Origin of the sequence: Pedobacter antarcticus, assembly GCF_900112985.1 — a bacterium.
GTDB classification, from domain to species: domain Bacteria; phylum Bacteroidota; class Bacteroidia; order Sphingobacteriales; family Sphingobacteriaceae; genus Pedobacter; species Pedobacter antarcticus.
The window spans coordinates 230685-346027 of sequence record NZ_FONS01000003.1; the positions used below are offsets into that span (position 1 = coordinate 230685).

The following is a 115343-nucleotide window of genomic DNA, read 5'->3' on the forward strand; positions in this document are numbered from 1 at the left end:
CCGCAATTGAAGTCGTTTTTCCCGTTCCTGCATATCCCCTTAATATAAAACAACGTTGGTCAACCCGCCCGGTGAGGAAAGAAGCTACCTGTTCACAAAAATTCAGTTGTTCGGCTGTCGGCTCGTACTGGTAAGAACTGGCAATTAATACTGCATTATCCATTTTACAAATATGCAATGGTGTTGTTATAGAAAAAAGAATTAATTTTGCTAAGATGAACAAGAGCAAAAACAGTATACTTTTGGTAGATCCGGAGTTTGATCCGCAGACTGCCTCGTCCTGCAGCTTGCTAATGAAAATAACCGGAGACAGTCTTTCCTACGCGATAATAGATTTGGAGAAAAGGCAATTGAAGGCGGTCTTCGATATGCAGGAATGTGATCCGGCTTCAGGAGCTCTGTTGCATACGCTTAAGAATGACAGCTACCTGCAGCTTCCATTTCAAAAAATAAGGGCTGCAGTTTACACCTCTTATCATCTGAGTGTACCAGACGCTGTTTACCAGACGGAAAAAGCCGCCGAATACAGTAATTTCTTTCCGTCCGGATTAACAGGGAATCTCTATACACGTCCTTGTAAAGAATTTGGATTTACTTCGGTGTTCAATATTGAAAAGTCTACTGTAAAGTTATTGGAAGATCATCTGCCGGGAGCGGAGTTATTCGATCAGCATGCGCCAGCGCTTGCATTAGCCGGTAAATCCGAAACCAGCAGTTTGTCCCTCGACTTTACTGCGGGCTCGTTTCATGCTGTTGTTTTAGAGAATGGAAAGCTTGTTTATCTCAATAACTTTGAATTCGAAAATACAGATGAATTCAATTATTTCCTGTTACTAATTATAAAACAGCTTAAACTGGATACAAAAATCATCCAACTGCAGTTGAGTGGAATTATTCATGAAAATGATGATACCTACAATTGTCTCTTAAAATATTTCAGCAAAATTAACTTTACACAGCCTCCTGCAGGCGATATCGACCACACCATATTAGATGATATGCCGGGACATTATTACAGCAGTTTAATAGCTTTTGACTTATGCGTATAATCGGAGGATCACTCAAAGGTATCAGGATGAATGCACCTGCAAGCCTTCCGGTAAGACCGACCACCGATATGGCCAAAGAGGCCTTGTTCAATATTCTCTATAATACTTACGATTTTGATAATTGTGACGTCCTGGACCTGTTTTGCGGAACGGGAAATATCAGTATAGAGTTTGTCTCCCGGGGAATTAAGTCCGTTACTTCTGTTGATAAACATTCAGGCTGCATCCACTGGATAAAGTCTGTAATAGAGCATTATAAACTCGAAGGCATCAATTTGCAAAAAGCAGATGTATTCAAGTTTTTAGAGCAGCATAACGGAAAGTATCAGATTATTTTCGCGGACCCCCCTTACGATCTGGCGACTATCCCGCGTATCCCGGAACTTGTTGCACAAAGACAATTACTAACCGAAAACGGTTTACTTGTGGTAGAACACCCGTCATTCCTAAAACTGAATAATCAACCAGGTTATACAGAGACCAGAAGATACGGAAATTCCTCTTTCAGCTTTTTCAACTATATCCCATAAGCATATCCCATGAAAATAGCACTTTTCCCTGGTTCATTTGACCCGCTGACCATTGCACATGCAGACATTCTTAAACGTGCATTACCTTTATTTGATAAAATAATAGTCGGTATCGGCTTGAACAGCTCTAAACAAAGTTTCTTGTCCGGAGAGGTCAGACAACAAATTGTAGAGGCTGTATTCCACGACTTTGATAATGTAGAAGTACAGTCTTATGAAGGACTGACGGTAGATTTTTGCAGAAAGATCAATGCTACCTATATGATTCGGGGAATCCGATCTGTTGGTGATTTTGAATATGAAAGGGCTATTTCACAGATTAATCAGACGATGATGCCCGAAGTGGAAACTATATTTATACTAAGCAAACCGCAATATTCGGCAGTCAGCTCCACCATAGTTCGGGATATACTTCGAAACCATGGTGATGTTACCCCATTCCTGCCGAAGGAAGCGTTTCCCTTCCTTCCGCAGGCCTAAGTTTATAAATTATTGGAGCAGGCGATCAGTTGTCAGATTTCCTGCTTCCATCACATCCATAATTGACGGGTAGGTGTTTTCCAAAACAGCGCTCACCTGATCTGCACTTAGCCACTCAGCTTTAGTAATACCTTCTTCCCTTTGTGGGATCAATACAGGAATCCCTTTTACGGACATTGCGTACCAGTTCGTTTTCTTCAGGGCCAATTTATTACCTAAGACATAGATATGGTAAGTCCTGCATAATTTTTTACCGCTCTTCCATACTTTAACACCACATTCCTCTTCTACCTCGCGCCACCCTGCTTCACGCATTCCCTCGCCTTTTTCGACCTTACCTTTTGGCAGATCCCATTTTTTATTCCGGTATATAAAAAGATATCCGTCTTTTGCGTTTTTCACCAAACCGCCAGCGGCTTTGACCAGCGTACAGCTACTTTTAAGCTGTTTAAAAACAGCTTTGGTATCGTCAGTAATTAGTACATAATGTTTATTTCCAGCCAGATCCAGCTGTGCATAAAAGTTCAGAAAATTAAATCCTTTCACGGGTACTTCCTGTACAGGAACGTTCATCACTGGCAATTGCTTACTAATAATCAGTGCATTATTATTGATATAGATCCTGTAGGTCTTCATGTTTATAAATTAAAATCAGGAAATAAAAGTAAATAAATTCTGTATGCTGCGCAAAGTCAATGGATATTTTTTGCCAAACAAGACTATTTAGCAATTATACCCCTGAGTATCAATAACTGGCAAAAAAAGAACTAATGCTTTATGGAATAAAGCTATTATTTTGAGTAATTTTGGATCATGTATAATAAAAGTGATATTGAATTAAAGGTAGCTGAATTTTTACTTCAAATTAAAGCAATAAAATTACAGCCAAATAACCCGTTTACTTGGGCTTCAGGCTGGAAATCTCCAATTTATTGCGATAATAGGGTGACGCTCTCCCATCCCTCAGTACGAACATACATCCGACAAAAACTTACCCAGCTTATTCAGGAAGAATTCGGATCGGTAGATCTGATAGCCGGCGTTGCGACTGCAGGAATACCTCAGGGTGTCCTTGTTGCACAGGAATTAGGCCTGCCATTTGCTTATGTAAGAGCGAAAGCAAAAGAACACGGAACAGGTAGCCTGATCGAAGGTGAAATCATTGAAGGACAGCGCGTAGTTGTTGTGGAAGATCTTATATCAACCGGCAAGAGCAGTCTACAGGCAGTTCAGGCATTGAAAGATGCGGGATTATCTGTAGCCGGATTAGTTTCTATTTTCACTTATGGCTTTGATATCGCCGAAGAGAATTTCAAAGAAGCTAAATGTCGCTTTGCTACATTATCCAACTATAATACATTAATTCAATATGCTGCGGAAAACAGCTTCATCGCACAAAGTGAAGTAGACTTGTTGAACCAATGGAGAAGAAACCCTGCAGAATGGGGTAAAAATGCAGACCAAAAAAACTAGCTAAGATGACTGTAATCGAAAGTGTTGCCACTATTAATCGTCCTGTAGATCAGGTGTATGCTTTTTTAGCAGACATGAATAATCACCAGCAGCTGATGCCTGAGAATATCTATAACTGGACCTCTACCACAGATGAAGCCAACTTTACTATCCAAAACATGGCTAAGCTTGCATTAAAGATATCAAGCCGTATCGAAAATCAGGAGCTAATTGCTGTTCCTAGTGAAAAAGCACCCTTTGATCTGGAGTTAAAGTGGACCGTATCCGATAATGGAGATGGGACAACTATCGCAACACATATTATATCGGCAGATCTTAATATGATGATGAAAATGCTGGCAGCAGGTCCTTTACAAAAACTTGCAGACCACCAGACAAGCAGATTAGCAGAAATATTAGCCTAATATCACAATATTCAATATCCCGTTTCTGGGCATAAAAAAAGCTGATCTAAAGATCAGCTTTTTTTATGCCCAGAAATTGTTTCCCAACTATCAGTTTGGAACCGAAACAGAATGCTACAGTAAGCTGAATTTAAAATATACCGGTACGTGATCCGATATTTTTCTCGCAGCCTTCAGATCTTCAAAAGCGGTATAGAAATGTATCACACCCGAGTTGATACAATTGATAAAAGCTTTTTGATAGAAGAAATTATCGTAGGCTGAAGCCAGGCAATCACCCTGTATACATTTTTGCCTCAGCGTCGTTTTCTGCTTTTGAAAAGCAGGCGGATAACCCATCCTTTTTAAGGGGTTAAAAACAGTATGAGATTCCGGAAGATTAAAATCACCCAGGAAAATCAAAATATCGGATGGGTAAACAGCTGGGAGGTACTGGAGGTATTTGATCTCAGTTTCTGGCTGTTTAGCCTTAGGTACCGCATGCAGACTAGCTAGTGTGAATTGCTTCTTACCCAATTTAAATCTTGCCATATATGGCTCCCTGTTAATCTCCAGGTTGTATTTTCTTTCAAGCCATGGCTCTCCTACCAAAGAAGTTTTACTCGTTTTCCATAAGTAAGCATAGCGCTCTTTACTGTATCTGTCTCCGGATGTCCCGTGACTAATCGTATAATCCCACTTGGCACCAGTTCTATTTAGCTCATCGTGAAGCCTGGCTACAGCTTGAGGGCCACCAGGACCGGCCACAACTTCCTGTATGGCTATGATATCATACTCCCGGAGAGTTTTGGCAATAAAAGTAATTTGCTCGTCAGTTTTGGATTTACCGAAATTCTGCAGGTTCCAGGAGCAAACCTGGATCGTCTGACCAAAAGCAGAAATATTGATCAGGAATAAAAATAATAAAAGGAACTTCTTCATTAAATAATATTAGAGGAATAGCACAAAACGCTGGATCAGGAACCGATGTCCTGTCTGGATTGAATAATATTTTTGACGTTCATCAGGACTATTGCAAAGATAATCAGGGCAATTCCCAGCCATTGGGTAAGGTTTACTGGCTCTTTCAAAAGTATGAAAGCAAACATTACAGAAACCGGAAGTTCAATTGAAGCGACGATAGTTCCCAGGCTGATACCGGTTAAAGGCATGCCGCTCGTGAATAATAAAGGTGGTAGGATCGTTCCGAAAAATGCCAGAAATAAACCCCAGGGCCAAAAAATACCGAAGTTGAAATCACCATAAGAGTTAGATGCAAAGATCAGCACGATTATACATAAGCCACCCAGTAGCATCCATAAACTACGCTGCATTGGTCTGAGATGCGTAGCAATACTGTTTGAAGAATACAGCGACAACGTATAGGACATTCCAGCAGCAAATCCCCAGGCTACACCTTTCCAGTTTAAGGCATGGACATCAGAAAAAATATTGGTTGCGAAAGCGGTTCCGAGCAATACAATTACTGTAGATAGAATTTTGAGCCCGGAAGGAACTTTTTTATCAAGTACGGCCTCCAGCAGCAAACCCATCCAGACCGACTGCATGAGCAGTACAATGGCTACCGAAACCGGTATAAATTTAACCGCATAATAGTAAAAGATACTGGTCAGGCCTAAAGAACAGCCTCCAAGCATTAACCGCCAGATGGAACTGCCGGTTACTTTTTCTGTGTTGCCACTCTTTTTTCCAATCAGCATATTAATCAGAAACATACCTGTTAACCCGATACTGAACTGGGCTGTTGTAACCTCGGCTGTTGTAAAACCTTTGTCGTAGGCAAGCCTTACTACTGTCGCGAGTGCTCCATAGCTAGATGCACCAAGGCCAACTAACAAGGCCCCTTTTATTGCGTTCTTTTTCATTAATTATATCTTACTAAAATCAGGTGCAAAGGAAATCAATCCAGATTAATAAAATAGCAGAATATTGTAAGCTTATCTGCAAACCCTTCTGATACAGATCAATCATTTAGAATCAACCTATTTCAGGGACAATAACGCTGACAGGAAACCAAGAAATTTTTAAATCAGATTGTAATTCAGACAAAAATTCAGTACAAATAACTTAAAATCAGACATTTATTCAGTATAAAATATCATTGAACGACATTTTAACAGTCTTTGATCCTTATTGTGATGTGGCATTTATTTTGAGCAAAGAGCTGTATGAACTTTAACAACTTTACGATAAAAGCCCAGGAAGCAGTTCAACAGGCTTCCGAAATAGCCCAGGGCAATCAGCAACAGGCTATTGAGACAGCACACCTGTTAAAAGGTCTGCTCACTGTTGACGAAAATGTCGTTTCGTATGTATTAAAGAAGCTGAATGTTAACATGAACGTGCTTAACCAGCAGCTTGATACCCAGATTGCGAAATACCCCAAGGTAAGTGGCAGCAATGGATATCTTTCTTCCGGAGCGAATTCCGCCTTACAGAAAGCTCAATCGTATCTGAAAGAGTTTAAGGATGAATTTGTTTCCGTAGAACACTTATTATTGGGTATTCTGGCTGTCAATGACCAGACCTCTAAATTGCTAAAAGAACAGGGAGTTAATGAAAAAGACTTAAAAACTGCCATAGTATCTTTGCGCGGGGATAACCGCGTCACCGATCAGAATGCAGAAGCGACCTATAATGCTTTAAATAAATATGCCAGGAACCTGAATGAATATGCGGAGTCAGGTAAACTTGATCCGGTAATCGGAAGGGATGAAGAAATTCGCCGCGTAATTCAGATCTTATCCAGAAGGACTAAAAATAATCCTATCCTCATTGGAGAGCCCGGAGTCGGTAAAACCGCTATTGCAGAAGGTATTGCTTTTAGGATTATCAAAGGTGATATACCGGAAAACCTAAAATCAAAAACCGTGTTCTCCTTGGATATGGGAGCTTTAGTTGCCGGAGCAAAATATAAAGGCGAATTTGAAGAAAGGCTTAAAGCGGTGATCAAAGAAGTTACGCAGAGCGAAGGAGACATTATCTTGTTCATTGATGAAATTCACACTCTTGTTGGTGCCGGTGGCGGTGAAGGTGCGATGGATGCCGCTAATATTCTGAAACCAGCACTGGCACGCGGTGAACTAAGAGCTATTGGTGCGACAACATTAAACGAGTACCAGAAATATATTGAGAAAGATAAAGCCCTGGAACGTCGTTTCCAGAAAGTAATTGTAGATGAGCCAGACACTCAGGATGCGATTTCTATTCTCCGCGGACTGAAAGAGAGATATGAAACACACCATAAAGTGACCATTAAAGATGAAGCTATCATTGCGGCAGTAGAATTGTCACAACGTTATATTTCAGATCGCTTCTTACCGGATAAAGCAATTGATTTAATGGATGAAGCTGCATCAAAACTTCGGCTTGAAATGGATAGCGTACCGGAAAATGTAGATGAACTGGATAGAAAGATCATGCAACTTGAGATAGAACGTGAGGCTATCAGGAGAGAAAATGACGATAAGAAAGTACAATCACTTGGTGAGGAAATCGCTAATCTTTCTGCAGAACGCGATCAGTTGAGGGCAAAATGGCAGGGTGAGAAAGATGTAGTTGATGGCATTAACAGTGAACTTGAGAAGATAGAAAACTACAAACTTGAGGCAGAACAGGCAGAACGTGCCGGAGATTATGGTAAGGTCGCTGAGATCCGCTATGGTAAAATTAAAGAATCCCAGGATAAAGTAGAGGCTTTGAAAGTTACGCTTGAATCGCAGCAGGGAGAAGGCAGAATGCTTAAGGAAGAAGTGACTGCAGAAGATATTGCCGGAGTTGTAGCACGCTGGACGGGAATTCCTGTAACCAGGCTTGTATCCAGCGAAAGGGAGAAATTACTACACCTGGAAGACGAGCTGCACAAACGAGTTGCCGGACAGGAAGAAGCAATTGAAGCTATTTCCGATGCGATCAGAAGATCCTGAGCTGGTTTACAGGATAAAAGAAAGCCAATCGGTTCCTTCATCTTCCTGGGTACAACCGGCGTAGGTAAAACAGAACTAGCTAAAGCACTAGCGGAATTCCTATTTAACGATGATAACGCTTTGACCCGTATAGATATGAGTGAGTATCAGGAGAGGCATTCGGTATCCAGATTAATCGGTGCGCCTCCGGGATATGTGGGTTATGATGAAGGTGGTCAGTTAACTGAAGCGGTCAGACGTAAACCATATTCAGTTGTATTGCTGGATGAAATTGAGAAAGCTCATCCTGATGTCTTCAACATTCTTTTACAAGTTCTGGATGATGGCAGGCTAACCGATAATAAAGGCAGACTGGTTAACTTTAAAAATACCATTATCATTATGACCTCCAATATTGGGTCTCATTTAATTCAGGAAAACTTTAAAAACCTGGATGAAACTAATCATGATGAGGTTGTTGCCAAAACTAAAAATGAGCTGTTTGAATTACTGAAACAAACGATCAGACCAGAATTCCTGAACAGGATCGATGAACTGATTATGTTTACACCATTAAACAGGAAGGAAGTTCGCGATATTGCAGCTTTACAATTCAGACATGTTCAGGATAGCCTTGCAGAAATGGGTGTCGAGATAGAAGCAAGTCCTGAGGCACTTGATTGGCTTGCAGAACTAGGCTATGATCCTCAATTCGGTGCAAGACCACTGAAAAGAGTTATTCAGAAAAAAATACTGAATGAACTTTCTAAAGAAATCCTTGCTGGTACTATAGATAAAGACAGCAGAATTAAACTGGATATGTTCGATAACAAATTTGTGTTTCTGAATAATAAAAAACCAACTACGTAATTCCAATACCATTTATTTGTCAAAAGCCGGCTTTTCTAAAACAATTGCCGGCTTTTTTACTTGTACAGCTAGAAACTAACACATTTCGTTTAATCAATGAAAATAGCCTATATATCTACTTATCCACCGCGGGAATGCGGTATTGCTACTTTTAATCAGAATTTACTGCATGCGATCGGAACAGATAAAGCATCCGTATCCGCAGAAAGCTTCGTAGTTGCAATGACGGACTCTGAAACTGACACAGAACAGGTTAATCCATATGAGTATCCGCCTGAGGTGCAGTTCAGTATCCAGCAAGAAAATCAGAATGATTATATCCGTGCTGCAGACTACATTAATACCAGCTTTACAGATTCCTGTATACTGGAGCATGAGTTTGGCATTTACGGTGGAGAAAGCGGCGTATATATCTTACCGCTCATTGCCAGATTGCAGGTACCGCTAGTAACGATTCTACATACGATTCTGAAGGATCCTACCTATATGCAGTTGACCATTATCAGGGAAATTGCCAAATACTCTGCTAAGATCGTTGTTATGAGCAACAGGGCAGTTGAGTTTCTCACTACGATTTACGGTATTCCTGAAGAGAAGATACAACTGATTGAACATGGTGTTCCTGATCTGGAACCCAGAGCAGATAACCCCGTCAAAGCCTCCCTCCCTTTTAAAAACAAAACTGTACTATTTACATTCGGGCTGATCAGCAGAAATAAAGGGCTGGAAACGGTGATCGAAGCATTGCCGGCTATTGTTGCCAAACACCCAGATGTCGTATATGTCATACTTGGGACAACTCACCCGGGTGTTATTCGTAATTCCGGAGAGGAATACAGAGACAGTCTGAAACGTTTGGCTAAAAAACTGGATGTGGAAGATCACCTCATCTTCGTTAATAAATTTGTCTCCGAAGAAGAATTATATGGCTACCTAACCGCGGCAGACATGTATATCACGCCTTATCTGAACGAAGCTCAGATTACCAGCGGTACACTATCCTACGCGATCGGAGCTGGGGCTGCTGTGATATCAACACCGTACTGGCATGCTCAGGAACTGCTGGCAGACAACCGTGGAAGGTTGTTTGACTTTAAAGATTCACAAAATCTCGCTGTCATTGTTAACGACCTGCTGGATAATCCTGAAGAACTAAAGACACTTAAAAGCAATGCGTATAATTATGGTTTAAAACTACGTTGGCCGAAAACTGGTGGTGTATTTATTAATACGCTGAGAAAATCTATCGCAGCTGCAATACAAAGGAAGAAAGAAGTGCGCCCGGTTATTGATATTGATATGATGCCGGCTTTTAGCATGGCTCATGTTCAGCGTCTAACCGACGATACCGGGATTGTACAGCATGCTAAATACGGAATTCCCAATCTTAAAGAAGGCTACTGCCTGGACGATAATGCAAGAGCGTTGATTATGGTTATTATGGCCTGGCAGCAGAATAAGAGTAAGGCTGCGCTAGAACTCTTACCCGTTTATTTGAGTTATATTCAATATATGCAGTGCGATGACGGAAACTTCAGGAACTTCCTGAGCTTCCGCAGAGAATATCTGGATGAGATTGGATCCGAAGATTCATTTGGCAGGACAATCTGGGCGCTGGGGTATTTATGCAGTAATGCACCAAATAATTCGTACCGGGAATTCGCTAAAGAATTATTTGCGCGATCGATTCCTCATTTTGGAAAATTGAAACATCTGCGTGGGCTGGGTAATACAATGATCGGATTAAGCAGTTTCCTGAAAGCCCATCCACATGATGAATTTATTAAAGAAGAGTTTAATAAGCTCGCCATTCCACTTAAAAAAGCATACAAAGAAAACAGGACAGATGATTGGCACTGGTACGAAGGCCAGCTGACTTATGACAATGCGATCTTACCATTGGCTCTACTTTCTCATTATGAGATCAGCCATGATGAAGAATCACTTGCCATAGCATTGGAAAGTATGGATTATCTGACCAGCAAAACCTTGAACAAAGGGTATCTGAATCCTGTAGGAAATGATGGATGGTTGTATCAGAACCAGGAAATGGCCGTCTATGATCAGCAGGCAATAGAAACTATGGCTATGGTACTGATGTACTTTAAAGCATATGAAATTACACACGACCTGAAGTATATTCGTCAGATGGACCTCAGTTATCAATGGTTCCTGGGCGAAAACAGCTTGAGACTGCCGCTGTATGACTACGAAACTAAAGGTTGTGGTGACGGGCTGCAAACCTATGGTGTTAACCGGAATCAGGGTGCAGAAAGCACGCTGGCCTACTGGATTTCTCACCTGACTGTTTTGAAAGCACTGGAGCAGGAATATGAATTCAGCGATAAAACAGAAGCTTCCATTAAAGAGGAGCTCCTGAAATGAAGATAGCCGTTCTGTCCACTGTCGCATGGCGTACGCCGCCTTTACATTATGGTCCCTGGGAACAGATGGCCTCAAACCTTACTGAAGGATTGGCGGAGGCTGGTCATGAGGTAACACTTTTCGCTACGGGAAGTTCTCAGACCAATGCAAAACTAAGAAGTATTACTGAGCAAGGTTACGAAGAAGACCGTAATCAGGATGCCAAAGTCATAGAGTGCTTACATATCGCGCAGCTGATGGAATCAGCTGCCGATTTTGACCTTATTCACAATCACTTTGACTTTCTACCGCTGAGCTATACCGGGTTAATTGATACACCGGTAGTCACTACCATCCACGGCTTCTCTTCAGAGAAAATTATTCCAGTGTATAAAAAATACAATGCAAAAAATTATTATGTATCCATTAGCGAGTCAAACCGGCATCCGGACCTCAACTACCTGGCAACCGTATATAACGGGATAGACACCGCTGCGCTAAGGTTTCAGGATAAACCCGAAGGAGAGGCTTACCTTTTATTTTTCGGTAGAATCCATCCGCATAAAGGAACTGAAGAAGCCATTGCTATCGCTAAGAAAAGTAAACAGAAATTAATTATTGCAGGTATTATACAGGATCAGCAATATTTCACTGACAAAATAGAACCGCAGCTTAGCGATCAGATCATTTATGCCGGTTCTGCCGGCCCGGATAAGCGCAATGAATTAATGGGAAATGCAATTGCATTACTACACCCTATAAGCTTTGATGAACCATTTGGGCTGAGCGTTGCAGAGTCCATGTTATGTGGAACCCCGGTGATCGCGTTTAACCGCGGATCGATGCCAGAGCTCATCAAAGATGGCGAGACGGGATTTCTGGTGAATAATATAGAAGAGGCAGCAGAATCTGTTAGCACAGTCCCCTCACTCAGCAGGGCATTGTGCCGGGAATGGTCAGCTGCGCAATTCTCTAAAGAAAAAATGGTAGCAGACTATATAAGCCTCTACCATCAGATTTTATCTTAAACATACTTATTAGAAACGGAAACCTAAGGGCCCGTTTCTAATAATTTAGCCAATAGCAAATCTATTTTTACCGTCGCAAAAGAAGAGCAGTAATCAGAAAGACCATAAGGGATAATCAGCTCTCCGTTATGAATAATAGATCCGCAGGAATATAGCACATTGGGTACATATCCTTCCCGCTCGTCCTGATTTGGAATAACCAGAGGTTCATCCAGACGCCCTATCTCAATTGAGGGGTCTTCAAGGTCCAGCAGCACAGCGCCCAGACAGTATCTGCGCATTGGCCCCACACCATGTGTAATAACCAGCCAGCCAGCCTCAGTTTCGATTGGTGAGCCACAATTCCCAATCTGGATCAGCTCCCATGGAAATCTAGGCTCCTGCAACTTAACAGGATTATCCCAGACATTTATTTTATCAGAATACATCAGGTAGTTATTACAACCGTCAATTCTGGACATCATCACATATTTACCGTTAATTTTACGTGGAAACAGAGCGAGATTTTTATTCTGTGCTCCGGCCCCATGTAACGGGCTTATTTTAAAATCGTAAAAATCTGTAGTTTGCAGCAATTTAGGCAGAATCATTGCGCCGTCAAATGCGGTATAGGTTGCATAATAAATAACGGAACCATCTTCCTTAATAAAACGTACAAAACGGGCATCTTCAATCCCTTTCCGCTCAAATTCTGAAATGGGGAAAATAACCCGGTCTGAAATATCCGTGTCGCGGGAGAAACTAATTTCATGATAAGTGTCCGATAACCAAAGCACTTTATCATATTCCAGCTTCTTCAGATCATCTTCTGTCAAATTTTTAGAAGAGTGAATAATTCTGCGCAACAATGCATAGTCAAACTTTTCTTCCAGCTGACTACCTATTTCGTCCAAAATACTTAAATCGATACTGGCATCTGCCGCCTTCTTAAAAAAAAGCTTTTTACTATACACCGCATTTCTGATAATCTCCGCCTCATCAATATAATTACCGGCAGGATTAACTGTTATATTTCCATTTTTATCTACCATTGCACGCCTAAATACAACGGAGGAAATATGTCCTTCCCCTACAGCCCTAAAACTTATAATTAATCTCTTCTCCCCTTCTACCAATTCCGACTGATCCGGATCTTCGACCACAGAAGGATTAAAGAAAGCAGCCGATTCTATAGAATATTCATGTGTAAAATACGATCCAAGTAGTAGACGCTGATTTTTGCTGAGACTTTCATAGTCAATCTCGATATCGTCCATTACATGCTTTATTTTTTTACAGTGCCTGGTCAGGATCTTGGTGATATTGCGATGCCTTTTGGAGTATTCCTGAAGAATTGGTGATATCAGTCCAAAAACATCTTTGGGTGATAGTTCCAGAACTTTCCGGATAACATCTTTTGCACGATCATCTCCGTTAAAGAAAAATCTCGCGATAACCCGTTTTGGGTCTGGATAAACTTTAACGGGTTTGCGTTCTATAAATAGTCTCATAATTAATTAACACCTAAGGTAGCCGGAATGATTTCCTGAATTTAAGTTTTTTTTAGTTCACAGAAAAGCAAGATAAAATGTTTCTTTTCCTGTCACATCTTCATGACAAGAACGTAAAAAAACTGACAATCGTACTAATCAAAGTCAAAGTGTCTGTATGAACAGAAAATTAACAAATTGTTATTTTTCTGTGAATGTCATAACAAAATAATAAAGGAATTTCTAATTTTTATTATCTCCCTATCTGATAGCGGTTTACAAAAAACCTCATTTCCTGCACACTAGCTAAATAATTGTTTGGCACCAAGCTTGACTATATGACAAACATAGTCAGAAACTAAAAAACTAACCCTCTGGCTAAGGTTAAATTAAAAACACAATAAAATGAAAAAATTATTATTATCACTCGTAGCGGTTTCCGCTTTAGCTTTCACTACACAAGCACAAACAGAACAAGGTAAATTTATGATCGGCGGTAACGTTGAATTAAACACTAATAAAACAAGTGGTGCTAAGAAAACTGATTTCAATTTCGCAGTTATTCCTTCAGTTGGTTATTTTGTTTCTGATAACTTCGCAGTAGGTACAGGCATTGGTTACTCTTACGCTAAGATTTATAGCACTACAGCTTCTGTTAAAAATAACGCATTTGAGGTTAGCCCATTTGCACGTGCTTATAAAGGTATCTCTGATGAATTTAAATTCTTCGGTCAATTATCAGTTCCAATGACATTTGGTAACACTAAAGTTGGTGATGCTGAAGGTAACAACATGGTTAAAACTGGTAACAACAACCAAGTTGGTGTAGCTTTATCTCCAGGTTTTGCATTCTTCCCAAGCAAAAAAATTGGTATTGAGTTTTCAGTTAGAGGTATCAGCTACAATGATAACCGTTTAGAAAATGCTGACGGTGACAAAGTAGGTGGTTCTAAAAACTTCAGTGTAGGTGCAAACTTTTTCGCTCCTAAATTAGGTGTTCAGTTCTACTTATAATATGTAGAAATTATACACAACAGAATAAAACAGAAAAGGCCCCGCAAATTGCGGGGCCTTTTCTGTTTAGAAGATTCGTAGATTACTTACCATTCTTCTCTACCTCACGATCCATTTCCAGGATATCTACCTGTGCAGGTGTCGTAAAGTCTCCGAGCAGATACCTGTTGAAATGATCTGCCAGTTTCCAGAAAGCGTATTCTGTCATTGTACCAAAACTATGTCGCTGACCGGGGATAATAGCGAATTCAAAACGTTTACCAGCCTTCATCAATGCATTTGCTACACGAATGGTATTAGCCGGATGGACATTATTGTCTACATCTCCAGTCATTAGTAACAGATGTCCTTTCAATTGTTTAACCAGATCCGGATTTTTATCAATACTGTACTGGAAAGTCGTATCGCCTTTAGCCGATATTATTTCTTTTACACCATGATGTTTCTCACTCCACCATCTGTTGTAAATACTGTTATCATGGTTGCCTGCATTAGATACTGCTGCTTTAAAGAAGTCGGGATAAACCAGCATTGCCGCCGTAGACATAAATCCACCGCCGGAATGCCCGGTAATACCGACTCTGGAGATATCAATAAAACTGAACCTGTCAGCCAGTTGCTCAACAGCTACCTTTTTATCGGCCAGACCATAATCTCTCAAATTACCGTATCCGTAAGTATGATACCATTTAGAACGCGCGGGATGACCACCACGGTTCCCCACAGTTATTACGATATAACCAAACTGTGCCAGCCTTTCCGTCCTGTCCATGCTCTTACTGAATGCCTTGTTCACAGCCTCAGTCTGCGGACCGGGGTATACATACTCTATGATTGGGTATTTCTTCTTAGGATCGAAATCGAATGGCTTATATAATACACCATACAAATCAGTAATCCCGTCATCGGCTTTGACCTTAAAAGTCTCCGGAAATTTATAACCCGTTGCCATCAGTAAAGAAAGATCGGTAGTTTCCAGCTTCATTACCAGGCCGCCCTGCTGATCCATTATTGTCGCAGCCGGAGCCGTATTTACCCTGGAAAAGTTGTTTACAAAATAAGGTCCGTCGTCCTGCATACTTACTGTATGATCGAAATTACCACTGTTTAGCAGTTTCAGACCGGAACCATCAAAATTAATTCTGTAAAAATGCAGGTAATAAGGATCCTCACCTGCCTCTTTACCATTGGCGGTAAAATACAGGACACGGCTTTTGGAATCTACTTTAATAATTTCTTCGGTGTGGAACGGTCCCTTTGTAATCTGATTTTTCAGCTTACCATTCTGGTCGTACAGATAGAAATGCCCCCAGCCGTCGCGCTCAGACCAGTGAATAATTTCATTGGTTCCTTTAATTATTGCCGGGCGGTTAACTTCTACATAAGTGTTAAAACGTTCCTCAATTACAGACTTAACTGCACCTGTCGCTGGATCGACAACACAGATGTCCACCCTTTTCAAATCACGGCTTGTTCTGGACAAATAGAATTTATTGTTGTCTCCCAGCCAGACGGCAGGTTTAAACTCATTGTCCCTGTCAGTATTAAGCACAGGTGTATTCCAAACACTCAAACTCTGATCTTTAAAAGAATTAACGGCTAATTTTTTGCTCGTTTTATTCTTGAAATCAAATAAGTAAACTTCTTCCAGCGGACCATCTTTTTCGCCGGGCATCTGATATTTATAGGTTTCCAGTGTCGGTCGGCCTTTCGAAATATTATTAATTACCCACAGGTCTTTAACTTTCCTTGTATCGGCGCGCGTTAATACAAAATAACGTGAATCCGGTGACCAGAGCACAGAACTAGCCCGTCTCTTTTTATCATTTTTTTCCTGTTCTTCATTATTTTCTCCATCTCCATTTCGGCCATAAGGATAATATTTAAGGCCATCTTTTGTTAGTTGATGTTCAACTACTGTACTATCTTCTTCATTTTTAATGGCCTTCAGGTAATTCACCTTATCCATCCAGAAGAGATTATAGTTACGTGTGAAAATAACGGCCGAAGAATCTGGTGCAATTGAAGCCCAGTCCGGTCTTTTTTTAGGCTTTTCAAAATCTTCCAGAACTTTCAGTTTTGAATTCTGCAGTTCATATTGAAAGAAATAGGTTTTCTTCTGCATCGAATCGGCATCCTTTAAATCTTTACGATCCTTTTTCAATTCATCAACAGAGCTTTTCACTTCAAACCGGATGAATTTTTCATCCTTAGAGAAGATTAAGTTTTCAATTGGCAAATGCTGCCCGTCAAAAGGATCACGGATAATCGTAGTTATTTCGGCTGCGAGACTAACCGGGTCAAACAATTTCTTCTTAGACTTTGCACCCGGGTCGACGATAAACCAATCTTTTCCGGCAGGAGTTTCATAAACATACCAGAAACGTTTACTTTTTAACCAGTGCGGATCAACAGAAGTAGAGTAAACGATTTTTTTTAATTTTTCAGGGGAAAATCTAGATGCCAGCTGATAGTTGGCTTTCGGTGATTCGCTGATAGTTTCTGTCAGAGTGTAGGTCTTGGTCTGAGCAATACTCTGACCACCTAAGCCTGCTAAAAACAACAGGAACAGGTAATTATGTTTCATGTAGTCAATAGAATTTATACCAGCCCGAGGGGCTGCGGATATTAAAAATCCTAAATTATCCATTTTAAAAATGGATAAATCATTTGAGAGGTAATATTTGGGTTATGAACCGCGAATTCCTAGTTTTGCAGCAATCTTACTATTCACCTATATGAAACAACAATTGCTTAGTCTGACTGCTGCTGCCTTATTATTCGGCGCAGGTTGCCAGTCCAAATCACAAGAGAAAAACACACTTACTGACAGCACCTCCGCTACCGTAGAAACGACAACCACAAATGCAGATCAACCGCAAACTCCTGTCAATACGGCCAATATAAAAGTTGCCGATGCTAAAACTATCCTCGCACGCAAGCAAGTACCTGTTTTATGTTATCACCAGATTCGCGACTGGAGACCGAAAGATTCGAAATCGGCCAAAGACTATATCATTCCAATAGAAACTTTTAAAGCCCAGATGAAAATGCTGGCAGACAGCGGTTATCATACGATTCAGCCAGATGAGTTGTATGCCTATCTGAATGAAGGCGCCCCTCTTCCTGAAAAACCGATCATGCTTACTTTTGATGATACAGACCTGGATCAGTTTACAATTGCTGAACCAACCATGAAAAAATATGGTTTTAAGGGAGTTTTCTTCATCATGACTGTTTCCATTGGCAGACCAAATTACATGAACAGAGAGCAGATCAAAACTCTTTCAGACCAGGGACACACAATAGGCTCCCATACCTGGGACCATCAAAATGTTAAGAAATATCAGGGTAAAGACTGGGAAACCCAAATAGACAAACCAACTAAAACCCTGGAAGATATTACAGGAAAAGACATTCATCATTTCGCTTATCCTTTTGGTCTGTGGAATCCGGAGGCTATCCCGGAACTCAAAAAACGAGGTTTTAAATCTGCCTTTATACTTTCCACAAAGAGAGATGAGAACGATCCTTTATTTACCATCCGCAGAATTATAGCAAGCGGTTACTGGACTCCAAAAACATTGAGCAACAGTATTAAAAATAGCTTTTAATAAAAAAGGCGGCCATTAATGGCCGCCTTTTTTGTAATTCATCTTTATATAGTACCCGGATTACTTAGCTGATCTTTTCAATCAGGTAATGATTCTGGTTGAAGCTAAAGCTTTCCCCTTCTTTCTTCCCCAGTAAAAGTTGCCCGATAGGCGATACTGCCGAAATTGCAAAAGCCTGAATACTGTCCAGCTTAATCTGACCAGCACTTATACTGATATAAAAAACACCATTATCTGTGTGAACCAGACTTCCATTTTTAACCTGCAGACTCACCGGTACATCTTGCAGTGATTCCAGCATCTGTAAATTCTGCTGTGCATCTGCCAGCAGGCGTTTATTTCTGGAGATATCTTGTTGCATCATTTCACGTGTTGTTTCGAATTTGTCTCCCGCGCTACTCTTGGTATCGTCATTACTCGCTTCTCTCGCCTGCTCCAGTGCAGTTTCAGCAGTTTGGATCCTTTGGTGTATAAAGTCCAGGCAGGCCTGGTATAATGCTATTTTCAAATCTTCCATCTTCTTTAGTCCTCTAACCAGGTAATTTTGTGCTCAATTGCGGTACGCTTAGCGTCCCGCGGGACATCCTGATGATATCCCATATAAAAAAGTCCGTAACACTTCTGGCCCTCCGGCAGGTTAAATACTGCGGGCAGGCTTTCAATCATTCCCGGAGAACTCCAGTATGCCCCGATCCGCAGGGCTTCGGCTGTTAGTGCCATATTTTGCACAGCGCAGGCCAATGCGGCAAGTTCCTCCCATTCAGGGATCAGCTCCGGATGTAACTGCACATTAAGCAGGATAATACAACTTGACTGCGCTGCCTTGCTGATTATACTATCATATTTTTTCTGCAGAAAATGATCTGCCGGAGTTTCTTCTTTATATAAACGTGCCAGCTCATTTCCCAGTCTGGTTTTAGCCTCTTTGCGGCAGACGACAAATCTCCAGGGTTGAGTTAGCTTATGAGTAGGTGCATAATTTGCACTTTCCAATACTCTTCTGATCTGCTCATCAGGTATTTCTTCAGCAGTATAGGAAACCGGAAAAATACTTCGCCGGCGTTTAATAATTGATTCAAGTATATCTATCTCTTTTTCCATTTTAAATCAGTTTCAAATTTTGAACGGATGGTCCGTTTAGGCTCAGATCAGGAAAATCTATCTAAATCAGACGAAGGGCCGATCTGAGAATTACAAGATTAAAAAAACAAATTGAACAATTGCGTATGATCTAATGATTCTGAAGGCATTCGGGCATATTATGAAATATTCATTACCTTTGCGGCTTATTTTTGTGCAATATGATTTCAGTTTCTAATTTATCCCTGCGTTATGGAAAACGCACCTTATTTGAAGATGTTAACCTTAAATTTACTCATGGCAACTGTTATGGCGTAATCGGGGCAAATGGTGCGGGTAAATCCACCTTTCTGAAGATCCTTTCCGGAGAAGTGAACCAAACCACTGGTAGCGTCGCTTTTACCCCTGGAGAGCGTATGGCGGTTTTAAAACAGAATCATCATGAGTTTGATGATTTTTCTGTCTTAGAAACGGTTATGATCGGTCATAAAGAGCTTTATGACATCATGAAGGAGAAAGACGCTATCTATCTGAAGGAAGATTTTTCAGATAAAGACGGCGAACGTGCAGGAGAACTGGAAAACAGATTTGCAGAAATGGATGGCTGGAACATGGAAAGCAATGCAGCGACCATGTTAAGCAATCTGGGGATTAAAGAAGAATTCCATTATAAAGAACTGAAAGAACTGGACGGGAAGCAAAAAGTCCGCGTTTTGTTAGCGCAGGCCCTTTTTGGTAATCCTGATATTCTTTTACTGGATGAGCCAACGAATGACCTGGACATTGAAACTATTGCCTGGCTGGAAAACTTCCTGGCAGACTATCAGAATATCGTACTGGTTGTATCTCACGACAGGCACTTTCTGGATGCGGTATGTACACATATCGTCGATATCGATTTCAGCAAAATGAATACTTATTCCGGTAACTATACTTTCTGGTATGAGTCCAGTCAGCTGGCGTTGAAACAAAGAAGTGACCAGAACAAAAAACTGGAAGAGAAAGTAAAGGAATTACAGGAATTTATTCAGCGTTTCAGTGCGAATGCCTCTAAATCCAAACAGGCAACCTCCAGAAAGAAAGCCCTTGATAAAATTGATTTAACGGAAATTAAACCATCCAGCCGTAAGTATCCGGCAATTATGTTTAATAACCTGGCCAGAGAGGCTGGAGATCAGATCCTGCAGGTAGAAAACCTGTCCAAATCTGTGAATGGTGAATTTCTGTTTAAAGGAGTGAACTTTATGGTTAACAAAGGCGATAAAATTGCCGTTGTTTCTCAGAACAGTTTAGCAACTACTGCATTCTATAACGTACTAACCGGACGTGATACCGATTATACAGGTGAATTTAAATACGGTGTAACTATTAATATCGGTGATATTCCAAACGACAACTCTTCTTATTTCGAAGGGAAGGATATGAATCTTGTAGATTGGCTGAGAGAATATTCAGATACCGATAAAGATGAACAATTCGTAAGAAGTTTCTTAGGCAGAATGCTGTTTTCAGGAGAAGAAGTACTAAAAAACTGTAAAGTATTATCCGGTGGTGAGAAGATGCGTTGTATGTTCTCTCAGATGATGCTGAAACAGGCTAACCTTCTACTATTTGATGAGCCAACGAATCACCTTGATTTGGAGTCGATTACTGCATTGAATAACGGTATGAAAGATTTTAAAGGCACTATTCTGTTCACTTCACGTGACCATGCCCTAACCGAATCTGTTGCTACCCGCGTTATTGAACTGACGCCAAATGGCTCAATCGATAAAATGATGAGCTATGATGATTATATCAATAGTGATGATGTAGCACAATTGCGTGCTGACTTATATAAATAAATTTGATTTCTGAATACAGACATTAATCCCGTCTGTTTAAAAGAGCCACACAATGTGGCTCTTTTTTTGTTTAATAGAAAATCAAAACTTATAATCATGGAAAGAGCAGAAATCAAAACACTATTAGAAACAATTGAACAACAAGTGAGCTCTTCTATCCTTGGAGGAATGGAAGATACTTATCAGGAACTGGCCGATCTGGGTTATGTAATTCTCCATGATGACAGTGCACATCCCTCTGCTACGATCACACAAAAAGGTATAGAATTCCTGGAAAATTACTAATTCTCTCCAATCTTCATTTAACAAAGTATTTACATCCTGAGTTTTTGCAAATGTATTGCATTTAGTATATTTGTATGACCGCCTTTTCCGGGTTAGCCGGAATCTGTTAAAAAACAGGTCATACCCGTATGCAGCAGATGATCAGTATTAAAGCTTTGGCACATGCCTATAACCAGGATAAGAAGATAAACTTCGACGACTGGCAGGTGAGCAAGGGAGAGCAATGGTTGCTGCTGGGTAATTCGGGTAGCGGAAAGAGTACGCTCCTGCATATTCTGACAGGTATCCTTTCCCCGTCAACCGGTCAGGTAGAGATTAATGAAACAGAAATCTATCAGTTAAAACCACGAGAGCTTGACCGTTTCAGGGCATTGCATATCGGGATTGTATTTCAGCGTCCGCATTTGATCAAAAGCCTGACCATTCAGGAAAACCTGTTGATGGCCCAGAGTTTTGCCGGGCTGCCGGAAAACCGCAACAGGATTCAGGAAGTACTTGAATCGCTGGCAATTTCAGCTTCTTCACACCAATACCCTTCTACCCTCAGCCAGGGACAGCTACAACGTGCATCTATAGCCCGGGCTGTGATTAATAAGCCAGCCTTACTGATTGCTGATGAACCCACTTCCAGTCTCGATGACCAGAATGCCGGAACTGTTCTCCGCCTGTTAAAAGAACAAACTGAGCTGAACCAGTCTACATTGGTCATTGCCACTCATGATCAGCGAATTAAAGAAGCGTTTACACATACTTATACCCTGTAATGAGCCCTTTACAAATCAGCTGGAAAAGCTTAAAATCAAAACCGCTGTCCTCGGGACTAAATATATTGCTCATTGCATTTGGAACAGGCATACTTACTATTTTATTACTCGCTTCCAGACAGATCGGCGATAAATTAACACAAAACTCAAAAGATATCGACCTGGTTGTCGGTGCTAAAGGAAGTCCTTTGCAGCTCATCCTGAGCAGTATCTATTATATGGACAATCCTACCGGCAATATCCCTTTAGAAGATGCCCAGCGACTTTCCCGCAGCCCCTTTGTCAAAAGAGCTGTGCCATTAGCCATGGGCGATAATTACAAAGGCTTTAGGATTATCGGTACAGACAGTAATTATATCGCACTTTACCAGTTGAAAAATGCATCAGGCCAGTTCTGGAAAAAAGATTTCGAAGTTTCCATTGGTGCTTCTGTTGCAGAACAGCAGCAGCTTAAAATCGGAGATACCTTTCTGGGTGCACATGGCTTAACGGAAAATACACACGTCCATGATCACCATGCCTATAAAGTAACGGGAATCCTTCAGAAACAAGGAAATGTAACCGATAATCTGATCCTTACCAACATAGCGAGTGTATGGAAGATGCATGAAGAACCGCAGCATGATCATGCCGATGAGAATGAACATGAACACGCAGAAGAAGAGCCAGCCGGAAATAGGGAAATCACCTCTTTACTTATCCAGTACCGTTCGCCAATGTCTGTTGTCATGTTCCCAAGAATGGTTAATTCGGCTACCCAGCTACAGGCGGCCTCCCCTGCCATGGAAAGCACAAGACTGTTCTCCCTAATTGGCGTAGGGATTGACACCTTGCAGTGGTTTGCATTTCTGATCATGCTCATTGCGGCGGTTAGCGTTTTTGTAAACCTTTATAATTCATTAAAAGAAAGACAGTATGACCTGGCCATTATGCGGACACTGGGTGCCTCCAGGATCAAATTGTTCAGGATTGTAATAGAAGAAGGCCTCCTATTAACATTAACCGGCACAATTGCAGGCATCCTTCTTGGACATATCGCCGTAGAGCTGATTGGCTCAGGACAGGAAAGCAGCCAGGCAAGGCTTAGTGGGCTGGTTTTTCTGAAAGAAGAAATTTATTTATTTGCCGCTGGTCTGGCTATCGGTATATTTGCGGCTATTATCCCTGCCTGGCAAGCTTATCGTGCAGATATCGCTGCAATACTGGCTAAAAACTAACCTATAAACACCTCATGAAAAAATTATTTTTGATCTGCCTGTTATTTATTGGATTTAAAACCTACGCACAACATGATCCGAATGATCAGATCATGTCTCAGAACTGGGATATTATCGGCGGGGTGGATTTCAAGATTATTAAGGACACGCATATGGTGGCGAAATTTACGCCTGAAATTAAAAAGTATGCTAACAAGCCATTTGAGTTGGAAGGATACCTCGTTCCTATCAAAGATGGAATGAAACAGACTAAGTTTATGTTGTCTACCCTTCCAATTAATCAGTGTTTCTTTTGCGGTCAGAATGGCGTACCGATTATGGTATTGGTAGAACTGGCCGAACCTATTAAATTTACCTACCACACTATTACAGTAAAAGGAACTCTCCGGTTAACTGAAGGCAATGCGATGGATAATCCGCCGGTTGCATTAATAAATGCCAAATCTATCTGATATGACTAAGATTAACCCCACAGCACTACTGAAAGAAAATGGTCTGAAACATACCAGACAAAGAGTAAGAGTGCTGGAAGAAATAGCACTGGACACCGTTGCAATATCGCAACCTGAACTGGAAAAGAAACTAGGAAAGGAAATTGACAGGGTCACTCTATACAGAATCCTGAATATTTATCAGGATAAAGGCATCCTGCACAGGATTATGGATATAAATGGAACGGCAAATTACGCCATTTGCTCCGCTGCCTGTTCAGAAGATCATCACCATGATGATCATGTGCATTTTAATTGCACTTGCTGCCTTAAGATCTATTGCCTGGAGGTTAAAGCTCCGCATTTAAAAATGCCACATGGCTTCAAAGCTGTCACGACTAACACAACTGCTTACGGTATATGTGAGAAATGTGCTCAGCTGGAGACAGAATCCGGTACAGAGCTACAATAAAAAAAGGCTGCAGATATCTGCAGCCTTTTTTTATTGTATACCAATTCTGGATTAGTGTCCAGCATGACCGTCAGCACCATGTGCATGACCGTGGCTTAATTCTTCTTCAGTTGCTTCACGTACAGAAAGGATTTTTCCACCGAAAATCAGGTTTTTACCTGCCATCGGGTGGTTTAAATCTACAGCAATAGTTGTATCATTTACTGCAGTAACTCCTGCTCTGAAATGATTACCTTCATTGTCCTGTAAAGGAATAACATCACCTACATTAGGTAAATCCACTTCTTTAAACATGTCTTTTGGCAGATCTGCAAATGCACCAGGATCTTTCTCTCCGTATCCATCAGCGGCAGTTAGCTCAAAATTGTATTCATCACCAACATTCAGTCCAGCTAAATGCTCTTCAAATTTAGGCAACATCATACCAGTACCATACAAGAAAACCAATGCATTCTGCTCATCAGCTTTTTCTACGAAAACTTGTTGTCCTTCTTCATTAGTCGTATGCAGTTCATACGTTAATGAAACTACTGTATTGGGTTTAATACTCATTGGAATCTTGTTTTATTTTAATTTTATTGATTCTTCAACCTTTGTTACCTCCAGCCGATCTGATTTATTCAGGCAAATATATATTTTTGTTTTATTTCATCGCCTATGTTTTAACAACGGAAATATATAATTGTTCCCGCTTATTTCATATTCTATTGATTTACAATAGCCAACAATAAAAACATGCTCCTATACGCAGTTAATGAATCGTGTCCTCACGCCAGGTTTTCTTCTTTTGTTCTCTTTGGTTGCTATACCGTTGCCATACCCTTGGTATACCCTTCCTTTACCCAAAGGGTATACCAAGGGTATGGCAACGGTATAGCAAGGGTATCGCAACGGTATAGCAACCCCGAAGAAATGCAAAAGAGACTTCACAAAAATCAAATGAAAAATCAGAAGCATTCAACTGCAGAATAAAAAGGATATAATTACTTGATCAGCATTTGCTGAAAGCTGAGACTATCTCCGCGAAACACATTGAAATCTACCACATGGTTAATTCCACTGATTTTAGCGCGATCGGAATGCTGCCAGAAAAACCACTTGGTTTTCGCTCCAGCTTTGAGTTCTGCCTGATAATAATGAGCTATCCAAAGTGGATAGTCATCAAAATGGCCTTTTAAATAATCCCTGTAAAATACAAGCCCGGAATAAATGATGGGCCTTACCTTGGTCTTCTGCTCAATATGATCCAGAAAATCCTTCAGCTCAGCACGCATTTTTTCGGGCTCTACCCCACTTAACTCTTCGACATCTACTACCGGAGGCAAATCGCCGGTATCGAATTTAACGGTCTGCAGAAAAAACCTGGCCTGCCATAAACCTGACTTCCTTGGAATGAAATAATGATATGCACCACAGACGACGCCAGCTTTCGGCGCCTCTCTCCAGTTCCGCTGAAAATAAGGGTCGACACCAGATATTCCCTGCGTAGCTTTAATAAATGCGAAATCAACTTTAACCTTATCCTCCTTCATTGCCCTAACCATTTTCCAATCTATTTTACCTTGGTAAGAAGAGACATCAATTCCATGAATTTCATATCCTTTTGGTATTCTGATTGCATAACTTTTGTAGGACCGGTAATTTGGGTCTTCGCCAATATCCATTACCCACTGCTTCGCAGAGATAAACATTTTTAGAATATAGCCGTAATATAAAGGTGATGCCAGAACAAGAAGTAAAGCCGCTATAGCAAATTTAAGTGCAAGCGGAACAGGCTTCTTTTTCTTAGCCGGCGCTTTCCGCTTTCGTGTAGCTGGTTTATTGGGTTGTAAGACTTTTTTAGCTGAAGCCTGACGCTGGGCTGGGTTTGTTGTTTTCTTCTGAACTGGTGGCACAGCACAAAAATACAAAAGGGCAGCCTTATGGCCACCCTTTTTATAAAGATTAAATGTGGTACTGCTATTATTTACTCAGTTCCGCGAAATATTTATGGAACAGAGGTAGTGTCTCAATACCCTTATAATAGTTAAATATATCGTACTTTTCATTTGGTGAATGTAATGCATCGCTATCCAGACCGAAGCCTAACAATACAGACTTAATGCCTAATACGTCTTCAAACAAAGCTACAATCGGAATACTTCCACCTCCTCTTGTCGGGATTGGGTTCTTACCGAAACTATCAAAAATAGCTTTCTCCGCTGCGCGGTAAGCTATACTATCTGTTGGTGTAACTACGGGTTCGCCACCATGATGTGCCGTTACCTTTACTTTCACAAACTCCGGCGCTATAGACTCGAAATGTTTCTGGAAAATTGCAGATATCTCTTCAGAATTCTGATGCGGTACCAGACGCATGGAAATTTTCGCATTCGCTTTAGAAGGCAATACTGTTTTAGCTCCTTCACCAATATAACCACCCCAGATACCATTCACCTCCAATGTTGGTCTTGTACCAGTACGCTCTAATGTTGAATAGCCCTTTTCACCCCATTCTGCCTGAATATTCAGATCTTTTTTATACTCGTCCAGATCAAAAGGAGCAGAATTTAAAGCTTCCTTTTCCGCTGGAGTTAATTCTACGACACGGTCATAAAATTCTGGAATTACGATATGGTTATTTTCATCATGAAGAGAAGCTATCATTTTACATAAAATGGTAATTGGATTCGCAACTGCACCACCATATACGCCAGAATGCAGGTCTCTGTTAGGTCCTGTTACTTCTACTTCCATATAAGCTAGACCGCGTAAACCAGTCTCTATTGACGGATTTTCCATGCTGATCATCGAGGTATCAGAGATTAAAACCACATCTGCTTTCAGCTTTTCGGCATTTGCCTTCACAAAAACACCCAGGTTAGATGAACCCACTTCTTCTTCACCTTCAATCATGAATTTCACGTTGCAAGCCAGAGTACCGGTCTTCATCATCAGTTCAAATGCTTTAACATGCATATAAAACTGTCCTTTGTCATCACATGCACCACGCGCATAAATTTTACCATCGCGAATGGTAGGTTCGAACGGCGGAGTATCCCATAATTCAACAGGATCGGCAGGCTGTACATCATAATGCCCGTAAACCAGTACAGTAGGTAGAGAAGGATCGATTATTTTCTCTCCGTAAATAATCGGATAACCTGCAGTCTGACAGATTTCTACTTTATCTGCACCAGCTTCTTGCAACTTTGCTGCTACGAAATCGGCTGTTTTAAGTACATCAGCTTTGTATTTCGGATCAGCACTGACTGACGGAAAACGTAACAATTCAAACAATTCATCCAGGAATCGTTGTTTATTGTCTTCTACATATTTTTTGATCTCTTGCATAACAATTGAATTTCTGCAAATATATGGTATTTGTTTAAACGCGATTTTCCTGGACACATTTTCCGGTTCGCATCAAATTTTAATCCGCATCAAAAATTGCTGCAGACTTCATTTGTAATATGCAATGCAACCAGATTATAATTTATTATTCTGCGGGGAAATCGCCCCTCGTTTAGTAGTCTGGTTCTATGAACCCGCAACGTTAAGCGCATAAATTGTTTTTAACCTATTTTTCCATTATCCTTAAAATAAGAGAGCACGTTTTATTATTTTTGCATTTCATCTGCTGTTAAATTTAATTGACAGCGGCACATCAAGCAAAACAACAAAGATTTGGATTATTTAGCAGGATTAAACCCTCAGCAACGTGCAGCAGTAGAAAACACCCAGGGACCAGCAATGATTGTCGCGGGTGCGGGATCGGGAAAGACCAGGGTAATCACTTACCGTGTAGCCCATCTGATCGAAAAAGGAGTCGACGCATTTAATATTCTCGTACTTACTTTTACGAATAAGGCTTCAAAAGACATGCGGGAACGTATTTCGAAAGTAGTTGGTACGGAAGCAAAAAACTTATGGATGGGTACTTTTCACTCGGTATTTGCTAAAATTCTGCGTGTGGAAGCCGAAAAAATAGGGTATCCGTCTAACTTCACAATTTATGATACTGATGACAGTAAAAGTCTGATCCGTGCCATTCTCCGTGAAATGCAGCTGGACGATAAATTGTACAATGCCAACTTTGTATATAACCGTATATCTTCTGCCAAAAACAATCTGGTGAGTCATGTGGAGTATATTAACAGTGCTGAAATACAGGCCGAAGATGTTTCTAATAAAAGGCCAATGCTTGGTGCTATTTATGAAACTTATACCAAACGTTGCTTTAAAGCTGGTGCAATGGACTTTGACGACTTACTGTTCAAAACCAACGTGCTGTTAAAGAATAATCCGGATGTGCTGAATAAGTATCAGCAGAAGTTTAAATACCTGATGGTAGATGAGTATCAGGATACGAACTTCTCGCAGTATACAATTGTTAAAAAACTGGCAGCGGCATACCAGAACATCTGTGTTGTTGGTGATGACGCGCAGAGTATCTATGGATTCCGGGGTGCCAATATTCAGAATATCCTGAATTTCGAAAAGGATTATCCGGACTTAAAAGTTTATAAACTGGAGCAAAATTACCGCTCTACACAAAATATAGTAGAAGTGGCGAATAGCATTATCGCCAACAATAAGAACCAACTGGAGAAAAATGTCTTTTCAGACAATGAATCTGGTGACAGGATTAAAGTTTCCCGTGCTTTTACAGATAACGAAGAAGGCAAGATTGTTGCAGAATCCATTATGCAAGACCGAACTTCAAACGGGCTTAGCTATAGCGATTTCGCGATCCTGTATCGTACAAATGCGCAATCAAGGGCAATGGAGGAAGCACTGAGAAAGCTCAATGTTCCTTATAAAATCTATGGCGGGCTATCTTTCTATCAGCGTAAGGAGATTAAAGATTTAATCGCTTATTTCCGTCTAACTTTCAATCCGAGTGATGAAGAAGCCATAAAAAGAGTAATCAACTATCCGCGAAGAGGACTTGGCGACACCACCGTTGATAAAATTATCGTGGCAGCCGACCAACATGATATTACCATGTGGGAAGTAATCTGTGACCCGCAAAAATATATTGCCGGCCGTATTGCCAATCAGCTGAATGATTTTTCGATGTTGATTAAGAGTTTTGCAGCTGAGTCTAAAAAACTGGATGCATATGAAACTGCTTTATACATAGCACAACATTCAGGTATTCTTAAAGAACTACATATCGATGAAAGTGTCGAAGGCCGCAGTCGCTACGAGAATATTCAGGAATTACTGAATGGTATCAAAGAATTTGCAGAGCGTGAAGATATTGAAGACCGCAGCCTGGCTATTTTTATGCAGGATATCGCCCTTCTAACCAATGACGACCGGGCAGATGAGAAGGATAAAGAGACCGTTTCTCTCATGACAATCCACTCTGCAAAAGGTCTGGAATTTAAGAATGTATATGTCGTTGGACTGGAGGAAAACCTCTTTCCTTCGCAGATGTCACTGAATTCCAGGACAGATCTGGAAGAAGAACGCCGTCTTTTCTATGTAGCTATCACGCGCGCCGAAAAGAAACTCACATTAACTTATGCCACCTCAAGATATCGCTGGGGCACATTGACAAATTGCGAGCCGAGCCGTTTTATTAGTGAAATTAACGCTAAATACCTCGAGCTGGAAGTGGTTAAAGCACCTAAAACAAGTATAGATTCTGATAGTTTTGACGGGGAAAGAAGATCCTGGTCTCAGCAGCGGGATAGTTTCAGCAAGCCAAAACCTGCAGGACAAAGTTCCGGCTCAACTATTGCGAATCGTCCTAAACCGACGGTATTGCCTACAGCGCATATCCCCACTCCTGGTTTCACACCGGATGCGGCAGCCTCTTTCCAGAATGGTATGGAAGTTGAGCACGAGAAATTCGGGTTTGGTAAAATTGTGAATCTGGAGGGCAATTTACCGGATGTAAAGGCAACTGTATTTTTTCAGGGTCTGGGAAACAAGCAATTGTTATTAAAATTTGCTAAATTGCGCATTGTAAAATAAGTCTTACCTTAAGACCATAATACGATAACAGGGCCCGAAGCGTTTATTAACCTCCCCTTCTGTTAGGGCCATTAGAAATAAATTTGAATGAATTTCGATTATAATACCACAAGAAACGAATTAATTCTTGCTGAATACGGACGTAATGTGCAGAATATGGTCAAATATATCTGTGGCCTGTCCGATCTGGAAGAAAGAAACAAATACGCTCAGGCGGTGATTGATCTGATGGGTTTTCTAAACCCGCATTTAAGAGACGTCGCAGATTTTAAACACAAATTATGGGATCACCTGCATATTATTTCAGGTTACCAGATTGAAGTTGACAGTCCTTACCCTAAACCAACTCCCGAAGCAGCATTGGTAAAACCTGCACATATTGGTTATCCTCAGCAACGTATAAAGTATAAACACTATGGTAAAACTGTGGAAGTTCTGATTGACAGGGCACTTGCTGTAGATGAACCGGAACGCAGAGCAGCCATGGTTCAGGGAATAGCTAATTTCATGAAAATGGCTTACGTAACCTGGAATAAGGATACAGTAGCTGATGAAACTATCCTTAAAAACCTTTATGAACTTTCGGGAGGAAAACTGCAACTGGAAGAAAACATTAACCTGGCCAAGGTTGAATTCAGACCTCCGGTTAGCAGACCATCTATGAATGCCGGCCGCGGTCGCAGTAATAATAACAATAACAACAAGGGCAGACAAAACAACAACAATAATAACCGCCCCAGAAGCAACAACAACAATCCGAAGCAAAGGCACTAGGAAGCAGATTTAAAATACGAGGTTAGCACAATATGAATGCATTTGAAATTATAGGCGGGAAGAAACTAAAGGGTGAGATACACCCTCAGGGAGCCAAAAATGAAGCTTTACAAATTCTTTCGGCCGTCTTATTAACGGAGGAAAAGATTACAGTAAGTAATATTCCGGACATTAAAGATGTTAATAAACTGATTGAACTTTTAAGTGACCTCGGTGTAATGGTGGAGAGAATTTCAAAAGATACCTATACTTTTGAAGCCAAAAACATAAATCTGGAATTTTTTAAATCAGATGTATTTAAATCTAAAGGCGGAAGCCTGAGAGGCTCCATTATGATTGTAGGTCCATTACTGGCACGTTTCGGTAAGGCTGCAATCCCTAAACCAGGTGGCGACAAAATTGGCCGCAGACGACTGGATACACATTTCCTGGGTTTTGAGAAACTGGGTGCTAAATTCGTTTACGACAGTAAAGCATCCTTTTTTAATGTTGATGCAACTAATCTTCAGGGTGCATATATCCTGCTGGATGAAGCTTCAGTAACCGGAACTGCCAATATTGTAATGGCAGCAGTACTGGCAAAAGGTGTAACTACGATTTATAATGCAGCATGTGAGCCTTATTTACAGCAATTATGTAAAATGCTGAATCGCATGGGTGCTAAAATTTCCGGCATTGGTTCCAACCTTCTTACTATCGAGGGAGTAACTAAACTGGGTGGTACAGAACATAGAATGTTACCTGATATGATTGAAATCGGTTCATTTATAGGCCTGGCGGCAATGACTGAATCAGAGATTACGATCAAAAACGTTTGTTATGACGAATTAGGTGTTATACCTGATGTTTTCCGTAAACTGGGTATCAAATTTGAACGCAGAGGCGATGATATCTATATCCCTTCTCAGAAACATTATATCATCGATACTTTTATTGATGGTTCGATTCTGACTATAGCAGACTCTCCCTGGCCAGGATTTACTCCTGATTTACTGAGCATTGTACTTGTCGTAGCTACACAGGCTAAAGGATCGATATTAATCCACCAGAAAATGTTTGAAAGCCGCCTGTTTTTTGTAGACAAGCTAATTGAAATGGGCGCACAGATTATTCTTTGCGATCCACACAGAGCTACGGTTAATGGAATTAACAAACAATACCAGTTAAAAGGTATCAGTATGACATCTCCCGACATTCGTGCAGGTGTCTCTCTATTAATCGCAGCACTTTCAGCGGAAGGTAAATCGACTATATTTAATATCGAACAGATAGAAAGAGGCTATCAGGATATCGACACCCGTTTAAGAGCAATAGGTGCGCAGATTAAGCGTGTAGATGCTTCTGCACCAAGTCATTAATTTATATTAAGAGTATTAACTCTAAACAAAAAGGCTTCCTGAATAAAAATCAGGAAGCCTTTTTTTGTATCTATCTAATAGAATTACAAATTATTAGACTTAAGCGGAGATAGCGTTAATGATATCATATTGGGTGATAATATCAAAATTGCCTTGCTCATCTTCAACTAACACGGCACTATTTTCTTTATTGATCAGCGCCGAAATCTTATCTATTGACGTATTAAGATCAACAAATGGGAAAGTCGCAGACATAATTTCTTTTACCGGAGATGACTTCAAAGCCGGGTTCTCCATCAATGCTCTTAAGATATCTCCTTCTGCCAGTTTACCGACAACCATGCCTTTTTGAGTAACTGGTATCTGCGAAATATTTAAAGCATTCATCGTATTGATCGCTTCTACAATCGTCTTTTCACAATCTACAGTCACAATTTCCAATTTTTCCTTCTTGGCAAGAATAGATTTTGCAGTTAGCTTCTCATCTTTCAAGAAACCTCGTTCTCTCAACCAGTCTTCATTATACATTTTACCCATATAACGGCTACCATGATCGTGGAAAATAACTACAACAAGATCACCTTCTTTTAGCTGATCTTTAAGCTGCATAAGTCCTGCAACTGCAGATCCCGCCGAATTTCCGGCGAAGATACCTTCCTTCCGGGCAATATCACGGGTCATCAAAGCAGCATCTTTATCTGTTACTTTCTCAAAAAGGTCAATGACATCGAAGTTCACATTCTCAGGAAGAAAATCTTCACCAATTCCTTCTGTGATATACGGGTATATTTCGTTTTTATCCAGAATACCAGTCTCTTTGTATTTTTTGAACACAGAACCATAGGTATCTATACCCCAAACTTTAATTGCCGGGTTCTTCTCCTTCAAATACTTTCCGGCACCGGAAATAGTCCCTCCTGTTCCGACACCCACCACAAGGTGCGTGATCTTACCTTCGGTCTGTTCCCAGATTTCGGGGCCTGTCTGCTCATAATGAGCTAAAGAATTGGCAAGGTTATCATATTGATTAGGCTTCCATGAATTAGGAACCTCTCTCTCCAAACGGGAAGAAACGGAATAATAAGAGCGTGGATCTTCTGGTTCTACATTTGTAGGGCAGACAATAACTTCTGCACCAAATGCCCTTAAGGCATCTACCTTTTCTTTGGATTGTTTATCTGTTGTTGTAAAAATACACTTATACCCTTTAATAATGGCAGCCATAGCCAGACCCATTCCGGTATTCCCGGAAGTACCTTCTATAATGGTTCCACCAGGTTTCAGCTGCCCATTTTTCTCCGCTACCTCGATCATCTTTAAAGCCATACGGTCTTTAATAGAGTTACCCGGGTTAGTAGTTTCTATTTTAGCCAGCACAGTAGCCGGAATATCTTTTGTAATTGTATTCAACCTCACCAACGGTGTGTTGCCTATAGTTTCCAATATATTGTTATACCACATATTACAAAAATACGACTTGATTCCTAGATATTTAATCAATACAAATAATCATTACATTATTCCGAATAATCAATCTATACCGCATATAATTCTGATTAGCCCCGTCATATTGATTGATAGGCAACAATTATATGGCATTTTTCACAATCCTTAATGCAATAGCTGATACAATCCACCTGGTTTCACGCAGATTAAACCCTTCATTTCCAGATCAAGTAAGGTTAGCGCTAATGCGCCGGCTCCCAATTTAAGTGCGGCTGAAAGTTGATCTGCCTGCAATCCTTTTTCGCTCAGTGCGTTAAATACAGCGCGCTGCTCTGCTGTTAATAATATTTTTTGCTGGTTAGCCTTTTCGTTTTCTTTGGCAAGCTGCGCTTCCTGTTGCCGCTTATGAACTTTATTCCAGCCCATTGCTTCCATTACTTCTGCTGTATGCTGCAATAAAATTGCCTGATTTGTCCTGATCAGATAATTACAGCCCGCCGATCCCACATCTGTAATTCTGCCAGGAACGGCATAAACATCTCTATGATAAGAGTTTGCCAGGTCGGCAGTAATCAAGGCGCCACCCTTTTCTGCTGCTTCCACAACGATCGTCACTGCGGCAATACCAGCAATAATTCTATTTCTCCGGGGAAAATTCTCCGGCCTGCACGAAGTTTTAAATGGAAACTCTGAAAGAAGACCACCACAGTTTAACATTTCAACGGCAGTTTCCCGGTGTACAGCCGGATAAATCCGGTCCAGGCCATGCCCCAAAACGCCGACTGTAGGAATATTTAGACGCAGACACTCGCGGTGGACACAAACATCAATACCATAAGCCAGCCCGGAAACCACCATTACATCGTAATCCTGCAAGACCTCAGCGATCGCAGCACAGCTTTGCAACCCATATGCGGTGGTCTTTCTGGAACCCACGATACTAATAATGCGATCCTGTTCTAGCTGCGCATTGCCCTTGCTATAAAGTAACAGGGGTGCATCATGACACTGATTCAGGTTCTTTGGATATAAAGGGTCTGTAAAAAATAGTGGGCGGCAGCCGTATTTATTGAGCAGCAGAAGCTGCTCTTCTGCCAACTGCAGCGGTAAGGAACTACATATTTGCGCCGCCATCGCAGCGCTCATCCCTGTTTCTGAAATTAATGCGGAAGATCCTGCCTTAAAGATATTTGAAGCATCTTTGAAGTGACTGATTAGCTTTCTCGCATTTACGGGACCGACTGACGGGATCAGTGTAAGTGCTATCTGATGTATAAGGCTCATCTGCTAAATTAGTTTATAGCAGACGAAACCTGTTAAATTTCTTTAAGCGACGTTTGAACGGATCAGCATTTTATGTGTGATTAACTCGGTATATATACGACGTATTTAGTCTCAAAAAATTCTTCATCAAAATATTCAGAGAGCGGATATAATTCTGCTTTTAACCTGGATTCCTTAATTTCTTCTGCCAGATCACCTCCTTTGAGGTAAAGGATGCCATTTGGGATCGCATGAATAGAGTCTTTTTTAAACTTATCTGCAATCCATGGATAAAAATCGATGAGCCTGGTTACTGCTCTGGAAACTACAAAATCATACTTCCCTTCTACCTGTTCTGCCCGGGAATGCGTCGCCTTAATGTTTTTGAGGCCTAAAGCCGCCGCTACCTCATTTACAACCTTTATCTTTTTGCCGATAGAATCGACCAGATGGAAATTAGTTTCAGGGAATAATATGGCTAGGGGGATTCCGGGGAAACCACCACCTGTACCAACATCCAGGATGGATGCGCCTGGCTGGAATGTACAGAATTTAGCTATTCCCAGTGAGTGTAAAATATGTCTTTCGTATAATTCTTCGATATCTTTCCTGGAAATCACATTGATCTGTGCATTCCAGAATACATATAAATCATACAACTGTTCAAATTTTTGTTGCTGATCTTCTGTTAGATTTGTAAAATACCTCTGCAGTAGGGCTGATTTTATTTCCACTTGACTTTTTTAATAAATATAGAGAGAATGCCGTTAATTATCAGGAAAACAAACAATAGTATGTCCAGAACCGGGAACCACCAGCGTAATTCTGCATAATTAAGGCGTTTTAATAAACGGGGATAAATCAGGCATCTGATTAACAGGCTCAGGCCAAAAACCCCTCCCGCAACCAAAATTCCTGACTTGAAAAAACAAAGCGCAGTCAGCAAGGCATAAAATAGGAACTGTGCTATAATCTGAAGACTGAGTATAAACTGATGACTCTTCTTATAAAACTTACCCGCCCCGAAATGACGTTTCTTCTGACGAAGATAGGCGCCTAGCGTTGTATTCGGAACAGACCAGACGTGTGCATCTGGATTAATTCTGATCTCCGTATTACGTGATGTTGCATTTGCGTTTACAAAGAGATCGTCATCACCTGAAGGGATATGCATATGTGCAGCAAACCCTCTATTCTTAAAGAATAGCGACCTTTTATAAGCCATATTTCTGCCTACCCCCATATAGGGCATGCCTTTTAAAGCAAAAGAAAGATAATTAATAGCGGTAAAAAAGGTCTCGAAACGGATAAGGCTGTTTAAAATCCCCCTGCTACGCATATAAGGTGAGTAACCCAGAACGATAGAAACCTGCTCATCTGCAGGCTGCTGCATGCCCAAAAGCCAGTTTGGCGACGCTGGAGAACAATCTGCATCTGTGAAAACCAACCATTCGTTCGAAGCTGCTTTTATACCCATAGTTACGGCAAACTTCTTGCCCGCAATAAACTTTTCACCTTCGGGAACCTTCACTATTTTTAGGTTTTTATATTGCTCACTCAAGGTTTCCAGAACTTCGCGGGTTCGATCCCACGAGCGGTCATTGACGACAATAACCTCGAAATTGGGATAGTTCTGCTCCAGCACCAGAGGTAAATACTGGCTGAGATTATCGGCTTCATTTCTGGCACAAATAATTACACTGATCGGTTCTAATGACTGGTCGGGAATTTCTTCCACGCTAACAGTGACTAGTTTCAGGTGTACAAAAAGACTGAAATAGAGTTGAATAGCAAAGCAAAAAAGGAGAGCGCCGGTTAAACAGCTTTCAATAAGAGTTAATTCCACATTGATGTTTTTGACAGCTGCCAAATTTCAGGTTTTTAATCTGTATTGCAGCCCTTTGTTGATAAAAAATTTAGGCGGTAAACCGGCTGTTTTTTGCTACTTTTGCCGAGATTTTAGGAAGCGTATATATAAATGAAATTTACTTTACAGGCAAACGATATCCACTCTAAAGCTAGAGCCGGAACAGTTACTACCGCTCATGGCGAGATTCAAACACCCATTTTCATGCCTGTGGGCACTGCCGGAACGGTTAAAGCTGTTCATCAGCGTGAATTGGAAAATGATATCAATGCACAAATTATACTGGGAAACACCTACCACCTGTACCTCAGACCGGGACTTGATGTTCTGGAAAGGGCCGGTGGTTTGCATAAATTTATAGGTTGGGACCGTCCTATTCTAACGGATAGCGGTGGTTATCAGGTATATTCCCTGAGTAAGGTGAATAAGATTAAAGAAGAAGGTGTTACATTCCGCTCCCATATTGACGGATCAAAACACTTGTTCACGCCTGAAAATGCAATGGACATTCAGCGCACTATCGGAGCTGATATTATCATGGCTTTTGATGAGTGCACACCATATCCCTGTGACTACAAATACGCAGCAAATTCCATTAACATGACCCACAGGTGGTTAAGGAGGTGCTGCAAGCGTTTTGATGAGACTACACCAAAGTATGGTTTTGAGCAAACCCTGTTCCCTATCGTGCAAGGCTCTGTTTATAAAGATCTGCGTGTAAAGTCTGCAGAGTTTATTGCCAGCATGGGCCGCGAAGGTAATGCAATTGGTGGTTTGTCGGTGGGCGAGCCTGCAGAAGAGATGTATGGTATGACTGAAGTGGTCTGCAATGTACTTCCAGAAGATAAACCACGTTATCTTATGGGTGTTGGCACACCAATTAATATCCTGGAAAACATCGCTTTAGGCATTGACATGTTTGATTGTGTAATGCCAACAAGAAATGCAAGAAACGGTATGCTTTTTACCCGCAACGGGATTATTAATATCGGGAATAAAAAATGGGCAGATGATTTCTCTCCTATTGACGCAGATAGTGATCTGTATGCGGATCAGGTTTATTCGAAAGCATATTTGCGTCACCTGATGCATTCTAAAGAAATGCTTGGTGCACAAATTGCAACACTGCACAATCTACATTTTTACCTTTGGCTGGTTAAAGAAGCAAGGGAAAAAATTATTAGCGGCGAGTTTTACGCCTGGAAAAATAAAATGGTAACTATATTAGGTAATAAACTGTAAATGAACTTCCTGAAAGGCAGAATTAAGATTATTGACGGCTATATCATTGGCAAATATCTGGGTACGTTTATCTATACCCTGACTTTGTTCGTGGTTATCATTGTAATCTTTGACCTTTCAGAGAAACTGGATGATTTTTTAGGCAACAACCTTACGCTCTGGCAAGTTATATCACTTTATTACGCGGGTTCAATTCCTTTCTATGTGAATATGCTGTCCCCGCTGATCAATTTTATTGCTGTGATTTTTTTCACAGCAAAAATGGCCGATCAGACAGAGATCGTACCTATCCTCAGCGGTGGTGTAAGCTTTAACCGGTTCCTGCAGCCCTACCTGATCTCAGCATTTATCATTTTCGCTGCTAACCTGGGTTCTAATCTTTATATTTTACCCTACACTAATCAGTTAAAGACTACCTTCGAAAATACATACGTAAAGAAAAATGACCCATCCAGTAAGCTGAATATTCATATGAAGCTCGATGACAACACCTATATCTATATCGAATCTTTCGAAAACAAAAGTAAATCCGGGTATAAATTTATGCTGGATAACTTTAAAGGTGATGTTCTGGTTAAAAAATTAGTTGCGGAAAATATTAAGTGGGATTCCTTAAAACGAAGCTGGAAAATAACCAATTATACGGTACGCCATATCAACGGATTAAAAGAAAGCTTTGAAAACGGGCTAACCAAAACCAAAGATACTGTTCTGGACATGAGTCCAAACGATTTCTCAGCCTATGAGAATGTATACGAAACACTTACGAATAGAGAGTTAGTCGATAAAATAGAGAAGGAAAAGACCAGGGGAACTGGTATAAGGAATGACCTGCTTTTTGAACAATACAAAAGGTGGTTACAGCCATTATCGGCCTTTGTATTGACGCTCATAGGGGTTGCGCTTTCGTCCAGAAAGGTTCGCGGAGGTGTTGGCCTGCCACTCGGAGTGGGTATTATTCTGAGTTTCGCATATATCGTATTAAACCAGTTTGCCAAGATGTTTTCCATTAAAGGTGGAATTCCTCCGCTACTCGCTGTCCTGGTGCCAACCATTTTCTTCGGATTACTAGGCTACTATCTTTTAAGAAAAGCTCCAAAATAAATGACAAAGCCCGCTCTCAACGAAGAAAACAGAAGTTTACTGATACTTCATGGTACAATTTTAATCTGGGGCTTCACGGGGATCCTGGGTGCCTTAATATCGATAGATCCGGTACGAATGGTCTGGTATAGGGTTATGATTGCCAGCATCACCCTTTTTTTCTATTTTAAAGCGAGTAAGTTTAACCTTAAAATAAGCCGGAAAGAATTTCTGCAATTCTTCTTTACAGGAAGTATTGTAGCACTGCACTGGATCCTTTTCTTCGAGGCTATTAAAGTATCCACCGTCTCCGTCGCCCTGGTCTGCCTGTCTGCATTCACATTATTTACAGCCATTTTAGAACCTTTTTTCAGAAAAACAAAGATCCAGCTAAGTGATATTATCATCGGTCTGGTAATTATTGCCGGCATTTACATGATCTTTAAATTTGAAAGCAATTACACAATGGGTATCATTGTGGGTTTATCTGCTGCACTTTGCTCGGCAACATTTTCTGTTTTCAACTCTATGTTTGCCCAAAAAAGCGATGCCAAAATCATTGGGTTTTATGAGATATCCGGCGCATTTGTATGGATAACATTATATAGAATTTTCGATGGAACATTGTCTCATGAAACGTTTAACCTGAGCACATCCGATTGGATTTACCTGTTCATATTAGGAACTGTTTGTACTGCACTGGCCTACATTGCCGGCGTATCTGTGATGCGTACATTGTCTGCTTTCCGCGTTGCATTAATCACAAATCTGGAGCCGGTATACGGCATCATATTAGCCTATTTATTCTTTGATCATAAAGAGACAATGTCGCTTGGATTTTACGGTGGAACTGTCCTTATTCTGGGTGCAGTTTTTCTTTATCCAATCTATAAAAAAAGACAAAGTCAACTCGGACCCTCCAAATAAAAACAAGCTTAATATTATATTGACCGGGCCTCTTTGAGGCCTTTTTTATGCGCGCTCAAAACTCATATCTTAAGATTTAAGCCCAGCATCCGAAAGGAAATCTTCAATCAATACGACAGTTAATACAGGTGCCAATTTTCAAATAGAATTCAGAAAAAAATAAGGCGATCAGACTGATGAAACAGCGCTCCGCAGCGGAATAAAACAAGCACAAACAAAGGGGTCCATACTCAGTTTATCCGGCAGAAGAAGTATGGAAACTCCGTGAGGGTAGGGGAAGCAGGAGTCGTAGAAAGCCATCTTATTTCAAACTGGAATAAACAAAATCATTCTATTTATTTTCTAATATTAGTGTATATTCATCAAATTTTATTTCCAAATAAAAAGATAGAATAAAACAAATACAAACTACGGGAGAACGGCATTAAAAAAAGAAAATACCTTATAAAATACTCGAATAAAATATTTAAATATTTACACTAACTATCAGATATTTAAACTAAACAAATAAAGTTAAACATCATATAATAATGGATTTAATTTTTAAATTTTACTAATTATTTTAGCACAACTCTTGAATGCGTTTTTTTACACTAAATAAATATTTAATAATCAGCAAAATAGTACTACTGACTTCCATATGTACATCACATACGGCGATCGGACAGGTATATTCTGGGGAACAGAACCCACTTAGTGTAAAATGGAAGCAAATTACCAGCGGAAGTTTCCGCATCATTTATCCCTTGGAAATGGAGGCAGATGCACAGCGTATGGCTAATACTTTCCAACATATTGCCCCTGCCATCGGAAATAGCCTTAACGTAAAGATTTCGCCCATTCCGATACTCCTGCAAAATCGCGGAGTAATCGCTAATGGCTTCGTCCAGCTAGGTCCTAAAAAATCCGAATTCTTCAGCACACCTCCTCAGAATTTCGACAGCCAGGACTGGTTGAATAACCTGGCTGTTCACGAGCTCCGGCATGCTGCACAGTTCGACAAATTAACCGGAAGCAGACCCTACCCCTTCCCTGAACAAGTATATTTTGCCTGGATGGGAGCCAGCATCCCAATGTGGTTTTTTGAAGGTGATGCCGTAACGACAGAAACAGCCCTTACCTACTCCGGTCGCGGCAGGCAACCTGCATGGATCATGCCCTACAGAACAGCCTTACTGGAGGGTAGAAAGTTCAGCTACAGCAAGGCAAATTTCGGATCGGAAAAAGACATTACCCCCGGCTATTATCAGCTAGGCTACCTGCTGTCTTCAGGCATCCGCAAATCGGCTGGTAAATTTGTATTTGATAGTGTACTGACAGACATTAAAAAGAGACCATTCAGGCTTTATCCTTTTGCAGGCAGCCTGCAAAAATTCACCGGTAAAACCGGCCGTCAATGGTACGATGCTGTCAACAGTGAAATTGGAAAAGAGTGGCTGCAGCAGGACCGGAAGAACTTATCGGAGACTTATCCTCAGCTCAGCCCGCCTGCTACATTCGAGACTAACTACATGCTGCCGGTTCAACTGAAGAACGGCAATATTTTAAGTCTGCTGCAAAGTAAAGCAGAAACTCCGGCTTTTGTACTTCTGACACCTGAAGGTAAACAGACAAGACTTAAATCAATTGGTCAGCAGGAAGAACCCTGGTTCAGTTATTCAGCAGGCAAGATCGTTTGGAATGAAATCCGTTACGATATGAGATTCCGCCAGCGAAGTTATAGCGTGGTCTGTATCTACGATCTGGAAACCAAAAAAGTTAAACAGCTAACAACCAGGACAAGAATCTTCTCCCCCACCCTTTCTGCCAACGGACTCAAAATAGCTGCAGTGGAAATTGATCTTTCTAACAAAATTAACCTGATCGAACTGGATGCAGCTACAGGAAAAATTATCAGAACTTTTCCTAATCCAAAGAATCTGCAGATCCAGACGCCAGCCTACAATGATAAAGGGACCCTGATTGCCTACATAACCGGTAGCGAAGCAGGAAAAACTTTAAATACTGTGGATAGCAGCGGAAAAACCACGATTCTCATACCAGAAACCAGACAGCAGCTAACAAGACCGGTATTCATTAAATCCTCAATCGCATTTAACGCGCATTACAATGGAATAAACAACATTTACAGCATAGACTCAGCCGGCAAGAAGATAATGGCACTGAGCGCCTCTAAATACGGCGCATTTAATGTTTCGGCCATTCCTGGTAAAGACAGTTTAATCTTCAACGATTATCGCTCTTATGGTTATGCGATCGCAAAAATGGGCAATAAGCCTAAAGAAACCGGAACCAATACTTTCGTTTACTTTGGTCAGGCTGCTGAAAAACAGGAAAATACGGGCAGTGTGTTCGAAAACATCCCTGACAGCACCTACACCAGCAAGCGATATAATGCCCTGGGAAACCTTTTCCGCATACATAGTGTAATTCCGGTTATTGAAGATGAACACAAAGGCGGTATCCAGCTCGTCTCGAATAACCTGCTGAACACTGTAGATTCCTACGCAGGGATTGCTTATCAGAGTGACCTTGGCAGATTCGAGTATAATGCCGGAATAAGTTTAAAAACCTTCTACCCTATTTTCAACCTGACCTACCGTAACAGAGCACGCAGAACTTTCTACAGCACTCCGCCCACCGGAATTAAACAAGGAGACTGGCGGGAGAATTATGTTAAACTGGAAGCACTGGTTCCTTTTAACTTTAGCAGTGGCCACCACAACTACGGCATAAGTGTAAGAGCGGGCACTAGTTACACGCAACGTTATATGCCTGAACAGATGCCGCAAAACTATATTACCAGAATCAGATTCCCACTGGAGACCGGAGTTTCTTTTTCTCATATCGTGCGCTCTTCAGCCAGAGATGTTGCACCGCGCTGGGCACAAATTCTGAGACTAACTTATCTTGGCCAGCCATTTGATGCATTGCTGAGTGGAGATGTGTTCGCAGCGGAGGGTTTTCTTTATTTCCCCGGAATACTGCGCAACCACAGTTTTATGGCTAATTTTAATTATCAGTCTGCTTCCGGAATCCGTAGCTTTAACAATGAGGTTAGCACGGTCTATGGCTATAATAATATCCGGGCAAAAAGTCTGATGAAAAATTCGTTGCTGATGAATTACAGATTCCCGTTATTCTTTCCTGACGCAGAATTAAGCTCGCTGGCCTATATCCGCAGTGTGAGAGCGGGCCTGTTTGCACATTACGAGAATCTGGGCAGGGAATCAAATCTGGGGCAGCCCAAAACATATGGCTTTGAGGTATTCAGCAGCATGAATCTACTGCGTTACCAGCCGATAGTGGATGTGGGTACCAGATTTATTTTTGTAAACCGGGAATACCATCAGAATCCTATATTTGAATTGATTGTCAACTATACATTTTAACCTATGCGCTTTAAAACTATTCTAATCATCATTTTCACAGTCCTGATCACAATCTTCCTGATGATGAATACAGAGGCTGTCGAATTCAACTTTATTTTCGGAACTGGTGAAATCTCTAAGCTCCTTGTAGTGGGGATCTGCACTTTTGTTGGATTTATACTGGGATATTGGGTGGGAAGGCCTAAAACTGTAATCAGCACTTATGATAATCGTTTCGATGATAACCAGCTTGAAAAAGGCAGGTATGAAGATGGTCATCTTCAGGAAAACCCAAAAAACACACTTTCAGACGAAGACCGGGATTATATCAGCTAAGCTGGATCTGATTCAAAATGAATTCAATAAAAAAATGCCGGTCCTCCATTAGGAAACCGGCATTTTTTTATTGAATATTAAAATTTAAATTAACAAATTAATCAACCTGTAATGCCTGACTGATATCTGCAATTATATCATCAATGTGCTCCAGACCAATAGAAAGCCTTACTGTACCCTGCTCAATGCCGACTTCCAGTCTCTGCTCTTCAGTTAATTTGGAATGTGTACTGGTTGCAGGATGTGTGGCAATCGAACGGGTATCTCCCAAGTTGGCAGAGATAGAGAACATTTTCAGACGGTCCATAAAACGACCAGCAGCCGCTCCACCACCATTAATCACTAGTGTAACAATCCCACCGCCCTGCTTCATCTGCTTTTTAGCAATGTCGTATTGTGGGTGGGATGGTAAAAATGGATATCTGACCTGTTTGATCTCCTCACGTGCTTCCAAAAAGTTCGCAACTTTCAGCGCATTTTCACAATGTCTGTCCATTCTGACAGCCAGTGTTTCCAGGCTTTTAGAAAGTATCCATGCATTAAACGGTGACATTGCCGGCCCACTATGCCTGGCGAAGCCCTCAATCTGACGAATCAGTTCGTCCGACCCCAGGATAATCCCGCCGAGTGTACGGCCTTGTCCGTCAATAAATTTAGTAGCAGAGTGTATGGAAAGGTCTGCACCATATTTTAGTGGCTGCTGCAGGTAAGGTGTAGCGAAACAATTATCTACTACCAGCAGGATACCGTGCTTTTTAGCAAGTGCCCCGATCCACTCCAGATCAATGATATCGATCCCTGGATTGGAAGGTGTTTCTACAAAGATCATTTTAGTATTCTCCTGGATTCCATTTTCCCATTGCTCTTTTTTATCAAGGTCTGCATAGGAATAGCTGATATTCCATTTTGGGAAAATATTATTCAGTAACTGATGTGTGGAGCCAAAAACTGAGCGGCTGGACAATACATGGTCACCTGCAGCCAGGAAAGCTGCGAAAGTAGTGAACAGGGCAGCCATTCCTGTCGCTGTCACCCATCCCGTCTGCGCACCTTCAAGTGCTGCCATTTTTTCAATCAGTTCGGTTGTATTCGGATTAGCATAGCGGCTGTAAACATTTCCTTCTTTTTCATTCGCGAAAAGCGCGCGCATTTCTTCTGCATCATCAAATTTATAGCTTGAAGTCAGATAGAGCGGAACTGAATGTTCTTTATACTGACTGCGTTCCGTCTGCAGCCGTATAGCAATGGTTTCAAAGTTATCGTTCGGCATGGTTATGTTGTATGGATGGTATAGGTGAAGTTAATTTTCGCTGAATGCCCCAGAATATGGGATACGGAGCAATATTTTTCAAATGTCAGATCGAGTGCACGCTCTGCTTTCTGTGCGCTAAGTGATCCGTATAGGTCGAAGTGAATATTGATCACCTCAAAAATCGCTGGAACTTCCTTTTCTTTCCGGGTGGCATTAATCCGGATACGGATATCCGAAAGTTCTTCTTTTTGTTTGCTGAGGATATTGACCATATCAATTCCGCTGCAACCACCGAGTCCTACCAGAAGCATCTCCATTGGCCTGAATCCTTTTCCGTCACCACCGATTGCTGGATTAGCATCTAATTCTACTTTAAATCCAGATGAATTTTCCGCTTCAAAATTGAATTTATTATTTTTTCTGGTCAGGTTGATTTCCATAATTTAAGGTCTGGTGTAAAATATTAGGTTATTTTGCTCAAGCTCCGGCAGTTTTACGTTATTTTCGAATATCCCAAAAACGCTGGATCCACTACCACTCATCAAGGCAAATGTAGCACCTGAGTCGTAAAGCATTTGTTTGATTTGTGCAATTTCAGGATATTTTTGAAAAACAGGTGATTCAAAGTCGTTTTTGACTTTGCCTTTCCATTCACTTACCGGCAGGTTAATTACGTCTTTAAGTGATATCGGTGGGGCTGCCGGCCGGACTGCACCATAAGCTTCGGCAGTTGAAATATGAACAGGTGGTTTGACGATGGTTATGTGATAGCCGGACAAATCCACATTCACTGCAGAGAATTCATCTCCTATACCTGCAGCATAAACTGCTTTATTTTGAATAAAAAAAGGGCAGTCGGCACCTAAAGTCCCTGCATAGCGCTCCAGCTCCGTTTCTGTGATACCTAAACTAAATTTTGAATTGATCAGCTTCAGCAAAAACGCGGCGTCTGCTGAACCACCTCCTAAACCTGCACCTATCGGTATATTTTTCAGTAAAGTAATCTGCTGCTCCGGAAGATCGAATTCCTTTTGCAGTAAGCGGAAGGCTTTAAGACAGAGATTGTCTTCACCGCTGCCAGGAATGTCAAGTCCCCTAATCTGGCAACTGGTATTTTCCGCCGCATTGAGCTCTACGACATCATAAAGTTTTACCGGATAGAATATGGTTTCCAGCTCATGATATCCATCAGCCCGGCGTGCAGTAATATTTAAACCTAAATTAATTTTACAGTTGGCAAATGCGAGCATAGCAGGTCGTTTCTGCTGCAAACTTACAAAAACCAAAAAGCGCGAAGGCATCTGCCCTGAAAAATAAATTAATAGCATTCTTGTAATTTTTACCTTGTAATAGCCAAAATTAAATGATCATGTCCCTGGTATTTTGGGTGTCTGTGTTTTTTTTATGTTATTTTGCGGAAACATTAAATACTACACATGAAACAATATCTGGACTTGATGCAGCATGTGCTGGATCACGGAACGCAGAAACATGACCGCACCGGTACAGGAACAATCAGTGTCTTCGGCTACCAGATGCGATTTAACCTGCAGGATGGTTTTCCGATGGTCACCACCAAGAAATTACACCTCAAATCTATCATTCATGAATTGATCTGGTTCCTGAGCGGGGATACGAACATAGCCTACCTCAAAGATAACCAGGTGAAAATATGGGATGAATGGGCAGACGAACAGGGTAACCTGGGACCTGTATATGGATCACAATGGCGTTCATGGCCGCGCCCGGACGGTACACATATCGATCAGATCAGCCAGATTATCCAGACCATCAAGACTAATCCGGATTCAAGAAGGATTATTGTTTCTGCCTGGAATGTCGCAGAAATTGACCAGATGGCCCTTCCACCCTGCCACGCTTTCTTTCAATTCTATGTTGCCGATGGTAAATTAAGCTGCCAGCTTTACCAGCGCAGTGCCGACATCTTCCTCGGGGTACCGTTTAATATTGCTTCTTATGCACTGCTGACTATGATGGTGGCACAGGTTTGCGGATTACAATATGGCGACTTCATTCATACCCTTGGTGACGCACATTTATACAATAACCATATTGAACAGGCCAAACTTCAACTGACCAGAACTCCTTTTGCATTACCACAGATGGACATAAATCCTGACGTAAAGGATATTTTCGATTTCAAATATGAAGATTTCAGTTTGAAAAATTATGAGGCCCATCCCCATATTAAAGGAGCCGTAGCCGTATGATGTTAACTATAGTTGTCGCCATGGCCACAAACAGGGCTATCGGAAAGGATAATAAATTACTATGGCATCTGCCTGCCGATCTGAAACATTTCAAATCCCTGACTAGCGGCCATACCGTAATCATGGGCAGAAAAACTTATGACTCCATCGGGAAACCACTGCCTAACCGCAGAAATATTGTGATTAGCAGACAACAGGATCTGGAAATACCGGGGATAGAAGTCGTTTCATGCCTGGAAGATGCGACTGCATTGTGCAATAGCGAAGAAGAAGTTTTCATTATTGGCGGCGCACAAATATACACAGCTGCTTTAGCAGTTACAGGAAAACTAGAGATCACTATTGTGGAAGGAGATTTTGAGGCAGATACATTCTTCCCGGAAACAGATCCTGCACAATGGAAAGAAGTGTCGAGAACGGCTTTTCCGGCGGACGAAAAGAATCAATTGAATTATACTTTTTTAACCCTGATACGCAGATAATTAATTTAAATGATCTGCCCGTTCAAAATGTCCAAACCGTAAAAATGGCTTAAAATGCAGCTAAAAGCTGCATAAGAAATTAAATTCAATTAAACGGTCCGAATATTATATTAGGCTGACTATTAAATTAAAAATTTAATTAGATTTGCCGACTTGTTGAAAAATAATACAGCATAGACAAATAATTACAAACAAAAAATGCAAGGTAAAGGTTTCATTAAATTTATGGCAATACTATTAGGTATTGTCTGTGTGTATTCACTCTCGTTCAATCTAGTCACCTCGAAGGTAGAAAAAGACGCCAAAGCGTATGCCAAAGGTGACCTGGTTAAAGAAAAAGCTTACTTAGACTCCATGTCTAGTGTACCTGTCTATCCGGTCTTCGGTTTCGACTACGAATTCTGTAAAGGCAAAGAGATCAACCTTGGTCTTGACCTTAAAGGTGGTATGAACGTTACTATGGAAATTTCATTAGGCGAACTGGTTAAATCTTTAGCTGGTAACCCGGATGATGCTAATTTCAACAAAGCTATCACAACAGCACAAAATCAGATGAATGCCGGTGGTAAAGATTTTATCAACCTGTTTGTAAATGAATTTGAAAAACTTAGCCCCAACGTTAAGTTAGCTGATTATTTCTCCAATCAGGATAATGCACAACAGCTGAAAGCTAACGCCAGCAACTCTGACGTTAAGACTTACCTTTCTAAAGAAGCTAACAGTGCTATTGACCGCTCTTTCATTATTATCAGAAGCCGTATCGATGGTTTTGGTGTAGTAAGTCCGAACATGCAGAAACAAGAAGGTACTAACCGTATCCTGATTGAGATGCCGGGTGTTCAGGATAAAGAAAGGGTTCATAAATTATTACAGGGTTCTGCAGAATTACAATTCTGGCAGGTTTATCAGAATGAAGAAGTTTATTCTGTGATGGAAAACATCAACAAAACCCTTGCCTCCACTTTAAAAGACACTACAGCTACTGCTGCAGTAAAAACTGATACAGCGGCAAAAAGCGGAAGTGCTTTAGCAAACCTGGCAAAGAAAGCCGGATCTAAAGACTCTGTTGATGCTAAAACAGCCGACCTCGCTAAAAGCAACCCACTGTTCTCTGTTTTAAACATCCCGACTTACCAGGCTGAAAATGGACAACCTTCTTTACGCCCAGGCCCGACTGTTGGCTGGGTAGCTCAAAAAGATACTGCCAAAGTAAATGCCTATTTCAATTTACCTGAAGTAAAATCTATCATTCCACAAAGTTTCAAATTCATGTGGAGTGTAAGACCGATGGACGGCACTAAAGTATTTGAATTATACGCAATCAAATCTTTATCTCCAGATGGCAAACCAGATTTAGGTGGTGAAGCAATCAGTGATGCCCGTCATGATTACGATCAGAAAGGTAAACCTGAGGTAACAATGTACATGACTGGCGATGGCGCTCAGAAATGGAAAAAAATCACAGCTGAAGCTTCTGCAGATCCTAACAATAAAAAATCAATCGCTATTGTCCTTGATAATGCAGTTTATTCTGCACCTACTGTTCAGAACGAAATTCCAAACGGTATCTCTTCAATCACCGGTAACTTTACAGTGAATGAAACTCAGGATTTAGCCAATATCTTAAAAGCTGGTAAATTACCTGCGCCTGCACGTATCGTTGGTGAATTTGTTGTTGGTCCTTCTTTAGGCCAGGCTGCAATTGATAATGGTTTACTTTCATTTGTACTTGCATTTGTGGTAATCCTGGTGTTCATGGCTTTATATTACAACAAAGCCGGATGGGTAGCTAACCTTGCATTGGTTATCAACTTATTCTTCATTATGGGTATCCTGGTTTCGCTGGGTGCTGTATTAACTTTACCTGGTATTGCTGGTATCATTCTGGTAATCGGTCTGTCGGTCGATGCAAACATTCTGATCTTTGAGCGTGTAAGGGAAGAACTAAATCATGGGAAATCTGTTTCTGCTTCTATTAGCGAAGGTTTCAAACATGCAATGCCTTCTATTATTGACTCGAACGTTACAGTATTAATCCTCGGTGTTATTCTTTACGTTTTTGGTAGCGGCCCGGTTCAGGGTTTTGCAACTACTTTATGTATCGGTATTCTTTCGTCCCTATTCTGTGCGGTATTAATCTCACGTCTGGTTTTCGACTCACTGCTTGGTAAAAATGCAAATATCACTTTCGGTAATAAATACACCATTCACGCCTTCAAAAATATTGCATTCAACTTTGTTGGACACAGAAAGATCTACTATACTATTTCTTCAATCATCATCGTATTAGGTTTCGTCTTCTACTTTAAAAATGGTGGTTTAAGATTAGGTATTGATTTTAAAGGTGGCCGTACTTATATCGTTCATTTCGATAAAGGCATGAATACCGAAGATGTAAAAGAGGTCCTTGCGCCAAGCTTTGAACATGAAGAAATTCAGGTTAAAACGGCAGGTAATGACAATGAACTTAAAATCACTACAACTTATCATATTACTGATCAGGATGCCGGTGCAGACAAACTTGTCGAAAACGCACTGAAAGCAGGTCTGGATAAAACAAACGTTAAATATTCAATCGAAAGTAACCAGAAGGTAGGACCGATCATCGCAAGTGATTTAGTATACAGCGCTTATGGTGCCATTCTTTTCTCTTGTCTGCTGATGTTTATCTATATCATCGTAAGGTTCAAAAAACTAAACTATGGTTTAGGTGCAGTTATCGCATTATTTCATGATGTACTGCTTGTTCTTTCATTCTATACAATCCTGGACGGGGTGTTACCATTCTCTCTAGAAATTGGTCAGGATTTCATCGCTGCAATCTTAACAGTTATGTCTTACACAATGACAGAAACGGTTGTTGTATTTGACCGTATCCGTGAGAAACTTGCTGAATCTGGTAAAGACGATCTTTACGGTGAAGAGCGTAATCAATTAATCAACTTTGCACTGAACAGTACTTTAAGCCGTACCATTTTAACATCTTTAACTGTATTCTTTGTATTACTGGTTATCTTCATCTTCGGTGGAGAAAGCATCAGAGGGTTCATCTTCGCCTTGTTAATCGGACGTGTTATCGGTACTTATTCGTCACTGTGTATCTCTACTCCTATTGTTATTGACTTAGGAAAAGGAGAGAAACATCCGGCGCATTAATTCATAATAAATGCATAAAAAAGGCATCCCCAGGGATGCCTTTTTTTGTTACACACATTTTTTGATACCTTGTGTGAAACACCTGATCAGTCAAAAACATATGAATACAGAAAACACTTTGAAATTGGTAGAATGTCCAAGAGATGCCATGCAGGGAATTCATGAATTTATACCAACGGCACTCAAGGCTGCTTATATTAACCTGTTACTGAAAGCCGGATTTGACACGCTTGATTTTGGAAGTTTTGTTTCGTCAAAGGCTATTCCTCAAATGCAGGACACTAAAGATGTGCTTGAAAAACTTGATCTGAGCAGTACTTCTACAAAATTACTTGCAATTGCTGCTAATCTCCGGGGGGCTGAGGAAGCGGTAGCTTGTCCAGAGATCAGTTATGTAGGTTTCCCCTTCTCCATCTCAGAAACGTTTCAGCACCGGAATACGAATTCGAGCATGCTTGCTTCTCTCAACACGGTAGATCAGATTCTGGAACTTTGTGACAGGCATCAAAAGACTGCGGTAATCTATTTGTCGATGGGTTTTGGCAATCCATATGGAGACCCATATAGTTTCGATATCGTCGGAGAATGGGCTTCCAGTTTAGCAGGCTTGGGGACAAAGATACTTTCACTGGCCGATACAACCGGAGTATCTACTGCCGAGCAGATCCGCATACTCATGCCTATGCTTCAGAAACAATTTCCGGATATTGAATGTGGACTGCATCTGCACAGTACGCCTGAAAAAAGAATTGAAAAAATAACGGCAGCTTATGAATCCGGATGCAGACGCTTCGACAGTGCTCTAAGGGGTTTTGGTGGCTGCCCTATGGCAAAGGATGACCTGACAGGTAACATAGCCACAGAAGAGCTGCTGGCGTTTCTGGAAAGCAGAAAGGAATCAACCGGGATAAATGATTATTACTGGAATGAAGCGTTACAATTATCTACTGAAGTATTTAGCTATAATTAATGCGTTATACCTTAACCATTCGATACTGCTGTATACCGTCTTCTTCAAAAAGATCTCCTTCTATTGCGAAACCAAAACGGGCGTAAAGCCCAACCGCGTCCGCTTGTGCATTGAGGTAAATTAACTCTGAGTTCTGAGGGATGTCAGCCAGCGCAGCAGCCAGCAAAGCTTGCCCTACCCTTTTATTACGGAATTCAGGTAAAACCGCAAACTGTTCCAGTTTATAGCCATCTTCAGTTTTACGCCAGCGACAAGCGCCGCATGGATTATTGTCCATCAAAGCAATATAATGCACTGCATCATTATCATCTGAAGACTCCATTGCTGCAGGAGACCCCTGCTCCCCGGCAAAGATCTGATTTCGGATTGCGAAGACCGTTTCCAGTTCTTCTTTAGTTCTGGCTTTATTGACTTGGAGTATTTCCATCACTTTTGTGTTTATAAATATGCTTTTTCTTATTCTGATCCACGACTATGGCTGCATCTATAGAATGAGAACAATGAATATCTGTTTCTTGTTTCGCCAGAGTTGACAATGTGACATAAAACTTATGCAACTGGTCCAATTCTGCCTCCGTCAGATCTTCGATGTCGACCATTCGGTTACTTGCCCTTTCATGTGCCGCAATCAATTCATTTAATTTTAGTTGTATTGCTTTACCATCCTTGTTTTGTGCCTTCTGAATCAGGAACACCATTAGAAAGGTAATAATAGTTGTACCGGTATTGATAACCAGCTGCCAGGTCTCTGAGTATTTGAATAGCGGCCCGGAAACTGCCCATATGATTACTATCATCAATGCGATAATAAATGCAGCTGAACTGCCGGTAAATCTAGTAGCAGCATTGGCGAATCTTTCGAACACAAAATTTTTATCACTGTTTTTCATATTTTTTTATGCTAAATGTCAGTAATAATAAACACTATTTCATATAAATAATGTGGGTTATCCGGGGTCCGGAATAAAAAAAAAGCCCCGGTAGAATACCGGGGCCTTTAGAATAACATTTACCTGAAATTACAGGTTAATGGGTTAAATTATAATTTGTCACTTGCGTCTCTGCAGTTCAGGTCTTCAAAAGCTTGAGTTAAACGTTTAACAAATGCTTCTTCACCTTTACGCAACCATACACGTGGATCATAAAATTTCTTATTTGGTTTATCGTCGCCATCTGGATTACCAATCTGCGCCTGAAGATAAGCTTCATTTGCTTTGTAGTAGTCTAATACACCTTCCCATAATGCCCATTGCATATCAGTATCGATGTTCATTTTAACCGCGCCGTAAGAGATTGCTTCTCTGATTTCTTCCTGAGAAGAGCCTGAACCACCATGGAAAACAAAATTAATTGGTTTCTCTGCAGTCAGTCCAAATTTCTCTTTTACATATTCCTGAGAATTTTTCAGAATTACCGGTTGTAATTTCACGTTTCCTGGTTTGTAAACACCATGAACGTTACCGAAAGCAGCTGCAACAGTAAATTTATCACTCACTTTACTCAATTCTTCATAAGAATAAGCTACTTCTGAAGGTTGTGTATATAATTTAGAACTATCTACATCACTGTTATCCACACCATCTTCCTCGCCACCAGTTACACCCAGTTCAATTTCGATAGTCATACCTATTTTAGCCATACGTGCCAGGTATTTTGTAGAAATCTCCATGTTCTCTTCAATGCTCTCTTCAGAAAGATCGAGCATGTGCGATGAGAAAAGAGGTTTACCATGTTCAGCAAAGAATTTCTCTCCGTGATCAAGTAAGCCGTCAATCCATGGTAATAACTTTTTAGCAGCGTGATCAGTGTGCAATACTACAGCAACACCATAATGTTCTGCCAGTAAATGCACATGCTTAGCTGCAGAAACTGCGCCTAGTACACAAGCCTGAAGATTATCATTATTCAGGGTTTTTCCTGCATAGAACTGTGCACCACCATTCGATAATTGAATAATCACCGGTGAATTCACTGCTTTAGCAGTTTCCATAACTGCATTAATCGTATTTGTACCGGTAACATTTACTGCTGGTAAAGCAAATTGATGTTTTTTAGCCTGCTCAAATAATTCCTGAACGGCATCTCCGTAAATTACGCCTTTATAGCCTTTTAAACTCATTATTATTAGATTTATGTTAGCCGAAGTTAGGAAAAATATCAGGCCGGGCAAATCTCCGGGGCTAAATAATTCATCAGAAAGGATTTGTCAGCGTGAGATTAAACTGTTCTGATTTTTTTTTGTTTCTTTGTAATCGCATTTTTCATACATAACATGGCTTGGTTTAAGAGAGAAAAAAAAGGTATCAGTACGCTGACAGAAGAAAAGAAAGAAGCGCCGGATGGCTTATGGAACAAGTGTCCTAATTGTAAAAAAGCATTACACAGTGCAGATTTAACTGAACATCAGTACGTTTGCCACTATTGCAACTATCATTTAAGAGTAGGTTCCAAAGAATATTTCCAGGTTCTTTTTGATCAAAATGAATTTACTGAACTTTTCAGCAATCTTACATCGGGAGATCCGCTTCACTTTACAGATAGCAAACCATATACAGAACGATTGGTCGACACCCAAGCTAAAACAGGGTTAAAAGACGCAATTCGCGCTGCTGTAGGAAAAATTGATGGTGAAGAGCTAGTAATTGCCTGCATGGACTTTAATTTTATTGGAGGTTCCATGGGATCTGTAGTTGGTGAAAAAATAGCGAGATCTATTGATTACAGCATTAAACATAAAATTCCTTTCCTGATGATTTCAAAATCTGGTGGTGCAAGGATGATGGAAGCAGCTTTTTCTTTAATGCAGATGGCAAAAACTTCTGCTAAACTTGCGCTCCTTAGTCAGGCGAAAATCCCATATATATCATTATTAACAGATCCAACAACGGGCGGCGTTACCGCTTCCTACGCTATGCTTGGAGATATTAATATTGCAGAACCAGGTGCTTTAATTGGTTTTGCAGGTCCCCGGGTAATTAAAGAAACCATAAAAAAAGACTTACCAAAAGGATTTCAGACTGCTGAGTTTGTTCAGGAACACGGTTTCCTTGACTTCATTGTCGACAGACGAGAGATGAAGGCCAAACTGGCGAACTTCCTTAAAATGGTTAAGAACTAATAAAATTATTGCATAAAAAAAGCTCCGTTGATCAACGGAGCTTTTTTTATGCAATAATTTTAGATTGCTGGATTGGCCTGGTATGCCGTCCAAAGTTCATCTAAACTCTTTTTGGTGATATCTCTCCAGGTTGATTCTGTATAAGTATGTGCCCTCATATTTTTATCCATGGATTTAACAAAATTAGGATACCCGTTTTTCTCAAGCCATACGAAGAACCTTGCGGTGATGCGGTAACCCTGATCATATTTCTGACCTGCTTTATATGCTGGTAAGGTCCAGTCTGCCCCTGCATTGTCAACACCATATGTGTATCGTACATAATCTGCAATACCTTCTGTTACCCACCAAGGACCGCTGTTGGAACCATAATCCTGAACAATATGCATAACTTCATGTGTAACCACATCGATGTCACCTGGTTTTTTCCCAAACCAGCTTGGACTGAAAAGTACTCTTCCATTGGAGGCTTCAGCAACTGCTTTATAAGCTGTATCAATTACAAAAGTGACTTCGCTTGCTGTATTTTTATTGTATTGTTTTTTCAACACCGGATAAACTTTAAAAAAAGTTTCCGTCATCCGCGTTTTAAGTGCTGAGGGAAAATTGGGGTCTTTGATCTCCCAGTTTAGAGTAAATCCATTTTTCTTAATAACTTCCTTGTCTTGAGCTACAGCAGTAAAACCAGTCGCCAGCAATAAAGAGGTGATACCAGTAATTACTCCAAAAAATTCACGTTTCATCTTCATATATATATCGGATAGAAATTTAACCTTTATCCGGCAGCTAATGTACCCGAATTGATATGGACAAGCTAAAATGAAACTGAATTGTGACGATAAATGACAACCTATCCCAGAACGGAAGAAGCCCATATTTTTCAATATGGGCTTCTGTTATATCTTAGAAATCACTGCCGGGTGTTACTCCAGGTTCATGCCCGGAGCCCAGTGGCTTGTTCTTCCTTTGCGGCTGATTACTGAATTCCGAACGTCCGGAATGTCTTGTAGAGGATGTTTCTCCACTGCTTAGCGTCTCATCTTCGTCTGTCGTATTCTCTTTATAAACAGTTTTCTTTTCCTCTTCAGTATTATGCTGTTGATTCAGCTTATCTCTATCATTGCGGTTTAATTCTTCCTGATTTCCCATTTAAGTAAAATTTAATATTAGCAATTAGACTAGTTATCAGGAGAACACCCGCATAAACCTATTGTTTGTCAAAAAAACAGATTAAAGAAAAAAACCTACTGCCTGCCATATACTTTTTCTTTGATTTCTTTAATCACTGAAAGGTATAAATCCACACTCTCCTGCGGATAATTACTCATTAATATCAATTTGTATTCCCTTTCGGGATCCCGGTAACAAGGTTGCTGGTAAGGTACTTCCAGGCAATAGAGACCGAGCTTTTCATAAAAGCGAATTCTGCGTACGGCATCTGTCGTTTCCGGCGGTTCCACTTCCAAAATCAAACGCGTATCCTTTAACAGCATCTGCATAACCTTTTCTCCATAACTTTTCCCTCTTTGATCCGGATCGATGGCGAAATGTTCAATATAATCCCAACCTCTAAGATGCCAGAGAATAACAAATCCTATGATCCGGTCACCTTCCAGAATGAGATTTAAATCCATCTCGCGCCTATTACCGATCATACTGAGCAATTGCGGCCAGTCCCTGCGTTCGCTGATTGGGAATGCCGACGTGTACAACTTAAAAACATAATCCAGATTTGGATCTTGAGCGGAATCAACAGATTGAAAATACATCTGATTCATATTTTGGTTATAAAAAAACGCTGGCCTTTCAGAGAAAACCAGCGTTATAATATTATAATAAATGGAATTGAGTCGTATTAAACAGCAATATTCTGTTCTACGATATGTTTAACTTTTTCCACTACAAAATCAATTTCTTCTTTCGTATTCAATTTTGAAAACGAGAAACGAACGGATGGACGATTAGGATCTGCACCAATACCTGTCAGCACATGTGATCCAATATTGGACCCCGATGAACAGGCACTGCCACCTGATGCCGAAATACCATTGATGTCTAGATTAAATAGTAACATATCTACCATTTCCATTTCCGGGAATGAAACATTGAGTACTGTATACAGGCTTTTTTCCGGTTCGGTCTCCCCATTAAAGGAAATACCAGGAACTTCTTCCTCCAGGCGTGTTTTCATATAAGATTTTAATTCCTGAATAACCTGCTGATGAGCTCCCATATCTTGATATGCCATCTCCAGAGCTTTAGCAAGCCCGACAATACCGTATACGTTTTCAGTACCTCCACGCATATTTCGCTCCTGTGCACCACCAAAAATCAAAGGGTTTATTTTAACCTTATGGCTAACATAAATAAACCCAACACCTTTAGGTCCATGCAGTTTATGCGCAGCACATACCATAAAATGAGCCTTTAATTTTTTGGCATCATGTACATAATGTCCCATAGTCTGTACCGTGTCGCAATGCAAAATAGCATCATACTTTTCACAGATATCACCTACGCGTTCCAAATCTGTTAAAGTACCCAGTTCGTTGTTAGCATGCATTAGCGAAACGAAAGTACGCGGGTTGTTCTCTAACAATTCTTCCAGATGAGCATAATCGATATTCCCTTTGCTGTCAATATTTACAAAACTAAGTTTATCAATAACGCCCTTCTTTAATAATTCATCCAGTGTATGCTCAACAGCATGGTGTTCAATTTTAGACGTAATGGCGTGTTTAAGACCATATGCCGCAATACCGCATCTGATTGCTGTATTGTCAGCCTCAGTACCTCCGGAAGTAAAAAATACTTCTGCAGGTGCCGCGTTAAGCAAACCGGAAACAGACTTACGTGCCTTCTCAATCAAAGTACGGACCTCGCGGCCCTGAGCATGAATAGAAGATGGATTACCATAGTAGTTTTCCATTACGTTAACCATTTCCGCTATGACCTCTTTATCAAGAGGTGTCGTTGCGGCATTATCTAAATAGATCCTGTTCATTTGAATTAATTCAATTTTAAAATTTCTTTGATATCTGCAATGATTTTGGCAGCCAGATTTTCAGCCACTGTTTCGTTGACAGCTTCACTGTAAATCCTGATAATCGGCTCCGTGTTCGAGCGTCTTAAATGTACCCACTCATTCTCAAATTCAATTTTCAACCCATCGATTGTACTCAATGGTTGATTTTTATATTTCTCCTGAACTTTTAGCAATAAAGCATCAATATCCATTTCAGGAGTCAGGGTAATTTTATTTTTCGATATGTGGTAAGAAGGATAAGTACTTTTAAGCCTGGATATAGTTAAACCTGTTTTCGCCAGATGGGTTAGAAATAAAGCGATCCCAACTAAGGCATCTCTTCCATAGTGCAGCTCCGGGTATATAATACCACCATTGCCTTCTCCGCCGATAACTGCATTTACAGCCTTCATCTGATTGACAACGTTTACCTCTCCTACTGCAGCAGCATGATACTCGCCACCAGCTTTCACCGTCACATCTTTCAATGCACGTGTTGAAGAAAGGTTGGATACTGTATTTCCCTTAGTATTCTGCAGCACATAATCTGCCACAGCTACCAGTGTATACTCTTCACCGAACATTGTACCGTCTTCGCAAACGAAACACAATCTATCCACATCAGGATCTACAACAATACCCAGATTTGCATTTTTCTGTTGAACGACTTTGGCTATTTCCGTCAGGTTCTCCGGAAGCGGTTCCGGGTTGTGCGGAAACTCACCATCAGGCGTACAGTATAGTTCGTAAACCGTATTTACTCCTAGTGCCTTTAACAAAGCCGGAATAAATATACCCCCGGTTGAATTCACACAGTCGATCGCAACTTTAAAATCTGCTTTACGGATCAATTCTACATCTACCAGTGGTAACGCAAGAATAGCATCAATATGTTTTTGAAGATAAGAATCGTCCTGAATGACCTTACCTAAGCTATTTACTTCAGCAAAGTTAAAATCAGACTGCTCTGCCATGTCAAGAACTTCTTTTCCATCTGCGTCGCTGATAAATTCACCTTTTGCATTCAAGAGTTTTAAAGCGTTCCATTGTTTTGGATTATGACTCGCAGTAAGTATGATTCCACCTCCTGCCCCTTCCATAGGCACCGCTATTTCCACAGTTGGAGTGGTCGACAAACCAAGATCAATAACTTCGATTCCTAGTCCCATTAAGGTTCCAGTAACGAGATGATTGACCATTTCACCAGAAATACGCGCATCGCGGCCCAGGACTATTTTCTTAATATTGGTATTTTTGATTACCCACGCGCCATAAGCAGCGGTAAATTTTACGATATCGACAGGGGTTAATCCATTTCCGGCTAATCCGCCAATGGTTCCCCTGATTCCAGAGATTGATTTTATCAGTGTCAATGTTATAATTTTTGTTTCCCAAAAATAGTAAAAATTAAGAAGGGAACCCAAATAAACAATATCAGATCGAATATCCACTTCGTTGCATCTAAATCACTATATTTGCTCCCATATTTTTAAATCCTGAATATTTATGCAGCGTAAATGGTTTCAATATTGGTTTAACTCCCCTTATTATCATATCCTTTATAGTCAGCGGAATGATGCCGAGGCCGAGTATCTGATAGACAATTTAACAGCCCATTTAAAGCCTGCTCTACACGCCAGGATACTAGACATCGCTTGCGGAAGAGGAAGACATGCTGTATACCTGAACAAAAAAGGGTTTGATGTGACGGGAATTGATCTCTCTGAACAAAGTATCCGTTACGCCCGGCAGTTTGAACAAAAGCACCTGCATTTTTATGTGCATGACATGCGTAAACTGAGTTACATCAATTATTATGACATTGCGCTGAATTTATTTACCAGCTTCGGATATTTTGATACCGAAAAAGACCATGTTAATGCCCTGAAATCGTTCCGTAAAAGCATAAAAGAAGACGGTACCTTGGTACTGGATTATTTCAATACCAAAAAGATCATAAGCAATCTGACTCACCGGGAAAGCAAGACCCTTGAAGGTATAGAATTCGATATTCATAAATTCGTTGCCGACGGAAAAATCATCAAACAGATTAATTTTGAACACAAGCAGAAGAACTTTGCTTTTGAAGAACGCGTACAAGCCTTCCTTCTGGCAGACTTCGAAAGGATGATGGAAAAAAGCGGTTTAAAAATAACAGAGATTTTTGGAAGTTATAATCTGGAACCATTTGACGAGATTAAATCTGATAGATTGATACTTCTCTGCAAAAAAATATGATCGAGCAGCTGCATACCTTCGATGTGGAGCTTTTTATGCGCATCCACCGCGGATTATCCAATGGGTTTTTCGACTGGCTGCTGCCATTAACCAGAAACAGGTTTTTCTGGTCACCATTGTATCTTTTCATCATTATATTCTGCATTAAAGAATATAAAAAAAGGGGATTGTATATTGTTGGAGGTGTGCTGCTCACATTTGCGATCGGAGATCTGATTTCATCCAGGCTGATCAAACCCTTTATTTCCCGTATCAGGCCTTGCAATGAAATTACCCTTGCAGATGAGATTATCCGCCGGGTTCCCTGTGGAAGCGGTTTTAGTTTCCCCTCTGCACATGCCACTAACCATTTTGGAATCGCTATATTCCTGATCCTGGTTTTTTACCCGAAATGGAAGCCTATCCTCCCTATCGGCCTGGCCTGGGCTTTTATTATCTCCTTTGCACAGATCTATGTAGGTGTGCATTATCCTATAGACACCATAGCAGGAGCAGCACTGGGCACAAGTATAGGCCTGCTGACGTTTCAAATTTATAAATACGTTATCAAAAGATATTAATGGAATCCTGGAAGCTGCTCGTTTTATTTTTATGTGCCTTTTTAGGGGGCTTAACTATTTTCCTAGTCAGAAGTGATAAGTCAAAATTGCTAAAACTGATCCTTTCATTTAGTGGTGCATATCTTTTTGCCATTACAGTTTTACATCTGATTCCCGATGCGTACAGCGGCCCTGACCATCAGCAAATAGGTATTTACATTCTGATCGGTTTTTTGCTGCAGGTACTGCTTGAACAATTTTCTGAAGGTGTAGAGCACGGCCATATCCACAGTCATCACCATGAACAGGTTTTCCCATACGGAATTATGATCAGTTTGTGCCTTCATGCTTTTCTGGAGGGAATGCCTTTAGCCGCAGATCAGCATAATGCACTTATATTTGGTATTGCACTGCATCATATTCCTGCAGCCTTTGCACTGGCAAGTATTCTGATGCAGAATAAATTCAAACCGGGAGGAATCGTGTTTTACTTAGCTGTGTTTGCTGTGATGGCTCCCCTTGGATTCTGGGTGAGCAATGGAATAAGTACCGGACGTATCGGTGGAATAGAGATCTATTTCAATAAAATGATGGGTATTGTAATCGGTATTTTCCTACATATCTCCACCACTATCTTATTTGAATCCAGTGTTGACCATAAAGTAACAAGAAGAAAAATGATAGCGGTATTATTAGGTATCGCTGTTGCATTGATCGGATATTATACCACAGGACAGGGGCATAGCCACGCGCATTAGCCCCCTTTTGCTTTCTTTAGCAGCTGCACCAATTGCTCGGCCTCAACCGCAGTAAGATGAGAAGATAATACTCCCGACAGATTCAGATCCGCATCCATCCTGTCCAGTAAATCCAATCCTTTTTTACTAATCAGTATATCAACAGAGCGCTTATCTTTTGAATTTAGCCGCTTAACAACTAACTCTTTCTGAAGTAAACGTTCTACAATCCTCGAGGCGTCACACATCTTGTCCAGCATTTTACATCTCAACAGATTTATGGTTGACGGACTCGGGTACTGGCCACGTAATATTCTCAGCACATTAAATTGCTGTGCTGTAATTTCAAACGGCTGTACCGCATTTTTAAGTTGCTCACTGCACCAATTGTGGGTAAATGCAACGTTAACCATTGCTTCGTGGAAAACGCTTTCATAGCGTGGTAATCTGACCTCTTTTTCAATTTGCATTACTCGTCAATTTTGGCATCCTTGTCGGGATGTGTATCTTGTTTAGGTTTACCATAGTTCCAGGGGCAATGTCGGCATTTGTTTTTGCAGCAGTATCCCCTTTTCAGGTGATAGGCAGCAGTAAACACCATTAATCCATCTTCATTGAAATAAAAGTCAATGCCCTCTGTCATTAATTAAGCAATTTAACAATTAAATTGTTTACATAATAATCCTGCAATTGAGACCCGTTTCCATGTATTGTCCAGACTTCTGACGGTTTTATCTGATCGATTGTATAGATGATATCGTTCCAGTCCACATGATCAGAGATCAAAAGTTCCATTCCGTTACTCCGCTGGAGGTTCTTCCATCCACTTGCAAATACCCTGATCACATTAACCGCACGGATATAGCTTCTGAAGACTAAAGGAGGTACAAGATAAATCAGGTTTTCCTGATTATTCTTCATTACCTTTCTATCATAGACCTCATAATTGCCCAGACTGAATCCTTCCTGTTCATAGATCCGGACAAAAGGAATAATATTATGATGTACCAGAATACGCTTTTCAGGGCAAAAATCATTAATCATGCGAATCAGACGCTGGCTTTTACCTAAGGCATAAGCACCAAGCATAATATTACCAGTCGTTGTACTCAATTTACGAATCTCCTGTTCCGGATCCGGATGTAATACTTCAGGATCTGCAAAAGTAGTCTCGGTAATTAGTACATCTGCCATAGGAAAAACTATAGGTTCGCAAGTAGGATCCGGTTGCAGCTTATAATCACCAGTATACAAATAAGATACCCCTTTATATTCCATCAGCACCATTGCTGATCCCAGCATATGGCCGGCAGACAAAAATGTAATTTTCACATCATTCAATGTAAAAGATTCATTAAAATCAATCAGATGAAATTCACCGGCAGCAAATTTTTTATACCGGTGCAACATAAATAAAGAAGTAGGTTTGGTACAGTATACATTTTGATTACCACTCACTGCGTGATCGCCATGTGCATGTGAAATCACGGCATCCCTGACCATCTCTTTAGGATCAAGGTAGAACTTTCCGTAGCTGCAATACAGCCCGGTTGTGGTTAAAACCACAAAATCGTTTAATATCATTTAGAATTTTTCGCTATAAATTGTTGGTGCAGATCGAGCACCTGTAAGATAACCGATGTAGAATCATCGTTGTGTATTATGTGGTCGGCCATTTCAAGTTTCTTCTTTTCAGGCCATTGTTTATCCATTCGTGCCATAATCTGGGCTCGGCTAAGCCCATCTCTTTTTTCTACCCAGGACAACCTGGATTCCAGCGGAGCGGTAACCACCACGTTAAGATCGCATTGCCGATAAGAACCACTTTCAAAAAGCAGTGCTGCCTCTTTAAGCAGGTAAGGCAGTGAAATATCCTGTATCCCGGCCCAGCTGTCAAAAGCACGCGCTACGGCCGGATGTACTAATGCATTGAGTTTTTTTAGTTCTGCCTCGTCCTGGAAAACTATTGCTGAGATATGTTTATTATTAAGCGCACCACTCTCCAGGTAACTCTCTTCGCCGAATGTACTTATTACGCCAGATACCAGTTCTACGTCACTAACCATAATTTGTTTGGCGACAGTATCTGCATAAAAAACAGGGATACCCAATGTTTCAAAAACACGGCAAACTGTACTTTTTCCACTCCCTATCCCGCCAGTTATTCCTATTTTCATTTGTATGATCTATTTTTCGATAATAAAATCCACCTTACCTGGCGTAAGCATAACCTTTTTGCAGTACTCTGGGAATCTGGTCAACCGCACCGTCAGTTGGCCATGGTGGTTTTCCTTCCATTCATTCAAATCAACTGCAGCTTCGATAAAATCTTCATTAACCTGCTGATAGCTTGACAAGGCAACTAAAAATGTCACTTTTACCTTTTTAGGGAAAAGTTTCACATTGTAGAATTCCTTATTGTTTAATATTTTCAACGGAACTTCGACCGTCTTTTCTGTAAACTCATCCACGGGGAGCCTCACTTCGACCACTCCGGGGAAGACGCTGATGTTTTTCATTACATTTTGCTTCACCGCAATCCTGCTAACCCGGTTACTATGAATATCCTGTAGACGGAGCGTATCCGTTTTCCAGAAATCTATTTTCTCCAGCTCCTCCTGCGGACCAGAAACCGTAACATAATTCGGTGTAAATTCTATCGGTCCTGAAATATCAAACTGCCTGGAGAACTTAAGATCAGGAACCAAAACTACAGGCACCTTTTTAACGGTTCTCTTAGAAAAATCAAAATAGAGGGTATCGGGTCTTACAGATATAATTTTCTGGGAGGTTTCCAGCTGGTTATTAACTGCATATAGCTGTTCCGAGAACAAAACGTAGTTTCTGTTATTTAGTTTATCCAGGCTGATACTAATATATTGGGGGTTAATCCTCAGCCGGGCAAATAATAATTGCCAGCCGGTTCCTTCTACTAAAAGATCGACTGTATCTGACTGCAGTGGATGAAATGCTTTTTTCTGAGGGAAATTCTTATACATCAGCACAGTTTTTGCCGTGTATACGTATTTATTATTGAGGGCAAGGAATAACCACCCCGCGATTGCCAGCAGCACACAAGTAAGCAGCACCAAGAAACGTTTCCGCTCTATTTTTGTCAGTTTAATGAATGGCATGGCTGAAAGTAATCAAATTTAATAAAACAAAAAAGCCGCACCAATACTGGAGCGGCTTTTACTAATAGCATTAAATTAAGCTTTTGGCAACTCTGTAGAAGCTTTTGTAGCATCAAGCGAGATTGCAGACTTATCAAAGCGGATTTTAGTTCCACCCTCAACTTCAATTAAGAATGTTAATTCATTCATATCAACGATTCTGCCGTGGATACCAGCTGTGGTCACTATTTTATCACCTTTTTTCAGGTCAGCAACTAATTTTTTGTGATCTTTTGCTTTTTTTACCTGAGGTCTGATCATGAAGAAATAGAAAACAACCATGATTAAAACCATTGGAACCAGGGTGCTCAGCATGCTGCTTTGGCCTGCTTGTAAAATTACTGTAGCTGTCATAAAATTATTATATTGAAAAATAAATTATTTAGAACCAACTTCCTTCACGTCACCAATCATGTGAACTTCAGAAATTGACGGGTTTGCATTAGAAGTGATTGTGATGATTTTATCCTGTAATCCTATTTTACCTGCACTATTAAATACAACTTTGATCACTCCTGTTTCACCTGGTTTAATAGGTGCAGTAGGTTTTTCAGGAACTGTACAGCCACAAGTAGCTGTTGCATTCGTGATTATCAAAGGAGTTTTTCCTGTATTTTTGAATTTAAATTCATGTGTTGCAGACTCCCCTTGCTGAATAGCGCCGAAATTATGCAACCCTTGTTCAAAACTCATCACAGGAGCATCAGGTGAAGCCACTGCATTTACCGTTTGTCCAGGTGCCGCTTCAGCATGCGCTGCGTGATCATGACCTTCATGACTATCATGTGCAGCTTCCGGTTGAGATTGTTGACAAGCTGTAAAAGCAAAAGCCGCAATGGCCATTAATACAATTTTCTTCATGGAATTAATTTTATTCATCTATTAAACCGCGGCCTATTTTTTTAATACTGTTTGTACGTTTCAGGTCGCCTAAAATTTTGTCCAAGATACCGTTAATAAATGAATTACTTTTCGGAGTACTGTAATCTTTTGATAGATCAAGATACTCATTAATCGTCACTTTAACTGGAATGGAAGGGAAATTCAGCAATTCACAGATAGCCATTTTCATTAAGATTGTATCCATGAGGGCTATCCTTTCAGATTCCCAGTTTTTGGTTCTTTCGGCAATAAGCTCCTGGTATTCTTTATTATTTTTGACAGTATAAACAAATAGATTTTCAACGAATTTGCTATCTTCTTTCCAGTCTCCGCTAATTGGGGTAAGCTTATTCTGGAACGGGTCTTCTGAAACAAAATTCTTTAATGTTTTAGCAACCATTCCCTGCATTACTTCTTTGTCAACAGACCAGTTTATAAAACGGTCTTCAAAAGCCTGGATAATATTCTGACTTTTCAGGATAATTTTACGGAAGATAAATTTGATGATTTCTTTAGAACCTTCCAGACTTTCATCGGGATCGTTCAGATAGGCCGTGTATTCAGGCGTAGTTTTAAGTTTATTGTAGATTGTACGGATAAACTCAGGATCTGCATGCCAGTTAATCTGGTATTTATTTACAGCAGATTTAAATTCAGGATTTCCCTGCAGGAGCACGATGAATTTATTGTGCAATAATTTCTTATTCGGATTCAGGTCATCCGCAGTAGGAAAATGTTTGTGAGATCTTTCGATGGCGTCGATTTCTGTATATTCCGTGATTTCTGAAAGTAATGCCAGCATTCTGACATACATTTCATACACCTGGTCAATACTGTGCATGACCTCTTTCTTTGCAGAAATAAGATCTTTCTTCTCTGTCATTTGCCACGCAAAGATATTTTGCAGGACTTTGATTCTTAAGTGCCTTCTATTTAACATGAATGTAAGAACGATTTGGTATAAATACCGGTTATTAAAATGATGATTTTATTTTTTTGATGTCTATTATTCTTTGTTCAGCTATCCGGTTTGCTGCCAGGATAGTTGGGATATTATCTGTTTTGGATAAACGTATTACGTTTCTGGTTGCCTCGTAAATATTTTCAGTCAGCTGCATAGTTCTTTTCTTTCCAAAACCTGTCAGTTCTGAATAACAATTAATCAATCCACCTGCATTGATCAGGTAATCAGGCGCAAAAAGTATATTCTTTTCAAGCAATAACTGACCGTTTGCCTGTTCATCTGCCAGCTGGTTGTTTGCAGAACCTGCAATAATTGCAAATTTCATTTTCGGAATAGTTCTCTCGTTTACTGTAGCACCCAGAGCACATGGAGCGTAGATATCTGCATCAAGACCGAAAATTTTGTCTGCGCTTACAGGCTTAGCTTTATACTTCCTGGCCACCTCAGCAAGCCTTTCCTCATTAATGTCGCTGATAAATACCTCTACATTATCTTTTCTGAGCAATTCTACCAGCTGTTCGCCGACATTACCGATTCCCTGAACGACCACAGAACGGCCAGCCAGAATATCGGTACCAAAAACTTCCTTTACACAGGCTTTGATTCCGAGGTAAACGCCTTTAGCAGTAGTTGGAGAAGGGTCGCCCATTCCACCGATAGATTCAGGAACCCCGGTAACATGTTTGGTCTCCATACGAATGTATTCCATGTCTTTGGTCGTTGTACCCAAATCTTCGGCAGTGATATATTCACCATTTAGATTTTGGATAAAACGGCCGTAACTACGCATCATGGCTTCAGATTTCCCTTTACGGGAATCACCTATGATTACCGCCTTACCACCACCCAGGTTTAAACCCGTAATAGCGGCTTTGTAAGTCATACTTCTTGACAAACGCAAAACATCCTGCAACGCTTCATTCTCTGTAGCATAACTCCACATCCTGGTTCCACCCAGAGCTGGTCCGAGTGTAGTATCATGAATAGCAATAATGGCTTTTAATCCGGTGTCAGGATCATTACAAAAAACAACCTTTTTATGCCCAAGGGCACTGAGCTGATCTAAAATTGAGTTTACCGCAGAACTATTACCAGTCATAAGAAATGTGTTTATCAGACAGGCCGCAAAACTAACGATAAAAAACATTAATTACATTGTTTTAACGAAACAGTTTACAAAAATCATACTCAATTGGCTAACTTTACCAGCTCATGAAACACCTCCGTTTTCTTAACAAACATTTCTATAAATACAAATGGTGGATCATCCCAGGCGTGTTTTTTGTCGTGATTTCGAATATATTTGGTGTCATCCCAGCCCAGGTAATCGGTCATGCTTTTAACCTGATCACGGAAAACATCCAGATCTACGGTTTATTCAATGGATTTGACAGGCAGCAGCTTGTTTATGATATTTTCAGTTACAGCCTGTTTTACTTCGGCATGCTTGTACTCCTGCTTTATTTACTCCGCGGACTCTTTCTTTTCTTTATGCGCCAAACCCTTATTCTCATGTCCAGACATATTGAGTTCGACATGAAGAATGAAATCTATGCACATTACCAGAAACTGAGTATGGGTTTTTACCGGCGTAACAATACAGGCGACCTGATGAACCGTGCTACAGAAGACGTTAACCGTGTCCGAATGTATGTAGGGCCTGCCATTATGTATGCAATCAATACTATTGTGCTGTTCCTGCTAATCATCAGCGCCATGTATTCTGTAAATGCGAAACTGGCAACCTTCAGCCTTTTGCCCCTCCCGGCACTGGTTATTATCATATATATGGTCAATACCAAGATCAATCAGAAAAGCGAGCAGATTCAGGAGCAACTATCCAGTCTGTCCAGCTTTGTGCAGGAACGCTTTTCAGGAATCCGGGTTATCAAGTCCTATGTAAGAGAAAATTACACCCGGAAAATCTTTGCTCAGGAAAGTGAAAACTATAAAGAAAGCTCTATGAGCCTGGTTAGAGTTCAGGCGCTTTTCTATCCTACCATGCTTTTACTCGTCGGATTAAGCACCATCTTAACCGTATATATAGGGGGAGAACAAGTACTGGACGGCTCTATCACTGCCGGAAACATCGCAGAATTTATTGTTTATGTAACTCAGTTAACCTTCCCTGTGACCATGCTTGGCTGGGTGACCACACTCATACAGCGGGCATCTGCTTCTCAGAAAAGGATTAATGAATTTCTGGAACTGCAGCCCGACATACAATCAGGGGATTTGGCTATTGACAACTTCAAAGGCAATATCCGCTTTGAAAATGTAAGCTTTACTTACCCGGACACTGGCATCACTGCGTTAAAAGATCTGAATTTCGAAATTAAATCCGGGCAGTTTGTTGCTATCATCGGGAGAACAGGCTCAGGGAAGTCTACCCTCGCGAACTTAATTATGCGTATGTATGACACTGATCAGGGCACCATTTACGTAGATGAGAAGCCACTCCCCTCGGTTCAGTTACAACCTTATCGTAACCATATCGGCTTTGTACCGCAGGAAGTTTTCCTTTTTTCCGACCACATATATAACAATATCGCATTCGGACTGGACAGCACCACAGATGAACAAGTTGAACAGGCTGCGAAAGATGCTGCCGTATATCATAATATTAAAGGCTTCGAACTCGGGTTTCAAACGATGCTTGGAGAGCGGGGAATTACACTTTCCGGCGGACAAAAACAAAGAGTATCCATTGCCAGAGCACTTATTAAATCTCCTCAGCTGCTTATTTTCGATGACTGTCTTTCCGCGGTCGATACCCGCACAGAAGAGGAAATACTGCAAAATCTAGGTAGGGTAATGCATAAAAAAACCAGTATTCTCATTGCGCACCGGATCTCTACAATTCAGAAAGCAGATCTTATAATCGTGCTAGACAAAGGCAGCGTAGCCGAAAAAGGAACACACAAAGAGCTACTTGCAGTAAATGGGATCTATGAAGAAATGTATAGAAACCAGTTGCTTGAAGAAGAAAAAAAATCACTTTAATTTCTATTTTGAAGTTTACTGATTAATACTTTATATTTACCCAAACCAAAACCAACAGTAATACCAAACATGGGAGAATTTGACAACAAAGAGAGAGAAGAAGTTTTTTCGAAGAAAGTAAGGGCTGGTAAACGAACTTATTTTTTTGATGTGAAAGCGACACGTTCAGGCGATTATTATCTGACCCTTACCGAAAGCAAAAAAAGGCTTGAAGACGGAGTATTCGTAAAGCATAAAATCTTTTTATATAAAGAAGACTTCGAAAAGTTTGCTGAAGGTCTGAATGAAACTGTGGATTATATTAAAAACCATCAGGATGTAGTAGAAAAACGCTACGAATATTCAGAAAACCATGAAGGTACTAGCAGAAACAACAGTGAAGATTTCTCCCTCTAATCATAGGCATACATACACACCTTTAAAAAAAAGCTCCTCTTTAAGGAGCTTTTTTTTTGCATGCAGCTTTTAAGATTCACAAACCTTAATTTCGACACTGCTTAATGTAATCCAGGAATCTTGCTCGGAGACGTTACAACCCAATATAAGTGTATTGCTGTGGCTTAGGTACTCCTTTAATTCCGCAAGAGCCTCTGCAGGTATACTTTTATTTAGAATCCTGACAGGCTCATCAAGTGCGGTCGTCCGGATCTCCAGGTCGTAAATTCCCTGTACCTGTGTATGGCAGACCAGTAATGAAATTTCATCAGATATCTTCTTCAGCTCCTGAAAAGCAAGAATTACCTGATCGGTATGTGCAGCCTTAAAACCTAAAACTAAAGCGCAGGAAGAATCAGCCTGCGGCTGTGCACCGTCAAACTGAATCTGATCTGCTTCTGCCAGTATTGATTCGATTACTAACCTATCCATAATTGCGTGTTTAGAAATGTATATACATAAAAGGAATACCAGGGATAATTGTTTGATGGATATCAAAAATATTGCCCGATACCGTATACAGAACACTACCTTAAGCTAATTCCAAACTAATCTAGATTAAAATGTTCAATTCCCTTTTTGTTTTATACGGTATAAACGTCGGCCTTTCCGAGATTATGATTATTCTACTCGGTTTATTTGTGCTTGCACTGATCTTGAGAAATATACTAATACAGCCCAGAATTAAACCTTAATTAATAGTCCATCCTTCTACCAAGTAAGCGGAAACCGTTTGCGCATAGCAGAAGCAGAACGATGATCATGACCCATAGCCAGCTATACCCTAATCTTTCTGCCAGGTAAAATCCAGCCGAGGGGCCGATTACCTGTGCAACTGACCAGCTTAAGGTATATCCTGCGGCATACTGCCCACGGTTATAACTATTAGATCTGCTCATAACGAAAGTGTTGATGAAGGGAAGCGCAAACATTTCACCCATCGTAAACAGCACTATAGAAATCAGTGCGACCATTACCGGTGTAAATCCAGGAAGCATAAGCATCAGATAGGCCAGCGCGATTAAGAGCACACCTTTCACAATGTAGTAAGTTCCTGAACGTTTATTTTGGATCTTGCTAATCATGACCATTTCGAAAGCAGCTATGATTAACCCATTAAATCCAAGTATCAGCCCGATATGCAGCTCATTAATATGCCACACTGTTTTGTAATACAGAGGCACTACTCGGAACATTAGAAAAAAACAAGTGGTGAGCATTGTAGTCAGCAGCAGAAATTTCACAAAAAGCACGTCTTTCCAGGGCTTCATTATTTCTGTTCCCAACATCTCCTGATCACTGGGCTCCGGTTTATCTATTGCAACTCTGGCAACTGCAGCTGGCAATAAAATCACAATCAGCAGGCCCGAAAGCATACTCACGGTACCATCCAAAATAAATAACATAGGATAACTGAATGAAGCAACAATGCCGCCTATTCCACTCCCCACTGCCCATCCTAGGTTTGTAGCAAGCCGGTTCAGACTATAAGAACGTGTTTGCGTTCCGGGAGCAGCATAAGTCGCAATCGCTGCAAAATTTGCAGGTCTGAATGCTTCAGAAAAAAAGCTGATTACCAGCGTTAGTAAACACAAAGTATCAAAATGGATGATGGAAGCGTAAAGAATAAAAAAAAGTCCCCCGATCACAGACGCCAGAATCTGAACCAGCCGGAAACCAATCATATCAGTTAACTTACCTCCGGCGGCAGCACCTGCGATCGAGCCAACACCAAAAAGAGTGATAATCAGACCTGCATCCGAAGGTGACCGGTCGAGATACTGGGTCATATACAAACTCATAAAAGGCACAGCCATACTGCTGCTCCTGTTAATTAGCATTACAGTACTCAAGAGCCAGGTTTCCCTGCTCAATCCGGAAAACGAAGTTTTATAGGTAGTAATTATTTTGGTTAGCATGGCTTTATCATTAGCACAAATCTAACCTCTTTTTACCAAGATTCGCCTAAATATCCCTGGAATGAATGATTCCCAGTAAAATCTCTCTTAGAATTTATGCTGGGCTGCAACCGGTTTTACGGGTTCGTAAGCACGCTGTCTCGGCTTATCGCTACACTGGCCCAAAGCCATATAAATTACAATAAAAATTACGATAGTAGAGAGACAACCTCCTCCTAGTTTTTTTGCTCCGTAACCGGCAATAATAGTTTTGAAAAATGAATTCATAGGTGAAATTTATTACAGAACATGTAACAACCGGATTAGTTTGCTCTATCTAGTAAAAAACTATGCTACGCAAAAAGCCGGCAGTCTGACCTGCCGGCTTCTATTATTGTGTTTGTGCTAGTTTTTTTATGCGAATACTATTGTACAACCACACCTTCTTTGCTAATTTTAATAAAAGCTACTTCAGTACCTTTTTTAACATCGATATGGTAATATTGAGATTTGTCGGCATTAGTAACCAGAAACGCTGCACTTGGAGCCCATTCTTTATACGCATCTGTTTGAAGCGTAGTTGTGACAGGAGCTGGAAGCTCTTCCAATTTAACTGGAACCTTCTGTGTACTATCCTGCTGAATAATTACCGGAGTGGAGATATTTTCGTTTGCTTTTACTGTCGTGATACCTGCCATTGCAATAAAGGCAGCGGATAAAATTAAATTTTTCATGTCTATATAATTTAAGTTTAACTGTTAATGAAAGATCATGGATCACATCCGCAGAGCAGTTTAGCTCCATGATTTCAAAATAATTTGTTGGTATTATAATAAGGTATATAACAAATACATGCCAAACCATAACAACATAAACAAGACATTGTTTTACAGACAGTTAACTATAATCCTTGTGGTTATAACCTGTAGACATTCTCCACAATATGCCCGGTATACACGCGATATGCCCGGTATACAAGTGATGCGGTTAATCGAGCGACACAAAAAGTTCTGATTGAATAAGCCATCTATTACCAATTTTACGCCACATGGCTGCATAAAAGCCACGGAAGGGAGCTGTCTGATAACTCCAATTGCCTTTTTCCCAGGCCAGAATGCCGCTTTCGCCAAGAATTACCTCCTCGGGGTTCCGGGCGAATAAAGGCGGATCTTTTTTAAACATTGAAAAAAATATCTGTTCCAACTCTTTCTTTCCCTTATACTGTCCACCCTCACCGGATTGCACATGGATATCGTCCATCCAGAAAGCCGCTACTGCTTTTGCGTCGGCAGCTGCTATCGCCGCATTACTTGCTGCCCTGGCCGCGAAAATGTCCAGGACATCCTTACTCGTTTGCTCCATATTGTAAATATAAATTAGTTTTACACCTCTACCTAGATTTAAACCTTGAAAACGTTTTATTTTCGCCAAAAAAATCACTTATTTGCCACATATTAATAAATAATGCAAATAGGAATAATCGGCCTTGGAGACATGGGCAAACTTTACGCGAAACATTTCGCTAAAGCGGGATATGATGTATGTGGATCGGATTTGCCTCATCTTAATGAAAAACTGAGTGAAGAACTGGCTCCATCCGGCATTCAGGTATTGGTAGATGGCAATGCAGTGTCACGCAGAAGCGATGTTATCTTCTACGCTGTTGAGGCGGAGAAGATAGATGAAGTGGCGGCAAAGTTCGGTCCGTCTACAAAATACGGGGCAATCGTTGCCGGCCAGACCTCAGTTAAGACACCTGAAATAGCAGCTTTTGAAAAACATCTTCCAAAAGACGTGCAAATAATTACCTGTCATTCTTTACACGGGCCGGGCTTTGCACCTGTAGGACAGACGCTGATTGTTATCCCACATCGTTGTAGCGCGGAAGCGTATATGCGTATGGTAGATCTTTTAACCGTTTTAGGTTCTGAGCTTGTAGAAATATCCGACTATCATACTCACGATAAAATAGTGGCAGATACTCAGGCTGTAACCCATATGGGTTTTGAAAGTATGGGAACAGCCTGGAAGGAAGCAGGTATATTTCCCTGGGAAAATGGCGCCTATAAAGGCGGGATCGACAATGTGAAAATTTTAACTATGCTGCGGATCTTCAGTTATAAATCACACATTTATGCAGGCCTGGCTATTTTAAACCCATACGCGAAATTGCAGGTCAAAAAATACGCACAATCAGAGTCTGACTTGTTTAAGATGATGATTATGGAGAAGGAAGACGATTTTCGCAAACGGATTTATAAAGTGCGGGATTATCTTTTCCCTGATGACAAACAGTTCTTACTGCTGGATAATCAGATCATGAAAGAATATTCACTTTCAGGATTAGGAACGCAACACACGGCAAACTCACACTTGAGTTTACTGAGTATGGCAGATGCCTGGTATCGCCTGCAGATCAATCCGTATGACAATCTGATTTGCCAGACTCCCCCTTTCCGGTTAAGACTGGGAATAGTAGAATACCTTTTCAGAGATAAAGATTTGCTGGAAGAATCTATAGCAGCTGCTATTTATGATAAACAGATCAGAGCAGACGATCTGGAATTCCATTCTGCGGTGAGAGAATGGTCTTCGATAATAGGTTATGGTGACTTAAACGGTTACAAACAACATTTCGATGCGGCAAAAGCATTTTTTGCAGACAGATTGGAAGAAGGTCGCATACAAAGTGCGGAGATGATCAGCAGGCTGAATAAAAACAACTGATACGAATTCAAATGCGTTTAAACCCAATAATCACGGGTTTAAGCGCATTAAATGTACCGGCGAATAATTTCCTGGAGCTGAGCAGCAGGAATCACGCCTGACTGCCGCCATTTAATCTGTCCGTTTTTAAACAGAATCAAAGTCGGAACACCCTGAATCTGGTATTGCGCAGAAACAGCAGGATTCTTGTCCACATCAACTTTAAGGATCTTAGCATCCTCTCCTATCATTTCTTTGAGCTGCTTGAGTATAGGCGCCATCATTTTACATGGACCACACCACTCAGCAGAAAAATCGACCAGCACCGGCTGATCTGCCTGGATAATTGAATTAAAATTCGACATGCGCAGAAATTTTAAAAATGCAATATTTAATATAGGAATTTTTCGCTGTTAAACCTGTGAACCGGAGAGAAAACTGAAAAACCCCTTAAAATAAGAAGCGGAGATATTCCAGAAGAATATCCCCGCCATCTAATTAACGCTCTCCATATAAAGACGCGTTATTTATCCTTTTATTGTGTAGTAATTATTTTTTTTCAAAAAAAGATCGAGATTATACACCCAGCGTTTTCCGATGTCTGAAAAACATCTGTGAGATTGGTATGAGCATTAATCCGCATAAGCCGAAAATTATAAAAGAAACTCTTAGATTAAAAGCATGAGCAAGGTAACCGATTAAAGGTGGCCCGAGCAGCATACCTGTAATGGAATAGGTTGCAATAATTGAGATAGCCATGCCAGGAGAATATTTAGATGAAGCACCGGCCAGTGCATAAGACATAGGCACTACAGCTGCCGTTCCAAAACCCACTAGCGAGAAGCCAATCATTGCTGTCCAGAATGTAGGGACAATAATAGCCATTGCAATACCGGCCACGATGAATAATGCGCTCATAATATAAGTGGCAGGCATCCCGAACCGGGCAATAATCAGATCAGAAAGAAATCTCGACAACGCCATAAAGGTCATGAAGATCAGATATCCATAAGTGAAGATCTTCACATTCAGAACTTCCTGGAAATATATCCCACTCCAGTCAAACATTCCACCCTCGCAAATTGCAGAACAAAAAACAACCAGTCCAAGATAAAGAATATATGGATCTGGTTTACCCATAATTATTTTGTTTCCAGTTGAAGACCTGTCATCTTTCAACAGGTATTTAAAGGCATAACATGTCAGCGCCAGCGCAATAACTGCTACAATAACCAGATGCAGCTGCAGAGATATGTTCAGCGCAATCAATAAAGTAGAGAATGCTACTCCGGCAATTCCGCCAGTACTCCAGAAACCGTGAAATGAACCGATAATTTTTTGTTCAAACTGTTGCTGCAGCGTTATAGCCTGTGTGTTAACCGAGATATTAAAAATACGGGTGGTAAAGGCAAAAAGAACTACAGCAATTACCAAAGAATACGTTTGCTGGGTAAATCCGATCAGGGCCAGCGACAATGCGTTTAACCCATAACCGATTGCCAGTGGTACCCGGCTGTTATATTTTGCTACAAGCCAACCTGAAATTGGAAGACCAATCAACGAGCCCACGGGCATCGCCAGTAATATAGCACCGAGTTCGGCCTCGTTAAAACCAAATGCTGTTTTAATAGTTGGAATACGGGAAGCCCAGGTCGCAAAGCTGAATCCCGACATGAAGAAAAACAAACTTAGAAAAATGCGGTGTTTACTTTTAGAAATCATTATCGTAAGAAAGCCGCAAAGATAACTATATATACAATAATAGTTCCTGCCAGGCCTCTAGCTTTTGTTCAAATGTTTTACCCGCGTTAGCCCGGCTTGGTGAAGGAAGTAAATGGTAACTTTTATCGGCGCTAAATCCTACCTGCTTTCGATAGAACTCTTCTGCCTTTTTACTATCAAAAAAGATATGCTTCAGATTCGGATAAGCCAGATAAAATCGGGCAAAATCATTTACAGTGGCATTTCTGATCTGACTGTCGAGACTTCCAACACAAGTACAGGATTCTAACACATCCCAAAGCGCAATTCCGTGACCGAGTAAAAAAGAAGTACGTTCAGTATATTCCAGGCTTGGCTGCAAATTAAAAAGACCATAAATAAGCTTCCAAAAATGATTACCCGCATGTCCATAATATTGTCCCAGCTGTAATGAACGCTCTCCCGGCATGGTTCCTAAAAGTAAAACTGTGCAATCCTGATGAATGATTGGAGGGAAAGCTATTTTGAGTGAATTATTCTTATCCATTGATACTTTTAACAACGCAAAGATAAAAATGTTCCCCTGAGCACAGATCCCGTTAAGAACCTGTAAGGTTTAAGCCCGGATAATGCTACCTTTGCAGAAGTTATACCAAAATTACCCATGATACAAATCGGACAATACAACGAACTGAGAATAATCAATAAAACTGAAGCGGGCCTGATTCTCTCTGATGGAGACAAAGAGGCACTTCTTCCTTATAACCATGTATCTGCGGATGCAGTAGTAGGAGAAAACATCAATGTGTTTGTCTATATGCATAAAGACGGAAAGCTTCATGCGACATCTCAAAAACCATTGGCCTGCGTTGGTGACTTTGCTTATCTGACAGTAGTTGAAGCCGGAGAAAATGGTGTTTTCATGTCTATAGGAATCGATAAAGATGTTTATGTCCCTGAAAAAGAACAAAAAAGACCTATGTTCAAAGGAGATAAACATGTTGTTTATGTTTTCCTTGATGACAGTAATGACCGGATGGTAGCCTCTTCCAGGCTGACCAATTTCGTGGAAGAAGAAGAGATCAATTTTGAAGAAGGTGATGAAGTCAGCTTGTTAATAGCCGACCGCAGTGACCTGGGATATAATGCGATCGTTGATAATAAATATATCGGATTACTGTACACAAATGAATTATTTGATCAGTTAAATCCAGGTGAAGTACGTAAAGGATGGATCAAAAAAGTACGCGTTGAAGGTAAAATAGATCTTAGCCTGCAGCCAATGGGTTACGGCCACATCCTGGACATGAAAGAAATCTTGCTAAAAATGCTGGAAGAAAACCAGGGAATTATCCACCTTGGCGATAAAAGTTCACCTGATGATATTTACGACCTCTTAAAAATCAGTAAAAAAGCATTCAAGAAAACAACAGGGGCTTTATATAAAGAACGGATTATTACAATTGGTGATCATGAGATCAGATTGTTATCTGAATAAAGAACAGATTATAATATAAAACATGAGGCCGGATATTTAATATTCGGCCTCATGTTTTTTGAAAGCAATAATTAATTACGGGTACGTCTCAGGCTTCAACTTCATACAACATCCAGATAGTACAAGAATAATGACCCGTATTGCCGATTGGTTTGTCTAATAAGCGGAAACCTAGTTTCTCATACACGCCTACTGCAGTTTTCAATTCGGTTAAGGATTCAAGATAAATATACCGGTAACCCAGATTCTGAGCCTGCCCTATACATTTACGAATGAGCAGCTTGCCTAAACCCTGTCCCCTATACTCAGGAAGCAGATACATTTTTACCAATTCGACAGTATCCGGCGGCAGGCCTGCAGAAGGGAAAACACCTACTCCTCCGATAATTTTATCTCCATCCAGCGCTATAAAATACTGGCTTGATGCTTCGCGAAATGCCTCATACATATAATCAAGACTCTCATCAAAATAAGCTGTCCCTGGGAGATTTAACCCATATTCCTCTAAACTGCTTCTGATAATAGCAGCTATCGCCTCATTGTCCTGCGGTTCTATGGTTCTAATAGTGATCTGCGTCATTGGTGAAATTTTAAACAAACAAAAATAAACAATCTGAAATTGTTCAGAACATTTTTACTCAAAATACGTTGTAACAGATTGAGCTCGAATGACCGCTTAGGCATTCCTTATAAACAGGCCTGGCGGACAATGTATAAAAAATAAACAACAATTGAAATGCACATAAAAATTGGCTTATTCTTGCTTCTGACAAGCCTTACAAATCTGGTTACTGCGCAAAACATCACCTACCAGCTCCAAAATCCAAAAGATGGGTCATCAAATACTGTATCAGTTAGCAAAACCGGCGATGAAATTCAAATCAATATCCTGGCACGCTGGAATGATCAGGCCGAAACATATGGACAATTTAATGGCAAAGGAAAACTAGAACACGGGCAGGCTGTGATCAGCAGCGATAGTAATGCTTGTAAAGTCAAACTAAACTTCACGGAAACTGGTCTTCAGATTGAATTTATGAATTGTGACGCTAACAGGATTCCTGAACACTTCTCAGGTACCTATACTAAAATCGCCGATCAGGTGACCGGCGATTATCAGGTTAGTGCGAATATCTCTTATTATTTCAGCAAACCAAACCTACAATCCAGAAAGAAAGGCTTCCTGAAAGCCGGTGACCAATGGCAGATTGAAGAAGTATTCCCTGGAAACTGGGCATTTGCAACCCTCCGTTCCGGAGATAAAACGCTTTTCGGTTATGTAAGGCTGCAAGATTTACGCTTTGTAAGAACGTATCTTTTTGATTGAGTCATAAACTCCGTCCCATAGTTTCACTCGCTGCTGCAACGCCTCTATAGTCACCTGCTGCGCTTTTGACCAGACTTCCGCGTTTTCACCACAAAGCTCGGCCGTCATCTCCAGCGCAAGGTTACTGTGATGATCACCATCTACTTCAATATGTCTTTCCATATAATATTTGAGAATCCCCAGCTGATCAGGAAATTTCTGATTCAGATCTGCAACGATTGAAATGAACATATTGGGAATCAGGTCTTCACGACCAAAAGTAAAAGCAGCCGATTGAAGCGGATAGTCAAGGCTGTCAATCAAACTGAAAGTAAACTTCATAAATTCCTGTGCCGCCAAAGGCACCTCTGCTATCTGGCAGGCTTCTTCTATGGAGTGTCCGGATTGTAAATGAGAAAGGAAAGTCTTAACAGGAGCTGTATTTGCCTTACACTGATCCATAGCTTCCAGATATAATTCAAAGTGACTTTTACGGACCCCCAGGTGATCGAGATCTGATTCTTCACCTGTTACAATTTCATTGATCAGGTAGCGGGTATTTGGGTTACCCACAGGAAACCAGGGTGTAGTAGTACAAGTCAGGCCTTGTTGCAAAGCTTTAAGCAGCGACATAAAATCCCAAACTGCATATACATGAAACTCCATAAATACCCTTAGAGATTCCAGATCTTCTATCTCATTATAGACATGGTGATGGATAATTTCCTGCCTTAAAGGCTCAATATGTTCCTGTATTTTTACTATTCCTGAATGCATTGTGTTTTCAATATTTAGCGCAAAGGTATTTCAATATATCACTGATGCTATCAACGGCTTTATTTTTTACATTTCAAAAGCAATCTCCTCCTTGCCTTGTTCGGGCCATGTTAGAGTCTTGGTTTACCGTTGGTTTAGGTTAACCCAGTGTTGACCCGAGTTTTAAGGGGGTTGACCCGATGTTGTTCGAAGAAAGATGGGTCAACCTTATTTAACGACAATAAAAATAGCTTGGATTGTAAAGGAAAACTAGAGTAATAGCCTCTCAATCATGCTGTTCACTCTTTTTAGTTCTGAAACTGTAAATCAGATAAAAAAGTGCCGGCAAAATAAAAACACTACCGATTAACAGTGCCCAGCCCAGACCTGCAATGGTCTTATATTGCCCCTGATGAGTTAAAAGGCTCAGATTTTCGCCGCCTTTTAGTAAAACAATATCTGGAAAGTGGCTATAGGTTGCCGCAAAAAGAATCATACTTACCTGAAAGCCAGCAAAGAACCGGAGTATAATTGCATGCCCCTTATTCAATTCGATAAAAGTAAGTATTAAGGAGATGGTAGCCAGTATCAGAGCGATTACGCCTGGATAATCACTAAAAATCCAATCCAGCAATGGGATATTCTCTGCATAGGCAGCCATAAACACCAGTGCACCAGCTCCCATAACGACAAAGATTACCCGCCTGGCTTTTCTAATAAATAAAGCACGGTCGTCAGGATGTGTGGTTTCACCAATAATGAATATAGTTGCCAGATAGGCGCATATTGTTACGGTAAAAAGTCCCACACTCAGTGAGAACCAATTCAGCCAGCTAAAGATATAGGCAGATACAAAGTCTGCAGCCTGAAGATCTATCTGACCAGAGACCGAACTGGCCGCAATAATCCCCAGAAAGAAAGGAGTAACCACGCTGGATATCACAAAAATAGGTGTATACACCTTCTGCATCCCGTCTTTTACTGCATCATAATTTCTAAAAACGAAGGCTGTTCCTCTGGCGATAATACCCAGCAACATACAAACAAGTGGAATATGAAGGTAGACAGAGACAGTGGTATAGATCTTTGGAAAACCAACAAAAAGTATAACAATCACAATAATCAGCCACATATGATTTGCTTCCCAGACCGGCCCAATAGCTTCATACATATTTCTTCGGGTACGGTGCCTGTTCTTTTTTGAAGTAAAAAGCTCCATGATTCCTGCGCCAAAATCAGCCCCGCCCAGTAAGATGTATAATAAAATGGCTGTCCAGAGAAAAACAATAACTACATATACCATGACTTAAGAATTGTTTGTTTGAGATGAGGAATCATATAATTTACCGACCATAGTAATTTGTCTATATAATAATACACTGACAATCACGGCTAAAGAGATGTAAACAGCAGTAAACAGATAAAATGAATACGCAATCCCTGGCATTGGCGTTACTGCATCTGCCGTACGCATTACGCCATGAATAATCCAGGGCTGCCTGCCGACCTCTGTTACAGTCCAACCGGCTTCTAAAGCAATATATCCCATAGGAGTAGCGATTACGAAAAGACGTAAAAGCCATTTACTATCCAGCCAGTGCTTCTTCTTAACTAAAGCATAAAAATAGATCAGAGCCAGGCCCAGCATGAGCATTCCAAGACCTACCATGAGTTGAAATGCATAGTGTGTGATCGCTACAGGCGGATGATCCTCCACCGGAATACTATCCAGACCTTTTACCTCTCCGTTAAAATCTCCTGTGGCCATAAAACTAAGGGCTTTTGGAATTTTGATCGCATACTTTACTGTTTTATTTTCTACATCAGGTATGCCTCCGATAATTAACGGAGCGCCTTTTTCAGTATGAAAATGCGCTTCCATTGCCGCCAGTTTTGCAGGCTGTCTGCCGGCAACGTCTTTTGCCGAAATATCGCCGCTGATAGGCTGCAGACAGGCGGCAATAGTAGCAAATATTGCCGCAATTTGAAATGCCTTGCGATGAAACAGTACGTTCTTTCCTTTCAAAATCATTAACGCATGCACTCCCGCCACCGCAAACCCGGTAGAAACAAAGGCAGCGATACACATATGCAGGGCCTGCGAAAACCAGGCATCATTGAACATCGCCTTAACAGGATCGATATTCAGGTATTGTCCGTCTATAAAATCGAAACCGGCAGGACTGTTCATCCAGGCATTAGCGGCAACCACCAGAATTCCGGAAAGTAATCCACTGACACCGACTATCACACCAGTAAACCAATGAAACCAGGGATGGAATTTGTTCCAGCCATACAGATAAAATCCAAGCGCTATTGCCTCAATAAAAAAGGCCGTTCCTTCCAGAGAAAACGGCATTCCAAAAATCGGACCGGCATGCTCCATAAAACGGGGCCATAACAAACCCAGTTCAAAGGATAGTACTGTGCCTGAAACTGCCCCTGTCGCAAAGAAAATTGCGACACCTTTACTCCAGGCTTTGGTGACGTCCAGGTAAACCGGATCCTTCCTTTTCAACCAGAAATAATGTGCGGTACACATGAAGAATGGCATGACCATACCAATACAGGAGAAAACGATGTGAAAGCCCAGAGAAAAGGCCATCTGAAGTCGGGCAGCTAAGAAATCTTCCATAAAGGCAAAAGTAAGAGTTATACCGTTTCAAAGCAGATTTAACACAATAGAATTGCCCTTGAAATGTAATATTCTGACCAGTTACCGCCCATATTAAATAACCGGTTTATTACTAACCGGCGGTACTATCAGTTCTTTGTTTGCACCCGGTCTTACAATCATCCTTAAGGACTGGTCCCGTGTAAAATAAGCAACCATCCAGTTATATAAAGTTTTGATCTGATTCCTGGAATTGATTAATGAAATGAGGTGAATAAACAGCCACATGAGCCAGGCTATAAAACCACTAAAAAACATTTTAGGTTTTGGAAGGTCAGCTACCGCTTTGTTACGGCCGATAATAGCCATAGACCCTCTATCATGGTAGGCAAATGGTTTCTTTGGCTCAGATTTAGAAATGCGTACCAGGTTCTTACCAAGATTGTCGGCCTGTTGCATAGCAACCTGCGCCAGTTGAGGATGGCCTTGTGGGAAATTACTATCTGTCAGTTGTATACAGGTATCTCCAAGTGCATATATATTATCCGTTCCCTGTATCAGGTTAAATGCATCTACCTGTAAACGTTTCCCTTTACCATACGCCTCTGCCGGAACCCCTTTAAAAACCATAGCAGTTACACCTGCGGCCCAGATCAAATTTTTAGTAGTAATTGTCTCCCCGTTAGCAAAATGAACCTGATCGTCAACAAAGTCTTTAACCATCATATTCAGTTTCACCTTCACGCCCATTTTCAATAAGGCATTATAAGTGTATTGTTGAGATTTTTCGCTCATCGGCGTCAGTACGGCAGGCAGGCCATCAACAAGATAAATTTCCCCGCCAGAACCAGAAAGTTCCGGATAATCTTTAGCGATGATATGCTTTTTCATCTCCGCGAACATACCCGAGATCTCTACCCCTGTAGGGCCACCGCCTGCAACGACAACAGTAAGCAATTTTTTACGCTCAGCAGGATCCTGAGTCCGGGAAGCCAGCTCTAATCTTTCCAGCAGCGTATTACGCATTTGCAATGCGTCCGAAAGCGTTTTCATGGGTATGGCATGCTTTGCCACGCTTTCCATCCCGAAATAATTCGTTTCGCAGCCGGTAGCGAGTACGAGTATATCATAACTGACTTCTCCTGTTGAAAACATCACTTTGTTTTGTTCTGGAAAAACCTCCTGCAACTCACCCATCCAGAATTGAATATTATCTTTCCCTCTCAGTAATTTACGGAACGGGTAACTGATGTTAGAACTTTCGAGATAGCCTGTAGCTACCTGATAAATGAGTGGAGGAAAGAAATTGTAATTGTTTTTGTCTGCAAGTATAACTTCAAAATTGGTATGTCCGGCAAGCTGTTTAGCCAAATTTACACCAGCAAAACCGCCTCCAATAATTAGAACTCTTTTTTTATTCTGATCCATTATATATAGCTATATATGATTTTAAAACTAAAACAGAATTGTACCGGTGATGTTTTCAAATAGACTATTATTTCAGCATGGCACCAGAAATATTGCAAAAATAACTTAATTTGTATCAAATGAGCGACAAAGATCTTCAACCCCTGAATACCTTCACCAAGGGTAAATATGTGTTTACCGGTAATCTCCAGGAACGTCTCCTGACAGACAACCCCGTACCGGTCATATGGGCCGATGGTCTGCGCATGCATTTATCGGATGGTAAACAGGTGGGCGATAGCGGCCAGTTTCCCGTAAGTGACCTGATTTTAAAATCTTCTGTTTTTTTGGAAGATGATGGCAGGAAACTAGAGGCTCATAAACTATATACCTGGCCGGCAAATCTTGGAATCACAAAAGACTGGACTGCTGCAAAAACCAGTTTTCTGCAGGAGTTTGTTTTAAATTTCCCAATCGAGATCATCACTGTACATCCTGAACAGGGGCTCACCTGGAAATTTATTACGCCAGAACAGTTTAAGAAATTCCCTGAAAACTTCGAAGCTAAATCAGCGTTCAAGGACTTCTTTGCAAATCCGGAAACATATTTCTTTTTAAGGAGACCTCTTCAGGATCCTAAATAATTCAGACCGGTAAACGCGTATTAAAAATAACGTTCGAAGGTTAACCCGTAACTAAACATCAGGTTCTCCCTGTCGGTACGGGAGATTCTATTATATTGAAAAGCAGTAGTCAGACTAAGCCATCTATTTAATTTAAAAGCGATACTGGAAACGGATTTGAAAGTGTAGTCATCTTTGTCGTTCAATGACGGCTGAAAGAAGGAAGAACTATTTAGCTCAATCAAATTTCTGTAGATATATTTCCCGGTTAAACGCAGAGAGTTACGCCAGGTATGATAGATTTCCCTGTCGATATCATTTAACATCAGGTCGCTGGAATCGAAAAGGATTCCATCACTCAGATTCAGATAGGCATTATCAGAATCGATAAAACTATAGGCTATCCCTGCGCCGGCCAGCAATTGATTATTAATTTTAAGAGACTTGCTGGTATTATAATTTACAAGGCCCCAGAAAAAAGTTCGTGGAAAACCTTTGTACAAGTTAAAATCCAGTGCTGATGAATAATCATTGTTAGTCAGCTTGCTGTCTTGCTTACCGTAAATCCAGGTATTGTTCCAGTTCAGACTATATGATTTTTTCCTGACACCTATCTTGGCAGCATTGTTAAGCAGCCAGGACTGACCGTCGTTGGTTTTATTGAATGCACCTGTACTAGTATACCGGATCTGGTAAGCTGTACTATCCGTAAACTGTGCAGAAGCACTCGCGGTAAAACATAAACCTATATACAAGAGAATCTTCAGTTTCTTTATCATTTCGCTTACCCGGTAACTCCTAGGCTTTCCGGTTTTCTTTACATAGCTGGCCTCAGGCCGGATTCTGGTTAAAATAATTTAACAATACGTATAACCAGATTGTTTGCAGACCCCGGAAAATCGGCAACACGATATTGTATTGTCAGAATACGGTCATACATAAACATCAAACATCTGATGTTTAAGATTAACCCTACCTTTGAAACATCAGACGTTTACATATGCAGCCAAGAGTTAAACTTTCAGATAAAGTCATCGCCTCCATCAGGGAGGACATTGCATCCGGCAAACTAAAAAAAGGTGAAAAGATTCCAGCCGAACCGGAGTTAATGGAGCTCTATGGCGTTGGCCGATCCACGATCAGAGAGGCTATTAAAACACTCGCCATCGCCGGAACTCTAAAAGTGCAACAGGGATCAGGTACATTTGTAACCTCCCTTCCCCGTAATGAAACCCTTTCACAACGATTGAGACGCGCAGAATTCCAGGAAATTAATTCTGTAAGGCTTATGCTGGAAAAGGAAATTATCAGGCTTGCTTGCCAGAATTACACGTCAGCAGACCTGGAGCAGATCCGCCTGCATCTTCAGGAACGGGGTCTGGCGATTCAGAACCAGCAGCAGCAGAAATGTGCAGACGCAGATATTGCTTTTCATATCTCCATAGCCAAAGCATCCGGAAACAAGGTTCTTACCGACCTATACCAAAGTTTCACGCTGGTCATCAGAGATTTTTTCAGTAAAAGAAAAGAAGAAAACATGAAGCATTTCGAAAATAGTCATCCGATGCATCAGAAGCTGGCGGCCGCAATTGCTGCCAGAGACCAGAAAATGGCTGAAGAGGTAACTCAATATATATTAGAAAATAATTACTAGAAAACATGACCATACTAACTTTCACCCTGATCCTGCTGGCAGGTGCTTATCTCGCCGGACTCGCCGGCTCATTAACCGGACTCGGCGGTGGCGTGGTTATTATCCCGCTACTTACACTTTTTTTTCACGTAGACATCCGTTACGCTATTGGTGCAGCACTTGTCGCCTCAATCGCGACCTCATCAGGTTCGGCGAGCGCTTACGTTAAAGAAGGTATAACCAATGTCAGACTGGGCATGTTCCTGGAAATAGCTACTACAGTGGGTGCAGTTGCAGGTGCTATCATTGCAGTCTATACACCTGTAAATACTGTAGCAATAGTCTTTGGTGTAATGCTCATCTTCTCTGCATCCATGACGCTCCGCAAAAAGAACGAACAAATCCTGACTGAGGGAAGCAGAATGAGTGACATTCTAAAGTTAAACAGTACCTATCCAAGCCCGGAAGGGCCGGTTCCCTATAAATTAAAGCACATTGGTCGCGGTTTTTCAGTTATGACTATCGCCGGTGTTCTATCTGGTTTACTAGGTATAGGTTCCGGTGCCCTAAAAGTGCTGGCCATGGATACCGCCATGCGCGTACCTTTTCGCGTAAGTACCACAACCAGTAATTTCATGGTTGGGGTCACCGCAGCGGCAAGTGCAGTTGTTTACTTACAACGCGGATATATCGATCCCGGAATAGCATTTCCCGTTGTTATCGGTGTACTGGCAGGTGCCATAACCGGGAGTAAGATACTGATGAAGATTAATGTAAATGCGCTGAAATTGATTTTCAGTATTGCAATTACACTGATCGCAATTAATATGATTTATAACGGCTTCAACCATAAATTCTAAACCATGAAAGCACAGATTAAAAAGAAATTGACAGATTACGATATGCAGCAGCTTATCGGTCAGGTGTTACGGGTTGGCGTTATTCTTTCCGGAACGATAGCCGGCATTGGCGGAATTTGGTATTTATTCCAGCAGGGCTCCGGCACACCTCACTACGGTACTTTTACCGGAGAGCCTGCCGGATTCACCAGTCTGACTGGTATTTACAAAGGTATATTAACAGGAAGTGCTGCTGAGATTATTCAGCTGGGTGTCGTTATTCTGATTGCAACGCCGATTATCCGGATTATATTTTCACTTTTTTCCTTCATACTGGAAAAGGATGGGCTATATGTGATAATCACGCTGATCGTATTAAGTGTAATTCTTTTCAGTATGTTCGGCGGATTAAAGGTTTAGACCGCGGAATTAATTGTATTTGGTTGTTTACTGCGGTACCAGATAAAAACACCGGTCGCTACCAACCCGATCACACCTTCGATAAGTACCGCAGGCCTTGGCCCAATCAGATGCGCAACCCAGCCGATTAGCAGACTGCCTATCGGAAGCAGGCCCTGGTAAGCCATAATATAATAGCTGATAGCACGTCCACGCATCTCCGGGGCCGCATGAGTTTGGATATACGTGTTAATTGCTGAGGTCTGCGCCATCATTCCTAATCCGGAAACAGCCATAAATAATAAGGCAAGCGGCAACTGGGGAGCATAAGATAAAAGCAACAGGCTAATTCCAAAAATCCCTCCAGCTACGGCGATCAGCTTCATCAAAGTATTTGTGTTTTTCAGATTGGCCATATATATCGCACTCAGCACAGACCCGATACCAGCTGCACTTTCGAACCAGCTGAAGGTACGGGCATCACCGTTAAAAATGTCTTTAGCAAAAACGGGCATCAGCGTATTAAAAGGAATCACAAATAAGCTGGTAATACCGATCATGATAATCATACTGCTCAACTCTTTATCACCGGAAACATAACGAAAACCCTCTTCTAGCTCTTTCCATATACTTTTCTCTGTATGCTGAATTACAGGCGCTTTTAGATTCATCAAAAATAAGCATCCCAGTACAGGGATATAACTCAGAAAATTACCGATAAAACAAAAATCTGTTCCGAAAGCACTTAATATAATTCCCGCAACGGCCGGCCCGGCGATCCTTGCAAAATTATTCATCGTTGTGTTCAATGCAATTGCATTGGGAAGGTCTCCGGGGTCATCAACAAGCTCTACCATCATTGACTGGCGGCAGGTCATATCAAAAGCATTAATAATACCCTGCACCAGACTAAGCAGAATGATCAGCAGAATATTGTGAAATCCAAAAAAAACTATACCAGCAAGCGCGCCTGCCTGAAGCATCGAAATAATCTGAGTGATTACCAGAATTTTATACCGGTTATGACGATCTACCAGACTCCCTGCATAGGGAGACAAAAACAAAGATGGAATCAGACTGACAAAACCCACTACCCCTAAAAGGATCGCCGAACCAGTCAACTGATAAACAAGCCAGCTGACCGCTGTTTTTTGCATCCAGGTTCCGATCAGAGAGATTGATTGTCCATAAAAGAAGAGTTTAAAGTTTGGTGATTTGAGTGAACGGAAAAGAGTCATTGTGTATATTTTCTTATTGTGCCAAATTTCGGCATTCGGAATATATTTGTAAAATTGATTGTTTTAATGATATTGATTAGTTTTACTAATCAATTATGGAGATCAGACAGCTCGGATATTTTATAAAAGCAGCAGAAATGCTTCACTTCACAGCCGCTGCAGAAGCATGCTTTGTGACCCAGTCTACGCTTTCGCAACAAATCAAACAATTAGAAGATGAACTGGGCCTTCTCCTGTTTGACCGGATTGGAAAACAAGTCCGGCTAACTGAGGCCGGAAGTGTATTTTTACATCATGCAAAACAGATTATTCTGGATATTAAGAAATCTAAACAGGCCATTTTTGAATTAGCAAATCTGGTTAACGGAGAGTTGAAAATAGGTGTTACTTACGCCTTTAGTTCGCTCCTTTTACCGGCACTTGGCCCCTTCTCAGCTCAGTATCCCGGTATTAGAATTCATGTAGAGTACGGCACTGCAGGAGAACTGGAGAATAAACTCCGTACAGCAGACCTGGATATTATTCTTGCTTTTCACGAACAATCGGACAACATGGGTCTGGAAATGGAGCCGCTGTTTTCATCGCGGATTATGATGGTTACTTCCCGCCGAAACCCTGCTGCACTGCTTAAAAAGATTTCTTTGAAGGAATTGGGGAAACTGGAATTAATCCTTCCCAGTAATGGCTTCAGTTCGAGAGATCTGCTCAACGAAATTTTCAGAAAGAATCAAATTATTCCCAATATCAAAATAGAGATGAATGATATACACAGTCTGCTTTCAATGGTTGAAAAAGGAAACTGGTCAACAATAATCAATGAAAAAGTGGTAGGCAACTGGGCGTCTCTTTGTGCGGTTCCGATAACCGGCAAAGAGTTGCATAAACAGGCTTTCATCTTATGGCAGAAAGGTGTATACAGGAAAAGAGCTGCTGTATTATTTGTAGAAGAGCTGATGAAAGTTTATAAAGGGGCTCCAAAAAAGCCCCTGATATCAGACTTGTAATGATAGGCGATATTGAAAAATATCTTCTACAGAAACTACTGTCGATGACTGCTTTCTGGCAAATAAGGAAATTTCAGGTAAGCGCGCCATTGTTCCGTCTTCATTAGTCAGTTCGCAAAGTACAGCCGCTGGTTTAAGACCGGCAAGTATCATCAGATCTATACTGGCTTCGGTATGACCTCTTCTCCCAAAAACCCCGTCTGCATTGGCACGAAGTGGAAATATATGGCCTGGTCTTGATAAATGCTCAGCTTCTGCGTTATCTGCAACTGCTGTTCTTATAGTCTGTATTCTGTCGGCTGCAGAAACACCAGTTGTGACACCTTCTTTTGCCTCAATAGTAATAGTAAAAGGGGTATGAAACTTACTGGTATTTACCTGCACCATTGGGTGAAGTTCCAGCCGATCTGCGTGGTCGGCAGTCAGACACAGACATACGATACCGCTGCACTCGCGGATCATCAGGGCCATATCTGAAACACTCATGTTCTCTGCGGGAAAAATCAGATCACCTTCATTTTCTCTGCTCTCATCATCTACAACAAGGACCCCTCTCCCTGCCTTAAGGCTTTCAAGGGCATTTTCAACTCTCTCCTTATAATTATTCCCGAATAATGACAGTTCATTGTGATCTTCCATAAAAAATATTAATTGTGATTACGGCTGCAAAGGTGAAGATTAAACTGTTCATTTCAAATTAAAGAAATCATTCCCTGATTTTTCAGGCAGGGAAGGTCAGATAAAACCGGGTGCCTTTGCCCAAAGTGCTTTCCAGGCGGATTTTACCATGCTGAATATCCATGAAATCTTTACACAAAACCAGCCCCAAACCGATCCCTTTTTCCTGGTTAGTACCAAAAGTATTCTCAGACTGCAGGCGGAAGAGGCTCTTAATCCGGTCATCGGCAATGCCAATACCGGTATCAGAAATACAGATTATGCAGGTGCCTCCATCTTGGGACTCTTCTGCTTTAATCTGAATGAGCCCTCCCGAAGGGGTAAATTTGATGGCATTGTTCAACAGGTTCCTGATAACCAATTCCAACATATCCCTGTCTGCGGTTAACCTCATTTCTTCTGGCACAGACGCCTCTATGGTAATATTTTTTTGTGCAGCCAGGCTTCTTTTAAGTGCCAGCGTTTCTTTAATCGCCTCTGCCAAAAAGATTTGCTGCAGTTTGACATGGATACCTTCCATCTGACTTTTGCTCCATGCCAGGAGGTTTGTCAATAATTGTCCGGTATACTTCGTCTCTTTTAATAGTCCCTCACTAACCATTCTGGTCTCATCTTCGGTGAGATCGGTATGAAGAGACAATTCCAGATAGGACTGTATTGAATTCAAAGGAGAACGAAGGTCATGTGCAAGAATGGAAAAAAGCCGGTTTAATGAGGAGTTTGAATGCTTTAAAGCCGCCGATCTTTCTTCAACCAGAAAACGTTCCCGGTTATATTGATTGGTTAAAGTACGCATGAGGACATAAATAAAAAGCAGCGATAATGCGTAAAGAAAAACGGCATCCACATATCTGAGATACATACTATCGTATTTACCCTGGAGCTCATCCGGATTATGATACTGAAAATAAAACAAACCTGAAACAACACCTAAATTTACGATCATCCAAAACCAGCGTTGCTTTAATGGAACCATTGCCATGAGCAGGAGAAAAAAGACAAGGTAGATTGACAGACCCGGGCCGTCAATACCTGAGCTGTTCAGAAAGTAAAAAACGAACAACGCGTTTCCCTGAACTGCATAAATCAGAATACCTAACCCCAATCTACCTTTAAATCTCGATTGGTAACATGCAAAAACAAGTGCAACCGTCGCCGGCGCAAGAATAAACAGCAAGTTATCTAACCCTGCAAAAAAATCGAATAATAAACCGGAAATGAACAGAATAAGACTGGCCAGACAGGTGACATGAAAGATACGGCTCTCCTGAGAGTGTCCCAATGCCTTGTTCCTGATGGTTTTCCAGGTTTTTGAAGATACTTTACTGCTCATGCTTTTTCCTGCTCAAAATATAGTGTCTGATATTTATGACGCAGATCACATTTTGCATGTATCAGTGTCATTTTTATAAAGCAGGATCAAAGCGACTTTTGAGGAATTTCCTCCCGTATGAATACACTTACAAAACCCAGCATTGAAACCAGCTGCTATCATTGTGGAGATAGCCTGCCCGCTAAACCCTATAACTCAGGAGGCAAACTATTCTGCTGCCTGGGTTGCAAAGGTGTTTACCAGATACTGGAAAAACATAACTTATCTGCTTACTATACTTATAATATTGTACCGGGCAAATTAGGAAAAAAAAATCATCAAAAATTTGATTACCTGGATGAAAGTTCAATTAATGAGAAACTCATCGATTACCAGGATGAAAAAATTTCTGCTATTACCTTATACATACCGGCAATTCACTGCAGCTCGTGCATTTGGCTACTGGAACACTTACATCAGCTGAACCCGGCAATTCTTCAAAGCAGAACGGACTTCCTGAAAAAACAGGTATCTATAACCTTCAGCCACGACATCACACTGCGAAAAGTAGTGGAAACACTTTCCACTATTGGTTATGAACCACTCATTAGCCTGCAGGACATGGTACAAAAACAACAGGCCGATCAAAGTGGGCGTAAACTGGTGAGCAAAATTGCTGTCGCGGGTTTCTGTTTTGGAAATGTAATGCTGCTGAGCTTCCCCGATTATTTTGGACTTTCAGCCCTGGAGTCAAATTTTAGAAATTTCTTCGGCTATATTAACCTGGCCTTATCTCTTCCTGTATTACTCTACAGTTCCCGGGATTACTTCAGCTCCGCCTGGAATAACCTCAAAAACGGCATACTGAACCTGGATTTCCCATTAGCGCTTGGAATTGCCGTTATGTTTATTAGGTCGGCCACAGAAATCCTGCTGCAAACGGGACCAGGTTTCGTGGACACCTTGTGTTCTCTTGTGTTTTTTCTGCTCATTGGCAGATGGATGCAGCAGCGAACCTATCATTACCTTTCATTCGAAAGAGATTATCGCTCCTACTTCCCTGTTGCGGTGACCAGGTTAATAAACGGCCTTGAAAAGGCTGTGCCTTTACAGGAATTGCAGATTGCAGATCGGATCCTGATCCGAAGCAATGAAATTATCCCTGCAGATGCAATTTTACTTAAAGGGGAAGCAAAGCTTGACTTTAGCTTTGTAACTGGCGAATCGGCTCCAGTAAATAAGGTCCTTGGCGAGATAATCTATGCGGGTGGCAGACAACTCAGTGGTGCAATCGAACTGGAGGTTATTAAACCTGTATCTCAGAGTTACCTGACCAAACTATGGAATAATGAGAGTTTTCAGACTATTAAAGATCCAATCAAAACGTTCAGTGATAAAGCAAGTAAATATTTCAGCATTGTATTATTGCTCATCGCTTTTGGCTCTGGTTTTTATTGGGCAGGAACCGATTTAAACCGGGCAGCAGCAGCTTTCACTGCCGTTTTAATTATTGCCTGCCCTTGCGCTCTGGCACTTAGCTCGCCTTTTACACTTGCAGCAGTGCTTAGCATTTTCGACAAAAATAAGCTCTATTTGAAAAGTACAGAGGTTATCGAGGAACTCGCTAGAATTGATACTATTGTATTTGATAAAACAGGTACGATTACTAATCCAGACGCAGGGGATCTGCATTTTACAGGAACCCTCAGTCAGGAGCAGAGACAGGCTGTTTCGGATCTGGCCAGAAATTCAGGCCATCCTCTGAGCCGGGAATTGGTTAAATGGCTTGGCCTTTCACCGCGACATGACGTATTCCATTATCGTGAAATGGTAGGCCGGGGCCTGAGTGGGATGGTGAACAATCACCAGATCAGAATTGGAAGTGCAAACTTTCTCGGTTTGCAAACCACAGTTAAGGGAAGTGCGGTTCATATCGAGATAGACAATTATTATTGCGGTTATTTTATAGCTGCCCAGCAATGGAGGGACGGCTTTAAAGCACTATCGGGCCAGCTATCTGTCCGCTATGACCTGCATTTACTTTCTGGTGATCAAGATCATGACCGCCAATGTTTAAGTCCGTTTTTCCCGGGTACACAACAAATGAAATTCAGGCAGAGTCCGCAGCAAAAATTAGACTACATCAAAAATCTGCAGAAAGACGGCAGAAGGGTTCTGATGGTCGGAGATGGTCTAAATGATGCGGGAGCACTGCGCCAGAGCAATCTGGGTATTGCAGTAACCGACGACATCAATAACTTTTCTCCGGGCTGCGATGGAATTCTCGATGGTAAAGCCTTCGGCCGGTTACCGCTATTTATTAAACAGGCCAAGGATGCGGTAAAAGTTATTCATATGAGCTTTGCCATCTCCCTGCTATATAATGCTGTCGGGCTCTTTATTGCCGTTCAGGGCAAACTCTCCCCGCTCATGGCAGCTATCCTGATGCCCATGAGTACGATCACAATTATCCTGTTTACCACCCTGTGCGCGAGGTATTACGCCAGAAAAAACAAACTCTTATGAACATGATATTTATTTTAATCGGTTTCAGCATGCTGCTGGCACTGATTTTCCTCATCGCGTTTTTCTGGGCCAGCAAATCCGGACAGAATGATGATCTCTATACACCCGGTGTCAGAATCTTATTTGATGACGACAAACCGGCAGAAGACACCTTAAAAAGTGACGAAGATCACCAAGCCAGATAACTCCTGTCACACTCCTGCACAGCGGTACAGGCTAATTTTACAACCATAAACTATTCACTATTTTTCTCATGACTGAAAAATTTCATTACGACAACAAGATCGTCAGAAACTTCGCTATCGCCACCATCGTCTGGGGTATAGTTGGAATGACGGTCGGGCTGCTCATAGCCATGCAGCTGATTAAACCAGCACTCAATTTAGGCTCACAGTACACAACCTTCGGCCGGATAAGACCTTTGCATACCAATGCAGTAATCTTTGCCTTTGTCGGTAATGCTATTTTCATGGGGGTCTATTATTCTTTACAAAGACTTCTAAAGGCAAGAATGTTTAGTGACGTGCTGAGTAAAATCCATTTCTGGGGCTGGCAGCTGATTATTGTAGCTACAGCGATTACGCTTCCCCTGGGTTTTACCACCTCCCATGAATACGCGGAAATGGAATGGCCCATTGATATTGCTATTACCGTGATCTGGGTTGCTTTCGGGGTAAATATGTTCGGGACGATCATCAAAAGACGGGAAAAACATATGTATGTGGCTATCTGGTTTTATATCGCCACATTCGTAACCGTCGCTGTACTTCACATTGTAAACTCTATACAATTACCTATATCTGCTTTCAAAAGTTATTATCTGTATGCAGGTGTTCAGGATGCACTCGTACAATGGTGGTACGGCCATAATGCTGTTGCATTCTTCCTGACTACGCCATACCTGGGAATGATGTATTATTTCCTGCCTAAGATGGCCAACCGACCGGTTTATTCCTACAAGCTGAGTATCCTGCACTTCTGGTCCCTGATCTTTATTTATATCTGGGCAGGGCCCCATCACCTACTTTACACGTCGCTGCCCGGCTGGGCACAATCTTTAGGTGTGGCATTCTCTATTATGCTAATTGCACCGAGCTGGGGTGGTATGATCAACGGCTTACTGACTCTCCGCGGTGCATGGGATAAAGTACGTGATGATCCGAAATTGAAATTTATGGTCGTTGGTCTTACTGCTTATGGTATGGCCACATTTGAAGGTCCTCTGCTGGCACTGAAACAGATCAATGCAATTGCACACTATACAGACTGGATAGTTGCACACGTACATGTGGGCGCACTGGGCTGGAATGGATTCCTGACTTTTGGAATTTTATACTGGCTGATACCTAGGATCTATAATACGGAGCTTTATTCGAAAAAACTGGCTTCGTTCCATTTCTGGATCGGAACACTGGGGATTATTTTCTATGCTGTCCCACTATATTTCGCGGGCTTTACACAAGGCCTTATGTGGAAAGAGTTCACTCCGGAGGGTGTACTGAAGTATCCAAACTTCCTGGAAACTGTGTTGCAGATTATTCCAATGTATATGTTGCGTGCCATTGGTGGTGCCATGTACCTGACCGGTGTAATCGTCATGACCTACAATCTGATTAAAACCATGAAAGCCGGTCAGCTGGTTGCAGATGAACCTGCAGAAGCTCAGGCATTACAGGAAGACTATGTACCTCAGGGTGCAGAGAAAAAATTCCACCGCATGCTGGAACGCAAACCAATGGTATTTATGATCCTCTCTTTAGTGGTCATCCTCATCGGAGGTATGATTGAAATGATGCCAACTTTCACTGTAAAATCAAATATACCGACGATTAGCAGTGTTAAACCTTACAGCCCGCTGGAACTCCAGGGACGTGATGTATATATCCGTGAAGGATGCGTAAGCTGCCATTCTCAGATGATCCGTCCATTCCGTTCCGAAACTGAACGTTACGGAGAATACAGCAAGGCCGGTGAATTTGTTTATGATCACCCTTTCCTTTGGGGATCAAAGAGAACAGGTCCGGATTTGCAGCGCGAAGGTGGAAAATACGGTAATGCCTGGCATTATAACCACATGCTTGATCCTGAAACGATGTCTCCGGGAAGTATAATGCCACCTTATGAATGGCTGATTACTCAAAAACTAGATACAACAACTACCCGTTCCAAAATCAATGCTATGCGTACACTCGGAGTTCCTTATGCATTAGGATATGAGAACAAAGCGAACGCAGACCTTGATGAACAGGCCAGAATAATTGCAGCAGATCTGAAGCAGAATAATATTAAAGTCAAAAGTGACAAGGAAATTATTGCGCTGATTGCTTACCTGCAGCGTTTGGGTACAGATATTAAAGTTAAATAATTAAACGTCAAGACTATGTTTAAGCAATTTTTAGAACGGGCAGAAGGTAACCAGGTATACCTGCTCACTTCATTAGGTATTTTCATGCTCTTTTTTCTTGTGGTTGGTATTCTGTTGCTAACAATGAAAAAAGAAGAGATAAACTATATGAGTAACCTTCCTTTAAATGAGGAAGAAGGACAAAACCAAAACAATTCAACAGATGAAAGAAGTTACAACTAGCGCCTGGTTTACAGGTAGTATATCTACAGACCTGGTCATTTGCATGCTGTTGATTTTCGCAGTTCTGCTTTTATGGGTAGCCCTGTTGTTATCAAGAGTAATTAAACTGTATATCACGGAAAAAATCAATCCGCAGCCTTTTGCTTCAGCCGCTGAAAAAGCCGCTTTAGAATCGCTGAAAGTTGTGCTGGAGCCAAAAATAAAAAAACCGTCGATATGGGAAAAGCTAATGCAGCTTAAACCGCTGGAACAGGAAAAGGATCTGATGATGGACCATAAATTCGATGGCATCGCAGAGCTTGACAATCCTACACCTGCCTGGTTCATGGTCTTATTCTACGGTACAATCATTTTTGCATTCGCATACATGATGAATTACCATGTATTGGGTTACGGAATGTCTCAGGATGAAGAATATGCAGCAGAATTAGTGCAGGCCGAAGAGGCTAAAATAGCTTTTCTTGCCAATCCTGCTAATGCAGGAATGGCTGTTAATGAGAATAATATTGAAGACAATAATGAGCCTGCCGTACTCCAGAAAGGGGCTGCATTATATGCAGGCCGCTGTACTCCTTGTCATGGGGAACACGGTGAAGGAATTGTCGGCCCTAACCTGACAGATGAATACTGGTTACATGGCGGTACAGTAAAGGAAGTTTTCAAGACGATCAAATATGGCGTTCCCGATAAGGGAATGGTACCATGGGAAAAATCACTGAGCCCCCAGCAGCTCTCCGATCTAACCCACTATGTATTATCACTGCAGGGAACAAATCCTGCTGGAGCCAAAGCTCCGCAGGGAAATAAAATGTAAAATGTCACAAAGTCCGCTAAATTTCCGCGATCAATTACCCAGCATTACGCAGGATGGTAAAAAAAGGCAATGGATCTATCCAAAGCTGATTAAAGGTAAACTATACCAATACCGGTCGGCGGTCAGTTACCTCTTTCTGGGGTTGCTCTTTGCAGCCCCATTCCTTAAATTGAATGGAGAACAGCTTGTTCTGCTGAATGTACTGGAGAGAAAATTCGTCTTTTTCGGTGTGATCTTCTGGCCACAGGATTTCTACCTGTTTGTATTGGCATTGCTCACATTCATGGTTTTCATAGTCCTGTTTACTGTTGTGTTCGGCCGCGTATTCTGCGGTTGGGCTTGCCCCCAGACGATCTTTATGGAAATGGTATTCCGTAAAATAGAGACCTGGATCGAGGGCGACAGCAAAAAGCAAAAACTATTGGATCAGGCACCTATGAGTGCAGAAAAGTTCTTCAAAAAACTCATTAAGCACATCCTGTTCCTGACCATTTCTTTCTTGATTGCCAACATCTTTCTCTCCTATTTGATCAGTAGTGAAACACTGTTGAAGATTATCACAGAGCCTGTGTCCCAGCATATCAGCGGATTTATTGCCATTAGTGTATTTACATTCGTTTTCTATCTGGTCTTTTCCAGAATGCGGGAACTGGTTTGCACCGTTGCATGCCCATACGGCAGGTTACAAGGAGTGCTGCTCGATAACAAGACGATTCTTGTAGCCTACGATTATCAACGTGGCGAACCCCGCGGTAAGATTAATAAAGCAGAACAATCTGCCAAAGGCGATTGCACAGACTGTGGTTTATGCGTTCAGGTATGCCCTACTGGAATTGATATTCGCAACGGCACCCAACTGGAGTGTGTAAACTGTACCGCTTGTATTGATGCCTGTGATATGGTTATGCAAAAAACCGGCAGACCTCTAAGGCTCATCGGTTTTAAATCCGAAGATGAAATCGCTTCGGCTACGCCTTTCAAACTGAATAGAAGAATCTATGCTTACACTGCTGTTTTATTCGTTTTGATTACTGTGTTAAGTGTTCTGCTGTTTAGCAGAAATGATATTAAGACGACCATTCTCCGGGCGGGTGGAACGTTATATCAGCTTCGTGAAAAGGAAAAGGAGGTGAGTAACCTTTATAATGTGGAAATGGTCAACAAAACGACCAGAACGCTTGATTTTAAACTTAAAGCAGACGACCCGGCTGTCAGGATTCAATATATACAGCAAGAAACTAAAATTGGACCGGGGGCAAGTACCAGAATGACTTTCTTCGTCATCATGCCGCAAAATCATGTGAACAGCTATAAATCAAAAATCTCTTTCTCCCTGCTGGCGGAAGGTAAAACTGCCGATCGGTTTGAAACCACTTTTATTGCACCAATAAACGAATAATTATGAATTGGGGAACAAAAATAGTACTTGGATTGGGCACATTTATGAGTTTTATTATTGTGCTCGCCGTTATGATGTTTAACAGTAAAACAGATGCACTGGTAGAACAGGATTATTACGAGAAGGGTATCCATTATGATGAAACCTTTGACCGCAAAGAACAGGTTTTGAAAGACCATGCTGCACCTTTGATAAGCATTAAACCGGAATTCCTGCATATTACCTTCAGCAAACCTGCAAAAGGCACTATCCGCATGGTGCGTAATTCAGATAAAAAGCAGGATAGGGTTATGCCCTTTAAAACAGACACAGCCATGCAGGTTAATTTACCATTGGGCGGGCTAAAGAAAGGAACCTGGAAATTAATTGCAGAATGGGACAGTGCAGGTAAAGCTTATCTTACTGAACAGGAAATACAACTGCCATGAACCAGTATTATCTTGCCTTTCTGATCGGTTTGCTTGGCAGTGTACATTGCCTGGGTATGTGCGGCCCGCTGGCACTGGCGCTGCCTTCGGGTAAAAGTACCTGGTTGGGTGTCTTTTTTGATAAATTCTCCTATCAGATAGGCAGAGTTATTTCTTATGCGTTGCTTGGACTTTTAACCGGTTTAATCGGTGGCCGGTTGTGGATGAATGGAATGCAGCAAACGATTAGCCTGATCTGTGGCTTTTTAATCCTGCTGGCGGCTATTTATCAACTCGGCAAATTTAATTTCCCGGTATTGCAGCAGTCTTTATTATTGCCATTCAACAAATTGTTAGGCTTTGCTTTCAAAAAGAAAGCAGGCCATTTGGTAATTGGCATATTAAACGGGTTGCTTCCCTGCGGAATGGTCTATATGGCACTTGCTGGTGCCCTGAATACGGGAAGCATGCAAAGTGGAATGATCTATATGATATGTTACGGATTAGGCACACTTCCTTTAATGTTGTTCGCGGCTATGGCGGCGGGAAAACTAAATCAGTCTTTCCGAAGGAAAATGAATAAAGCGGTGCCTTATTTTCTGCTCTTACTGGGGGTTTGGTTTATTCTCAGAGGTCTGGAACTTCATATTCCCTATCTCAGTCCGGCACCTCAGGGAATCACCGTCTGCTAAGCCGGCAATTCCCTGATATTTAATCGGCCATACTAAATAACCTGGTTTCCTGTCTGCTTGCCCAGAGTCTGGCGTCTAATGCCATACAGATATTTCTGAGAAAGCGTTTCCCATCTGGTGTTACTTCCAATTCATTTCCGTTAACAGTAACCAGGCCATCTGCCGATAGGTTCTCCATTCTCTCCAAACCTGCGCTGATTACAGGGTGTAACCGCTCCTGCTCTGTCAGTTTGGTTTTACCCTGACACATGAGCTGCAGTATATGTTTTCTGATGAGCAGGTCTTCTTCATTTAATAAATGGCCTTTAAATACAGGTATCTCTCCTTTGGCCGTCAGTGCTATATAATCCTCTACCTTTTTTACATTTTGTGCGAAGCCGGCCCAACTGTCGCTAATCGACGATACACCCAAACCAATCATCAATTTAGTAGATTGATGCGTATATCCCATAAAATTGCGGTGCAGCTTTCCGTTCACTGCTGCATGATATAAACTATCTGTCTTTAAAGTAAAGTGATCCATACCAATCTCTGTATAACCACCACTCCGCAGCATTTCCCTACCCATTTCATAAAGCTGTTGTTTAAGGGCCGGTTCCGGAAGGTGCTTTTCGGTATATCTGCGCTGTCCTGGTTTTACCCAAGGTACGTGTGCATAGCTATAAAAAGCAATCCTATCTGGCCGTAACTCCAGCACAGCTTTTATAGTTTCTTCCAAGCCGGCCAGCTGTTGTACAGGGAGCCCGTAAATCAAGTCATAATTAACAGAGGTATAACCAATCTGCCGGGCAAGCTCAGTAATATGCGCTACTTCTTCCACAGTCTGAACCCTGTTGATCATCAATTGCACTGCCGGATCGAAATCTTGAATACCCAAACTCAATCTTTTGAAACCCAACCTATACAGATCATGCAAATGCGCTGTAGTCGTATTACCTGGATGCGCTTCGAAGCTGAATTCTGCATCTTCATGTAAAACTGATTTCTCCAGAATACCGTTAATTAACAAACAAAGGTTCTCTGAACTAAAAAATGTCGGTGTCCCTCCACCCAGATGTATTTCCCTGATTAACGGAGCTTCTCCCAAAGTATCCAGGTATAGGTCGTATTCCCGTAGTACTGCCTGCAGATATGGTAACTCCACTCCATGGTTTTTAGTGATGCGGGTATTACATCCGCAATAGGTACAAAGATTTTCACAAAACGGCAAATGGATATAAAGACTAATTCCTTCTTCGGTTGTTGCAGCTGAAGAGAAGGTTTCCCGGACACTTTTCAGCCACCCTTCCCTGCTGAAAGTTTGTTCATCCCAGAAAGGAACTGTGGGGTAACTGGTATAACGCGGCGCAGGTACGTGATATTTCTCGAGCAGATCTTCCAGCTTATTCATCTCCTGACTTTTTAAGATTCACCTGATCACATGATCTGGAGCAGATACAGGCTTTACCTAAACAGCGGTTCTGCTGCCATTTATCCAGATTCAAAATAGTTTCCCTGGCCAGAGCCATAGCCTGTTCTTCCAGAGGAATGTTCTTCATCGACTGTTCTGGAACGCTGGCAACTCTGATATGCTGCCGTGCTGCCTCATCCAGATCAATATGACTGGATGTAGTAGACCGGGTTGCAATATATTTTACGCCCATTGCCGCGAGCTTCCCGATTACTTCAGCCGACACTTTGTCGTCATGCACAACAATCACAGCTTCTTTCCCCTGAGCATAACTAATTGTCTCTGCTGTCAGCGAGTTAGATATTAATGTAATATCATGTTTTTTATGATTGGCTATGGCAAGAGGTTCTTTTTCCGAAGACTTTATATTATAGGCTACTGCTCTCATTTGTTATTGATTTATACAATACCAAAATTAGCAGCTGGCCTGTCCGTATAGAATGAGTTTAGTCAGTCAGAAATATGATGTTTATCAGTTTTTCATTTGCTGCAGACGGATCAGGTCAAGAATTCCGATCTGACTTCCTTTTCTTTCGATAATTCCTTCATCTTTAAAATCACTCAGGATCCTGCTAACTGTTTCTGTAGCCATTCCTGCCATTGCAGCCAGGTTATCCCTGGAAATTTTAAGCAGAAACTTGTCCTGCTGTTTTTCTTGTTTGCATAAACGAATCAGGACTTCGGCCATTCTTTTACGTACCGAATGATAAGCCAGCTGCAAAAGCTGTTCCTCTTTCTCAATCAGATTATTCGACAGAATATGAATAAATTGCCGGCCTACATCCGGGTATTTATTTAATAACTCTTCCAATACTTCGCGGGGCAGCTGGCATACGGACGAGTCTTCTACAGCCTCTGCAGTTTCGGTATATGGTTCATTAAGCAGTAAAGATGGAATTCCAAAATATTCGTCAGCTACATACATTCCGGTAAGTAATTCCCGTCCGTCGGCACTTAGTTTTATCGTTTTTACTCTTCCGCTGATCACCAGGTAAATTCCCGAAACAGTATCTCCTTCGTAATAGATGATCTGCTTCTTTTTAATATGCCGAACCTTACGTTCCTGGATCAACTGATCGAGCTGCCTCACCCCGGGAGATCCGGCAACCAGGCTGTTTAACCTGGCAATAGACTGGCTATAAAAACTCTCCTGCTTGGCTTTTTTATCCAGCCGGCTTTCAATTGCATTCAGTAATTCTACGTCGTCGAAGGGCTTAATCAGATAGTCATCTGCACCCATTTCCATTCCTTTACGCATATCTGTTCTCTCCGCTTTCGCCGTCAGAAAAATAAAAGGCGTCGCAGAAGTTTCCGGATTTTTATTAAGCAGATATAAAACCCCGTAACCATCCAGTTCCGGCATCATAATATCGCACAGGATCAGATCGGGTAAGTGTTTACCAGCGAGCTCTACACCGGAACGCCCGTTATTCGCTTCATATACTTCGTATCCGGCCAATTCCAGTATTTCTGCCGTACTTTCCCGGATATCGTCATTATCTTCTATAATCAGTATTTGCTGTTTCTTCATTTTTGGGGAACCTGGTTAAAGGTGAGTATAAATGTTGTGCCTTGGTTTTGTTTACTTTCAAAGTCTACATTACCTTTCATTAAACCTGCGTAGCGCAATACAATATTCAACCCCAGGCCTGTTCCGGGAATGCTACCTGTATTATGCGCGCGGAAAAATGGCTGGAATAAATATTTCTGGTCTGTTTCGGGAATGCCGATACCATTATCCCTGATCGTCACAATACACTGTGATTCATTAAGTTCGGTATTAAATTCGATAAAGGTATTTTCACCGGAATATTTAATCGCATTGTTAATCAGGTTAATCATACAGTTTTTTAATAAATTCTGATCCAATTCAACCATACTTTGCAAACCAGTGTGCTGATAAATAATATGCTGATCCTGTTTAGCAATCATCTGCATCTCTTCCGTAATTTCCTCACTCAGTTTGACCAGATCAAAAGCTTCCATTGCAGGCTCAACACGTCCGGCTTCCAGTTTTTCCAGCGATAGAAAATCGTTTAAAATGGTGGTCAGATTGCCGACGGCATTTTTAATTTTCTGAACGTGTTTTTCAATATGTTTATTTTCGAAGGGTTGTGCATACTTCTCAATCAGGGACGACGAAAGCTGCACTGAGCTCAATGGTGTTCTAAATTCATGTGAAGCCATAGAAACAAACCGGCTTTTCATCTGGTTCAGCTCTTTTTCTTTTTCCAGCGATAAACTCACTTCTTCTTTAGCTTCTCTTAAAGCTGTGACAGTCTTCTTTAAACTTTTGGTTCGCTCCTCGACGAGGTTTTCCAGTTCCGCAGCATATTCCATGAGGCGTTCTTCTGCCTCCTTCTCTTTGGATAAATCGTGGATAAAACCAGTATAAATGATGCGATCTTTATACTGTACTTCACTTACTGCCAGCCGAAAGGGAAAGGTAGTACCATCTTTACGCAGTCCTTTTACTTCCCTGCCTTTACCAATAATATGTTTTTCACCCGTATGCTGATAATGGGCTAAATAACCGTCATGGGAGGATTTATCCGGCTCCGGCATCAACATGGAAATATTGCGGCCGACAACGTCTTTAATTTCGTACCCAAATAGTTTTAATGCGGCAGGATTGAGGCTTTCAATCGTTCCACGCTGGTCTATAGTGATAATCCCATCAATAGCAGTCTCGATAATTGCCTGCAATAATTTAGCATTTTCCATGGTGTGTTTTTACAAATATAGAAATTTTAGCCTGATGAACAGATGCGACTAAAATCACCTTAAAACGTGATTTCTGTCATATTTTAGGCCATGATTTCTAGTCTATTTTGTAGTCAGATTTTAAATCCAGATTGCATGAACCATACTTTTCATATCCCCGTCCTTGGCTTAGGTTACTCTATCGACACTCCACTAAAAGTTGCCAGATACGGTATTTCTTCTGTCGTATCTATTGTAGATGATGAGCTGACAGAGAGAATGCGGATGTTCCATACCGTCTCTAATAATAGAACATATACACTAATCAGCAAAAATTCACCAGACAGCAGGGCCGCAAGGATTACAGCCTACCTGGACTTACTGGCAGATCTTGTTGATGAGCAATTCTGCACCTTACAGGAAAGCCCGTTTACAGCTGGCTCAGCCATACACCAATATTTTGAGCTGCTGCCGGAGTACTCCGAAGTTAAACAGTTATATAATGAACTTGGACAGGTGGCAGACCCGATCCTCAGGCTCTCGATAGAGACGCGTCTTCGTGAGAAGATGAAACCTGGAAGCATAGATGTTAATATCATGTCAAAAGTAGACAAGGCTAATTATAATACCGAAGGCGAAAACCTGGGTAATGACTACACTGACGCACTGGCAGCTATGCGCGGTTTTGCGAATAGTAAACTTAGCTCTGCGGTGGTAATTTCAGCAGGCTTGAATCCGCGTCTGTATACCTACATGGAGAACTGCCGCGATTTCTACCCAAAGGCGGACGGCACATTCAAAAAACAGATTATTTTAAAGGTGAGTGACTTCCGCTCTGCTTTAATCCAGGCCAAAATGTTGGCAAAGAAGGGTCTCTGGGTAAGCGAGTTCAGAATTGAATCCGGATTAAATTGCGGCGGACATGCCTTCGCAACGGAAGGACTTCTGCTTGGACCTATTCTGGAAGAATTTAAGATAAAAAGAACTGAATTGCTTGACGAACTAAATGGCTTATATCAGCATGCATTGCTACAAAAAGAAATCAGTAGTATAAAACATCCTGGAATAAGAATCACAGCTCAGGGCGGAATTGGAACGGCTGAAGAGCATGAGTTTCTGCTAAACTATTATCAACTGGATGCTGCCGGCTGGGGAAGCCCTTTCCTTTTAGTTCCGGAAGCAACTAATGTTGATGACCAAACTATAAAAAATTTGCAAACCGCAGAAGCGGACGATTTTTACATTAGCAATTCATCTCCATTAGGAGTGCTTTTCAATAATTTCAGAAAAAGCTCCATAGAACAGCAACGACTGGAAAGAATTGCCAAAGGCAGACCCGGAAGCCCTTGTACCAAAAAGTTTTTATCAACCAATACAGAATTCACAGCCCTACCTATCTGCACAGCATCCAGGGAATATCAGAATTTGAAAATAAAAGAACTGGACAGTCTGGAGCTCCAGCCCGCCGTCCATATGGCAAAATTGGAAGAAATCACAGAAAAAATTTGTCTTTGTGAAGGATTGTGTGCTTCGGCCTATCTTAAAAATGGTTTAATGAAACCCAGAGAAAATAAGGCTGTAAGTATATGCCCAGGTCCGAACCTCGCCTACTTTGACCGCATTTATACGCTGAAAGAAATGGTGGGGCATATATACGGAAGAGAAACGATACGTTTCAAAACTCAAAGACCTAATCTGTTTATCAATGAATTGAACTTATACCTGGACTATCTGAAAAAAGATATGGGTTTGCAGTTAGAGGAATTTACAGCAAAAAGAATCAAGTATTTTGAAAAGTTCAGTACTCAGTTACGCAACGGAATTCAGTACTACAGATCAATGATCCCTGAACTGATTTCACAGACTAATATGGCCGGACAGGAAATTTATCAGCAACTGGTCCAGGCAGAGGAAAAACTGGGATATTTAACTGGCAAACTACAGTTTACGGAGTTAACTCCTGCAGCTCAGGACGACCAGGGAATAAAACTTTAACACCGATATTCTGCAATAAAATTAAAAAGGGCGAATTAAATTCGCCCTTCAGACCTTTCCATCGGATCCCTCGACCTTTGAAAGAGGATTTTTCGCCTGCAACAACATTTTATTTAAGTTGTGCCTGCAATGCTTTTGCTTTCTCAAAGTGAGATTCGATCGTTGGAATAGCCTTGATGGCAAACTCACTAAGTTCTTTTTTCCTGTTAGAAGCACCTGCTTTAAATAAAGCTAAAATTTCTTCGTGATCGGAGATCACCATACCAATATAGTGTTTATCAAGTTCTTGCCCATTTGTTTTTCTCATATTTTCTAAATGGGTTTTCTCTTCTGTAGTCAAACCGGTAGGTAATACAATACCCAGTTTTCCTGACAAGTTTTTAAGATCTTTATTCAGCTGTGTATGATATTTCTTCAGGTTCATTGCAAAATCTTTAATTTTAGGATCAGATGATTTTGCTGCTATGTCTGCTAACTGTATCTCCCACATAGAATTCGCGCCTGCTTTTTTCATAAAGTCTGCGCCTTCACTATCAATATTTGACTGCATTAAATTTCCTGCTGTTTTTCCCTTGCCGTCACTTTTTGAGCTATCATTTACAGTACTGTCACCCTGCGCAGTACTGTCGCTGGCGGTAGAATCACTGTCAACTGCTCTGCTTTCCGGGCTACGGCAAGACTGGATACCTAATGCAACCAGTATAATTAAACTTAAAAATCTCATTTTCTTCATCAGTATATAATTTAAAAGGATTAATAAGGGCTTATTATTAATCTTTTGCCCTATAATATAGCTAGAACACCTGCGGGGATAAAAAGTTTGTATAACAGTCCTTACAAACCGTATTTTTGGGAAAGCCAATCAGGCGTGATCTAACCACAATAATCAGTATAATTATGAAAACGATGTTAAAAACAACACTGGCACTTTTGCTTGCCGCAGGTCTGAATTACACTGCAGTTGCCCAAGGAATTTCCCTGCCACAACCAAGTTCGGGCCAGACGGTTATCCAGGATTTTGGACTTGGTAAAATAACAGTTAAATATTCCCGTCCGAATACAAAAGGACGTGAGATATTCGGCGCGCTGGAACCCTATGGACAGGTATGGAGGACAGGTGCAAATAATGCGACTTCCATTACTTTTACAGAAGATATATCTCTTGAAGGCAAAAAAGTACCGGCCGGTGAATATGCCTTATTTACAATCCCTGGTAAAAATGAATGGACTATAATTCTGAATAAGACTGTTAAACAATGGGGTTCTTATGAGTACAAGGAAGCTGACGATGTGATCAGGATAAAAGTTAAACCGGTAACACTGAAGGACAAAACAGAAACTTTCTCCATCAACTTTACCGATGTGTATCCTACAAAAGCAACACTTCAGTTATTATGGGGCAGTACAATGGTACCCGTAAAACTAACTACAGATATTGATGCACGTGTTATGGCGAGTATTGATGAAGCGATGAAGGGCGATAAAAAACCTTACTTCCAGGCTGCCCAATACTACTTTGAAAACGGTAAGGACTTGAATAAAACGCTGGAATGGATGAATGCTGCAGAAACTGCAGATCCTAAAGCGCCCTGGGTTAAATTGTGGAAAGGTCGCGTACAGTTAAAAATGGGCGATAAAAAAGGAGCGGCTGAAACTGCACAGGCAGGAATTAAGCTCTCCACTGAATTGAATAACCCCGAGTACATCCGTTTAAATACTGGTTTACTAGAAGAAACTAAAAAATAAACAAAAGAATATCATCAGAAGATGGTTCGACTATTGAGGTCTAAAGAGACCGTTTCTTAACTGGAAACGGTCTCTTTCGGTTTCATAAAGAATTGCAGAAGTATCGCAATCCCCACAACCAGCACACATCCAATAACATTCAGCCATAGATACGCAACCTGATCAAAATAGCCGCAGATGCAAACGATAGCCTCGGCGGCCAGTGCAGCAATAAATACTGCCCTTCCTCCGACATGTTTACAATAAAATGCGACTAGAAACACGCCTAGAATAGTCCCGTAGATATAAGAACCCAGAATATTAACAGCCTCGATCAGATTGCCTATTTTACTGGCATATAAAGCCATTATAATACAAATACCACCCCAGATCAGAGTTGACCACCGGGAGGCCCTCAGATAATTTTCCGGGCTCGCATTTTTATTAATCAGTCTTTTATAAATATCAACAACACTGGTTGAAGCCAGCGAATTTAGCGCACTTGCGGTCGAACCCATCGAGGCGAGGAAAATAATCGCAATCAGTAAACCAACTAATCCCTGCGGGAGGTAGCTCGTCACGAAACTCAGGAATATATAATTATTGTCATTGGTATCTGCTCCCGGATCATTTTTGTGCATCAGATCGGTCAACTCGGTTCTGATGGTCTTGGTCCGTTCGTCAGCTATTTTTAAAACTTCACGCTGTTCATCTATTTGCTGTTTGTCGCCTTTATCTAATGCGGCATTCAGTTTCCTCAACTCACGCTGTTTACTTTCAAAAGCGGCATCACTTTTCTTTTCCAGTTGTTCGAGTTCCGGTTTATATGCACTCTTTTGCAACTTATTCAACTCAAAACTGTTAAAAAAAACAGGCGGCTTATTATACTGATAAAAGGTAAATACCAATACTCCGATAAGAAGAATCAGGAATTGCATCGGTATTTTAACTAGACCATTCATTAACAGGCCCAGCCTGCTTTGGTTGACGGAAGAACCAGTCAGATAACGTCCAACCTGACTCTGGTCTGTTCCGAAATAGGATAACTGCAGAAAAAAACCGCCAATAAGCCCACTCCAAACCGTATAAGGATTATTCAGGTCAAACTTAAAATCAATAGCTTCTGTACGTCCCATCTTCCCGGCTATGCTGATTGCTTTACTGAACCCGATATCTGCAGGCAGTAAATGAACGACCATGATACCGGCTGCAAAAAGTCCGCAGAAGATAATACTCATTTGCAGCATCTGCGTATAGGATACTGCCTTTGTCCCGCCATAAGCAGTATAGGCTACAACAATTCCTCCAATCAGTAAAGTGGTAACCGTCGTATTAATCTGCAGGATTGTGGATAAGATAATAGACGGTGCATAAATCGTGATCCCTGTGGACAGTCCGCGTTGTATTAAAAAAAGGAAAGCTGTTAGTGCGCGTGTCTTCAGATCGAATCGTTGTTCGAGATATTCGTAGGCTGTATAGACCTTAAGCCGGTGAAAAATAGGCACAAAGGTTATGCAAAGCACAATCATCGCTAAAGGCAGCCCGAAATAAAACTGTACAAAGCCCATGCCTGTAGAATAGGCTAAACCGGGAGCTGAAAGGAAGGTAATTGCGCTGGCCTGTGTGGCCATTACCGAAAGACATACGCTATACCACGGCATACTCTGATTACCAAGTAGGTAGCCATCTATATTCTGCGCTCCACGGCTCTTATAAACGCCGTAGGAAACAATCAGGATTAAGGTGAGGCTTAATACAGCCCAATCGGTATAACTCATTTATAGTATTGTGTAAACAGGTAAAATAAAACGATAAGCAGAATCAGCCAGTAAATCAGCAAGCGATAAAACTTTCGCCAGCTGCTGGCAAAAGGAGGTAGTTCCGGGTCTCTTTTATTGACTTTCATGATTTGGATTATTACTGGAAATCAGATTTACAAAAAGGCGATAGGCTCCCGGTACCCCAGCCGGTAATTCTCTGAAAAATGCAAGAGAAGTATAGACGAATTTCCCTTTTCCGTACTTCGTCAGCAGCAGGGACCCATTAGCTGGCGCAGCTCCCAGGTCATGCATACTGAATAAAGCTGTATAGCGTGAATCAAATTCAGAGGCAAAATATAATCCCCTCTCCTGGATCCAACCTTCAAAATCTGCTTTAGTTATTTTATTCGGATAATTTAAGGCCGGATGATCTGGATGCAGGAAAGTAACTTCGGCGTCTTCTTCGGTAACTCTTTCCCTGGTCAGTTTCATCGGATAAGGGCCAGGCGACTCCAATTTTAATGGCGAATCGACGTTATATTGTACCAGCAGTGTACCACCTGCGGATACGTATTCAAGTAAACGAGGCTGCATGGCCTTAATCTCATTACTTATATTGTACAACCTGACTCCGGTAATCACAGCATCATAAACAGAAAGGTCACTGCTTAAAATCTGCGCAGGACTTAACTGGGTAACTTGATAGCCAATCTGTTGAAGGGACTGCGGAATAAGGTCTCCGGCTCCAGCTATATAAGCAATTTTCTTACCGCCATAATGAAGTTCTGTCTGTACTGCTTTTGCTTCTGCTTCTGGAAATAAGGTCAATACCGGTATATGGTCATAACGGATTTCCTGATAACCTTTCGTATAAGATTTCCCTCCTGTTTCGATTTCCAATGTTATCGTACCGCCTTTGCTGCTACGCTCAGGGGTCACAGCTACTTCTATATCCTGAATGACACCTTTGCCATTCAGCTGAAATGGTATATTATTCCGGTCCGCTTTCCAGCCTTGTGGCAAACTGATTTTCAGGTTACCTGAACTCCTGGTCATAAAGCTTCTGAGCTTAATTGTTATTTTTTTAGTTTCACCGTTTAAAAAAAGATAAGAAGCTGCATTCATCGTCGCCGTTACTGGCGGAGCAATAACTGCAGGGTTAATCAGCTCGCCTTTTACCGGATCAGTTTCTGAGAAAACTAAAGACCTGTTAAGTTTAATCTCCTGCCCCCCGATTTCCAGTTTTAGCGGTCCTGTTCCCGCGCCGGGGGCTTCGGGTTGTCCCAGTTCTTCATAAGATTCTACTTTAAATGAACCCAGCGTATGTTTCTCTCTCAACCAGTAGGGCTGGCTAATTTCAAAAGTATTTGCGTCTATTTTCCACTCTGCCTTTAAAGGAATACCTGGTTTCAATGCTAATTTACGTCCATCGGGTAATATCAAATTAACGGGTATTTTTGAGTCTTTTCCCAAACGCGACAAAACATCTAGTTTTATCGGAATTTCTTCCTGTAGGGCGTATATCGGTTCTGCTACTTTTGCCTGAATATAAATTCCTGCACAATCAAGAATCAGCTCATCAAGCAGTTCATGCCGGAACTCAAGGCCGCGGACTGCAGTCTTTAATTCAAGCAACCCGGGTAATGAGGCCGCCGGATCAGCAGAATCATAATTCCTGATAATTGTTCGCAGTAAGTCTTTTGTCTTTTGTGGGATTTTGTTGCGGCCGAGCGTAAGGTCTATACCGTCAAAAATATCCTGTTTTGCAGGTTCGCCGGCAACAGGAAGGAAATATTCGGGCGCCGGTCCTCGCTGCCTTGCCGTGCCGAAACCCTGGCTTTTGTGATTTGTACGGCTCTCTGCTGCTATCTCACCATAACTCTTACCTAGAATTGGGTTGTACACCCCAGCATCTATTTTCAACTGGTCTTCCGCTGTAGTATTTACAGAGCCAAAACTAAATGTATTCCACATTATCCTTTTCGCCTGCCAGGTTTTCACATAACGGAGTTGTTCAGGAAATTTTTTAGGATCAGCTGCTGCAATGAATGCCTCCCTGGCAATAATAGCAGATGCTGCATGATGGCCGTGACCTGCTCTTTCATCTTCTGGAAAACGTGTTATAATCACGTCCGGACGGAATGACCGGATAATCCAAACAGCATTCCCAAGAATCTTCTGGTGGTCCCAGATTTTGAGTGTCTCTGCTGAAGTCTTAGAGAAACCAAAATCATTGGCTGTGCTAAAAAACTGTACTGCACCATCCATTCTTCTGGCAGCCAGTAACTCCTGAGTTCTGATCAAGCCCAGTAATTCCCCTTGTTCGGTACCAATAAGGTTCTGGCCGCCGTCACCGCGGGTAAGAGACAAATATCCGGTTCTTACTTTTCTTTCTTTAGCCAGATAAGAAAGTAACCTCGTATTTTCATCATCTGGATGGGCTGCCATGTATAAAACACTGCCGGAAACCTCTAAAGCAGCCAGTTGAAGCCTGATCTCCGCTGAAGTTCGCTGGGTAGCCGGTTGCGCATGTCCGGATAGTGGAAACAGTATTAGCAGGCAATACAAATATTTTCGGTGTAGCATAGTCTTGTTTTACGACCGAAAATAATTAAAAAAACCTGTATCCAGGGATTTCGCTGTTGCGAAATCCCTGGATACAGGTAACAATCCTGTCCGTTTAATCACAGCCAGGTAATTTCTCCGATTAGAGCAGAATTTTGCTGCTTACTTCTTTGTCAATACTGATAAACCCTGGGTATTTGATTAATGAGTTTCCGACCTTAATACTCGGTCTGACTTTAAGTGTAATCAATCCTTTTTTCTCGTTGGGACCACTTCCACCTTTTAAAAATTCTGAGATTTCAGCCATAACCTTTCTGTTGGAAACAAACTGATAAATATTAGCAGTCATATCAACCGGAACAACAATAGTCCCACCTGCAGGAATATTAACCTCCTGATCTACAAATCCTGTAGCCAATTCCTGTTTATTGATCAAAACTTTATATTCGAATTGATTAATTGCAGCGAGTACGCCAGAAGGATTCGTAATTTCAAGATTTAACCGGGCACGCAAAGGCACGTCCTTACGCAACAAGCTGAAAGCTACCGCGGGTAAACTGCCCAGATTGATTTCATTATTATTTAAAAGCTTCTTAATATCTGTGCCAGCGACACTGATCTGATCGGCAGATACAACTTTGTACCGGCATTTCTCCAACGCCTTAATTTGTTTCGTCTGCTGATTCAGCCCGCAGCCTGCAAGCGTAAATAATGCCAGGGCAATAATTAGTATTTTTTTCATGGGTAGAATGTTAACCTTTCCGGCAAATATATCCGGAATAGGTATAACGGCAAAATCCGGGAATATTGTCCCGGATTTAATAAATCGATCTTTCAGGCGATCTATATTTTCGGATCCTGATGTTTTTCTGGTTTAATCTCGGACTGCATCTTTTCCTTTTCCCAATTTTTACGGTCAGCACGATTTTTAATCATCAGCCATATAATCAGAATCAGTAAAAAGAGCGCCGCTCCTGCGATAAGCATTAAATCTATATTCATACACTGAAATTACTTCAACAAAATGAACCCTGTTTAAAGCGTTTATCATTAAACCGTTAAGTTTAACCGTTAATAATTAATACCCTCTTCTGGCTCTGGTAATCTTCCTGCTGAGTATCTTATCAATACTGAAGCCTCCTGCGCCAACAATAAGCAGTACAAGATAGGAAACCAAAAAGTGTATAGCCAGTTCTTTTTCTTTTAACCCATCATTGCCATGTGCAATAAAAATTGCGATCAGCATAGTTGTGATTAAAGGAAGCACCGCCAGTCTAGTCGCCAGGCCGAGCAAAATCAGAACAGAACAGAACACTTCAGCGAATACGGCAAGTATCAACGTCGGTTTGGCACCTATGCCGATAATATCCGGAAACTGAACCTCACCACCCGCAATCAAACTATTTAATTTAGGTATTCCGTGAGAAAGCATTAGTAATGCAAGGCTGATTCTGAAGATCAGAAGTGCAATATCCAGACTGTTATGGTTAAAATTGGTGTTAAAGATTCTATTCATAGTCTAAAAATAAAAAAATAAGGCTGAATTATACTAAAGATTTGCAAAAACCAGCCATAGCATCTTGCAAAACTAGTTTTCCTTTATGATCGGGTTGACGCCCTTTATCTATCATCTGTATGGAAACTAATCCGTGAAGGATTGACCAATAGGTATGAAACTTAAGGAAGAAATCCGCTCCGGGATTTGCTGAGACCTCAAGCGCCTGCTGAATAGTAGAGATCATAATATGCGTCATTTTTTTGATCTCTTCATGCTGATTAACCATCTCACAGGCAGGAATACCTAAACCGAACATCAGCTGATAATATTCCTTATGTTCGAATGAAAAGTCCCAGTAAGCGTCAGCCATTACTTTAAGTTGTTCTTCCGGCGTCGGCACCGTCGCTCTGGCTTGCTCAAGTTTACAGGCAAGCAGCTGATAACCCTCCTTCGAAAACTCCAGAAGAATGGCTTCCTTATTTTCGAAATGATTATAAATTACCGGTATGCTGTACTCTATGGCATCAGCAATCTTTCTGATCGAAAGAGACTGCCATCCTTCGGAAAGCACCATGTCCCAGGCAGCAGTCAGAATGCTTGATCTGAGTTCTTCTTTGTGTCTTGTTTTTCGCTCCGCTATTCCCATTGTTAAGGATTTAAGTTAACACCGTTAACAAACATAAAACTATTATATTTCTTTTCGGAATTCGAGAATGTATTTTGACCTGTAAACAACAAATATTAATTAAACAGAACAAATACCTGTTTTGAATTATTTAGCATTTAATAAAATACTAAATACCCAACGAAATGACAGCTACTCCTCACAAAAAATTCACTATTAAAGGTCTCTGGAAAGTTCTTAGTGACACTATCTCTGGATTTTCAGATCATAAAGTAACAAAGCTCAGCGGTTCTCTCGCCTACTACACTGTTTTTTCTATGGGCCCACTGCTCATCCTGATTATAGCGATCGCCAGCATAGTATGGCGCAAGGAAGCAATTGAGGGTGAGGTTTATGAACAGCTTGCCGGTTATCTGGGAAAAGACACTGCTCTGCAGTTACAGGGAACAATAAAAAGTGCGGCCATTAGTGACAAGAGTGTTCTTTCTGTTATAATCGGCGGTGCCACCTTGCTCATCGGTGCAACAACCGTATTTGCTGAAATACAAGATTCAATAAATACGATCTGGGGATTAAAACCCAAACCAAAGAGAGGCTGGTTAAAAATGCTTCAGAATAGGTTCTTGTCATTTTCTGTTATCGTAAGCCTGGGTTTCGTCCTGCTTGTTTCACTGGCGGTCACCTCATTAATCGATGGTTTCAGTGCGAGACTGGAAAGAAACTTCAGCGAAGTATCAGTCGTTTTCTTCTATATTCTGAATCAACTGATCACACTGAGCGTGGTTACTGTTATTTTTGGGGTAATATTTAAAGTATTGCCCGATGCAGATATTAAGTGGAAAGATGTATTTTC

115 protein-coding genes and 1 pseudogene (2 of these 116 cut by a window edge) are annotated in these 115343 nt (G+C 41.1%); 53 read left to right on the top strand and 63 right to left on the bottom strand.

All coding sequences use genetic code 11. The features are described from left to right. Window positions 1-163 carry the 5' portion of an ATP-dependent DNA helicase gene (locus BM192_RS08485; protein WP_037438106.1) on the bottom strand. The gene continues 1289 nt to the left of window position 1, outside the view, so the window shows 163 of its 1452 coding nt (coding positions 1-163); the start codon lies at window positions 161-163; its stop codon lies off the left edge, out of view. 52 nt (window positions 164-215) lie between these two features. Between BM192_RS08485 and BM192_RS08490 the strand changes: the two genes are divergently transcribed. From BM192_RS08490 to coaD, 3 genes are read left to right on the top strand one after another with little or no spacing between them, the layout of a single operon-like run. Next, window positions 216-1049: a DUF3822 family protein gene (locus BM192_RS08490; protein ID WP_037438107.1), complete on the top strand. Its 834-nt coding sequence runs from the start codon at window positions 216-218 to the stop codon at window positions 1047-1049. Continuing rightward, window positions 1040-1579: an RsmD family RNA methyltransferase gene (locus BM192_RS08495; protein ID WP_037438108.1), complete on the top strand. Its 540-nt coding sequence runs from the start codon at window positions 1040-1042 to the stop codon at window positions 1577-1579. Before BM192_RS08490 ends, BM192_RS08495 begins: the two co-directional genes overlap by 10 nt. A gap of 9 nt (window positions 1580-1588) precedes the next feature. After that, window positions 1589-2059, top strand: coding sequence for a pantetheine-phosphate adenylyltransferase (coaD, locus tag BM192_RS08500; RefSeq protein WP_037438109.1), 471 nt, complete (start codon window positions 1589-1591; stop codon window positions 2057-2059). Between the two features lie 9 nt (window positions 2060-2068). Here coaD and BM192_RS08505 read toward each other — a convergent pair whose 3' ends face one another. Beyond that, on the bottom strand, window positions 2069-2695 hold the full coding sequence (locus BM192_RS08505; RefSeq protein ID WP_037438110.1) for an NUDIX hydrolase: 627 nt from the start codon (window positions 2693-2695) through the stop codon (window positions 2069-2071). Window positions 2696-2872: 177 nt separating this feature from the next. Here BM192_RS08505 and pyrE point away from each other — a divergent pair, with 177 nt between their 5' ends. After that, complete coding sequence (gene pyrE, locus BM192_RS08510; protein WP_037438111.1) at window positions 2873-3532, top strand: orotate phosphoribosyltransferase; 660 nt, start codon at window positions 2873-2875, stop codon at window positions 3530-3532. Between the two features lie 5 nt (window positions 3533-3537). After that, complete coding sequence (locus BM192_RS08515) at window positions 3538-3936, top strand: SRPBCC family protein (RefSeq protein ID WP_037438112.1); 399 nt, start codon at window positions 3538-3540, stop codon at window positions 3934-3936. Between the two features lie 114 nt (window positions 3937-4050). On the opposite strand, the gene BM192_RS08520 is transcribed toward BM192_RS08515, so the two are convergent. Further along, window positions 4051-4857 (bottom strand): endonuclease/exonuclease/phosphatase family protein, encoded by an 807-nt coding sequence (locus tag BM192_RS08520; RefSeq protein ID WP_037438113.1) that lies wholly within the window; start codon window positions 4855-4857, stop codon window positions 4051-4053. A 35-nt stretch (window positions 4858-4892) separates the two neighbouring features. Beyond that, window positions 4893-5801 carry an EamA family transporter gene (locus BM192_RS08525; RefSeq protein ID WP_037438114.1) on the bottom strand — a complete coding sequence of 303 codons (909 nt, stop codon included), beginning with the start codon at window positions 5799-5801 and terminating at the stop codon, window positions 4893-4895. 303 nt (window positions 5802-6104) lie between these two features. Between BM192_RS08525 and clpB the strand changes: the two are divergent. The 3 genes and pseudogenes from clpB to BM192_RS08540 all read left to right on the top strand — a co-directional run bounded on the left by clpB (window position 6105) and on the right by BM192_RS08540 (window position 12103). Beyond that, window positions 6105-8711: pseudogene (clpB, locus tag BM192_RS08530) on the top strand (ATP-dependent chaperone ClpB). A gap of 96 nt (window positions 8712-8807) precedes the next feature. Further along, window positions 8808-11096, top strand: coding sequence for a glycosyltransferase family 4 protein (locus BM192_RS08535; protein ID WP_037438115.1), 2289 nt, complete (start codon window positions 8808-8810; stop codon window positions 11094-11096). Continuing rightward, entirely contained in the window at window positions 11093-12103 is a 1011-nt protein-coding gene (locus BM192_RS08540) for a glycosyltransferase family 4 protein (protein ID WP_037438116.1), read from the top strand. Before BM192_RS08535 ends, BM192_RS08540 begins: the two co-directional genes overlap by 4 nt. A gap of 23 nt (window positions 12104-12126) precedes the next feature. Here BM192_RS08540 and BM192_RS08545 read toward each other — a convergent pair whose 3' ends face one another. After that, window positions 12127-13593 carry a glycoside hydrolase family 130 protein gene (locus BM192_RS08545; protein ID WP_037438117.1) on the bottom strand — a complete coding sequence of 489 codons (1467 nt, stop codon included), beginning with the start codon at window positions 13591-13593 and terminating at the stop codon, window positions 12127-12129. 384 nt (window positions 13594-13977) lie between these two features. Between BM192_RS08545 and BM192_RS08550 the strand changes: the two genes are divergently transcribed. Next, complete coding sequence (locus BM192_RS08550) at window positions 13978-14586, top strand: outer membrane beta-barrel protein (protein WP_037438118.1); 609 nt, start codon at window positions 13978-13980, stop codon at window positions 14584-14586. 82 nt (window positions 14587-14668) lie between these two features. Here BM192_RS08550 and BM192_RS08555 read toward each other — a convergent pair whose 3' ends face one another. Then, window positions 14669-17173: a S9 family peptidase gene (locus BM192_RS08555; RefSeq protein WP_037438128.1), complete on the bottom strand. Its 2505-nt coding sequence runs from the start codon at window positions 17171-17173 to the stop codon at window positions 14669-14671. 151 nt (window positions 17174-17324) lie between these two features. Between BM192_RS08555 and BM192_RS08560 the strand changes: the two genes are divergently transcribed. Then, window positions 17325-18200: a polysaccharide deacetylase family protein gene (locus tag BM192_RS08560; RefSeq protein ID WP_037438119.1), complete on the top strand. Its 876-nt coding sequence runs from the start codon at window positions 17325-17327 to the stop codon at window positions 18198-18200. Window positions 18201-18264: 64 nt separating this feature from the next. On the opposite strand, the gene BM192_RS08565 is transcribed toward BM192_RS08560, so the two are convergent. Continuing rightward, on the bottom strand, window positions 18265-18717 hold the full coding sequence (locus tag BM192_RS08565) for a 3-oxoacyl-ACP synthase (protein ID WP_037438120.1): 453 nt from the start codon (window positions 18715-18717) through the stop codon (window positions 18265-18267). Window positions 18718-18722: 5 nt separating this feature from the next. Then, window positions 18723-19301 (bottom strand): nitroreductase family protein, encoded by a 579-nt coding sequence (locus BM192_RS08570; protein ID WP_037438121.1) that lies wholly within the window; start codon window positions 19299-19301, stop codon window positions 18723-18725. Between the two features lie 200 nt (window positions 19302-19501). Between BM192_RS08570 and BM192_RS08575 the strand changes: the two genes are divergently transcribed. The 6 genes from BM192_RS08575 (at window position 19502) to BM192_RS08600 (ending at window position 24293) form a co-directional block, all read left to right on the top strand. Continuing rightward, window positions 19502-21124, top strand: a complete 1623-nt coding sequence (locus tag BM192_RS08575) for an ABC-F family ATP-binding cassette domain-containing protein (protein WP_037438122.1) — start codon at window positions 19502-19504, stop codon at window positions 21122-21124. Window positions 21125-21220: 96 nt separating this feature from the next. After that, a complete protein-coding gene (locus BM192_RS08580) occupies window positions 21221-21409 on the top strand; it encodes a hypothetical protein (protein WP_037438123.1) in 189 nt (62 codons plus the stop codon). A gap of 128 nt (window positions 21410-21537) precedes the next feature. Further along, window positions 21538-22173 (top strand): ABC transporter ATP-binding protein, encoded by a 636-nt coding sequence (locus BM192_RS08585; protein ID WP_316930972.1) that lies wholly within the window; start codon window positions 21538-21540, stop codon window positions 22171-22173. Next, window positions 22173-23390, top strand: coding sequence for an ABC transporter permease (locus tag BM192_RS08590; RefSeq protein WP_037438124.1), 1218 nt, complete (start codon window positions 22173-22175; stop codon window positions 23388-23390). The genes BM192_RS08585 and BM192_RS08590 overlap by 1 nt, the downstream gene beginning before the upstream one ends. Window positions 23391-23404: 14 nt before the next feature. After that, the gene (locus tag BM192_RS08595) at window positions 23405-23842 is read left to right on the top strand and encodes a hypothetical protein (RefSeq protein ID WP_037438125.1); all 438 of its coding nucleotides are present in this window, start codon (window positions 23405-23407) and stop codon (window positions 23840-23842) included. Between the two features lies 1 nt (window position 23843). Continuing rightward, entirely contained in the window at window positions 23844-24293 is a 450-nt protein-coding gene (locus BM192_RS08600) for a Fur family transcriptional regulator (protein ID WP_037438126.1), read from the top strand. A gap of 51 nt (window positions 24294-24344) precedes the next feature. Here the strand turns inward: BM192_RS08600 and BM192_RS08605 are convergent, their stop codons facing one another. From BM192_RS08605 to BM192_RS08615, 3 genes are all read right to left on the bottom strand, one after another. Then, the gene (locus BM192_RS08605; protein WP_037442799.1) at window positions 24345-24845 is read right to left on the bottom strand and encodes an FKBP-type peptidyl-prolyl cis-trans isomerase; all 501 of its coding nucleotides are present in this window, start codon (window positions 24843-24845) and stop codon (window positions 24345-24347) included. A 431-nt stretch (window positions 24846-25276) separates the two neighbouring features. Next, window positions 25277-26188 (bottom strand): glycoside hydrolase family 25 protein, encoded by a 912-nt coding sequence (locus BM192_RS08610; protein WP_051760077.1) that lies wholly within the window; start codon window positions 26186-26188, stop codon window positions 25277-25279. Window positions 26189-26255: 67 nt separating this feature from the next. Next, window positions 26256-27626, bottom strand: a complete 1371-nt coding sequence (locus BM192_RS08615) for a dipeptidase (protein ID WP_037442803.1) — start codon at window positions 27624-27626, stop codon at window positions 26256-26258. A gap of 333 nt (window positions 27627-27959) precedes the next feature. On the opposite strand from BM192_RS08615, the gene BM192_RS08620 reads away from it, so the two are divergent. The 3 genes from BM192_RS08620 (at window position 27960) to murA (ending at window position 32392) form a co-directional block, all read left to right on the top strand. Next, window positions 27960-30260 (top strand): ATP-dependent helicase, encoded by a 2301-nt coding sequence (locus BM192_RS08620; protein WP_037442805.1) that lies wholly within the window; start codon window positions 27960-27962, stop codon window positions 30258-30260. Between the two features lie 87 nt (window positions 30261-30347). After that, on the top strand, window positions 30348-31034 hold the full coding sequence (locus BM192_RS08625; protein WP_037442807.1) for a DUF4290 domain-containing protein: 687 nt from the start codon (window positions 30348-30350) through the stop codon (window positions 31032-31034). A gap of 32 nt (window positions 31035-31066) precedes the next feature. Beyond that, the gene (gene murA, locus BM192_RS08630; protein ID WP_037442809.1) at window positions 31067-32392 is read left to right on the top strand and encodes a UDP-N-acetylglucosamine 1-carboxyvinyltransferase; all 1326 of its coding nucleotides are present in this window, start codon (window positions 31067-31069) and stop codon (window positions 32390-32392) included. 99 nt (window positions 32393-32491) lie between these two features. On the opposite strand, the gene BM192_RS08635 is transcribed toward murA, so the two are convergent. The 4 genes from BM192_RS08635 to BM192_RS08650 form a co-directional block, all read right to left on the bottom strand. After that, a complete protein-coding gene (locus BM192_RS08635) occupies window positions 32492-33853 on the bottom strand; it encodes a pyridoxal-phosphate dependent enzyme (RefSeq protein ID WP_037442811.1) in 1362 nt (453 codons plus the stop codon). 150 nt (window positions 33854-34003) lie between these two features. Then, window positions 34004-35122 carry a DNA-processing protein DprA gene (gene dprA / locus BM192_RS08640; RefSeq protein ID WP_037442813.1) on the bottom strand — a complete coding sequence of 373 codons (1119 nt, stop codon included), beginning with the start codon at window positions 35120-35122 and terminating at the stop codon, window positions 34004-34006. Between the two features lie 80 nt (window positions 35123-35202). Continuing rightward, complete coding sequence (gene rsmG / locus BM192_RS08645) at window positions 35203-35835, bottom strand: 16S rRNA (guanine(527)-N(7))-methyltransferase RsmG (protein WP_037442815.1); 633 nt, start codon at window positions 35833-35835, stop codon at window positions 35203-35205. Next, window positions 35826-36947, bottom strand: coding sequence for a glycosyltransferase (locus tag BM192_RS08650; protein ID WP_074963971.1), 1122 nt, complete (start codon window positions 36945-36947; stop codon window positions 35826-35828). The genes rsmG and BM192_RS08650 overlap by 10 nt, the downstream gene beginning before the upstream one ends. A gap of 132 nt (window positions 36948-37079) precedes the next feature. Between BM192_RS08650 and tgt the strand changes: the two genes are divergently transcribed. From tgt to BM192_RS08675, 5 genes are all read left to right on the top strand, one after another. Beyond that, window positions 37080-38210, top strand: coding sequence for a tRNA guanosine(34) transglycosylase Tgt (tgt, locus tag BM192_RS08655; RefSeq protein ID WP_037442817.1), 1131 nt, complete (start codon window positions 37080-37082; stop codon window positions 38208-38210). Further along, window positions 38211-39314: an LptF/LptG family permease gene (locus BM192_RS08660; RefSeq protein WP_170844848.1), complete on the top strand. Its 1104-nt coding sequence runs from the start codon at window positions 38211-38213 to the stop codon at window positions 39312-39314. Beyond that, window positions 39315-40220 carry a DMT family transporter gene (locus tag BM192_RS08665; protein ID WP_037442819.1) on the top strand — a complete coding sequence of 302 codons (906 nt, stop codon included), beginning with the start codon at window positions 39315-39317 and terminating at the stop codon, window positions 40218-40220. Window positions 40221-40798: 578 nt separating this feature from the next. Then, window positions 40799-43612 (top strand): TolB family protein, encoded by a 2814-nt coding sequence (locus tag BM192_RS08670; protein WP_037442821.1) that lies wholly within the window; start codon window positions 40799-40801, stop codon window positions 43610-43612. A gap of 3 nt (window positions 43613-43615) precedes the next feature. Next, on the top strand, window positions 43616-43927 hold the full coding sequence (locus BM192_RS08675) for a LapA family protein (RefSeq protein ID WP_037442823.1): 312 nt from the start codon (window positions 43616-43618) through the stop codon (window positions 43925-43927). Window positions 43928-44024: 97 nt separating this feature from the next. Here the strand turns inward: BM192_RS08675 and BM192_RS08680 are convergent, their stop codons facing one another. From BM192_RS08680 to ispE, 3 genes are read right to left on the bottom strand one after another with little or no spacing between them, the layout of a single operon-like run. After that, entirely contained in the window at window positions 44025-45197 is a 1173-nt protein-coding gene (locus BM192_RS08680) for a trans-sulfuration enzyme family protein (RefSeq protein ID WP_037443305.1), read from the bottom strand. A gap of 2 nt (window positions 45198-45199) precedes the next feature. Then, window positions 45200-45619: an OsmC family protein gene (locus BM192_RS08685; protein WP_037443303.1), complete on the bottom strand. Its 420-nt coding sequence runs from the start codon at window positions 45617-45619 to the stop codon at window positions 45200-45202. 3 nt (window positions 45620-45622) lie between these two features. Then, the gene (gene ispE / locus BM192_RS08690; RefSeq protein WP_316931017.1) at window positions 45623-46507 is read right to left on the bottom strand and encodes a 4-(cytidine 5'-diphospho)-2-C-methyl-D-erythritol kinase; all 885 of its coding nucleotides are present in this window, start codon (window positions 46505-46507) and stop codon (window positions 45623-45625) included. Between the two features lie 108 nt (window positions 46508-46615). Between ispE and BM192_RS08695 the strand changes: the two genes are divergently transcribed. The 4 genes from BM192_RS08695 (at window position 46616) to BM192_RS08710 (ending at window position 52018) form a co-directional block, all read left to right on the top strand. Beyond that, on the top strand, window positions 46616-47410 hold the full coding sequence (locus BM192_RS08695; protein WP_037443301.1) for a thymidylate synthase: 795 nt from the start codon (window positions 46616-46618) through the stop codon (window positions 47408-47410). Continuing rightward, complete coding sequence (locus BM192_RS08700; protein ID WP_037443299.1) at window positions 47407-47892, top strand: dihydrofolate reductase; 486 nt, start codon at window positions 47407-47409, stop codon at window positions 47890-47892. The genes BM192_RS08695 and BM192_RS08700 overlap by 4 nt, the downstream gene beginning before the upstream one ends. A gap of 198 nt (window positions 47893-48090) precedes the next feature. Then, window positions 48091-51048 (top strand): protein translocase subunit SecDF, encoded by a 2958-nt coding sequence (secDF, locus tag BM192_RS08705; protein ID WP_037443297.1) that lies wholly within the window; start codon window positions 48091-48093, stop codon window positions 51046-51048. A 100-nt stretch (window positions 51049-51148) separates the two neighbouring features. After that, window positions 51149-52018: a hydroxymethylglutaryl-CoA lyase gene (locus tag BM192_RS08710; RefSeq protein ID WP_037443295.1), complete on the top strand. Its 870-nt coding sequence runs from the start codon at window positions 51149-51151 to the stop codon at window positions 52016-52018. 4 nt (window positions 52019-52022) lie between these two features. On the opposite strand, the gene BM192_RS08715 is transcribed toward BM192_RS08710, so the two are convergent. The 3 genes from BM192_RS08715 to fbaA all read right to left on the bottom strand — a co-directional run bounded on the left by BM192_RS08715 (window position 52023) and on the right by fbaA (window position 54137). Continuing rightward, window positions 52023-52445 (bottom strand): GNAT family N-acetyltransferase, encoded by a 423-nt coding sequence (locus tag BM192_RS08715; RefSeq protein ID WP_037443293.1) that lies wholly within the window; start codon window positions 52443-52445, stop codon window positions 52023-52025. Then, window positions 52423-52908, bottom strand: coding sequence for a low affinity iron permease family protein (locus BM192_RS08720; protein ID WP_037443290.1), 486 nt, complete (start codon window positions 52906-52908; stop codon window positions 52423-52425). The genes BM192_RS08715 and BM192_RS08720 overlap by 23 nt, the downstream gene beginning before the upstream one ends. 149 nt (window positions 52909-53057) lie before the next feature. Continuing rightward, window positions 53058-54137, bottom strand: coding sequence for a class II fructose-bisphosphate aldolase (gene fbaA, locus BM192_RS08725; protein WP_037443288.1), 1080 nt, complete (start codon window positions 54135-54137; stop codon window positions 53058-53060). Window positions 54138-54290: 153 nt separating this feature from the next. Here fbaA and accD point away from each other — a divergent pair, with 153 nt between their 5' ends. Then, on the top strand, window positions 54291-55136 hold the full coding sequence (accD, locus tag BM192_RS08730) for an acetyl-CoA carboxylase, carboxyltransferase subunit beta (protein WP_037443287.1): 846 nt from the start codon (window positions 54291-54293) through the stop codon (window positions 55134-55136). A 59-nt stretch (window positions 55137-55195) separates the two neighbouring features. Here the strand turns inward: accD and BM192_RS08735 are convergent, their stop codons facing one another. From BM192_RS08735 to glmM, 5 genes are all read right to left on the bottom strand, one after another. Then, complete coding sequence (locus BM192_RS08735; RefSeq protein ID WP_037439149.1) at window positions 55196-55879, bottom strand: basic secretory protein-like protein; 684 nt, start codon at window positions 55877-55879, stop codon at window positions 55196-55198. Window positions 55880-56039: 160 nt separating this feature from the next. Further along, complete coding sequence (locus BM192_RS08740; RefSeq protein WP_051759692.1) at window positions 56040-56285, bottom strand: hypothetical protein; 246 nt, start codon at window positions 56283-56285, stop codon at window positions 56040-56042. Window positions 56286-56380: 95 nt separating this feature from the next. Beyond that, window positions 56381-56914 (bottom strand): GNAT family N-acetyltransferase, encoded by a 534-nt coding sequence (locus BM192_RS08745; protein ID WP_037439041.1) that lies wholly within the window; start codon window positions 56912-56914, stop codon window positions 56381-56383. A 77-nt stretch (window positions 56915-56991) separates the two neighbouring features. Beyond that, window positions 56992-58140 (bottom strand): cysteine desulfurase family protein, encoded by a 1149-nt coding sequence (locus tag BM192_RS08750; protein WP_037439042.1) that lies wholly within the window; start codon window positions 58138-58140, stop codon window positions 56992-56994. A 5-nt stretch (window positions 58141-58145) separates the two neighbouring features. Beyond that, window positions 58146-59534, bottom strand: a complete 1389-nt coding sequence (glmM, locus tag BM192_RS08755; RefSeq protein ID WP_037439154.1) for a phosphoglucosamine mutase — start codon at window positions 59532-59534, stop codon at window positions 58146-58148. 133 nt (window positions 59535-59667) lie between these two features. Here glmM and BM192_RS08760 point away from each other — a divergent pair, with 133 nt between their 5' ends. Genes BM192_RS08760 through BM192_RS08770 form a run of 3 tightly spaced genes read left to right on the top strand, consistent with a single transcriptional unit; the run spans window position 59668 to window position 61696 of the window. Beyond that, window positions 59668-60399 carry a class I SAM-dependent methyltransferase gene (locus tag BM192_RS08760; protein ID WP_037439044.1) on the top strand — a complete coding sequence of 244 codons (732 nt, stop codon included), beginning with the start codon at window positions 59668-59670 and terminating at the stop codon, window positions 60397-60399. Then, a complete protein-coding gene (locus BM192_RS08765) occupies window positions 60396-60959 on the top strand; it encodes a phosphatase PAP2 family protein (RefSeq protein WP_037439046.1) in 564 nt (187 codons plus the stop codon). Before BM192_RS08760 ends, BM192_RS08765 begins: the two co-directional genes overlap by 4 nt. Beyond that, window positions 60959-61696, top strand: a complete 738-nt coding sequence (locus BM192_RS08770) for a ZIP family metal transporter (RefSeq protein WP_037439048.1) — start codon at window positions 60959-60961, stop codon at window positions 61694-61696. The genes BM192_RS08765 and BM192_RS08770 overlap by 1 nt, the downstream gene beginning before the upstream one ends. Here the strand turns inward: BM192_RS08770 and BM192_RS08775 are convergent. The 9 genes from BM192_RS08775 to BM192_RS08810 form a co-directional block, all read right to left on the bottom strand. Next, window positions 61693-62145, bottom strand: coding sequence for a MarR family winged helix-turn-helix transcriptional regulator (locus tag BM192_RS08775; RefSeq protein WP_037439050.1), 453 nt, complete (start codon window positions 62143-62145; stop codon window positions 61693-61695). The two genes, BM192_RS08770 and BM192_RS08775, sit on opposite strands and share 4 nt — an antisense overlap. Then, complete coding sequence (locus BM192_RS20925) at window positions 62145-62318, bottom strand: C1orf53 family protein (protein ID WP_169741366.1); 174 nt, start codon at window positions 62316-62318, stop codon at window positions 62145-62147. Before BM192_RS20925 ends, BM192_RS08775 begins: the two co-directional genes overlap by 1 nt. Then, on the bottom strand, window positions 62318-63259 hold the full coding sequence (locus BM192_RS08780; protein ID WP_037439056.1) for an MBL fold metallo-hydrolase: 942 nt from the start codon (window positions 63257-63259) through the stop codon (window positions 62318-62320). Before BM192_RS08780 ends, BM192_RS20925 begins: the two co-directional genes overlap by 1 nt. After that, the gene (gene coaE, locus BM192_RS08785) at window positions 63256-63852 is read right to left on the bottom strand and encodes a dephospho-CoA kinase (protein WP_051759694.1); all 597 of its coding nucleotides are present in this window, start codon (window positions 63850-63852) and stop codon (window positions 63256-63258) included. Before coaE ends, BM192_RS08780 begins: the two co-directional genes overlap by 4 nt. A gap of 9 nt (window positions 63853-63861) precedes the next feature. Further along, window positions 63862-64809, bottom strand: coding sequence for a YbbR-like domain-containing protein (locus tag BM192_RS08790; RefSeq protein ID WP_037439059.1), 948 nt, complete (start codon window positions 64807-64809; stop codon window positions 63862-63864). 75 nt (window positions 64810-64884) lie between these two features. Beyond that, on the bottom strand, window positions 64885-65202 hold the full coding sequence (gene yajC, locus BM192_RS08795; protein WP_037439061.1) for a preprotein translocase subunit YajC: 318 nt from the start codon (window positions 65200-65202) through the stop codon (window positions 64885-64887). Window positions 65203-65226: 24 nt separating this feature from the next. Beyond that, complete coding sequence (locus tag BM192_RS08800) at window positions 65227-65709, bottom strand: DUF1573 domain-containing protein (RefSeq protein WP_037439156.1); 483 nt, start codon at window positions 65707-65709, stop codon at window positions 65227-65229. 10 nt (window positions 65710-65719) lie between these two features. Further along, the gene (gene nusB, locus BM192_RS08805; RefSeq protein WP_234797531.1) at window positions 65720-66613 is read right to left on the bottom strand and encodes a transcription antitermination factor NusB; all 894 of its coding nucleotides are present in this window, start codon (window positions 66611-66613) and stop codon (window positions 65720-65722) included. A 91-nt stretch (window positions 66614-66704) separates the two neighbouring features. Beyond that, the gene (locus BM192_RS08810) at window positions 66705-67793 is read right to left on the bottom strand and encodes a Glu/Leu/Phe/Val family dehydrogenase (RefSeq protein WP_037439158.1); all 1089 of its coding nucleotides are present in this window, start codon (window positions 67791-67793) and stop codon (window positions 66705-66707) included. Window positions 67794-67906: 113 nt separating this feature from the next. Here BM192_RS08810 and BM192_RS08815 point away from each other — a divergent pair, with 113 nt between their 5' ends. Next, window positions 67907-69697 (top strand): ABC transporter ATP-binding protein, encoded by a 1791-nt coding sequence (locus BM192_RS08815; RefSeq protein ID WP_037439065.1) that lies wholly within the window; start codon window positions 67907-67909, stop codon window positions 69695-69697. A gap of 69 nt (window positions 69698-69766) precedes the next feature. Next, entirely contained in the window at window positions 69767-70093 is a 327-nt protein-coding gene (locus BM192_RS08820; RefSeq protein WP_037439068.1) for a DUF3276 family protein, read from the top strand. 69 nt (window positions 70094-70162) lie between these two features. On the opposite strand, the gene BM192_RS08825 is transcribed toward BM192_RS08820, so the two are convergent. The 5 genes from BM192_RS08825 to BM192_RS08845 all read right to left on the bottom strand — a co-directional run bounded on the left by BM192_RS08825 (window position 70163) and on the right by BM192_RS08845 (window position 73392). Continuing rightward, window positions 70163-70564, bottom strand: a complete 402-nt coding sequence (locus BM192_RS08825) for a hypothetical protein (RefSeq protein ID WP_037439070.1) — start codon at window positions 70562-70564, stop codon at window positions 70163-70165. Between the two features lie 263 nt (window positions 70565-70827). Then, window positions 70828-72051 (bottom strand): MFS transporter, encoded by a 1224-nt coding sequence (locus BM192_RS08830; protein ID WP_074963954.1) that lies wholly within the window; start codon window positions 72049-72051, stop codon window positions 70828-70830. 87 nt (window positions 72052-72138) lie between these two features. Further along, window positions 72139-72318 (bottom strand): hypothetical protein, encoded by a 180-nt coding sequence (locus tag BM192_RS08835; RefSeq protein WP_037439072.1) that lies wholly within the window; start codon window positions 72316-72318, stop codon window positions 72139-72141. A gap of 137 nt (window positions 72319-72455) precedes the next feature. After that, window positions 72456-72764, bottom strand: coding sequence for a hypothetical protein (locus tag BM192_RS08840; protein ID WP_037439074.1), 309 nt, complete (start codon window positions 72762-72764; stop codon window positions 72456-72458). 253 nt (window positions 72765-73017) lie between these two features. Next, complete coding sequence (locus tag BM192_RS08845) at window positions 73018-73392, bottom strand: DUF4440 domain-containing protein (RefSeq protein ID WP_074963955.1); 375 nt, start codon at window positions 73390-73392, stop codon at window positions 73018-73020. 102 nt (window positions 73393-73494) lie between these two features. Between BM192_RS08845 and BM192_RS08850 the strand changes: the two genes are divergently transcribed. Further along, entirely contained in the window at window positions 73495-74757 is a 1263-nt protein-coding gene (locus BM192_RS08850) for a prephenate dehydrogenase (protein ID WP_037439078.1), read from the top strand. A gap of 47 nt (window positions 74758-74804) precedes the next feature. On the opposite strand, the gene trxA is transcribed toward BM192_RS08850, so the two are convergent. The 3 genes from trxA to BM192_RS08865 all read right to left on the bottom strand — a co-directional run bounded on the left by trxA (window position 74805) and on the right by BM192_RS08865 (window position 76984). Next, window positions 74805-75101 carry a thioredoxin gene (gene trxA / locus BM192_RS08855; protein WP_037439079.1) on the bottom strand — a complete coding sequence of 99 codons (297 nt, stop codon included), beginning with the start codon at window positions 75099-75101 and terminating at the stop codon, window positions 74805-74807. 211 nt (window positions 75102-75312) lie between these two features. Next, on the bottom strand, window positions 75313-76458 hold the full coding sequence (locus BM192_RS08860) for an MFS transporter (protein ID WP_037439080.1): 1146 nt from the start codon (window positions 76456-76458) through the stop codon (window positions 75313-75315). 25 nt (window positions 76459-76483) lie between these two features. Next, window positions 76484-76984 (bottom strand): DNA-deoxyinosine glycosylase, encoded by a 501-nt coding sequence (locus BM192_RS08865; protein WP_037439081.1) that lies wholly within the window; start codon window positions 76982-76984, stop codon window positions 76484-76486. 117 nt (window positions 76985-77101) lie between these two features. Between BM192_RS08865 and BM192_RS08870 the strand changes: the two genes are divergently transcribed. Next, window positions 77102-77935 carry a CvfB family protein gene (locus BM192_RS08870; protein ID WP_037439082.1) on the top strand — a complete coding sequence of 278 codons (834 nt, stop codon included), beginning with the start codon at window positions 77102-77104 and terminating at the stop codon, window positions 77933-77935. A gap of 88 nt (window positions 77936-78023) precedes the next feature. Here BM192_RS08870 and BM192_RS08875 read toward each other — a convergent pair whose 3' ends face one another. Then, window positions 78024-78515 (bottom strand): GNAT family N-acetyltransferase, encoded by a 492-nt coding sequence (locus BM192_RS08875; protein WP_037439083.1) that lies wholly within the window; start codon window positions 78513-78515, stop codon window positions 78024-78026. 156 nt (window positions 78516-78671) lie between these two features. On the opposite strand from BM192_RS08875, the gene BM192_RS08880 reads away from it, so the two are divergent. Beyond that, window positions 78672-79262, top strand: a complete 591-nt coding sequence (locus BM192_RS08880; protein WP_037439085.1) for a hypothetical protein — start codon at window positions 78672-78674, stop codon at window positions 79260-79262. On the opposite strand, the gene BM192_RS08885 is transcribed toward BM192_RS08880, so the two are convergent. From BM192_RS08885 to BM192_RS08900, 4 genes are all read right to left on the bottom strand, one after another. Beyond that, window positions 79230-80018, bottom strand: a complete 789-nt coding sequence (locus BM192_RS08885) for a DUF3050 domain-containing protein (RefSeq protein ID WP_037439086.1) — start codon at window positions 80016-80018, stop codon at window positions 79230-79232. The two genes, BM192_RS08880 and BM192_RS08885, sit on opposite strands and share 33 nt — an antisense overlap. A 265-nt stretch (window positions 80019-80283) precedes the next feature. Beyond that, on the bottom strand, window positions 80284-81300 hold the full coding sequence (locus tag BM192_RS08890) for a cytochrome d ubiquinol oxidase subunit II (RefSeq protein ID WP_037439087.1): 1017 nt from the start codon (window positions 81298-81300) through the stop codon (window positions 80284-80286). A 3-nt stretch (window positions 81301-81303) separates the two neighbouring features. Beyond that, on the bottom strand, window positions 81304-82632 hold the full coding sequence (locus BM192_RS08895) for a cytochrome ubiquinol oxidase subunit I (RefSeq protein ID WP_037439088.1): 1329 nt from the start codon (window positions 82630-82632) through the stop codon (window positions 81304-81306). Between the two features lie 93 nt (window positions 82633-82725). Beyond that, window positions 82726-84039 carry an NAD(P)/FAD-dependent oxidoreductase gene (locus BM192_RS08900; protein WP_037439089.1) on the bottom strand — a complete coding sequence of 438 codons (1314 nt, stop codon included), beginning with the start codon at window positions 84037-84039 and terminating at the stop codon, window positions 82726-82728. A gap of 119 nt (window positions 84040-84158) precedes the next feature. On the opposite strand from BM192_RS08900, the gene BM192_RS08905 reads away from it, so the two are divergent. Further along, complete coding sequence (locus BM192_RS08905) at window positions 84159-84662, top strand: hypothetical protein (RefSeq protein WP_037439090.1); 504 nt, start codon at window positions 84159-84161, stop codon at window positions 84660-84662. 20 nt (window positions 84663-84682) lie between these two features. Here the strand turns inward: BM192_RS08905 and BM192_RS08910 are convergent, their stop codons facing one another. Continuing rightward, window positions 84683-85420 carry a DUF481 domain-containing protein gene (locus BM192_RS08910; protein WP_037439091.1) on the bottom strand — a complete coding sequence of 246 codons (738 nt, stop codon included), beginning with the start codon at window positions 85418-85420 and terminating at the stop codon, window positions 84683-84685. Window positions 85421-85641: 221 nt separating this feature from the next. On the opposite strand from BM192_RS08910, the gene BM192_RS08915 reads away from it, so the two are divergent. Genes BM192_RS08915 through BM192_RS08925 form a run of 3 tightly spaced genes read left to right on the top strand, consistent with a single transcriptional unit; the run spans window position 85642 to window position 87533 of the window. Further along, window positions 85642-86295 (top strand): FadR/GntR family transcriptional regulator, encoded by a 654-nt coding sequence (locus BM192_RS08915; protein WP_037439092.1) that lies wholly within the window; start codon window positions 85642-85644, stop codon window positions 86293-86295. Window positions 86296-86300: 5 nt separating this feature from the next. Continuing rightward, window positions 86301-87134, top strand: a complete 834-nt coding sequence (locus BM192_RS08920) for a sulfite exporter TauE/SafE family protein (RefSeq protein ID WP_037439094.1) — start codon at window positions 86301-86303, stop codon at window positions 87132-87134. A 3-nt stretch (window positions 87135-87137) separates the two neighbouring features. After that, window positions 87138-87533, top strand: coding sequence for a DUF1634 domain-containing protein (locus BM192_RS08925; RefSeq protein ID WP_037439096.1), 396 nt, complete (start codon window positions 87138-87140; stop codon window positions 87531-87533). On the opposite strand, the gene BM192_RS08930 is transcribed toward BM192_RS08925, so the two are convergent. Beyond that, complete coding sequence (locus tag BM192_RS08930; RefSeq protein WP_037439098.1) at window positions 87530-88750, bottom strand: MFS transporter; 1221 nt, start codon at window positions 88748-88750, stop codon at window positions 87530-87532. The two genes, BM192_RS08925 and BM192_RS08930, sit on opposite strands and share 4 nt — an antisense overlap. A 95-nt stretch (window positions 88751-88845) precedes the next feature. Between BM192_RS08930 and BM192_RS08935 the strand changes: the two genes are divergently transcribed. Next, window positions 88846-89754 (top strand): LysR substrate-binding domain-containing protein, encoded by a 909-nt coding sequence (locus BM192_RS08935; RefSeq protein WP_051759695.1) that lies wholly within the window; start codon window positions 88846-88848, stop codon window positions 89752-89754. On the opposite strand, the gene ribB is transcribed toward BM192_RS08935, so the two are convergent. Beyond that, window positions 89743-90393 (bottom strand): 3,4-dihydroxy-2-butanone-4-phosphate synthase, encoded by a 651-nt coding sequence (gene ribB / locus BM192_RS08940; protein WP_037439102.1) that lies wholly within the window; start codon window positions 90391-90393, stop codon window positions 89743-89745. The two genes, BM192_RS08935 and ribB, sit on opposite strands and share 12 nt — an antisense overlap. A gap of 82 nt (window positions 90394-90475) precedes the next feature. Then, complete coding sequence (locus BM192_RS08945; RefSeq protein ID WP_037439103.1) at window positions 90476-91765, bottom strand: sensor histidine kinase; 1290 nt, start codon at window positions 91763-91765, stop codon at window positions 90476-90478. Between the two features lie 117 nt (window positions 91766-91882). Between BM192_RS08945 and BM192_RS08950 the strand changes: the two genes are divergently transcribed. The 8 genes from BM192_RS08950 to BM192_RS08985 all read left to right on the top strand — a co-directional run bounded on the left by BM192_RS08950 (window position 91883) and on the right by BM192_RS08985 (window position 100169). Next, the gene (locus BM192_RS08950; protein ID WP_074963956.1) at window positions 91883-94270 is read left to right on the top strand and encodes a heavy metal translocating P-type ATPase; all 2388 of its coding nucleotides are present in this window, start codon (window positions 91883-91885) and stop codon (window positions 94268-94270) included. After that, window positions 94267-94455, top strand: a complete 189-nt coding sequence (gene ccoS / locus BM192_RS08955; protein WP_037439104.1) for a cbb3-type cytochrome oxidase assembly protein CcoS — start codon at window positions 94267-94269, stop codon at window positions 94453-94455. The genes BM192_RS08950 and ccoS overlap by 4 nt, the downstream gene beginning before the upstream one ends. 68 nt (window positions 94456-94523) lie before the next feature. Beyond that, entirely contained in the window at window positions 94524-96635 is a 2112-nt protein-coding gene (ccoN, locus tag BM192_RS08960) for a cytochrome-c oxidase, cbb3-type subunit I (protein WP_037439105.1), read from the top strand. Between the two features lie 15 nt (window positions 96636-96650). Next, on the top strand, window positions 96651-96857 hold the full coding sequence (locus tag BM192_RS08965) for a hypothetical protein (RefSeq protein ID WP_037439107.1): 207 nt from the start codon (window positions 96651-96653) through the stop codon (window positions 96855-96857). Next, window positions 96838-97671: a cbb3-type cytochrome c oxidase N-terminal domain-containing protein gene (locus BM192_RS08970; protein ID WP_037439109.1), complete on the top strand. Its 834-nt coding sequence runs from the start codon at window positions 96838-96840 to the stop codon at window positions 97669-97671. Before BM192_RS08965 ends, BM192_RS08970 begins: the two co-directional genes overlap by 20 nt. Window position 97672: 1 nt before the next feature. Further along, complete coding sequence (gene ccoG, locus BM192_RS08975; protein WP_051759697.1) at window positions 97673-99070, top strand: cytochrome c oxidase accessory protein CcoG; 1398 nt, start codon at window positions 97673-97675, stop codon at window positions 99068-99070. Between the two features lie 2 nt (window positions 99071-99072). Next, window positions 99073-99498, top strand: coding sequence for a FixH family protein (locus BM192_RS08980; RefSeq protein ID WP_037439111.1), 426 nt, complete (start codon window positions 99073-99075; stop codon window positions 99496-99498). After that, window positions 99495-100169, top strand: a complete 675-nt coding sequence (locus BM192_RS08985) for a sulfite exporter TauE/SafE family protein (protein ID WP_037439113.1) — start codon at window positions 99495-99497, stop codon at window positions 100167-100169. Before BM192_RS08980 ends, BM192_RS08985 begins: the two co-directional genes overlap by 4 nt. A 19-nt stretch (window positions 100170-100188) precedes the next feature. On the opposite strand, the gene hemN is transcribed toward BM192_RS08985, so the two are convergent. The 4 genes from hemN to BM192_RS09005 all read right to left on the bottom strand — a co-directional run bounded on the left by hemN (window position 100189) and on the right by BM192_RS09005 (window position 104343). Then, the gene (gene hemN, locus BM192_RS08990) at window positions 100189-101559 is read right to left on the bottom strand and encodes an oxygen-independent coproporphyrinogen III oxidase (protein ID WP_037439115.1); all 1371 of its coding nucleotides are present in this window, start codon (window positions 101557-101559) and stop codon (window positions 100189-100191) included. After that, window positions 101552-102007 (bottom strand): Rossmann-fold NAD(P)-binding domain-containing protein, encoded by a 456-nt coding sequence (locus BM192_RS08995; protein ID WP_037439117.1) that lies wholly within the window; start codon window positions 102005-102007, stop codon window positions 101552-101554. Before BM192_RS08995 ends, hemN begins: the two co-directional genes overlap by 8 nt. A gap of 84 nt (window positions 102008-102091) precedes the next feature. Then, a complete protein-coding gene (locus BM192_RS09000) occupies window positions 102092-103150 on the bottom strand; it encodes a response regulator (RefSeq protein WP_037439119.1) in 1059 nt (352 codons plus the stop codon). Continuing rightward, window positions 103147-104343: a PAS domain-containing sensor histidine kinase gene (locus BM192_RS09005; RefSeq protein ID WP_037439121.1), complete on the bottom strand. Its 1197-nt coding sequence runs from the start codon at window positions 104341-104343 to the stop codon at window positions 103147-103149. The genes BM192_RS09000 and BM192_RS09005 overlap by 4 nt, the downstream gene beginning before the upstream one ends. Before the next feature lie 135 nt (window positions 104344-104478). On the opposite strand from BM192_RS09005, the gene BM192_RS09010 reads away from it, so the two are divergent. After that, window positions 104479-106317 carry a hypothetical protein gene (locus BM192_RS09010; RefSeq protein ID WP_051759699.1) on the top strand — a complete coding sequence of 613 codons (1839 nt, stop codon included), beginning with the start codon at window positions 104479-104481 and terminating at the stop codon, window positions 106315-106317. 109 nt (window positions 106318-106426) lie between these two features. Here the strand turns inward: BM192_RS09010 and BM192_RS09015 are convergent, their stop codons facing one another. After that, the gene (locus BM192_RS09015; protein WP_037439123.1) at window positions 106427-107050 is read right to left on the bottom strand and encodes a DUF4142 domain-containing protein; all 624 of its coding nucleotides are present in this window, start codon (window positions 107048-107050) and stop codon (window positions 106427-106429) included. A 164-nt stretch (window positions 107051-107214) separates the two neighbouring features. Between BM192_RS09015 and BM192_RS09020 the strand changes: the two genes are divergently transcribed. Continuing rightward, the gene (locus BM192_RS09020) at window positions 107215-108063 is read left to right on the top strand and encodes a DUF2911 domain-containing protein (protein ID WP_170844849.1); all 849 of its coding nucleotides are present in this window, start codon (window positions 107215-107217) and stop codon (window positions 108061-108063) included. A gap of 56 nt (window positions 108064-108119) precedes the next feature. Here BM192_RS09020 and BM192_RS09025 read toward each other — a convergent pair whose 3' ends face one another. The 6 genes from BM192_RS09025 to BM192_RS09045 all read right to left on the bottom strand — a co-directional run bounded on the left by BM192_RS09025 (window position 108120) and on the right by BM192_RS09045 (window position 114511). After that, a complete protein-coding gene (locus tag BM192_RS09025; protein ID WP_037439125.1) occupies window positions 108120-109820 on the bottom strand; it encodes a sodium:solute symporter family protein in 1701 nt (566 codons plus the stop codon). A gap of 114 nt (window positions 109821-109934) precedes the next feature. Then, the gene (locus BM192_RS09030) at window positions 109935-112388 is read right to left on the bottom strand and encodes a PIG-L family deacetylase (protein WP_037439127.1); all 2454 of its coding nucleotides are present in this window, start codon (window positions 112386-112388) and stop codon (window positions 109935-109937) included. Window positions 112389-112509: 121 nt separating this feature from the next. Then, window positions 112510-113109 (bottom strand): LEA/WHy family protein, encoded by a 600-nt coding sequence (locus tag BM192_RS09035; RefSeq protein ID WP_037439130.1) that lies wholly within the window; start codon window positions 113107-113109, stop codon window positions 112510-112512. 101 nt (window positions 113110-113210) lie between these two features. Beyond that, entirely contained in the window at window positions 113211-113369 is a 159-nt protein-coding gene (locus tag BM192_RS20930) for a hypothetical protein (RefSeq protein WP_157282800.1), read from the bottom strand. A 76-nt stretch (window positions 113370-113445) separates the two neighbouring features. Continuing rightward, the gene (locus BM192_RS09040; protein ID WP_037439132.1) at window positions 113446-113883 is read right to left on the bottom strand and encodes a DoxX family protein; all 438 of its coding nucleotides are present in this window, start codon (window positions 113881-113883) and stop codon (window positions 113446-113448) included. A gap of 28 nt (window positions 113884-113911) precedes the next feature. After that, complete coding sequence (locus tag BM192_RS09045; protein WP_037439134.1) at window positions 113912-114511, bottom strand: TetR/AcrR family transcriptional regulator; 600 nt, start codon at window positions 114509-114511, stop codon at window positions 113912-113914. Between the two features lie 164 nt (window positions 114512-114675). On the opposite strand from BM192_RS09045, the gene BM192_RS09050 reads away from it, so the two are divergent. After that, window positions 114676-115343: the 5' portion of a YihY/virulence factor BrkB family protein gene (locus BM192_RS09050; protein WP_051759701.1), read on the top strand. Its footprint extends 358 nt past the window's final position; only the first 668 of its 1026 coding nucleotides appear in the window; it begins with the start codon at window positions 114676-114678; its stop codon lies beyond the right edge, outside the window.

What these genes read in the sequence shown, in the direction of transcription:
- BM192_RS08970 (WP_037439109.1), top strand. Translation starts at nt 96,838, where the DNA reads ATGAAAGAAGTTACAACTAGCGCCTGGTTTACAGGTAGTATATCTACA.
- BM192_RS09000 (WP_037439119.1), bottom strand. Translation starts at nt 103,150, where the DNA reads ATGAAGAAACAGCAAATACTGATTATAGAAGATAATGACGATATCCGG.
- BM192_RS08860 (WP_037439080.1), bottom strand. Translation starts at nt 76,458, where the DNA reads ATGATTTCTAAAAGTAAACACCGCATTTTTCTAAGTTTGTTTTTCTTC.
- BM192_RS08865 (WP_037439081.1), bottom strand. Translation starts at nt 76,984, where the DNA reads ATGGATAAGAATAATTCACTCAAAATAGCTTTCCCTCCAATCATTCAT.
- BM192_RS08715 (WP_037443293.1), bottom strand. Translation starts at nt 52,445, where the DNA reads ATGGAAATACTCCAAGTCAATAAAGCCAGAACTAAAGAAGAACTGGAA.
- hemN (WP_037439115.1), bottom strand. Translation starts at nt 101,559, where the DNA reads ATGAATAAGCTGGAAGATCTGCTCGAGAAATATCACGTACCTGCGCCG.
- BM192_RS08815 (WP_037439065.1), top strand. Translation starts at nt 67,907, where the DNA reads ATGAAACACCTCCGTTTTCTTAACAAACATTTCTATAAATACAAATGG.
- BM192_RS08580 (WP_037438123.1), top strand. Translation starts at nt 21,221, where the DNA reads ATGGAAAGAGCAGAAATCAAAACACTATTAGAAACAATTGAACAACAA.
- accD (WP_037443287.1), top strand. Translation starts at nt 54,291, where the DNA reads ATGGCTTGGTTTAAGAGAGAAAAAAAAGGTATCAGTACGCTGACAGAA.
- BM192_RS08680 (WP_037443305.1), bottom strand. Translation starts at nt 45,197, where the DNA reads ATGCCGAACGATAACTTTGAAACCATTGCTATACGGCTGCAGACGGAA.
- BM192_RS08890 (WP_037439087.1), bottom strand. Translation starts at nt 81,300, where the DNA reads ATGGTATATGTAGTTATTGTTTTTCTCTGGACAGCCATTTTATTATAC.
- BM192_RS08600 (WP_037438126.1), top strand. Translation starts at nt 23,844, where the DNA reads ATGACTAAGATTAACCCCACAGCACTACTGAAAGAAAATGGTCTGAAA.
- BM192_RS09025 (WP_037439125.1), bottom strand. Translation starts at nt 109,820, where the DNA reads ATGAGTTATACCGATTGGGCTGTATTAAGCCTCACCTTAATCCTGATT.
- BM192_RS08615 (WP_037442803.1), bottom strand. Translation starts at nt 27,626, where the DNA reads ATGCAAGAGATCAAAAAATATGTAGAAGACAATAAACAACGATTCCTG.
- BM192_RS08570 (WP_037438121.1), bottom strand. Translation starts at nt 19,301, where the DNA reads ATGGAAAAAGAGATAGATATACTTGAATCAATTATTAAACGCCGGCGA.
- BM192_RS08635 (WP_037442811.1), bottom strand. Translation starts at nt 33,853, where the DNA reads ATGTGGTATAACAATATATTGGAAACTATAGGCAACACACCGTTGGTG.
- BM192_RS08560 (WP_037438119.1), top strand. Translation starts at nt 17,325, where the DNA reads ATGAAACAACAATTGCTTAGTCTGACTGCTGCTGCCTTATTATTCGGC.
- BM192_RS08540 (WP_037438116.1), top strand. Translation starts at nt 11,093, where the DNA reads ATGAAGATAGCCGTTCTGTCCACTGTCGCATGGCGTACGCCGCCTTTA.
- BM192_RS08670 (WP_037442821.1), top strand. Translation starts at nt 40,799, where the DNA reads ATGCGTTTTTTTACACTAAATAAATATTTAATAATCAGCAAAATAGTA.
- BM192_RS08685 (WP_037443303.1), bottom strand. Translation starts at nt 45,619, where the DNA reads ATGGAAATCAACCTGACCAGAAAAAATAATAAATTCAATTTTGAAGCG.
- BM192_RS08850 (WP_037439078.1), top strand. Translation starts at nt 73,495, where the DNA reads ATGCAAATAGGAATAATCGGCCTTGGAGACATGGGCAAACTTTACGCG.
- tgt (WP_037442817.1), top strand. Translation starts at nt 37,080, where the DNA reads ATGAAATTTACTTTACAGGCAAACGATATCCACTCTAAAGCTAGAGCC.
- BM192_RS09040 (WP_037439132.1), bottom strand. Translation starts at nt 113,883, where the DNA reads ATGAATAGAATCTTTAACACCAATTTTAACCATAACAGTCTGGATATT.
- BM192_RS08765 (WP_037439046.1), top strand. Translation starts at nt 60,396, where the DNA reads ATGATCGAGCAGCTGCATACCTTCGATGTGGAGCTTTTTATGCGCATC.
- BM192_RS08555 (WP_037438128.1), bottom strand. Translation starts at nt 17,173, where the DNA reads ATGAAACATAATTACCTGTTCCTGTTGTTTTTAGCAGGCTTAGGTGGT.
- BM192_RS08700 (WP_037443299.1), top strand. Translation starts at nt 47,407, where the DNA reads ATGATGTTAACTATAGTTGTCGCCATGGCCACAAACAGGGCTATCGGA.
- ispE (WP_316931017.1), bottom strand. Translation starts at nt 46,507, where the DNA reads ATGCTATTAATTTATTTTTCAGGGCAGATGCCTTCGCGCTTTTTGGTT.
- BM192_RS08985 (WP_037439113.1), top strand. Translation starts at nt 99,495, where the DNA reads ATGAACCAGTATTATCTTGCCTTTCTGATCGGTTTGCTTGGCAGTGTA.
- BM192_RS08660 (WP_170844848.1), top strand. Translation starts at nt 38,211, where the DNA reads ATGAACTTCCTGAAAGGCAGAATTAAGATTATTGACGGCTATATCATT.
- BM192_RS08910 (WP_037439091.1), bottom strand. Translation starts at nt 85,420, where the DNA reads ATGATAAAGAAACTGAAGATTCTCTTGTATATAGGTTTATGTTTTACC.
- trxA (WP_037439079.1), bottom strand. Translation starts at nt 75,101, where the DNA reads ATGTCGAATTTTAATTCAATTATCCAGGCAGATCAGCCGGTGCTGGTC.
- dprA (WP_037442813.1), bottom strand. Translation starts at nt 35,122, where the DNA reads ATGAGCCTTATACATCAGATAGCACTTACACTGATCCCGTCAGTCGGT.
- BM192_RS08490 (WP_037438107.1), top strand. Translation starts at nt 216, where the DNA reads ATGAACAAGAGCAAAAACAGTATACTTTTGGTAGATCCGGAGTTTGAT.
- BM192_RS08930 (WP_037439098.1), bottom strand. Translation starts at nt 88,750, where the DNA reads ATGACTCTTTTCCGTTCACTCAAATCACCAAACTTTAAACTCTTCTTT.
- BM192_RS08915 (WP_037439092.1), top strand. Translation starts at nt 85,642, where the DNA reads ATGCAGCCAAGAGTTAAACTTTCAGATAAAGTCATCGCCTCCATCAGG.
- BM192_RS08840 (WP_037439074.1), bottom strand. Translation starts at nt 72,764, where the DNA reads ATGAAAAATTTAATTTTATCCGCTGCCTTTATTGCAATGGCAGGTATC.
- BM192_RS08945 (WP_037439103.1), bottom strand. Translation starts at nt 91,765, where the DNA reads ATGAGCAGTAAAGTATCTTCAAAAACCTGGAAAACCATCAGGAACAAG.
- BM192_RS08710 (WP_037443295.1), top strand. Translation starts at nt 51,149, where the DNA reads ATGAATACAGAAAACACTTTGAAATTGGTAGAATGTCCAAGAGATGCC.
- BM192_RS08995 (WP_037439117.1), bottom strand. Translation starts at nt 102,007, where the DNA reads ATGAGAGCAGTAGCCTATAATATAAAGTCTTCGGAAAAAGAACCTCTT.
- BM192_RS08735 (WP_037439149.1), bottom strand. Translation starts at nt 55,879, where the DNA reads ATGAAACGTGAATTTTTTGGAGTAATTACTGGTATCACCTCTTTATTG.
- BM192_RS09030 (WP_037439127.1), bottom strand. Translation starts at nt 112,388, where the DNA reads ATGCTACACCGAAAATATTTGTATTGCCTGCTAATACTGTTTCCACTA.
- BM192_RS08820 (WP_037439068.1), top strand. Translation starts at nt 69,767, where the DNA reads ATGGGAGAATTTGACAACAAAGAGAGAGAAGAAGTTTTTTCGAAGAAA.
- BM192_RS08885 (WP_037439086.1), bottom strand. Translation starts at nt 80,018, where the DNA reads ATGCATTCAGGAATAGTAAAAATACAGGAACATATTGAGCCTTTAAGG.
- BM192_RS08920 (WP_037439094.1), top strand. Translation starts at nt 86,301, where the DNA reads ATGACCATACTAACTTTCACCCTGATCCTGCTGGCAGGTGCTTATCTC.
- ccoG (WP_051759697.1), top strand. Translation starts at nt 97,673, where the DNA reads ATGTCACAAAGTCCGCTAAATTTCCGCGATCAATTACCCAGCATTACG.
- BM192_RS08830 (WP_074963954.1), bottom strand. Translation starts at nt 72,051, where the DNA reads ATGCTAACCAAAATAATTACTACCTATAAAACTTCGTTTTCCGGATTG.
- BM192_RS08895 (WP_037439088.1), bottom strand. Translation starts at nt 82,632, where the DNA reads ATGGAAGATTTCTTAGCTGCCCGACTTCAGATGGCCTTTTCTCTGGGC.
- BM192_RS08825 (WP_037439070.1), bottom strand. Translation starts at nt 70,564, where the DNA reads ATGGATAGGTTAGTAATCGAATCAATACTGGCAGAAGCAGATCAGATT.
- BM192_RS08720 (WP_037443290.1), bottom strand. Translation starts at nt 52,908, where the DNA reads ATGAAAAACAGTGATAAAAATTTTGTGTTCGAAAGATTCGCCAATGCT.
- BM192_RS08800 (WP_037439156.1), bottom strand. Translation starts at nt 65,709, where the DNA reads ATGAAGAAAATTGTATTAATGGCCATTGCGGCTTTTGCTTTTACAGCT.
- BM192_RS08535 (WP_037438115.1), top strand. Translation starts at nt 8,808, where the DNA reads ATGAAAATAGCCTATATATCTACTTATCCACCGCGGGAATGCGGTATT.
- BM192_RS09015 (WP_037439123.1), bottom strand. Translation starts at nt 107,050, where the DNA reads ATGAAGAAAATGAGATTTTTAAGTTTAATTATACTGGTTGCATTAGGT.
- BM192_RS08550 (WP_037438118.1), top strand. Translation starts at nt 13,978, where the DNA reads ATGAAAAAATTATTATTATCACTCGTAGCGGTTTCCGCTTTAGCTTTC.
- ccoN (WP_037439105.1), top strand. Translation starts at nt 94,524, where the DNA reads ATGACTGAAAAATTTCATTACGACAACAAGATCGTCAGAAACTTCGCT.
- BM192_RS09010 (WP_051759699.1), top strand. Translation starts at nt 104,479, where the DNA reads ATGAACCATACTTTTCATATCCCCGTCCTTGGCTTAGGTTACTCTATC.
- BM192_RS08775 (WP_037439050.1), bottom strand. Translation starts at nt 62,145, where the DNA reads ATGCAAATTGAAAAAGAGGTCAGATTACCACGCTATGAAAGCGTTTTC.
- BM192_RS08750 (WP_037439042.1), bottom strand. Translation starts at nt 58,140, where the DNA reads ATGAACAGGATCTATTTAGATAATGCCGCAACGACACCTCTTGATAAA.
- BM192_RS08770 (WP_037439048.1), top strand. Translation starts at nt 60,959, where the DNA reads ATGGAATCCTGGAAGCTGCTCGTTTTATTTTTATGTGCCTTTTTAGGG.
- nusB (WP_234797531.1), bottom strand. Translation starts at nt 66,613, where the DNA reads ATGACAGAGAAGAAAGATCTTATTTCTGCAAAGAAAGAGGTCATGCAC.
- BM192_RS08845 (WP_074963955.1), bottom strand. Translation starts at nt 73,392, where the DNA reads ATGGAGCAAACGAGTAAGGATGTCCTGGACATTTTCGCGGCCAGGGCA.
- BM192_RS08495 (WP_037438108.1), top strand. Translation starts at nt 1,040, where the DNA reads ATGCGTATAATCGGAGGATCACTCAAAGGTATCAGGATGAATGCACCT.
- BM192_RS09020 (WP_170844849.1), top strand. Translation starts at nt 107,215, where the DNA reads ATGAAAACGATGTTAAAAACAACACTGGCACTTTTGCTTGCCGCAGGT.
- BM192_RS08835 (WP_037439072.1), bottom strand. Translation starts at nt 72,318, where the DNA reads ATGAATTCATTTTTCAAAACTATTATTGCCGGTTACGGAGCAAAAAAA.
- BM192_RS08525 (WP_037438114.1), bottom strand. Translation starts at nt 5,801, where the DNA reads ATGAAAAAGAACGCAATAAAAGGGGCCTTGTTAGTTGGCCTTGGTGCA.
- BM192_RS08980 (WP_037439111.1), top strand. Translation starts at nt 99,073, where the DNA reads ATGAATTGGGGAACAAAAATAGTACTTGGATTGGGCACATTTATGAGT.
- BM192_RS08740 (WP_051759692.1), bottom strand. Translation starts at nt 56,285, where the DNA reads ATGGGAAATCAGGAAGAATTAAACCGCAATGATAGAGATAAGCTGAAT.
- BM192_RS08695 (WP_037443301.1), top strand. Translation starts at nt 46,616, where the DNA reads ATGAAACAATATCTGGACTTGATGCAGCATGTGCTGGATCACGGAACG.
- BM192_RS08935 (WP_051759695.1), top strand. Translation starts at nt 88,846, where the DNA reads ATGGAGATCAGACAGCTCGGATATTTTATAAAAGCAGCAGAAATGCTT.
- BM192_RS08675 (WP_037442823.1), top strand. Translation starts at nt 43,616, where the DNA reads ATGCGCTTTAAAACTATTCTAATCATCATTTTCACAGTCCTGATCACA.
- BM192_RS08870 (WP_037439082.1), top strand. Translation starts at nt 77,102, where the DNA reads ATGATACAAATCGGACAATACAACGAACTGAGAATAATCAATAAAACT.
- BM192_RS08505 (WP_037438110.1), bottom strand. Translation starts at nt 2,695, where the DNA reads ATGAAGACCTACAGGATCTATATCAATAATAATGCACTGATTATTAGT.
- secDF (WP_037443297.1), top strand. Translation starts at nt 48,091, where the DNA reads ATGCAAGGTAAAGGTTTCATTAAATTTATGGCAATACTATTAGGTATT.
- BM192_RS08925 (WP_037439096.1), top strand. Translation starts at nt 87,138, where the DNA reads ATGAAAGCACAGATTAAAAAGAAATTGACAGATTACGATATGCAGCAG.
- BM192_RS08585 (WP_316930972.1), top strand. Translation starts at nt 21,538, where the DNA reads ATGCAGCAGATGATCAGTATTAAAGCTTTGGCACATGCCTATAACCAG.
- ccoS (WP_037439104.1), top strand. Translation starts at nt 94,267, where the DNA reads ATGAACATGATATTTATTTTAATCGGTTTCAGCATGCTGCTGGCACTG.
- coaE (WP_051759694.1), bottom strand. Translation starts at nt 63,852, where the DNA reads ATGAAAATAGGAATAACTGGCGGGATAGGGAGTGGAAAAAGTACAGTT.
- BM192_RS08605 (WP_037442799.1), bottom strand. Translation starts at nt 24,845, where the DNA reads ATGAGTATTAAACCCAATACAGTAGTTTCATTAACGTATGAACTGCAT.
- ribB (WP_037439102.1), bottom strand. Translation starts at nt 90,393, where the DNA reads ATGGAAGATCACAATGAACTGTCATTATTCGGGAATAATTATAAGGAG.
- BM192_RS08595 (WP_037438125.1), top strand. Translation starts at nt 23,405, where the DNA reads ATGAAAAAATTATTTTTGATCTGCCTGTTATTTATTGGATTTAAAACC.
- BM192_RS08790 (WP_037439059.1), bottom strand. Translation starts at nt 64,809, where the DNA reads ATGCCATTCATTAAACTGACAAAAATAGAGCGGAAACGTTTCTTGGTG.
- fbaA (WP_037443288.1), bottom strand. Translation starts at nt 54,137, where the DNA reads ATGAGTTTAAAAGGCTATAAAGGCGTAATTTACGGAGATGCCGTTCAG.
- coaD (WP_037438109.1), top strand. Translation starts at nt 1,589, where the DNA reads ATGAAAATAGCACTTTTCCCTGGTTCATTTGACCCGCTGACCATTGCA.
- BM192_RS09045 (WP_037439134.1), bottom strand. Translation starts at nt 114,511, where the DNA reads ATGGGAATAGCGGAGCGAAAAACAAGACACAAAGAAGAACTCAGATCA.
- BM192_RS08965 (WP_037439107.1), top strand. Translation starts at nt 96,651, where the DNA reads ATGTTTAAGCAATTTTTAGAACGGGCAGAAGGTAACCAGGTATACCTG.
- BM192_RS20925 (WP_169741366.1), bottom strand. Translation starts at nt 62,318, where the DNA reads ATGACAGAGGGCATTGACTTTTATTTCAATGAAGATGGATTAATGGTG.
- BM192_RS08625 (WP_037442807.1), top strand. Translation starts at nt 30,348, where the DNA reads ATGAATTTCGATTATAATACCACAAGAAACGAATTAATTCTTGCTGAA.
- BM192_RS08880 (WP_037439085.1), top strand. Translation starts at nt 78,672, where the DNA reads ATGCACATAAAAATTGGCTTATTCTTGCTTCTGACAAGCCTTACAAAT.
- BM192_RS08745 (WP_037439041.1), bottom strand. Translation starts at nt 56,914, where the DNA reads ATGAATCAGATGTATTTTCAATCTGTTGATTCCGCTCAAGATCCAAAT.
- pyrE (WP_037438111.1), top strand. Translation starts at nt 2,873, where the DNA reads ATGTATAATAAAAGTGATATTGAATTAAAGGTAGCTGAATTTTTACTT.
- BM192_RS08665 (WP_037442819.1), top strand. Translation starts at nt 39,315, where the DNA reads ATGACAAAGCCCGCTCTCAACGAAGAAAACAGAAGTTTACTGATACTT.
- BM192_RS08575 (WP_037438122.1), top strand. Translation starts at nt 19,502, where the DNA reads ATGATTTCAGTTTCTAATTTATCCCTGCGTTATGGAAAACGCACCTTA.
- BM192_RS08760 (WP_037439044.1), top strand. Translation starts at nt 59,668, where the DNA reads ATGCAGCGTAAATGGTTTCAATATTGGTTTAACTCCCCTTATTATCAT.
- BM192_RS09005 (WP_037439121.1), bottom strand. Translation starts at nt 104,343, where the DNA reads ATGGAAAATGCTAAATTATTGCAGGCAATTATCGAGACTGCTATTGAT.
- BM192_RS08905 (WP_037439090.1), top strand. Translation starts at nt 84,159, where the DNA reads ATGAGCGACAAAGATCTTCAACCCCTGAATACCTTCACCAAGGGTAAA.
- BM192_RS08545 (WP_037438117.1), bottom strand. Translation starts at nt 13,593, where the DNA reads ATGAGACTATTTATAGAACGCAAACCCGTTAAAGTTTATCCAGACCCA.
- BM192_RS08565 (WP_037438120.1), bottom strand. Translation starts at nt 18,717, where the DNA reads ATGGAAGATTTGAAAATAGCATTATACCAGGCCTGCCTGGACTTTATA.
- BM192_RS09035 (WP_037439130.1), bottom strand. Translation starts at nt 113,109, where the DNA reads ATGAAAAAAATACTAATTATTGCCCTGGCATTATTTACGCTTGCAGGC.
- BM192_RS08900 (WP_037439089.1), bottom strand. Translation starts at nt 84,039, where the DNA reads ATGGATCAGAATAAAAAAAGAGTTCTAATTATTGGAGGCGGTTTTGCT.
- murA (WP_037442809.1), top strand. Translation starts at nt 31,067, where the DNA reads ATGAATGCATTTGAAATTATAGGCGGGAAGAAACTAAAGGGTGAGATA.
- BM192_RS08780 (WP_037439056.1), bottom strand. Translation starts at nt 63,259, where the DNA reads ATGATATTAAACGATTTTGTGGTTTTAACCACAACCGGGCTGTATTGC.
- BM192_RS08875 (WP_037439083.1), bottom strand. Translation starts at nt 78,515, where the DNA reads ATGACGCAGATCACTATTAGAACCATAGAACCGCAGGACAATGAGGCG.
- BM192_RS08950 (WP_074963956.1), top strand. Translation starts at nt 91,883, where the DNA reads ATGAATACACTTACAAAACCCAGCATTGAAACCAGCTGCTATCATTGT.
- BM192_RS08520 (WP_037438113.1), bottom strand. Translation starts at nt 4,857, where the DNA reads ATGAAGAAGTTCCTTTTATTATTTTTATTCCTGATCAATATTTCTGCT.
- BM192_RS08515 (WP_037438112.1), top strand. Translation starts at nt 3,538, where the DNA reads ATGACTGTAATCGAAAGTGTTGCCACTATTAATCGTCCTGTAGATCAG.
- yajC (WP_037439061.1), bottom strand. Translation starts at nt 65,202, where the DNA reads ATGACAGCTACAGTAATTTTACAAGCAGGCCAAAGCAGCATGCTGAGC.
- BM192_RS08810 (WP_037439158.1), bottom strand. Translation starts at nt 67,793, where the DNA reads ATGACTGGTAATAGTTCTGCGGTAAACTCAATTTTAGATCAGCTCAGT.
- BM192_RS20930 (WP_157282800.1), bottom strand. Translation starts at nt 113,369, where the DNA reads ATGAATATAGATTTAATGCTTATCGCAGGAGCGGCGCTCTTTTTACTG.
- BM192_RS08590 (WP_037438124.1), top strand. Translation starts at nt 22,173, where the DNA reads ATGAGCCCTTTACAAATCAGCTGGAAAAGCTTAAAATCAAAACCGCTG.